A 115,343-nucleotide genomic window follows, 5' to 3' on the forward strand; every position below is an offset into this window, starting at 1 on the left:
GCTTGATCAACAGATTCGTCGAAAGAATTTTCCGGCTGAAGTTGCGCTTATCGAAGTCTGTGTTGTAGATAGCGTCGTACAGTTTCTTCAATTGAGGAATCGTAAATTTATCGGGTAACAGTTCAAAGCCAATGGGGTGCTGTGCTGCTTTATAGCGTAACCGCCTTATAGCCAGCTCAACCATGTCACCGTGGTCGAACAATAAGGGGGGCAAGCTGTAGATGGAAAACCAGTGGGCCTGAAATGTCTCCGAAATTTTCGACTCATAATCCGCGACTTTAACCAATGAGAAGTACGCTACCGATATGGTGCGGACAATTGGGTCGCGGTGTGGATCGCCAAAGGCAAACAATTGTTCGAGGTATACATTGGTTAGCCCGGTAAGTTCAAACAAAATGCGGGCTGCGGCTTGTTCGAGGCCTTCATCAGGTTGTAACCATCCCCCCATTAGTGACCAGGTTTTCTCCTCTACACCACGTTTAACTAATAATACCTGTAAGCTTTCACCATCGAATCCGAAAATAATGGAGTCAAGGGCCAGCAAATAAGGATGTTGCTGCTTGTATTGATCTAACATAAAAGGCTAGGGCATACCATAGGATACCCTTGTAAAATACGTACTATCGGGCTATCTATTTCGCTGTGACGAGCCTCTGACAATCAATTCGTAATTTAGCAGAATCATATTAGTATTACTTAGTCGCAATAAGCCATTCAGGTGATTTATTAAATTTTGTGCGGCTATTTCACCCATTTCCTGGCCAGGGTATTGAATAGTTGTCAGACCTGGATCGATAACCAATGAAACGGGATCATCATTGAATCCAACAACGGCAATGTCGTTCGGAATGGAAAAGCCACTCTGTTTTAAGGCGCCCATACACGTTACTGCACAAAAGTCACTGGCGATGAAAAGGCCATCGGGCGGATTAGCCATACCCTTGATGGACTCGGCGACAGCAAGGCCGTCCTGACGGGTCAGATTTGTATAGCGTTCCAGCTCATTCCCGCTGGGCAGCCCATGTTCAATCAGGGCCAGTCTGTAGCCTTTGAGCCGGTCACTATACACATTCCGTTTCAGGCTACCCGATACGTGCATAATCCGCTTGCAGCCCTGTTCAATTAGATGGCAGGTTGCATCGTATCCTGCTTTCTGGTTGTCGATGACAATGTTTGTACAGTTTTTTTGGGTCAGTACCCGATCGAACAGGATCAGAGGAATTCCTTTTTTAAAGAACGTATTGAAATGGTCGAGATTTTCTGTGTCGGATGCCAATGAAACCAGTAACCCGTCCACCCGGCTATCGAACATGGTTTTTGCGTTCGCCACTTCTTTTTTTACCGATTCGAGCGACTGGCTGATAATCAGATTGTAATTGCTTTCATTAGCTACTTTCTCCATGCCTGACAACACCGCCGACATAAAGGCACTGTCTAGCCGGGGAACAATTACGCCAATGGTATTGGTCCGTTGCCGACGCAGATTACTGGCAAACATATTAGCCCGGTACCCCATTTCCATCGCCTTGTCGGCAATGATCGCTTTGGTATCCTGACTAATGGCCGGATGGTCGTTTAAGGCCCGGCTTACCGTTGCCGGGGAAAGTTGCAACTGTTTGGCTATATCGTAAATAGTAATATCCTTCTGCATGGCGGGGTGATTGCTCAAGGCAATGAACAAAGTAAAACTTAAAACTAGTAACGCTTTATGCAATCGGTTGAGCACGATTGACTTCTACTTAGCTGATGCACGGCCTAAACCCGTTTAAATTGATTTTTAGCCAGGATTTGAGCCTGTCAGAAGGCCAAATCAATCGAAAACGTGTAGAGCACTCACAATATTACGAAAAACGAATAAGATTTTACTGTGAAAAAATTGTTATGCAACCGATTGCTTTATAAATTTTATAGTAAGAACTTTACAGAGTATTAGGCCATTATAGTCTCCGTTGGTTAGGAAAGATTGCTTCTCAATTACTTTTTCAAATGTGTATTCAGCCCGTTAGGCGCCTGGCTTGTCGCTTCAATGTTCGACATGTAGTCTCAATCCATAGCCGAAGAAAACTTTAACTCAAACAGATTTATGTACTATTTTTTACTGAACCGCTACGTTAGGAGCAGGTTGATGAAAATTTCGGGCATACAACTAGTGCTTGCCCTTTTCCTAACCCATGTGAGCTTTGCCCATAACGGCAAGGTGAAGGCTTCCCGCGAAATCAATACGGAAGCTAAGGTCGATAAACAACTGACTGGCCGGGTTACGGCTGAAAACGGGGAGGGTTTACCGGGGGTCAATATTCAGATCAAGAATACGCCCCGAGGAACCACTACCGACGTGAACGGTAACTATAAACTAGCTATTCCTGAAGAAGCGGGGACGGTACTTGTTTTTTCCTCCATTGGTTTTACGACGCAGGAGGTGACGGTAGGCGCTCGATCTGTCGTCAACGTTACGCTGGCGACAGATGACAAGACCCTTAGCGAGGTGGTCGTTGTCGGGTACGGAACGCAACGCAAACGCGATGTGACGGGCGCGGTGGCTTCGGTTACCGAAACGACCCTGAAAGAAGTACCCGCCCCGAACCTGGTGAATCAGTTAAAAGGCCGGGCTGCCGGAGTTTCCATCACGAGTAATGGCTCTACTCCGGGTTCTCAGGGTCAAATTCGAATTCGGGGAAACCGTACGCTGACGAACACGGCTACACCGGGAGTGGCTGATGCCCTGGATGGTCCGTTGGTAGTGGTGGATGGAATACCCTATAATGGCCTGAATGATCTTAACCCCGATGACATTGCCAACATCGAAATTTTGAAAGACGCATCGGCCACAGCGATCTACGGTTCGCGCGGAGCGGGTGGGGTATTACTGGTGACAACAAAGCGGGGCAAAACCGGCAAGCCCGTTATCAGCTACGATGGTTATCAAAGCGTTACGTCGATCATGGGCAAATATCCGGTGTACAATGGGGCCGAATACGCGCAGTTTAAAGCGGATGCCGCTACGTATAACCGGTCAGCAGCCGGTACGTCGTCTTACGCACTAACTCAGGCCGAGAAAGACGCACTGGCCGCTGGTGTTTCGACGGATTGGCAGGATTTGATCTACCGGAAGGGCTATACGACCAATCATCAGTTGGGTGTGCAGGGCGGCACCGAAACCACGCAGTACGGCATGAATGTTGGCTATTTCCGGGAACAGGGTATTATTCCGAACCAGAATTTTAGCCGGTTCAATATCCGGGCCACCATCGATCAGCGGATAAGCAGTCGGGTTAAAGTCGGGTTAAACACGCTGAATACACTGACTTACACGAATACGCCCGGCGGTGGGGGAGTACCCTCGGGTCTGGTACGGCTAACACCCCTGGCTTCGCCCTATAATGCCGATGGCAGCGTAAATCTGACGCCCGCCGTTGGTTCGATTGATGCCGCCACGATTAGCCCGTTAACGCTGATTACGAAAAACAATGCCATACTGGACCGCTCCCGCTCCATTCGAACCTTCAATAGCCTCTACGCGGAAGTGAATATTATCGATGGATTACGGTATCGGTTCAACGCCGGATTAAACTACAGCCAAGGCGCGGGCAATACCTATGCCGGGCCGTTAACGTACGTCAATACGGCTACGGTACAGTCATCTTCTACGGCTAGAGTTACCAATACGGAAACCTGGAATTACGATTTACAACACCTGTTGTACTACGACAAAACCATTGCTCAGAAGCACAAAATTGGGTTCACGGGCCTGTTCGAAGTTGTCAAAGATCACTCACTGGGCAATAATTTCAGTGTAACCGGTGTTCCAGCCGATTACATCAACAGTGCCAATTTCGGACTGGCCAGTGGTACTCCCCTGGCCGATCCAGCCCTGCAATCGTTCACGGAACAGGGGCTGATTTCCTACATGGGCCGTGTAAACTATAGCTACGCCGATAAGTACCTGCTAACGTTTACGTTGCGCCGGGATGGCTCGTCTACCCTGTCGCCGGGCAACCAGTACTTCAATTATCCGGCAGTGGGCCTGGGCTGGAACGTAGCAGAAGAGGGATTTATGAAGGGCGTTAGCTGGGTCACTAACCTAAAACTGAGAGGGGGCTTTGGCGTGTCGGGTAACCGAAACGTGAGTCCCTACTCTACCCTGGGTGCTTTGTCGGCGGGGTATTACAATTTCGGTTTGGGGACCGCAGGTCAGCAACTGGCCTATACGGTTACCAGTTTGCCGGCAACTAATTTAGGATGGCAATCAACCTCCCAACTGGATATCGGTGTTGATTTCGGCTTGTTCAGCAACCGCGTCACAGGTAGCATCGACTATTATAAGCAGCAAACAAAAGACATTCTGCTATCCGTACCATTACCAGCCAGTAACGGGGCAGGCTCTACGCTGAAAAACCTCGGGCGAACTGAAGGAAAAGGTATGGAGGTTTCCGTAACCGTTGACGCCATCCGGAATCCAAAAGGGTTTAACTGGAGTGCGGATGTAGTTTTCTTCTTCAACCGGGAAAAAATCACCCAGCTCACCACGCCCGCTGAGCAATCCAACATCGGGGCAGGCTGGTTTGTCGGTCAACCGCTGAGTGTTATCTACGATTACAAAAAAATTGGTATCTGGCAGACCGCCGATAAAGAAAATGGTACGTTGGCCAAGCAAACGTCACCGGTTCAATATCCAGGTCAAATCCGGATTGAAGATGTCAATGGTGACGGAAAAATTGATCCGGCTGACCGGCAGATTCTGGGTAACTTCCAGCCTAACTGGGAAGGGGGTATAACCAACCGGTTCAGCTACAAAGGATTCGATCTGTCTGTTGTTACGTTCGCCCGGATGGGTATGAAGGTGGTGGTCCCTTACCTCACCGGCAACTCGGGCGGAGCGGGTGGTTTCCCCTTCTTCAACCAGGGACGTGCCAATCAGGTGAAAGTCGATTACTGGACGGAAACGAATCCGACAAATGCCTTCCCGGCGCCCGATGCAAACAATGCTGTCGCCTATTTTGCCTCGACGCTGGGCTATTACGATGGTTCGTTCATCAAGATCAGAAGCATCAACCTGGGGTACACCTTCTCCAGTGCACTAATCAAAAAAATCGGGATGAATTCGGCCCGGGTTTATCTCAACGCCACCAATCCGCTTATCCTGTATTCGCCACTGGTCCACGATCACCTGGCTATAGACCCGGAGGGGAACGGTTATGCCGGTAATGCTGGCGACAATGGGGCAACCGTAACGACAGGGGCAGGTAATGCGGGCACGCCAGCCAGGGCGATTGTCGTAAACATGAATAATCCCCCCGTACGGCAATTCACCCTTGGCGTAAACCTCAAATTCTAATTGTCAACACGATCATGAAAAACATAAAAGTTGGGTTTATTCTCGGTCTGATCGCCTTGTCTGGCACGGGCTGCGAAAAAATACTGGAAGAGCATCCACAATCCCAGGTTGTTCCTACTTATTTTAATAGTCCGTCTGGTGTATTAGGGGGGATTGCCGGTGTTTATAACGATATCCGGTCCGATTGGGGTACCGAAGGGTTCACGGTAGAGATGCAGGTGGGAACCGATGAGTTTATACAGGGAGCCAGCTCGGGCGGAGGGCCTGCTTATACCTACAATGGCCTGAACGGGAGTAATTTTGGTGCTGCCTGGAATGTGGCCTTTCAGGATATCAACACGCTGAATGGGGTACTGCAATACGGACAAACGGTTGATTTGCCGGATGCTACCCGCAAACAGTATCTGGCCCAGGCCAAGTTTCTGCGTGGCTTCTGGTATTTTTATCTGGTGCAGACTTTCGGCGATGTGCCGCTGCATACAACCTTCATTACGGTTCCTTCTCAGGCCGATACGCGTCAACCGGTGGCTCAGGTATACGAACAGATCATCAAGGATCTGACCGAAGCGGCTGCCGATTTACCCAACCAGCCTACAGCGCCGTTTCTGGGCAAAGCGGCTACTAAACCGGTGGCGCAACTGCTGCTGGCCAAGGCTTATCTGACCCGTGGCTGGCTGAACAACACGGCGGCTGATTTTACGCAGGCGGCTGCTATTTGCGCGGATATTATCGCCAACAAAGCTACGTACGGTCTCGATTTGTGGCAGGATTTCGGCGATGCCTTTGTACCGGCCAACGATTACGGCAAAGAAACGATGTTCGTCAGCGACCACGTAGCGGATCCCAAATATGGCTACTATTCAGTGGGTGGAGCACTCGCTGGTGGGGCCGCTCAAAACCTGACGCCCTGGTTTACTCAGTGGAACTATCCGACAAACAGCACGATCAACGCGTATAAAACGGCCGCTGGAACGTTGACCTTTGCCGGTCCTTCCAGTATGATTCGGGATTCTTACTATGGACGGCCTTTCGTCCGGATGCGCCCCAACAGCGACAAGGTGAAAACAGGCGATAATGCCGGTAAGAGCTACTTCCTGGATCAGGCTTTCGTAAAACGGGACGTCGACTCGCGCTATGCCAATTCGTTCTTCACTACGTATATCGCCAACACGTCCGCGACCAACACACCGACGGCTGCCAACAACAGCCGGGGCATTGGTTACTCAACCGTAGTTGGTCAGGATACCGCGGTTTGGATGCCTGATTTCGAGGTGGCTGGCGCGCCCCAATTTGTTGGTACACGCCCCTTCAAAGGAATTGTTGTGCCGCCCAGCTTGTGGAACAACGCGATTTTCCCCGCCCTGAAAAAGTTTATGGACCCAAGCCGGGGATCTAACTTCAATGACCCGTCTACCCGGCCGGTCGTTTTGTACCGTTTCTCGGACGTTTACATGACGGGGGCCGAAGCTTATTTTAAAGCTGGTGATGCCACAAAAGCAGCCGCGTTGATCAACGTAGTGCGGCAACGGGCGGCCTACCGCAAGACGAACACCGCAGTTCAGAATGCTGCGGCCGTAACAGCGATGACGATTACACCGGCTGACGTAACTGTAGACTTTATTTTGGATGAACGTAGCCGCGAATTCTTTGGCGAATGGCAGCGCTGGCTTGATCTGGTTCGGACCCGCTCGCTGGTTCGGCGCGTAAAAGCCTGGAATCAGGAAGCGGCTCCCTACGTACAGGATTATCATTTGCTACGTCCCATTCCGCAAACACAAATCGATCGGGTGGTTGAAGGGCCTAAGTTCCCGCAAAATCCTGGTTATTAAGCCTCTTTGTACGCTGGATAACAACTGAAAAATGAACAATGTCCCTGATGATTTCCAGTCGGACATTGTTCATTTTTTATTCAAAGGGTCCATGTTGTTGACCATTCTGTTGAAAGTGAATTCTTGTCCTGAAGCAATTACACTGATTACTCATGAAAAAAATAACCGGGTTAGCCATTTTCATCGGCAGCTTTATTGTGCTGGGAGCCACGTTGCGACCTGTCAATCCATTGGCTCAGCCAACGTTAAAAGAAGCGTACAAAAACTTTTTTCCGATTGGCGTGGCCGTCAATCCGCGTATGGTACAGCCTGGCCCGGATGCCGAACTGATTAAAGCCCAGTTCAACAGCATGACGCCTGAAAATGCGATGAAAATGGGACCGATTCATCCCGAAGAGAACCGCTACAACTGGAAAGAGGCCGACATCATTGCTGATTTTGCCCAGCAGAATAACATCAAGCTACGGGGCCATACGCTCTGCTGGCACAATCAGACACCCCGTTGGTTTTTCACCGACTCAACGGGCAAAACCGTGAGCCGGGAAGTGTTACTGACTCGCCTGAAACGACATATCACCGACGTAATGGGGCGGTATAAGGGTAAAATTTATGCCTGGGACGTAGTGAACGAAGCCGTTCCTGATACCGGGACCAGCCTGTACCGTAAATCGAAGTTTTACGAAATTATCGGCGAAGACTACATCGAAAAAGCGTTTCAGTACGCCCACGAAGCCGACCCATCCGCACAATTGTTCTACAACGATTACAATACGGAAACGGCATCCAAGCGGGACCGGATTTATCAGGTGCTGAAGAAATTGAAAGATAAGAAGGTGCCTATCAACGGGGTGGGTTTGCAGGCGCACTGGTCCATTTACGAGCCTACCAAACAGGAACTGGAGGAGTCCATCAATAAATTCGCCAGCCTGGGCCTGAAGATCCAGTTTACGGAGGTTGACGTATCAGTGTATCCCAAAGAACACGAACGCCGGGCTCGTCGCGATACTGACAAAAGCGAATTTACACCCGCGATGAACGATCAGCAGGCGGCTCATTACAAAATGCTGTTCGACGTATTTCGCAAGCACCGCGACAAAATCACCGGCGTTACGTTCTGGAACCTGACCGACAAGTATTCCTGGCTGGACAATTTTCCGGTCCCCGGCCGTAAAGATTATCCTCTGCTGTTCGATCAGAATGGCCAGCCGAAGAAAGCGTACGAGAGCGTCGTGAAGTTCTAACGGCAGCCTACTCACCCCTAAGTCCCCTAAAGGGGACTTTGTTTACTCGCAAGCCAAGTCCCCTTTAGGGGATTTAGGGGTGAACGCAATCAGAAGAATAACTCTGAACAGCCTCAAACATTTTTAACTACACAACGTCAACAAAGAATGAAAATAAAGCTAATTGTTGGCTTCTTAACACTCTGGCTTTCTGCTACTAGCTGGGCTCAGGGAATCCTTGCTGATAAATCTTCTTTTGCCGTTACCGAGGCTGCGATTTACGTCGATTCCAGCGAACCCGAACTCGTAAAAACAGCCGCAATGCTTCTGCAGCAGGACATTGAACAGGTGACCGGGAAAAAGATACCCATCGTTACGTCGGTTGGCCAGGTACGCAAAAACGTCATTGCCATTGGCACCATTCAGCAGTCTACTTTCCTGAAACAACTGGCATCGCAGCACAAAATCAGTACGGAAGCTATCGATGGAAAATGGGAAGCGTCGCTGACACAAACCATCCGCAACCCAGTTGAAGGGGTGAACCAGGCCCTGATCGTGGTGGGCAATGATCGGCGGGGCACGGCTTATGGCGTGTTCGAACTGTCGAAACAATTCGGCGTTTCGCCCTGGTACTGGTGGGCCGACGTGCCCATTCAGAAGCGACCGGAAATCTATATCAAAAGCGATGTTAGCGTAACGGACGCGCCGAGCGTAAAATACCGAGGGCTGTTCATTAACGATGAAGCGCCAGCGCTCTCCGGCTGGACCAAGGAAAAATTCGGTGGGTTCAATCACAAATTCTACGAAAAATTTTTTGAGCTGGTGCTTCGGCTGAAAGGCAATTACATCTGGCCCGCCATGTGGGGCAACGCTTTTTATGCCGATGACTCGCTGAACATAAAAGCAGCTGATAGATACGGCGTTGTCATTGGTACGTCGCACCACGAACCGCTGATGCGGGCGCATGACGAATGGCGACGAGTTGGCGGTGGTCAATGGAATTATGAAACCAACAAAGACAAGCTGCAACAGTTCTGGCGGGATGGCATTAAGCGGGCTACCAACGAAAAGATCGTGAGTGTGGGCATGCGCGGGGACGGCGATGCGCCGATGTCGCGGGAAACCGCTACGGCCTTGCTAGAACGGATCGTGGCCGATCAACGGCAAATAATCAGCGACGTAACGGGCAAACCGGCCGCCGAAACTCCGCAGCTATGGGCGTTATATAAAGAGGTTCAGGATTACTACGACAAAGGCATGCGGGTGCCGGACGACGTAACGCTACTGCTTTCCGATGACAACTGGGGGAACCTCCGTAAACTGCCCCGACTGGATGAAAAACCCCGCAAAGGCGGCTATGGCATTTACTATCATTTCGATTACGTCGGCGGTCCTCGTAACTACAAATGGCTGAACACCAATACGTTGCCCCGAATTTGGGAGCAGATGCACCTCGCCTGGGAATATAAGGTTCGGGATATCTGGATTGTGAATGTCGGTGACATCAAGCCTATGGAATTTCCAATCTCCTTTTTTCTGGACTACGCCTGGAATCCGGAAAAAATTGATGCCGACGACTTGATGGCTTACACAGAACATTGGGCGGCTGACCAGTTTGGGAAACAACCTGCCAAAGACATTGCTTTCCTGCTGGCGAAATATGGAAAATACAATGCCCGCCGGAAGCCGGAATTGCTCGATGCCAACACGTACAGCTTGCCCACGGGTGAATGGAAAACCGTAGTTGACGAGTGGACGGCCCTGCTGAAAAGAGCCGAAGCCATAAATAACGTACTACCGGCTGCGTATAAAGACGCTTACTTTCAGTTGGTACTGCATCCGATAAAAGCTTGTGCCAATCTGAATGCGATGTATTACTACGTAGCGCTAAATAAGCAGGTGTATGGAAACAAGCTGAAAGAAACCAACTGGTACGCCGATAAAGTAAAGGAGTTGTATGCCAACGATTCGCTTATTACGTTGCAATACCATCAGCTCAACAACGGCAAATGGAATCACCTGATGAGCCAGACCCATATTGGCTATACGTACTGGCAACAGCCCGACCGGCAAAAAATGCCGACAGTGGAGTATATCCCGTCTGATTCGGCGGTTGCGGGCAACGCTACGCCCGTTCAGATTGCTAACCGGGGGATGTCCATTGATGCCGATCGGTATACTAAAGCCGTAAACACCAATGGCGTCACTTGGAAAGTCTTACCCGATCATGGCCGAACCGGCTCAGCTATTACGCCTTTCCCGGTGACGGTGAGTGAACAAAAACCCGGCAATAATTCGCCACACGTACAGTACGATGTTGTCATGGATCGCGCGGGTGAGTTTACAATAAATGCCTATTTTTCCCCCACATTGAATCTGTTCAGGGACGAAAACGGCCTGCAATACGCCATGTCGGTGGACGATGAAGCGCCACAGATCATCAGCCTGAATAGGGAAGATAAAACCAGCGACAAAGGCATCTGGAATAAATGGGTGTCGGAGAACATTATTATCAAATCGACGACCCATAAAATTGCTAAAGCCGGCAAGCACACCGTAAAATTCTGGATGGTGAACCCGGGTGTTGTGCTGCAAAAACTGGTACTGGATTTTGGTGGTCTGGAGCCGAGCTACCTAGGACCGGAGGTAACCGTGAAAAACAATGCAACGAACTAATCAGATGTCGTCCAGATTTATTTCCGTCGTTGGAGTAAGCTTCCTGGTGCTGCTCTTGGCAATAAGCACAGGCGTTCAGGCCCAGCTTCGTTTACCCAAATTAATCAGCGATGGTATGGTGCTGCAACGGGATGCTACGCTCAAAATTTGGGGATGGGCAACTCCCGGCGAACGCATCACCGTACGGTTCAATAAAAAGAGCTACAAAACCGTGACGGCGGCTACTGGGAAATGGCTGCTTACGCTGCCGCCCATGCCAGCGGGTGGCCCTTACAGCATGGCGATTGTAGGGAATACCCAGCTTACCGTGAAGGATATTCTGCTGGGTGATGTCTGGTTTTGCAGTGGACAAAGCAACATGGTTCACCAACTGAATATTCACGACGTAACGTATGCCAAAGAAATCAGGGAAGCCAACTACCCGCAAATACGCCAGTTCTGGATACCAACCCTGACAAACCTCCAAGCCCCACAGAGCGATCTGCCGAATGGGCAATGGAAATCAGCTGTCGGTGAAGATGTCCGGCCGTTCTCCGCCGTGGCGTATTTCTTCGCCAGAAAACTGTATGATAAGGACAAGATACCCATTGGCATCATTAACGCCAGCGTGGGCGGTACGCCCATCGAAGCCTGGACGAGTGAAGAAGGACTTCGGGATTTTTCTGACCTGAAAGCGGCCATTGAGAAGAACAAAGACACGACCTATATCAATCGTCTGACGCGGCCCGGCCTTACCCAACGTCAACCCGCCACGGTGAACAAACCCGGCCCGCCCGTCGATTTAGGGATGGCAAGCACCACAAAATGGTTCGACGTTTCGTACGTTCCCAAGGGCTGGCGACCGATTAACATTCCCGGGTATTGGGAAGATCAGGGAGTTAAAGACCTGAATGGCGTCGTGTGGTACCGAAAAGAAATCGATATACCTTCTTCGATGATGGGTAAGCCTGCCAAAGTTTTTCTGGGCCGAATCGTTGATGCTGATGAGTTGTATATCAATGGTAAATCGGTCGGAAAAACCACCTATATGTATCCGCAGCGCCGATACAACGTAGCATCTGATGTATTAAAAGCGGGCAGGAACGTCTTTGTGGTACGGGTCACCAACAACGCCGGTAAAGGGGGCTTCGTGCCCGATAAGCCATACTGTATTTTCGCGGGTGCCGACACCGTCGATCTGAAAGGAACCTGGCAGTATAAAGTGGGTACTGTCTACCAGCCCTTTGCCGGGAGCAACATAGGCGGGGGCATCAATGCCCAGAACCAGCCAACGGCGCTGTATAATGCCATGGTAGCCCCAGCCATTAACTATGCGATCAAAGGCTTTTGCTGGTACCAGGGCGAAAGCAATACGGGTAAACCGCAGGAGTACGAAAAGTTACAGATAGCGCTGATCAATGACTGGCGAAACCAGTGGGGACAGGGGCCGTTGCCGTTTCTGTATGTCCAGCTTCCCGGCTTTATGGACTATAACTACCAGCCAACAGAAAGCAACTGGGCCGTGCTGCGGGAAGCGCAACGTAAGGCCTTATCGGTTCCCAACACAGCCATGGCCGTAGCGATCGACCTGGGAGAATGGAACGATATTCACCCTGATAATAAGAAAGATGTGGGCGAACGACTGGCACTGGCTGCGTTGAAAACGGCGTATCACAAAAACCTCGTTTCTTCGGGTCCATTGTACCAGTCATCGGCTATCGACGGCAACAAAATCGTACTTAGCTTTACGAATGTCGGCAGTGGGTTGATCGCTAAAGACGGGGAAGTGCTGGGTGAGTTTGCCATTGCGGGCGCTGATAAAAAATTTGTTTGGGCCAGGGCTAACATTGAAGGTAATAACGTAGTGGTTTGGAGCGACGACATTCCTTCCCCTCAATACGTTCGCTACGCCTGGGCCGACAATCCGGTCAATCCAAACCTGTACAACAAAGAGGGGTTACCGGCTTCCCCCTTCCGAACCGACCCATAGAGTAGGTTTCCACACTTAGTATTAATAAGCCACCGGAGGCCGCTGCGATCGCTTGTTTAATGACGCCCACACTAGCTTCGGCTGAACTCTTCGGGGGTACATCGAAGATGAGCATATTCGGCTTGAAAGCGTCTGCAGACTGTTTCGCCCAGCCACGGAAGGTTTTGTTGCTCTCCGAGACAATGGCTGATTTGGGTGTAGTCGGTGCTGTAATGCCAAAGGCTAGAACAGGATGGAACTGACGGCGTTCGAAGGCTCCCATTTCCGTGTCGAGCGCTAGCATGGTCATACGCCCAACAATATCATCTGCCTGGGTCTGATAGCTTGGATTGATAATTTGCCGTTTTCGTTTATAGGTCAGTACGGCTTGGGCAGTGCTGGGACCATATAATTTTTGACTCTGCTCATCAACCGAAATGATGGCCGTATCCAACGCCATCAGCGCTCCCTGGATTAGCGTAACGTAATCCCCCCGGTCGCCTTTTTGAACGTGGGCTGGGTCGGAAACCAGACATTGGTCAAGGCGCGCATTGCCCTTGAACCAGGTGGAAGTATTCGCCATAATAACTTGATTGCTGAAAGGAAATGCTGAAAAAGATGCTAGTCGACCAACGTACTATGAATAGTCGTTTTTACTGGAGATTCAGCAAACAGAATGTATAAGGCCGTTTTGTGGAATAGACTTTACATAGCCAATCGGCAACAGCCTCACACAACGACTTCTGGCAACGTAATTCCTCATAGTCTCGCGCTAAATAATAAAAAAAGCCTGCATCCTGTAAATAACCAGGATGCAGGCTTTGCTTACGGACGTTGCCCTTATGGCTTGTAGCTCACCCGGTAAATAACGCCGTTGTTATCATCGGAGAAGAGCAAAGAGCCATCAGGCATTGTGGCAATGCCCACTGGTCGGCCAAACTGGGACTGGTTATTGTCCACCAGAAAACCCGTTATAAAGTCGTCAATACGCGTGGGTTTACCATTGTCAAAGTGGACACGTACTACGTTATAGCCCGAAGGCTGTGTGCGGTTCCATGATCCACGCATCGTAACAAACGCATCGTTTTGATACTCGGCGGGGAAATTACTGGCTGCCCCCGTGCTTCCCGTATAGAATACCAGGCCAAGCGGAGCCGCATGCGCATTGTAGGATAAGACTGGCAACGTCGTTTTAGCCAGAATCTGAGCGTAGGTCGTATCTCCCATTGGTCGGGGATGCGGATTGTAATTGCCATCCCCATAAATATATGGCCAGCCGTAAAAAGCCCCTTGTTTGAGTTGATTGAACTCTTCTTTTTGCTGTTCATCACCCAGCCAGTCAATGCCGTGGTCGAAACCGTAGAGTTCTTTGGTTTGAGGATGCCAGCCAAAACCAATCGTATTGCGAAGCCCCCGGGCAAAAATAATACGGCCCGTACCGTCGGGATTAGCCCGCAGGATCGTCGCGTTTTCAGGGTTGGAATCAGCACAGGCATTGCAAGTACTGCCCACAGTTATATACATGAATCCATCAGGACCAAAAGCAATGGTTCGATTGGGGTGCTGTCCGGCATCGGGTAAGTTAGTAATTAGTGTCTGTGGCTGCCCCAATGTACCGTCAGACTTGATATCGGCCCGGTAGACTTCGTGAATGGCCACCAGATACATCTTGTCGGTGTAAATCGTGATGCCGTGAACATCCTTGATTGTGGCCACCACCTGCTTTTGATCAGCCTTACCATCGGCATTTGTATCACGTAGCAGTGTAACGGTACCGGCCTCACGGCTGGTCACGTAGACATTACCAGAAGGGCTGACGGCCAGCATCCGGGGCTTACCGAGTTGGTCCGCAAACTTGGCAAGACTAAAGCCAGCAGGTACTTTAAGCTGGGCTACTCGTTGATCAGTAGCGTCGACCAAAGCCGGTTCAAATATATTCCCTTCCACCTGCGCTGACGTTGGCTGTTTGTTGGTCTCAGGAATCTGCGTATCAAAAGGTTCATCTTTACTACAGGCCAGGAGTAAAGACGTCATCACAAAGCCAACAAAAAGAGTTGGTGGTACCACATTTTTCATAGGACTATTCCGTTTGATGTTGAGTAAGCTGACGGAACTGCTTCAAATCGATGGGACCCAAGAGAGGTATCACCCAAGCAGCGTCTTGATTTTCGTAGGCTAACCAGTCAATACATTTTTCCCGCTTAAAACTAGCTGCCATTATGGTGCTGGTCTCGAGATACGTCAGGCACTACCAGACCAGGGCAACGGGCAGTAGTCTGTCTATGGATGCCGTTCGGGTGAAAGACGTCAGAAAATGAATAAGAATGAGTCAGTTTACGTCGTCTTATAACCTGCCAATTGTTTACCTGTGCTGAAATGTGAGGATTCGGTCCAGAACGTACTGTTCTCTAGCCATCATCAACGTCATGTCTAATTCTGTCTATTTCTAAATTAGACTGCTTTTTAGGCTTACTCAAACATTCTGACAATCTTTACTGTATAGCCTACATCAGTGACAGGTTTTATGAAATCAATGGTTGCTTTTTTGCTGGCGGGCCTGGTACTGGGAAGCAGTTTGCTACCCGGTTTTGGCGTCGATCAATCGGCTAAACTGGTCGATTTGATTCAGCATTACCAGGAGCATCGGCAGACCGAACCTGAGCTTAGCTTCCTTGATTTTATAGTGATGCACTATGGCGTAAATTCCGAACACCATAAGCACCCCAACCATTCGCATCAGAATTTGCCGTCCAGCAATCACTCCGTGCCCGTTTATACACCTGGCGCCATTCGACTGGCCGCGATCTTCCCGGTGCAGTTCCTGGTCTCAACAAAAACCGATTATTTCCGTAAGGCCGATTTATATACTTTTCTGACGGTTTTTGCCCTGATCAATCCTCCCCGAGCGTAATTTCTCTGCGCCCCAGTCCGAAGTGGGTCCATACGTATCGTATGCGTGACCCTCGCCCAACTCTATGTTTGTCTTTTCGTAAATCAGTTGTTTTCCGTAGCTAACAACATAGGCTACGCTTTAGCTACCGATTTATTCAGTTCGCTCAATGCAGACGCACTGGACGCGACTGACTAACCTGTCTCGTTGATGCGAAGTGGCATCAACGACGCTCTTACCCAACTGAACATCAGTTCCCTGGCCTACTAATCAATTCGTTTCGTATGCATCTCAATGGAGCACACTGGCACCTACTGGTGAATCACTTCCCAATTGTTGGCAGCCTGCTGGCGACTATTATACTGGGCTATGGCCTTGTTGGTCGCCATGAGGCCATCATTCAACTCAGTTTTGGGTTGTTCATTCTGATGGGCATCGCGACCCTGGTTACTAACCAAACGGGTGAGGGTGCGGAACATTACCTGAAATCAATCCATGCGCTGGACCGGCCACGACTGCGCGTTCACGAAGAAGCGGCTGACGTAGCTAATATCGGCATGTATTTGATCGCCGTCCTATCCCTGCTCATGCTGAGCTGGCAGCGGGTGAAACAATGGCGGTTTTTGCCCACCCTGATCTTCATTATCTCGCTAATCACCTGCGGTTTGATGGCCAACGTGGGCCGTTTGGGTGGACTCATTATGCACACGGAGTTGCGCGATGAATCACCCAGTGTTGTTCCGGCTAAAAAGTAGCTCATTTCGTATGAATGCCAAGTACTTTTTATATAAACAGTTCATTTTTAAAACTCAACTTAGTCAATTGTTATGGAAATTCAGTCGAACGTCGATCTGTTCAGAACGCTGAAAGTACGTATCGCCAGTGGTGTATTTGCCCTGGCCCTGGTAGTACAACCTGCGCTGGCGCAAACTCGTCGTGCCGGAGCACCACCACCCGGTAACGCCACCACTGCCGGGCCGAGTACGCAATCCGGCTCGCAACTGGGCAACTACCGGAATGAAAAAGCGGATCAGTGGATTCCGCTGGAGGCCGACAAGAGACAGGCGATCAACACCGATTTACAAGCTACGGTAGTCGAGTTGCTGGAGCTTTTCCACGACGCCAAACAGTCCCATTGGAACCTGCGGGGACCTCTTTACTTTCCCCTGCACGAAAAATTGCAGGAGTATGCGGATACGTACCGGGAGCAGGGGGATTTATTAGCGGAGCGCCAGTTGCAGATTGGGATTCCAACAGATGGCCGTACCGAAACGATTGTGCAAACCGCAAACCTACCCAAGTTTCCGGCTGGCTTCCTGTCGGATCGGCAGGTACTTGACATTATGACCGAGCGCATTTTTACTATTGCCAAACGGGTGCGGCAGCGGGTGGAGAGTACCAGTAAAAATGGTGATGAAGTCACATCCAACAAGTTTCAAGACCTGAGCTATCTACTTGATAAACAGGTTTGGCAATTCCGGGTCCACATGCAGTAACAGAACCAATCAACTGAATAATGCTCAATAAAAATAAACCAAACAAACCCCAACTAGTATGAGTACGCAACAGAATCAGGAGAATACCAACGATAAACTAAACGAGTTAGGCAGGAATCGGGAAGACAGTACCGATCAATTCCTGACAACCAATCAGGGTTTACGTATCAACGACGATCAAAATTCGCTCAAAGCCGGGCCACGGGGCGGCACGCTGCTGGAAGACTTTATTCTCCGCGAAAAAATTACGCACTTCGATCATGAGCGCATACCCGAACGTATCGTTCACGCCCGGGGAGCGGCTGCACATGGCTATTTTCAGGTCTATGAACCCCAGACTGAGTTAACGAAAGCTAAATTCCTGGCAGACCCTTCCGTTAAAACACCTGTATTTGTGCGGTTCTCGACCGTAGCGGGTTCGCGGGGGTCATCCGATCTGGCCCGCGACGTTCGGGGCTTTGCGGTTAAGTTTTATACCGAAGAAGGCAATTTTGACCTTGTCGGCAACAACATGCCCGTCTTTTTTATTCAGGATGCCATCAAGTTTCCGGACTTCGTGCACGCGGTCAAACCTGAACCTAACAACGAAATTCCGCAGGCCGCTTCGGCACACGATACGTTCTGGGATTTCATTTCGATTACGCCCGAGTCGATGCACATGATTATGTGGGTCATGTCGGATCGGTCTTTGCCCCGCAGTTACCGGATGATGGAAGGGTTTGGCGTCCATACGTTCCGATTTGTCAACGCGGCAGGTAAAGCCCGCTTTGTCAAGTTTCACTGGAAACCCCTGCTGGGCGTGCATTCAGTCGTATGGGACGAAGCACAACTTATTTCGGGCCGGGACCCCGATTTCCATCGGCGTGATCTGTGGGACTCGATTGAGGGCGGTGCCTATCCGGAATGGGAACTTGGCGTTCAGATCGTGGAGGAGGAAGATGAGCACAAATTCGATTTCGACTTGCTGGACCCTACCAAACTCATTCCCGAAGAGCTGGTGCCTGTTATCCGGATTGGTAAAATGACACTCAATCGCAATCCAGACAACTATTTTGCCGAAACCGAGCAAGTGGCGTTCCACTTGGGTCATCTGGTGCCAGGTCTTGATTTTACCAATGATCCGCTCTTGCAGGGTCGTCTGTTTTCCTACACGGACACACAATTGAAGCGCCTGGGTGGTCCGAACTTTCACGAGATCCCGATCAATCGACCCATTGCTCCGGTACATAACGGTCAGCGCGACGGACACATGCGTCAGACCATTAACACCGGCCGAACCAGCTACAGCCCGAATACATTGAGTGGTGGCTGTCCGTTTCAGGCGGGCCAGGACATGGGCGGTTTTACGAGCTACGCCGAACGGATCGATTCTCACAAAGTGCGTGCCCGTAGCAAAAGCTTCATAGACCACTACAATCAGGCTAAATTGTTCTGGAATAGTCAGTCCGATGCCGAAAAAACGCATTTGGTTAAAGCCCTGCGCTTTGAACTGGGCAAAGTGGCGGTTGAAGAAATTCGGAAGCGAATGCTCATCCACCTTTCTCAGATTGACACGACGCTGGCCACGCTTGTTGGCGAAGGGCTAGGACTTGATGTACCATCGGCGGAGGGTGTACAGCTAAACCTAGGCGTTCCAGCCGATGCAAATCCCGCTGATTATCAGTCGAAAGGTGCCCGTTCGGATGTCGGTAGTTCATCGGCGTTGAGTATGGCGAATCCACCTAATATTGGCATTAAAACGCGTCAGGTAGCCATTTTAGCCGCCGATGGTGTTGATAGAGATGCGCTGGAGACAATGAAAAAGACTCTATCGGCAGCCGGTGCCATTATCGCTATCGTTGCCCCGCGATTAGGATTCCTCAAAACGTCAACTGGTGAAGCCGTCAAGATTGACGCTAGTTTACAAACGGCTGCGTCGGTGGTATTTGATGCCGTTTTTGTTCCTGGTGGTTCCAAAAGTATTGAGTCACTCAGGCAGGAGGCCGATGCGATCCGGTTTGTTTACGAAGCATTCATGCACTGTAAAGCGATTGCGGCTACTGGTGAAGGCGTTGACTTATTGCAGGCGGCTGCCCATTCGGGAGCCGAAAAATTGTTGATTAGCGACGGAGTTATTACCAGTACGAAGTCGAAGTCGGATGAGGTTCCTGAAAAATTTATTGAGGCCATTGCCCGGCACCGTTTCTGGAGTCGGGAGAAAACACTTGTGTAAGACTGACGTGTATGTATGTCAACTGGGCCGCCGGAAGGTGACCCAGTTGACTACGTTTCAATAGACTTTCCTTTACCATCTTCCCACCTGCCTCTATGCTCAATGCGATTATCCATTTTTCTATTCGTAACAAACTCATTATCGGGTTGTTCACCCTGGCGCTGGTAGGATGGGGAATATGGTCGGCGACTCAGTTGCCCATTGATGCCGTGCCCGATATTACCAATAATCAGGTGCAGGTTATCACCAGTAGCCCATCACTGGCAGCCGAAGACATCGAACGGCTGGTCACGTTTCCGATTGAAGTAAGTCTGTCCAATATTCCGGGTATCACCGAATTACGCTCGTTCTCACGCTTCGGGCTATCGATTGTTACTGTAGTTTTTACCGATGCTACCGATGTGTACTGGGCTCGTCAGCAGATCGCCGAGCGGTTGCAGAACGTAGTGGGTCAAATTCCGCCGGGAGTTGGTACGCCCGTGATGGCGCCGGTCACGACGGGGCTGGGCGAAATTTTCCAGTATACGGTTGTCCCTAAAAAAGGTTACGAAAATAAGTACTCACTCACGGATCTTCGGACCATTCAGGACTGGACCATCCGGCGCGGATTGCTGGGTACGCCCGGCGTAGCCGATGTTAGTGGCTTTGGCGGTTTGTTGAAGCAGTACGAAATCGCGGTCGATCCCGATCGACTCCGTAGCGTAGGTATTACCATCACAGACATTTTCACCGCGCTCCAACAGAACAACCAGAATACAGGGGGCGCTTATATCGATAAAAAACCCAATGCCTTTTTCATTCGATCTGATGGCCTGATCCGGTCGGCCGATGACATTGCCGATATTGTTATTCATTTGAATACGAAGGGCTTGCCTGTACGGGTGCGTGATGTGGCGCAGGTGACGATCGGTTCGGCGGTACGGTATGGTGCCGTGACACGTAACGGCGAGGGCGAAACCGTGGGAGCGGTAGTGATGATGATTAAAGGGGACAACTCTTCGGCTGTCATCAAACGAGTTAAAGCCAAAATTGCTGAAATTCAGAAGACCCTTCCCGCAGGTGTACAAATTATTCCCTTTCTGGATCGAACGAAAATGGTCAATAGTGCCATCGGAACCGTGGAGCGCAATTTGCTGGAAGGCGCAACCATTGTCATTTTCGTGCTGGTGCTCCTGTTGGGTAATTTCCGGGCGGGATTCGTTGTGGCCTCCGTCATTCCACTGGCGTTGTTGTTTGCCATTTCGATGATGAACCTGTTTGGTGTGTCAGGTAACCTGATGAGTCTGGGCGCGATCGACTTCGGATTAATCGTGGATGGCGCCGTCATTATTGTCGAAGCGACCCTGCACCACATTACCGGGCGCAACAAAGACAAAACCCTCACACAGGACGAAATGGATGAGGAAGTCTTTCTGTCGGCGGGGCGTATTCGTTCATCGGCGGCTTTTGGGGAGATTATCATCCTGATCGTTTACCTGCCGATTCTGGCCCTGTCGGGGATCGAGGGCAAGATGTTTCGACCGATGGCCCTGACCGTTGCCTTCGCCATTCTGGGTGCATTCATCCTGTCGCTGACCTACGTACCGATGATTTCGGCCCTGATGCTGAATAAGACCATCGTGCACAAAGAGACGTTTTCGGACAGGATCATGAAACGGATTCAGCGCGTGTATGAACCGCTACTGCTACGTTCCCTGAACCACCGACTGCTCATTCTAAGCAGTGCCGTGGCCCTGCTGGCGCTAACGGTTTTCCTATTCACCCGTATGGGTGGCGAGTTTATTCCGCAGCTCGATGAGGGTGATTTTGCGGTCGATACCCGGACACTGACGGGCAGTTCGCTGTCCGAAACCGTAGATGCTACCACCAAAGCACAGCATATATTACTGAAACAGTTTCCGGAGGTAGAACAGGTGGTTGGCAAAGTCGGCTCCGGCGAAATTCCCACCGATCCAATGCCGATAGAAGCGTCGGATTTAATGGTCATTCTTAAGCCCAAAGATGAATGGACGTCGGCGACAACCCGCGATGAACTGGCCGGAAAAATGGCCAAAGCGTTATCGGTGATTCCGGGCGTAACCTTCGGCTTTCAGCAACCGGTGCAGATGCGCTTCAACGAACTGATGACGGGTGCCCGGCAGGACGTAGCGCTGAAAATTTACGGCGATGACCTGGCGCAACTGACCAAACTGGCCGACGAAGTGGGTAGCCTTGTACGGACTATCGACGGCGCGAAAGACCTGTATATTGAGCAGGTGGGGGGCCTGTCGCAAATTCTGATCAAACTCGATCGGGCTCAGATTGCCAAGTTTGGTCTTAACGTAGCGGATGTCAACCGAGTCATTAATACGGCCTTTGCCGGACAATCGGCGGGGCTGGTGTTTGAAGGCGAAAAACGCTTTGATCTGGTCGTGCGGCTGGCGGCCGATAAGCGCCAGAGCATAGAAGACATTCGTAACATATACGTAGCAACGCCTGCTAACCAGCAGATTCCGCTCAGTCAGATTGCGCAGGTTAGCCTGGAACAGGCACCCAACCAGATTCAGCGGGACGATACGCACCGGCGTATTACGCTGGGTTTCAACGTACGGGGCCGCGACGTCGAGAGCATTGTCGCTGAGTTACAGCAAAAGGTCGGTCAGCGGATCAAGTTTCCACCGGGTTATTCAATCACCTACGGCGGGCAGTTTCAGAACCTGGTGGATGCCAAGAAACGCTTGACCGTTGCTGTACCGATTGCCCTGGGGTTGATTTTTGCGCTCCTGTTTTTCACCTTCAGTTCCGTTCGACAGAGCCTGCTAATCTTCATGGCTATCCCGATGGCGGCCATCGGGGGCGTGTTTGCGTTGCTGATTCGGGGGATGCCCTTCAGCATCTCGGCGGGCGTGGGATTCATTGCCCTCTTCGGAGTGGCCGTGCTCAACGGGATTGTCCTGATCGCCGAGTTTAACCGACTGCGCCACGAAGAAGGCTTAACCGACTTAACGGAAATTATCCGACAGGGGGCTGAAGTCCGGCTTCGGCCCGTAATCATGACGGCGCTGGTAGCCTCGTTTGGTTTTATCCCGATGGCTATTTCTAACTCGGCTGGAGCCGAGGTGCAAAAACCACTGGCTACCGTTGTGATTGGCGGTCTGCTCACCGCTACGTTGCTGACTCTCATTGTGTTACCCATTTTATATTCGCTGTCGGAGCGAAAATCGGTGGAGAAAGAAGCGCAGAACGCCCGTAAGCCGGGCGCAAAATCAGTTACTTCGGCAGCCGTAATAGGCCTGCTACTCCTCGTCTTGCCCCTGCTTTCGGGGTGCGGATCGGGCAGTGCCAGGAGCGATGCTGAAGGACAATCCGAAAAAACGGATTCCGCCAGCGTAAAAAATGATTCTGCAGCCGCCGGGCCAGTTCGTGTTTCGCTCACACAAGCCCAATACAACGTAGCTGACATAAAGCTGGGCCAACCGTCATTACGCACGCTGAGTACCACCCTGAAAGTGAACGGTACCATTGACGTTCCCGCTCAGAACATGATGTCGGTTTCGGTGCCGTTTGGGGGATATATCCGACAAATCAACCTGGAGCCCGGTATGAAGGTGCGTAAAGGACAGCCGCTGGTGGTGCTGGAAAATCCTGACTACATCCAGCTTCAGCAGGATTATCTGGATACCAAAGCTAAGCTGGAATACGCCGACCTGGAATTTGCCCGCCAGCAGGAGTTAATTCGGGACAATGTCAGCGCCCTGAAAGTCTTTCAGCAAGTCCGCTCGAACCGGCAGAGTTTACTGGCGCAACTGGCCGGAATGGCCCAGCGCTTAGCCATCTTACGGATTAATCCGGCTAAGCTAAGCCCGGACCAGCTTACGCGTACGGTCACGATTCCCTCACCCGTATCGGGATTCATTACCAATGTACCGGTCAATAACGGCCGGTTCGTTAACCCGGCCGATGTGCTGGTTGAGATCACCAACGTCGATCACCTGCACGTCCAGCTCAGCATTTTCGAGAAAGACATCAGCCGGATTCATACCGGGCAGGTCGTTCGATTTGGTATGGGAGGAGATGCGTCGCTGGTACACCGAGGGGAGATTTTCCTGATCGGCAAGTCTATTGCCGCTGACCGTACTATTTCTGTGCTGGCTCATCCTGACGGGTATGCCGACGATTTTATTCCGGGGGGCTACGTATCGGCTCAGATTGACGTGAAAACGCAGCCACTCACGGCGCTACCCGAATCGGCGGTGGTCAGTTATGGCGGCAAATCACTGATCTATGTGCTGGAAAAAAAGGCGGCTAACTCGGCTACGTATCAGTTTCGTCAGGTTGAGATCAAAACGGGTGTACGGGAGAACGGCTATGTAGCGGTTACGCTACCGCCCGATGTAAACCCCCAATCAATGCCGATCGTGCTGAACGGAGCCTACAGTTTACTCGCCAAACTAAACAACAGCGAAGAAGAATAAGATGGCAACGACGAAACATACCCACGCGCATGTGCCTCATAGCGAGCATCATCTTCGCAGCTCAGACGTTATTTCCGACATCGTTATCGGCATGTCGGATGGGCTGACCGTACCCTTTGCCCTGGCCGCGGGTTTGAGTGGGGCTGTTGCCAGTTCATCACTGGTTGTTACGGCGGGCATTGCCGAGATCGTTGCCGGGTCCATTGCAATGGGGCTGGGTGGCTACCTGGCGGGACGTACGGAAGCCGATCACTACGATTCGGAACGGCGCCGGGAGATGATGGAAGTGGAAACTGTTCCGGAGCGCGAAAAAGAAGAAGTTCGGGAGGTATTTGCGGAAATGGGTTTACCACTGACGCTTCAGGTGGCCATTGCTGACGAACTCGCTAAAGACAAAACTAAATGGGTCGATTTTATGATGCAGTACGAGCTGGGGCTGGATGAGCCGGACCCGAATCGAGCGACTAAAAGTGCCCTGACCATCGGGTTGTCCTACATAGCAGGCGGGCTGGTGCCGCTATCGCCTTACTTTATACTTGCCAGTCCACACGAAGCCTTGCTGTATTCGTGCGGACTGACCCTGATCTGTTTGTTCATCTTTGGCTATTTCAAGAGCAAAGTCACTGGACAGCCACCTGTTAATGGGGCATTCAAGGTGATGCTGATTGGCGCGCTGGCAGCCGCTGCTGCCTTTGGTGTTGCTCGTTTAATCCAATAAATCATCAGGCATATGCAGCCCATCCGCTATATTATCCACCAAAATACAGTCTGGTACAACGTAATGGATTATGCCCGGTTATTACTGGATACGCATACGATCCTGCGCGTAAGGCCGTCCGTACTGCACAAACGGCATCGTTCCTCAAAAACACCCGAGCAGTTACTAATGGCCCGAATGACTCAGTTGAGCGATACGTATCAGCTTCAAATCAATCAAGAACTATTTGCCGACTGGGTTGTTTTCGAGCATCTCCATCGCGTACTAAAGCCCTTTCTTGCGCAGCCATCCGACTGGACAAATCCAGCTAGTTTATTTTATAAAATCCGGGTGTACATCGACCGTCCTAAACGGTCGGTTGAGCCTGACGCCGGGGATGAGTATTTCAAAGAAATAGTCGTCGAAATTTCTGACTGATAGGCCTGAATTCCAAACGATTAACACGGTTTTTCCAGTAGAAGTACCCGGATGTGTGTAACCCGGATAGCTCATTGAGTCGCTGGGTAAGCCATTCCGTCAAACCAACAGGGACTTCATCTGTTGAATAGGCGTTAACAACGCTTCCAACGAGATGAAGAGTGTGATCACACAAGCTCATCGCTTCGGCGGACATGGTGGGCTAACTGTGCTGGATGGCCTGGTAATACTATCACTGGTCATTTTGTTCTGGGTACTGTTTCTTCGGCGGCTTAGTCAACCTTACTTCATTGCTTACATTCTAAGCGGCCTTGTGCTGGGTCCCGATGGTCTGCGGGTCCTGACCAATCCCGAACTCATTGCCCAGCTGGGCGAGTTGGGTATCATCCTGCTCCTGTTCTTTGTTGGCCTTGAAATACGGCTGCCCGACCTGACCAAACACGTCCGTAAACCCTTGCTTGGCATGCTGGCGCAGTTGATGCTGAGTGCATTAGCCGTATGGCTGGTTGGTCTGTACGTACACTGGAGCATGCCCGTGAAAGTGCTTATTACGTTTGCGCTCAGCTTAAGTTCATCCGCAATCATTATTCCCTATCTCCGCCAAAACGGTGAGACAATGACTCCATTAGGTACGTTGACAACCGGTGTGCTGCTGCTCCAGGACATGGCTACCGTGCCGATGCTGCTGACATTGAACCTACTCGGCCCAGGCCAGTTGAACACCGTCGACATCGGCCTGATGCTGGGGGGCGGTATGCTGATTCTGCTTTTCCTGCGGCTGGCCATGCGGCAGCGTAGGATCACCTTGCCTTTTGCCGACGCGCTGGTGCATGATCATGATTTACAGGTATTCTTTCTGGCACTCTTTTTTGTGGCCATTGGCTTACAGATCGACCTTAATTTTTTGGCGGGCAACTGGCCATTGATCAGTGGGCTGGTGGTGCTGGTTCTGCTCATTAACAGCCTGTTAGGAGCGCTGGCTTTTCGGGTCGTCGGTTCGTCCTGGCGCGATAGTGTCTATGCGGGGGCTCTACTGTCGCAGTTGGGCGAGTTTAGTATTGTCCTCGGCCTGTCCGCTCGTCAACTGGGCCTTATCAACGACTTTATCTATCAGCTAACCCTCTCGGTTGTCGCCCTGACGATGCTTGTCACTACGTTATGGATTGCCATCATTCGGGCTTTTGTGTTTCGGGCCAGCAAGCCAAAGACTTCTCAGGACCTCTGAATCTCCGGACCATTAGCTCATAACTAACCAACTTCGGTAGGAAATACAGGTGTAAACCTGTGTTTTTTTGCTAACCAACTCGATTTTATTATGAATAAGCTGATTGCTGTTAGTTTTAACGAGAAGGCCCAGGCGGCCGAAGTACTCAACAAATTGGTAGGTCTTCAGCAGGATTACCTACTCGATCTGGAAGACGCTGTTGTGGTTGTGCGCGACGATGATGGGAAGGTCAGGATTCGTCAATCAGTCAACCTAACGGCCGAGGGAGCTGCGCAGGGTGGATTGTGGGGGGCGTTGATTGGGTTGATCCTGGGTGGCCCACTGGGTATGTTATTAGCCGGCAGTACGACGGCTGTTTTCGGCGCTATTGCCGGTTCACTGAGCGATTACGGGATCGACGACGAGTTTATTAAACGTGTCGGTAATGAATTAAAACCCGGTTCGTCGGCCCTGTTTATTTTACTTCGGCAACTGGTTGAAGACAAGGTTCTTGATCAATTGAATGGTGTACATGGACAACTAATCAAAACATCGCTCTCCAAAGATGCCGAAGAGCGGCTGGCCCGCATCCTGAGCGCGCCAAACGCTACGGTCCACTCAGCTCCGGCCGACGCAGCCGCCTGATCAGTTAGCCACTTTTTTCTCTAACCATAAATTTCCAACTTCTATGAACACTCTCATGCGCGCAAACAATTTGCCTTCGCTGATCGAAAACTTTTTTGGTCGAGACATGAATGACTTCTTCGGCCAGACGACCCTGCAAAGCATTCCAGCCGTCAATGTAGTCGAGCACAACGACGGCTTCCGCATTGACGTAGCAGCCCCGGGGCTAAAGAAGGAAGATTTCAAGTTGAACCTCAACCACAACAACCTGACGATCTCGGCGTATCGGGAAGAGCGGAACGAGCAGCCCGCAGCTCAGTCGGATCAGGACGGGCAGACGGACCGGAAGAATCAGGAGAAGTATGCTCGTCGGGAGTTCAGCTACACCTCGTTCCAGCGGACGTTTATGCTGCCAAATTCGGTGGAAGCCGACCAGATCAAGGCTAATTACGAAGATGGCGTATTGAAGATTGAGATTCCAAAGCGTGAAGATGCTAAAGTGAAGCCACCTCGCCAGATCGAGATTGGCGGGTGAGGGTGTCTGTCTTGTTCTCACCAGCTACTTTTTACCACTACTGTTGCTGATTAAACGCCTGCGTAAAGCCAATGGCCCGGCGGATTCAAGCGTTGATGGACCTGCCAAGTTCACTGAGCGATAGGGAGTGGTGAAAGGTTTCGTAAGTAGTGATAAGTAGCTACAGAAAGACTAAAGCCCTTGGTCTTTGTTTGATCTGGGGCTTTAGTTGTATAAAAAAGTAAACGGGTAAGTAGGCAAAACCCTCCAGAAGCGGCCCTTGCGCACCAGAAAGAAGATGCGCCATTCTACCCGGCTGGGGTGCAGATTATCGTCTGGCACCCCATAAAAAAACGACCCCAAAGTTTCACCTCTGTCAGATGCAGTTACGGGCATAAACGGCCAGCTTACCATCAGGTATTTACCTAAAAGTTAAACAAGTAATTTCCGGGAGCAGTTATAGTTCCAGTTTTATAAACCATCAGAACTACACTCATGAGAAATTATCTCGCCGGATTATTAATGCTGGTAGCCATGTCGGCTACTGCCCAGGAGTACAAACCATTTAAAGTAAACGTATCCATTGGCTATGCCAAACCCTTCAATGCAGGCGTATCGGGGGGCTTTCTAGCCGCGGTAGAACCTAAATACGGGCTTTCTGACCGGTTTGACCTGGGTCTTCGTCTGGAACTGGCTTCTGTAGCGCGGGGTATTCAACAAAACGGCAACACGACAACGGGAGACGTGGGAACCTATGTTTCTTATCTGGTAACGGGTACGTACTTGTTTGGAACGGGTGGCGTTCGCCCTTTTCTTGGTGCGGGGGTAGGGGTATACACAATTGGCGCGGCTGGTACCGTCGTCATCTCTAGCAATGGGCAGGCTAATCAGAATATTACGCTGGTTAGCGATACTAAATTTGGGGGCATGATTCGGGCGGGTATCAAAGCCGGTCACTTTGTTGCGGCTGTTGAATACAATGCTGTACCGACAAGTAAGAATAATACATCCAGCCTGGAAGTCACAAGCGAAAATGCTTATCTGGGCATCAAGGTAGGGGTAGACATCGGTGGCGGCCGTCGTTAAGTCATCCGCTCGGCTAAACGATTCTATCCTGATTGTGAAAAATTCTATCAATGGCGTGACTTTTAGGCGTTGCCTGAGTTAAGAATAGATAAAGAGAAGGTACAGGGCCCTAGCCGCATGGCTAGGGCTTTTGTTTGCCCTGTATGGCCACTCTTAAAAAGAACCGAATTGTTAATTATTTGTAAATCAGCGGTTTGTTAACATAATTTAACGAATTCAATTCTGGGCTGATGGGTTCACTACTGTAGTTTTGGCGAGGACTTACACAAACATTCATCGCTAATTCTACATTGGTATGCCCAGCTTTAAACGCCTGAACACCCTGACGGGCTGGCTCGTTTTCGCCATTTCGCTCGTCACCTATGCCACGACCGTCGAACGCACCGCCAGCTTCTGGGACTGTGGTGAATTTATTGCTTCTTCTTTCAAACTCCAAGTTCCTCATCCACCCGGTGCACCATTATTTCTGCTGCTGGGCCGAATTTTCTCCATGCTGTCGCTGGGGGATTTAACGCGTGTAGCTTACTGGGTCAACATGGGGTCGGTGCTGGCCAGTGCCTTCACGATTCTGTTTCTCTTCTGGACCATTTCCCTGCTGGCTCAGAAACTCTTGGCGAGTCAGCGAACTGGTCAACCCGACCGCGCCTATACGGCTACGGATAGCTGGTTAATTATTGGCACGAGTGCCGTTGGTGCTCTGGCGTATACCTTTTCCGATACGTTCTGGTTTTCAGCCGTGGAAGCCGAAGTGTACGGGATGTCCTCCTTCTTTACGGCTGTTGTGGTGTGGGCGGCTTTCAGGTGGGAACGTATTGACGACGTAGCATCGGCCAATCGCTGGCTCATCTTCATTGCCTACCTGACGGGCTTATCCATCGGCGTTCACTTGTTGAATCTGGTCATTATTCCCGTACTGGCGCTCATTTATTATTTTCATAAATATCCCAAACCCACCTTTTGGGGAGGTGTGCTGACGCTGGTTATTGGCCTGGCCGTTCTGGGGATCATTAATGCATCGATTCCGGGCTTGCCGGGTGTCGCCTTTACCGTCGAACGATTCTTTGTGAATACCCTCGGTTTGCCATTTAACTCCGGGACCATTTTTTTTATCGCTACGTTATTTGGGGTTATCGCGTATGGAATCGTTTGGTCGGTTCGTCAGCAACGGGCGCTGGTCAATACCGCGCTGCTGGCGCTTACGTTCCTGCTGATTGGCTACGGATCATACATGCAGGTACTGGTGCGGGCGAGTTTTGACCCGCCCATCAACGAAAACAGTCCCAACGACATCCTGAACTTCCGGTCGTACCAGAGCCGGGAACAGTATGGCAGTCGTTCGTTGCTCTATGGGCCCGTGTTCACGGCTCACCCCATCGATCAGAAGCGGGGGGCGCCCATGTGGAAGAAAGAGAAAGATAAATACGTCATTTTCGATTATCAGCCTGAGTATATCTATGCGCCCGGTGATGAAATGCTGTTTCCCCGCCTGTACAGTAGCCACCTGAACCACCCGCAGCTCTACCGGCAGATGCTTGGCTTAGCCGAAGGGCAAAAACCGACCATGATCGACAACCTTCGATTTCTGTTTTCCTATCAGTTAAACCACATGTGGTGGCGATACCTGATGTGGAATTTTGCCGGTCGGGAGAGCGACGAAGAAGGGGCGGGGTATTTACTGCCCTGGTCGTCGAATCAGCAGGTGCCTGATCTGTTAAAAGCGAACAAAGCCCGCGATAACTTTTATATGCTCCCGTTTCTGCTGGGCCTCTTCGGGAGTATATTTCAGTACGTGCGTCGTCGACACGACTTTCTGGTGGTGGGATTGCTGTTTCTGTTAACGGGGATTGCCTTGCAGGTTTTCCTGAATTCGCCCCCGTCGGAACCGCGCGAACGCGATTATATTTATGTAGGCTCGTTTTACTTCTTCGCCATCTGGCTTGGGTTAGGCGTTATGGCCGTCGCCGACGTACTGCGAACGTTCTTTCTCAAGTTTAAATCGGTTACGTTTCGCAACGAAGTTGTGCTTGGCATGTGTTTGCTGGTGCCCGTTATGATGTGCGTGAAAAGCTGGGATAATCATAACCGCAACCATCGGTTTCACTCCGTTGATTTTGCCAAAAATATGCTCAATTCGTGTGCGTATAATGGCATTCTGTTTACTGAGGGCGACAACGATACGTTCCCGCTCTGGTACGTGCAGGAAGTTGAAGGCTTCCGTCGGGATATACGGGTCTGTAATCTGAGTCTACTGGGTACCGAGTGGTACATCCAGCAGATGAAGCGGAAAACCTATGAGTCGGATGCAGTCCCCATGTCGCTGGAGTTCGATCAGTTCAACAAGGGTAAAAATGATATTGTGCCTTTCTACGAAGTACCGGGAGTGAAAAATGGTATTGATCTACAGCAGTACCTTAGTCTGGTCAAGACCAATAGTCCCGCCATTCAGGTGCCCTTGACTACGGGTGAGATGACGAATATTCTCCCCTCATCCGTGCTGTTCCTGCCCATTGATAAAAAAGCAGTCGATCGGGCTAAGTTCGTTCCATCTGCACTACGTCCATTCATGAAAGATACCTTGCAGTGGACGCTGGGCAAAAAAGATCTGTTCAAGCCCGACCTGATTATGCTCGACATGATTGCCACCAACAACTGGCAGCGGCCGATCTATTTTTCGAGTACGCTGGCCAATGAGCACTACCTGAATCTGAAGAGTTACATGCAATTGGAAGGCTATACGTATCGCCTGATGCCGGTTGCCGTACCGGGCGCTACGGATGGCTATGTCAACTCGGATATCATGTATACCAACATGATGCACAAGACCTTCTGGCGGGAATTCGATAATCCGGATGTGTATTACGATGAAACCTATAAAGGCCCGCCCGTCATCTCCGCCCGCATTGCCTTTCTGCGCCTGGCCGATCAATTGATCCGGGAAGGAAAGAACGGCAAAGCCCGTCAGGTACTGGATTATTCGCTGAAAGTCATGCCGGATAAAAGCCTGCCGTACGACCAGGTTTCGCCTAATTACGTACGGCTCCTGTTTGCTATCAGTGACAATAAAAAAGCGCTGACCATTGCTGATACGATGGTGACCCGTGCTGACCAGAATCTGTCGTATGCGTTGCGCAGAGAAGGGCAGTTTAGTAGCCCCAACACCGATTTGTATGTGCTCCAGGCGATTGTTGACGCCTGTAAGGATGCCAATCAGTTGGCAGCGGCCACCAAATATGAGGCCGTATTTCAAAAGTATCTGAAGATCTTTGGGTAACAGGGAAGCTACAGGAAGTCCGGTTATGATACCTGACAGGGCTTCCTGTGGCATCAATTCCAGCCATACTAATTAGGAAAATCAACCGACAGATTCAATCCAGTTTTTGAGGTTTACTTCATCGACTTCCTGCCCATCAATCTTGTCAAGATAGGTGGCCAAGAGACCGAACAATTCCTCATTACTGCGCGAATAGGTCACGTCTATCTTTTTGTCTGGTAAGTGATTGTGAAACAAAAATATGGTTTTAGGCTGCTGGCCCACAATTGTAATGTCATAGCCAAAAGCGTCAAATACATGTTGTTCACGGGGCCGCAACCCATCGACGACTAACGTAGTAGTGACGTTGGATAAGTTGAAGGCCTGCGCATAAAACTTTCGAAATAGGGTCAGCTTTTCCGAGTTTTCTACTTTCCATTCCCCCGTATCATAACAGAATAAACGACCTGTGGCCAAATTATACCATAAGGCCCCCTCGTTAATAGACTCCCCGGCACTGTACCAGAAATACGGTTCAGCCTCACTAAAGAATACCTGTTTTTGTGGCCTGCTACTATACATTGCAGTAGTCGTTTAGTAACCTCCCTGTGTTGGCAGTCGTCAGGATGAGTCATCAAATGGGCTCTGCTGTACTCAACCTTGCCTTAACCCCAATACGTATCCTAAACACGTATTAACTCATTCGTGTTTGAAGCGCACTGACCACCTCATGAGGTCGGCCTCTGGCTCACTCTTTGTTATCGGTCGGAAGTAAGTTCATATCTATTTTTTCGTCGGGCCATCAACGCTGATGAGTCAGATTACGTTAAGCGTTTGACGTCAACAGCTACTAGCGAACGTTGCCCCACCGCCACCTACGTGGTCATGGGAGCCTTCCCGATCCTTATTCAAACCCAACTGCCCCCTTAATACGTAAGTACTCCAAACTATTCTGTACTTTTAAAGTATATAGAATAAAACAATGAGCCTTTTCAGGCTAAGACACTTCTTGTATTTAAATGAGCGTACAATCAGCTAACAAACCGTTGAAATCGTTGCCTAAAGCCCCCACGGGTATTTCAGGGCTGGATGACATAACCGGCGGAGGGCTACCACAAGGGCGGCCAACCCTTGTTTGTGGTAGCGCTGGCAGCGGCAAGACACTATTTTCTATCGAATTTATTGTCCGGGGAGCGCTTGAGTTTAATGAACCGGGCGTTTTTATGGCTTTTGAGGAGAAAGCCGAAGAACTGTCTACGAACGTAGCGTCGCTGGGTTTTGATCTTGATCAGCTTCAGAAAGATAAGCTCATCAAGCTCGATCATGTCCATATTGAACGTAGTGAAATCGAAGAAACAGGTGAATACGATCTGGATGGCCTCTTTATTCGCCTGGGCTATGCTATTGATAGTATTGGCGCAAAACGGGTAGTGCTGGATACCATCGAAAATTTATTTGCGGGCCTCACAAACCAGGGGATTCTCCGGGCTGAATTAAGGCGACTTTTTGAATGGTTGAAAGAAAAGAAAGTTACGACCATAATTACCGGAGAAAAAGGGGAGGGTACCTTAACCCGCCACGGGCTTGAGGAGTACGTATCGGATTGCGTTATCTTGCTGGATCACCGGATTACTAATCAGATTTCAACCCGGCTGCTACGTATCGTTAAATACCGGGGGACAATGCATGGTACGAACGAATACCCTTTCCTGATCAATGAAAAGGGTATTTCAGTAATGCCTGTTACGTCCCTGACACTGGATCACCCGGTTTCGTCCGAACGCGTTTCGACCGGCATTCCGGCGCTGGATAAAATGCTGGATGGCCAGGGCTTTTATCGGGGGAGTAGTATTCTGGTTTCAGGTACGGCTGGTACGGGCAAAACCAGCATAGCGGCTACGTTTGCGAATGAAGCCTGTCGGCGGCAGGAGCGTTGTGTCTACTTCGCTTTTGAGGAGTCACCCCAACAGATTATTCGCAATATGCTCTCGATAGGGCTTGACCTTCAGGTCCACATTGATAATAATTTGCTGAAATTCCATGCGTCCCGGCCCACGCTGAACGGACTGGAAATGCATCTGGTTGCCATTCATAAGCAAATCAAAGATTTTAAGCCATCCGTTGTTATTCTGGACCCCATTACGAATCTGATCACGGTTGGTTCGGTCAGCGATGTAAAGTCAATGTTGATGCGCTTGATCGATTTTCTCCAGGCCGAGCAAATAACGGTTATGTTTACGGCGCTTGCGCTGAATAGCGTGATCAATGAACAAACGGATGAAGGTGTTTCGTCGCTGGTGGATGCCTGGTTACTGGTTAGGGATATTGAATCGAATGGCGAACGCAACCGGGGGATGTATGTTATGAAATCCCGGGGCATGAAGCATTCCAATCAGGTACGGGAATTTATGATTACCAATAAAGGACTGGAACTGGTCGACGTATTTTTGGGTCCTGAAGGCGTACTGATCGGTTCGGCCCGCGAAGCTCAGCGATTACATCAGGACACGGGTAATGTCTTACGGGAACATGCCGTTAGTAGAAAAGATCGGGAGATTGAGCGAAAACGAATGGTACTCGAAGCAAAAATAGCGGGCCTTAAAGAAGAGTTTGAATCGATGCAGGAAGAATTGAACAAGAGTTATATTGAAGATGAACTGCGAAAAGAGGTGATGGAAAAAAACCGGGAGCAGATAACCCGCAGCCGGCACAACGAGTAACCCTACCATGACTAACTGAATGGAAACAAAAGAAGAAATTTGGGAGCTGCGACTCTATGTGGCTGGCAATACACCCAAGTCTAAAACGGCTCTTACGAACCTGCAAAAGTACTGTGAGGAACATTTGAAGGATAAATATATTATTGAGGTCATCGATTTATTGGTAAAGCCACAACTGGCCGAAGGTGACCAGATTTTTGCGGTGCCTACCCTGGTAAAAAAAGTACCTGAACCGATTCGCAAGATTATCGGGGATTTGTCGAATGAAGAAAAAGTATTAGTAGGATTAAATATTCGTCCGGCCATTAAATAGATGAGCGAGCCATCACTACGAGAGGACGTTGATCCGGATGGCGAAGGCCAGCACTACGTTTTACATTTGTTTGTAACCGGGGCCTCTTCAAATTCAACGCGGGCAATCACGAATATCAAGCATATTTGTGAGCAATATCTTCCGGGCAACTATACCCTGGAAATTATTGATGTATATCAGCAAAAAACGTTGGCCGAGCAGGAACAGCTTATTGCGCTACCCTTACTGATCAAACGGTTTCCCTTACCTGAGCGACGCTTGATTGGTGACCTGTCGGACACGGGTAAAGTACTTAATGGATTAGGACTTTCTAGGTGATAAGAATGAACGGGGCTAAAACATATAAGCAACTGGTAGCCGAAAATGAAAGCTTGCGCTGGCAACTCGACGAAGTGACCGAAACAATACAGGCGATACGTACTGGCCAGATTGATGCATTGGTTGTTCAGGGAACAGGTGGGCATGAACTCTACACGCTGAAAACGGCTGACCACACTTACCGGGTTTTTATTGAGTCCATGAATGAGGGAGCGGTAACGCTGAATCAGGAAGGGCTTATTTTATACTGCAATTCAACCTTTGCTTCCATGGTTGAGTTGCCTTTGTCGAAAGTTATTAGTTTATCGTTCGACCAGTTTATTGATCCTGCGAATAAAGCCGCTTTCTACGCTCTTTTTGAAGGAGGCTGGAAAGAAGACCGTAAAATTGAACTTACAATTAATGGGAAAACCGGCAAATTAGTGCCGTGCCAACTTTCCATGACAGCGCTTGAACTGGACGGAGGGATCTGTATGAGTATGATTCTGACCGATCTGACGGTGCAAAAAGAAACACAACGATTACTAAAAGCAAATAACGAACAACTCGCTCAGGCCAATGCTGCGCTGGAAGTCAGTAATCTGGCCTTGAATCGCTCAAATAGTAATCTGCAACAGTTTGCTTATGTCGCCAGCCATGACTTGCAGGAACCGCTACGTAAAATTCAGGCCTTTGGCGACTTGTTGAGAGCCCAGTATGGTGCCCAGTTGGATGGAGGTATTGATTACATAGATCGCATGCAGTCGGCGGCCAGTCGCATGTCGATTTTGATTAAAGATTTATTGGCCTTTTCGCGCATATCGACCCAGCAGGAAAATGCTGTTCGGGTCCCCCTGACCCAGGTTATAACCTCTGTTCTGGGCGATCTGGAAATGGTTATTGAGGAATCGGGTGCCGTTGTTGACGTAGATGAGCTTCCTACGGTGCTGGGCGATCCATCGCAACTGGGTCAACTATTCCAAAATTTGATTGGCAATGCACTGAAATTCCGCAGGCCAGATATTCCCCCAAGCATTCATATACGTTCAGGATTGGTATCGGCTACAGACTTGCCTCCTTCGATAAAGCCCGCTCAACTGGCTGCCGCTTATTACCGAATCGACGTAGCTGACAATGGCATTGGCTTCGATGAGAAGTATGTGGACCGGATTTTTCAGGTCTTTCAGCGATTACACGGCAGAAATGAATTTGCCGGAACCGGTGTTGGCCTGGCCATCTGCCAGAAAGTGGTACTCAATCATGGTGGAGCGATCACCGCCCATAGCCATCCGGGCGAAGGGGCTACGTTTCAGGTGTATTTACCTGCAGAAACTTACTAGCTGTCGTTTCGGTATCTGACGTCGAGCAACGTAACGGTTTCAAACCAATAATTTCGTAAGTTGATCAGGTAGGTTTTCCATTCAGGATAACTGAAGGGTTTAACCGTAAAGGATGACGCGCCGAATGCATAAGCTCGCTCGACCAGCTTAAGTGTTTTGCTGGCCGACAACATCACGACGGGCAACAAACGTCCTTTGGGGTGAGCCCGTAGCAGGGCCAGAAAATCTAAACCGTCAACCTTGTCTTGTAGATCAATATCCAGCAAAACGATTTTTGGACCTTTCCCTTCTAAATCATTGATATAGGTTTTGGCAGCTTCAAAGCTTTGAACCTGAATAAACGAAGCTTCCGGAAAGCTCGTCTGGGCCGCCCGACTTAATATATCAGCAATTTGTGGATCGTCATCAACTAACAAAATGGGAAACGAAGGGTTCGGCATAGACGTCTATGAGTGAACGTAGTGGTTTTTGAGAGGCAGTCCGTTCGACAAATTTACTTAATTCTATGGGAAAAATGATGCTAAAACCCATTCACTTGCCCAACCGTAAGCCAAGACGGTGGATAGGGTGGGCCGCTTTACTGGCCCTGCTGATCTGGATGACTGTAGATCTGTTTGTGACACAACCACATAGCATCCGCGAGTTCGATCCGCAGGAGGTCGCTCAGCTTGAAACAGCCATGTGGCGGTCGTATTATGATAAGAAACCCGCGCTTTTATTTTGGCAGTTAGCTAACGGGTTGCGTCAACAATTTCATGCACCCTTCTGGCGATCGTTCGCGCTGGGGTTTCAGGCCACTAAAGCCGCTTTTGTTTTCAAAAAAGGAACGTCTCAGCCTGATTATCAAAAGACACTACCCGATTTAATAACCTATTATAAAGACATTCAGAAGCTCAGTACCGATTCATTTAACGTAGCAAAAGTTGCGAAGCTGGAACTCGACTGGTGGATTGTTCACCGCCAACGCGAACGATACTCGTATAATGACCTGGCTAATGCACTCGTCCAGACAAGTGCCGCGCTGTATGATCAACCTGCCGCACCGTTTGTTACCTACGGACGCTTACGGGCCAATGCTATGCGTTTATGCGATGAGGTACGTCGTCACCCGGGGGGCGCTACCGAAGCCGACTGGCAACGGATCAACCGGGAGTTGGAGCAGGCCTGGGGATCCTTACATGAAGTTGTTCGGGTCTCAAGACTATAACCATGCATCGGGTTCGTTGCGTACCTTTGAGGACGAATTCAATCGGAATCTATGAAATACAAGAAACACATTTTCATCTGTACAAATCAGAAAGCCGCGCCTAAAAAATCCTGTGGCGAAGTCCACGGCAACGAACTGGTCGATGCGTTTAAAGCGGCTCTCGCCGAACGCGGCCTGCTCAAAGAAATGCGGGCTCAAAAAACGGGTTGCCTGGATGCCTGTGCGTTCGGTCCAGCCTTAGTCGTTTATCCGGAAGGAACGTATTACGGCAATGTGCAACTCGCCGATGTAGCCGAAATTGTTGATAGCCACCTGGTGAATGACCAACCGGTTGAGCGGCTGAAATTGAACTATTAAGTCGCTAGTCGTCAGTCGCTAGTCGTTGGTCTAACTAGTTTACAGCAACGCTCGACCACTATTGACTGACGACTAACGACTTCTCATTATGTACAAACACCTCTTTTTCGACCTCGATCACACACTCTGGGACTTTGACCGGAACTCGGCAGAGTGTATTGCCGAGCTTTTCGATACGTTCCAACTGGCCGATCTGGGTATTCCATCGGCCGAAGAATTTAGCCGTCATTTCATCGCCATAAATCGTCAACTCTGGGCCGACTATGACAAGAATCTCATTGAACACGGCTACATTCGGAAACATCGCTTTCCGATGGTATTCCGGGCATTGGGTGTAGACGAGTCAGCCGTTCATGTTGATTTGAATGCCGAATACTTACGATTACTACCCCGAAAACCGCATTTGCTGGACTCCGCCAGAGACGTGCTCGATTACCTGAAAGGACGCTACACCATGCACATTATCACCAATGGTTTTGCTGAAATTCAGGCGACCAAGATGGAGAGTTCCGAAATCGCTCATTACTTTACGCACGTAATTACGAGCGAAAACGCGAATGCAAAAAAACCAGACCCCTTGGTATTTCAATATGCGATGGAAATCAGTGGCACCACAGCCGACGTAAGTTTAATGATCGGTGATAATTACGAAGCTGATATTCTCGGGGCAAAAAGCGTCGGTTTAGACACCGTTTTTTACAACCCGGAGGGCGTAGTCGTGGCTGATAAACCCACCTACGATATTCGCCACTGGACAGAATTAATGGCAATTTTGTAATCTAGCCGAAATAAGCAATTTCAGTCTCTTTATGAAGCGCTTTGTCTGCCTCTTTTTCATTTGCTGGGTAATGCCTTTTTTCCTGTATAGCCAGTCAATACGTGTGGATGTGTGCGTATATGGCGGTACATCGGCAGGCGTCATTGCGGCTTATTCAGCAAAAAAATCGGGCAAAACGGTTGTGTTGATTGAGCCAGGTCGTCATCTCGGTGGGATGTCGTCGGGTGGGCTGGGTGCAACCGATATTGGGAATAAACAAGCCATTACGGGCCTGTCGCGAGATTTCTATCGACGTATTGGACGGCACTATGGCAAGGCGGAGCAATGGACGTTTGAACCCCATGTTGCCGAGGCTACTTTTAAACAATACCTCAAAGAAGCGGGTATTGAGCCGATGTACGCCTATCGAATTACCTCCGCCGACCTTTCTGATTCTAAAATAAAGGCCATCAAACTTGAGCAGGTACAGACGCAATGGTACGAAAAGAGTAAGCCGACAGGACCTCCGACGGCAAAAATCGTTGAGGCCAAGCAATTCATCGACTGTTCCTATGAAGGCGATTTAATGGCTAAAGCAGGTGTAGCCTATACCGTCGGACGGGAGGCTGCCAGCCAATACAATGAACCGCTCAATGGCGTACAGTTTCGGGATAAACATCAGTTTCCGGATGGCGTTGACCCTTATAAGGTTCCCGGAAAACCTGAGAGCGGACTACTGTGGGGCATTGGTAAGAGTAAGCTGGCGTCGAACGGTACGGCTGACCAGACTGTACAGGCGTATAACTTCCGCCTGTGCCTGACCGACGACCCCGCCAACCGCGTTCCAATAACTCGTCCGGAAGGCTACGACTCAACAAAATATGAATTGCTACTACGTCAGATTGCCAAAAAAACGCCTAAAGAGTTGACCTGGAATCTGATGCATTTTGTAATGATGCCCAATCGTAAAACAGATATCAACAACTGCGGAGGTTTTTCGACCGATATGATCGGGGCAAATTATGACTACCCCGACGCTGACTACGTTCGCCGGGATCAGATCATCCAGGAGCATGCTCAGTACACGAAGGGACTGTTCTATTTTATTGGTCACGACCCGAGAATGCCCAAACACCTGCGCGACGAGATGTTACAATGGGGATACCCTAAAGATGAATATACCGATAACGCCAACTTTTCACCCCAGCTCTACATCCGGGAAGGGCGCCGATTGGTGGGCGAGTATGTCATGACACAAGCCAACTGCGAAGGGAAGGTGACCGTGCCGGATGCAGTTGGTATGGCGGCTTATACGATGGATTCGCACAACTGCCAGCGGCTGGTCGTAGACGGGGTTGTGAGGAATGAAGGGGACGTACAGGTGGGTGGATTTCCGCCTTATCCGGTTAGTTATCGGGCCATTATTCCAAAGAAGGGGAGTATACAAAATCTATTGGTACCCGTTTGCCTGTCGGCCAGTCACATTGCCTATGGATCAATTCGCATGGAACCGGTTTTTATGGTACTCGGTCAGTCGGCCGCGCAGGCAGCCTGCCTGGCTATTGACGACAAAAAGACAGTCCAGGACATAGACGTATCGAAATTACAGCGCTTGATTCAGGCGCAGAGCGCTCGATTAATGAAGTAATTTTTGCTGGGCTGGCGTTCCAGCATAATAAAAATTCATATGCAACTTACAAATTCAACGGCCATCGTAACCGGAGGAGCATCCGGCTTAGGTGAGGCAACGACCCGTTTGCTGGTATCGAACGGGGCCAACGTAGTGATTCTAGATTTGAACGACGAACGTGGCAACGCACTGGCTGAGGAGTTGGGCACCAATGTGTTGTTTCATAGAACCAACGTAACGGATGAAGCCGACGTACAGTCGGCTATCAATCTGGCCATCGAGACCTTTGGCGGGTTACACATTAATGTCAATTGCGCGGGTGTTGCCAAAGCGAGAAAAACGGTTGGCAAAGTGGACGGTGTCTATGGCGCACACTCGCTAGCCGCTTTCCAGAAAGTCATTTCCATTAACCTGATCGGTACGTTCAACGTAATACGACTGGCTGCTCTGGCCATGGAACACAACGAGCCCAGAACTGATGAGGTATTTAAAGGCGAACGCGGAGTAATTATCAATACAGCTTCCGTTGCAGCCTACGATGGCCAGATAGGGCAAGCGGCTTATTCGGCTTCGAAAGGTGGTATTGTGGGGATGACGCTCCCGATTGCGCGTGACCTCGCTCGCTCGGGCATTCGGGTCATGACCATTGCACCCGGCCTGTTCGAGACGCCCCTGCTGGCCAGTTTACCCGAAGAAGCCCGATTGTCGCTTGGTCAGCAGGTACCCTTTCCATCCCGACTGGGTCGACCGGCCGAATACGCCCTGCTGGTTAAGAGCATTATCGAAAACCCCATGCTGAACGGTGAGGTTATTCGCCTGGATGGCGCCATTCGGATGGCACCCAAATAGCCAACGGTTCTGTTATCTGGTTTACACACAAAAGAGTCGCCCTATTGAGCGACTCTTTTTAGTTATTCTATCCCTGTATTAATTAAAATGAAAAGTTCAACCGGGCAAACAGGAATCGTCCATTCTGACCGAATTGAGACGTATTACGTGAGTACACGAACTGATTTGAGTTTGATAAATCAACCGTTGAAGCGGCTGATCCATATATGATATTTCCATTTGATTCCACGCCCGTTGGTCGTTTAGCCGATACAGGGCCGTAGTTCTTGTCCGGGTAAATATCAAAGATATTATTGGCCCCAACCACCAGCTTCACGATGGGTGTGATTTGATAACCAACAGAAAGATCAGTAATTACGCGTCCGCCCCAGGTTGGATGCTCATTTTCGACAGCTTTCCCGTTCACAACAATTGCTCCGATTATACCATCTCCATTCACATCAACTGTGTTTGGGTCGGTCACCTTGCCGAAGTATACATTTCTCAGGAAGAAATCAAATTTGTTCATACTCAGGGTGTGGCTCAGGTTAAATTTAACTCTAGGCACGGCCTGCTCTAAATAAATTCTATTTGCTTCGGAGTAATAGTTATTGATCTGACCATTATCGACCAGAATTTTAGACGCTTTGATATCCCCAACCTGCCTGGTTTGCGAAACCGTACCGGCTAAATCACTTTTCAATGAAACGCCCTGGCCGAGTGTAGCCCGGTGTGAAATCACAAGGTCAATACCTTTTGATTGCGTGTCAATTGCATTCGTAAAGAACGTAGCGGCTGTAGCATTGGCCTGATCGAACAACTGTTGCAGCACAAGAGCCGAACCAGTTACTGTACCGCTTGGTCTTGCGAATTGATCGGTTAGCACTACTCGGTCATTAATACGTACGAAATAGCCATCAGCGGTAATTGTCAGATTGGCACTCGGTATTTTAGCCGTAAAACCAGCACTAACACTCCTCGATTCTTCCTGTTTCAATTTTGGAATACCCAGTAACTCAGCGGGTCTGGATGTGTTACTGAACGTACCTACTTCGAAAGGAACCCCCCCAACAAACTGAGTAGAGGTTGAATTAAAATAAATCTGAGCCAGCGAAGGGGCGCGGAATCCGGTTGACGCTGCTCCGCGAATATTTATGTTGCTGGTTAGTTTATAACGGGTTGCCAGTTTGAAATTGGTCGTACTGCCGAAATCCGAGTAATTCTCGAAACGGACAGCGCCTTCCAACAACCATCTGTTTGTTACGTCTAACTCGCCATCGGCGTACACCGCCATGCTCTGGCGGTTGGCATCTTTTGTCGCAGCCTCGTTTTCAGGTCTAAACCCAGGAAATACCTGTGAGCCACCCGGACGTGCATTACCGAAGAAGTCAGAAGGAGCTACCTGCGTCGAGGTAGTAATCACTTTTCCGTTTACATCGTACCTGGCCCACGAGTTTTCGTCTCCTGATTTAATCCGGTAACTTTCAAAGCGCCCCTCTGCCCCGAAGGCGAAATTCAAACCCGCAAGCACATCGAATTTGCGACTCAAATCAAGGTTGATTGTATTTTGTTTGAAATTCAATCCTCCCGCTTTAAACACAGTGGGCGACTTATCTAACAACGTAGCGTTTACCGTATTCTCTACACCATAATTGAAGGTGTTTGAGCCGAACGTGTTGCTCAGGTCATAATTAAATGAACCCAGTTTTCCCCGGAAACCGGCTGCGAACGATCCATCGACAATTTCGGAATGAATTTCTGGCAAGAAACCATTGATGAAAATACCGGTATAGGCGCGTGCCTGATTAGGCGTTCTGAAAAAACCAGCCGCGTCACCCGTCCGGCGGCCGTAGCCACCAAAAGCGTAGAATTCGTGATTTTCGTTAATTGGAATAGCTGAATTCGCGAAAAACTGAATGCTTTGTAAGTTCGACTGACCTACACGCATACTGAAATCGCTTCGTTGCAAGCCACGAGCGGCCAGTTCATTATCTGTTACATCAGTAGCCAGAATTGACTGTAAACCGGTAAGAGTGGTTGCTCCGGCAATGCTGGCCTGCGTAGCTGGATCAAAATAAGAGACACCTAAAGCACCTTTCTTGATCGCTGCAAGATCCGTAGGCAACGTATTGACATTGCCACCCGCTTGCAACGTTCTGTATTCAATAGCATTGTAACGATTTATCAAACTTGCCGTGTTTGGCATGGCACGACTTGTTGAATTCCGCATTTGCGCCGAGCCTGTGAGGTTTATGAAACCAGCTTTACCAATGCGAACGCCATAGTTGGCATCAACCTGGACGTTGCCACCATCCATACCACCTTTGAAGTTATTTGAACCTTGCGAGAAGTTACCGCCACCATAAACTGATAAGGCTAATTTACCGGTGGCTTCTTTCATTTTTACGTTGATAATACCGGCAATGGCATCAGAACCATACTGGGCTGAAGCACCATCACGCAAAACTTCGATGCGATCTATAGCATAGGCAGGAATCGCATTTAAATCAGTACCTACAGAACCACGGCCTGGCGTGCCATTTACGTTCACTAGGGACGATGTGTGTCTTCGCTTACCATTTAACAATACCAGTACCTGGTCAGGACCTAGACCACGTAATTGCGCAGGGTCAATATGGTCAGTACCATCGGCTACGGTTGTCGTATTGGAAGTAAACGAAGGCGCCACCATGTTCATAATTTGATTCAGGTTGTTCTGCGGAGCCTGGGTCGTTAGTTGCTGAACACTGATAATATCGACAGGAACAGGACTTTCTGTTTTCACACGGCCTGTACTTCTTGTTCCTGTTACAACTACTTCTGATAAAGAAGCCGTCGATTCTGAAAGGGCAATATTTACTGTTTCATTTTCAGTGCCACTAACGGTCACATTGGCTGTTTGGTTAGTGTAACCAACAAAACTAATACGTAGTGTATAACTGCCGGGTGCCAGTTTTATCGTATAATCTCCATTAGCATCGGTGGTGGTACCTGTTTTGGCATTTGTAACTGAAATGGTTACTCCTGGAATACCGGCTTTGGTGGTAGCATCTGTTATGCGGCCCCGAACGCTCTGAGAAAATACAGCAGTAAGGGTAAGCAAGCACAAGGCTATACTCAGTAGAAAACGGTTCAATGTGTATCTGTTGTCCATAAAAAATAAAGTGAATAAGCGCGCAAGTTAAGTTGAAATTTAGTAACCTTAGAAATCGCTACTATATTATTTGGCTTAAGTCTACTTTAGCCGAATATAGGAGCCAAATTCCGCTAGTTTGACGTATCTTCCCCTTAGTGGTCACTTGCAGGCCTAGTAGCCCTATCGTTTCTTCATCTTTTCAGATAAACAAAAAGGCCTGTGTGATGAACACAGGCCTTTTTGTACATGATTTGCTAAAATTATTGCACCGATACCAATTCTACATCGAATCGTAGTGGAGCGTAGGATGGAATTATTTGCCGTCCCACATTATCGGTAGCTCCCTTTGCACCATACCCTAAAATAGAGGGGAAAATCAGTGTTGCTTTTTCGCCAACTCTAAGTTTGGCAATGCCTTCATCAAATCCGGGAACGTTTTTGCCAATAGTAGTAGGATAAGTTCCTGTTGTTCCTGTGCTATCAAAGGCAGTTCCCGCGCCTAATAAAGACGTAGCCCTTATTAGTTGACCTCTGTATTTTAAAATAAGCGTTTGAGTTGATGTTGGTAAGGCTCCCGCTGAATTAGTAACTGTTCGAATGACGCGCAACCCTGTAGAGGTTACTTCTGAAGGGGTTAGTTTATTCGCAGTCATGTACTCATCAATTTGTTGATTTTCTGTACGGACTCGCTTTAACGTAACATCAATTCGAACAGGCGTGTTGGGAGGAATGGTCCCATTATTAGTGCCCGTTCTACCGAAGGCATAAATAGACGGTAATAAAATAGTGGCTTGCTCGCCCTCATGCATACGTAGTAACCCTTCTGTTATCCCCGGATTAGTAGCCACAATATAGGTGTAACTGGATTTGGTGGCATAGGTCGAATCAACAAATCGCTCTGTTACGGCTGTTGTGCTGCTACTGCGCGACAACGCATAAAATGTAGAGTTATACTCGACTTCCAGGCCATTCGCAGGACTTACTGAGGAAGTGCTGGGTTTAGTCGATACATAATATACGCCATTTGGGGTCAACGTCCCGGATAATCCTTTGGTGGTGGCATAATTAAGAATATCCGCTTCATCCGATTGAAAAATTTCCTGGTCGGTGAGGCCGACGTCATCTGTGTGACAGGCCGCCATTGTGCCAAGCAACAATGCGCCAAAAATGAATGATTGAAGTTTATGCATGAAAATAGGTAAACAAATAGTACTACGCATATTGACCCACACGTGTGGCAAAGCGATGGAATGTTAAACGGATTATTTTTTGGTACATCCTTACTCAGCCGTGTCTAATGAACAAAAAAACAGGTTCAAACAAGCTGGTTGATCTGTTTAATTACGACCAATGTTCTGCTATTATTGTGTTGATTATTAGGTGGTTGTCTGGTTCTCTGTCGTTTGATTTTACTGCGCCGAAATTAACTCGATGTCATATCGAATGGGTGTATAAGGAGGAACAACTAAATTTCCGGCCTGGCCACCAAGCCCCTTGTCTTTGTAGCCGATTGAGGACGGGAAAATCAGCGTTGCTTTTTCACCTACTTTAAGTTTCGCCAACCCTTCGTTAAATCCAGCCATGAGCGATTTTGCCAGAGCTGTGGTAATTGGACTTCCTGTACTATCGAACGGAAGGGAAGCTCGTAATAGCTTCCCTGTCGCTCGTATAGTAAGTGTCTGAGCGGTGGTTGGTTCAGTTCCTGTAGAATTAGTAACTGTTTTTATAAACCGCAAACCACTCGATGTCGTCTCTGTGACCGTCAGTTTGTTCGCTGCTACGTATTCATTAATCTGCTGATCTTCCGTTCGGACTCGCTTTAACGTAACGTCATACCGAACGGCTGAATTGGCGGGAACAGGTGGGCTTGGACTGGCTACACTGCCAAAAGCCAGGTTGGAAGGTACCAACAAAGTCGCCCGGTCGCCCTCATTCATCTTCAATAATCCCTCCTCTAATCCAGCCTTAAGTATACCGGAAAAATAAGGGATGAAAACAGAGTTCACGCTGTTGGTCGAATCAACCTTCGTATCAGTCACAATGGCTGAATTGCTGGTACTGCGGGTCAGTGTATATAAGGTATACGTAAATTCAAGTTCCTGACCTATGGCCGGTGCTGCAGGTGTTGCCGTCGATGAAGCGGCTTTCGTCACGACATAATATAATCCCGTGGTCGTCAGCGACCCCGACAGCCCTTTGGTGGTGGCATAGTTCATAATGTCTTCCCGGTTGGACTGCAGTACCGCGGGGTCTGCATCGGGATCAACATTTTCCTTGCTACAGGAAGTCATCCCGCCAATCAGCAGTAGGCCCAGAATGAATAAATGAAGGTTACTCATGAAAAGTTAGCGTACTAGAAAGATATAAATACTACGCTTATAGACTCACACGTGTGACGAAGCGTTGTGATAGCCATTCACGTTTATGGGCATCAGGGTTGTAAAATCTGGTCAATAATATGAATCACACCATTAGACACGGGTAGATCAGCCTGCTTTATAGTAGCGGCCGTTTGATTTTTATTGCCTTTAATCGTCGTCTGACTTGTTGTTACGGTCAGGGTAAATCTATTGCTATTATACAGAGAGGTGAGTGTACCCGTTTGTAATTGGTTGGAAAACAGCAAACCCGACGTAGCGTGATACAGCAACGTATTGGAGAGCGTTTGCGCATCCGCTGATTCAATTGCCGAGATCGTATTGTAGCGACTGTCAGCTTTAAATGCAGCGTCGTTTGGGGCAAAAATGGTTACGTTATTCGTTGTATTGTTTAGAGAAGCTAATAAGGTAGGATTACTGGTGGCAATACGTTTAATAGCGGCTGCCAAAAAAGTCAGGTTAGGGTTGTTCTGAATGGTTGTCCGTAGATCTCCGGTCGAAGGGGTCAATACACGATTAATCGTATGAATGTAGCCATTTGCAACGGCTATATTCGTTTTCGTCAGTTTCGCATTATTGATATAAATCGGCCCGTTACTGGTATTTGTAACAAATGAGATGCCTTTGCTGGCCATTTCCACGGATTTTTGACCCGACGGAATCTGCGTTGACGGAACGGCACCGTACAATACGTGATAGAGAACCAGACTACGTACCTGATCTTTCGATAGACTGAAAATAGCTGGAATGCTGATGCCTGATGCCAGAAAGGCGGAATCGGTGGGCGCAAACAGCGTCAGATTCCCGGCTTTAAGTGCGTCGCTTACACCCCCATACACGACAGCGGCCTTAAGTATAGTGAATTGGCTATCCTCCAGCACCCGATCAGTAATGGTTTGAGGCATGGCAACGGTATCATCATTCTTTTTACAACCAAGCGAAATGAGTGTCAGCAATATAATCATTGAAACCCGACTCAGAAGCAATGAAAACGAATTAGTCATAGTAATGTAAAAGATGAAATATCAGGTTTGTACCCTCAGAACGTAGCGAACCCGTTTATGTTTTCTCCCGACAAAGATACGACAGATAGTTAGTGCGTCCGTATAACCCGATTATACTGGCCTAAACCCCCTGCCCGGTTACCTGTTTAGGGGATAAATCCAAAAGCTGTGCGCTGTTTTTATTGTTAGTTAAGGGTTTGCCGGGTGATTGTGTTAGTTTTGTAAGATTAATTCTTAAATACTGTTAAAACTCCCCCACTGGGATGAAGGAACACATTGACCCAAGCAATCTGCCTCAGCATATAGCCGTTATCATGGACGGAAACGGACGCTGGGCGAAGCGGCAGGGACTTGCGCGGGTGCTCGGCCATAAAAATGCCATTAAGGCCGTGCGTGAGGTGACAGAAGGGTGCGCTGAGTTGGGTATAAAGTACCTTACACTCTACGCTTTTTCGACCGAAAACTGGAATCGTCCAAAATATGAAGTTGATACGTTGATGACGTTGCTGGTGCATACGATTCGGGGGGAGATTAAAACATTGATGGATAACAACGTCCGGTTGGGAACCATCGGTAATATTGAAAGCCTGCCCACCGATTGTCGGAATGAACTGGCCGAAGCTATCCGCGCAACCGAGGCTAATACGGGTTTGACGCTCTTGCTGGCGCTCAGCTATAGTGGCCGCTGGGAAATTCTGGAAGCCGCCCGTCAACTGGCAGTCAAAGTGCGCGATGGGATATTGACGCCAGATCAGATTGACGAAACCATGTTTGGACAACACCTAACGACGGGTGGTATCCCCGATCCCGAGTTAATGATCCGAACCAGTGGCGAAATGCGTATCAGTAATTTTATGCTCTGGCAACTGGCTTATTCCGAACTGTATATGCCCGATGTGCTTTGGCCTGATTTCCGCAAAAACCATCTGTACGAAGCTATTTTGAATTACCAGCAGCGCGAACGCCGATTCGGCAAAATCAGCGAACAATTAGTAAAATAAGATGAAGCCGGGACGTAGGTTCAGTATTGGATAAATACGTTGTGTAGGTTACAACTATTTGACCCTGAACGGAATCCTGATGATTATTTAAATACCACAAACTTGGAACACCGTATAAAAGTCATATTGGGAGCCGTTTGCCTGCTCGCTGCCCTGTTGCCTGCTCATCTTAAGGCGCAGGTACGCGTGGGCGTTGGGGCCGGCCGAGCTACAGAAACTCCGCTCAGCACGGATGAATTGCTCAATTATGCAAGTCCTAAAGAGTATGAAATTGCCGGGCTAACCGTGACGGGCACCCGCTACCTTGACCCTAACTCGCTGGTTTCGCTGGCTGGCCTGAAAATTGGTGATAAGATACGTATTCCGGGGGAGGCCGTTGGCTCATCGGTACGTAAACTGATGGAATCGGGCTTATTAGACAACGTCGAACTGTTTGCCACCCACGCAGGCGAAGGTAAAATATCGCTTATGTTTCGGGCCCAGGAGCGGCCCCGTCTGTATCGGGTTAGTTTTGGGGGCGTCAAAAAAGGCGAACAGGACAACTTAAAAGAAAAAGTAAAACTCAATCTGGGTAAAATCGTGACCAACACGATCACGAAAAATACCCAGATGGCTGTTCGTAAGTTTTTCGTAGACAAAGGGTATCTGAACACGAAAGTTAAAATAACGACTATACCGGATAGTACGCGTAACAACGCAACCATGCGGGTGTTAGTCGACAAAGGCCAGAAAGTTAAGATTGCGAAAATCAATTTCGAAGGCCTAAATGAAGTTGACGAGTCGGCCGTACGAATGAAAATGAAGGGTACTAAAGAGATGCGCTTCGGTCGGGTATTTTCGCCCTCGAAATTCGTCCCCAAAAAGTACGAAGAAGATAAACAGAAGCTACTTGAATACTACAACAAGCTTGGCTTTCGGGACATCGCCATCGAGCACGATACGATTATTAATGACGGAGCACGGGCAATTACCCTTAACATAAAGTTGAGCGAAGGCCACAAATATTATTACCGCAACATTGATTTCTCTGGTAATTACCTGTATACCGCAGCTCAGCTTCGGTCGGTACTGGGTGTCAATAAAGGCGACGTATATAACCCGGAGGATTTGGAAAAACGCATGAACGGTAATCCGGGTCAGGATTTAAGTTCTCAATACATGGACCTTGGGTATCTGTACTACAATGCGCAACCCATCGAAAAGTCGATTGAAGGGGACTCCATCGACCTGGAAATACGTATTTTTGAAGGAAAGCAGGCGACCATTAACCGGGTTATTCTGAACGGCAATACAAAAACTAGTGACCACGTCGTGATGCGTACGGTTCGGACGCTGCCTGGTCAGAAGTTTTCTAAAACGGCTTTGATACGTACCCAGCGGGAACTGGCTACGCTTGGTTATTTTGACCCCGAAAAAATCGGGATCAACCCTGTTCCGCAGGCCGATGGCACGGTGGACATCGAATACACAGTTGAAGAAAAGCCGTCTGATCAGATCGAACTGTCGGGCGGTTGGGGTGGCTATGTAGGGTTTGTAGGAACGCTGGGCTTGACGTTTAATAACTTCTCGGCCCGTAACATACCAAACCTGAAAGCATGGAAACCACTGCCTGCGGGCGACGGTCAGCGAGTACAGCTACGTTTCCAGGCGAATGGATCACAATATCAGGTATACTCGCTGTCGTTTACGGAACCCTGGCTTGGTGGACGCAAGCCGAATGCGTTATCGGTCAGTGCCAGCCACACGGTGTATAAGACGTTCTACGACCAAAACAATCCAGCCAGTATTTATCAAAGTTTGCAGGGCCGGACGCCAACGGGATCGTATACCAACACCGCTTTCACTGTAGGCTTGGGACGGCAGCTTAAAATTCCGGATGATTATTTTAGCCTGAGCAATTCGATCTCCTATCAGCGGTATGATTTGAACAACCTCGATTTGTTTTATATCGGCTACAAAGACGGGATTTCTAATAACCTGACGTTCAATACTACGCTGTCGCGCAACAGTATCGACAATCCGCAGTTTCCTCGTAATGGATCGTCATTTACGTTGAGTGGCTCGTTTACACCGCCTTATTCGGCCTGGCGTACCACGACCGCAACCGAGGCTCCGAAGGATAAGTACAAATTTGTTGAATACCACAAATGGATGTTCGATGCCAGCTGGTTCCAGACGGTGTTTGGGAAACTGGTTCTGAACACCCGCGCTCACATGGGTTTCCTGGGAAGCTACAACTCACGTACCACGATTGGGCCATTTGAACGCTTCGTATTGGGTGGTTCGGGTCTGGCTGGACAAGGGCAGTTCGCACTGGCGCAAGATATTATCGGCCTACGTGGTTATGATGACCGGAGTGTTTATACCGCTGATTATGACCGCGCTGTCGATCAACAGTCTCGAAGCCAGGGTGGGGTTGTGTATAACAAATTCGTAGCTGAGCTTCGTTATCCCGTTTCACTGAATCCGTCGGCCACTATTTTCGTGCTGACGTTTCTGGAGGCCGGTAATAACTGGGGTAGTTATAAACAGTATAATCCCTTTGATCTAAAGCGTTCAGCAGGGTTCGGAGCCCGGATATTTATGCCCGCTTTTGGTTTGATTGGTATTGACTACGGCTACGGCTTCGACAAGATACCGGGGGTGAAAGACAAGGCATCGGGCCAGTTCCACTTCACTATCGGGCAGCAGTTTAGATAAGATTTAGGAATGCCGGACGTTTTAATGTATTAGTCAGGTACGATAAGGATTTGAAGTGATCAAGTCCTTATCATATTTGACAATCAATTACTTCCTGCAAAAAATGACTGGCCACCGATGAAAAAAGCCCTATTTTTCGTACTTTTGTGTGCTGTTTGGACAATACCCGCTGAAGCGCAGAAATTCGGGTACGTTGATACAGAGTTTGTTTTAGGCAAAATGCCCGAATATCAGAAAGCCTTAAGCGAAATTGATAAGTTCGCGGATAAATGGTCGAAAGACATTCAGGATAAATACGTCGAGATCGACAAACTGCAAAAGGCGTATCAGGCAGAAGAAATTCTGTTGACCGAAGACATGAAACGTGACCGGCAACGTGTGCTCAGCGATAAAGAGCGCGAAGCCCGGGAGTATAACAATAAAGTGTTTGGGTATCAGGGACTGCTTTTTGAGAAAAAGAAAGAACTGATGAAAGTCCCGATGGATATGGTGAATCGGGCGGTTGAGAAAGTAGCACTTCAGAAAAAGCTTGACTTCATTTTTGACAAAGCATCTGATTTCGTTATGCTCTATACGAATCCCCGACACGATTATTCAGATTACGTAATGGAAGAACTGGGACTAGATATTAAACCAACAGCTACGACCAGCAATCCAACAAACAAAACAACCACAAATCCTAAGTAATACAAACAATCAATTCGAAATGAAGAAAAACCTCGTGATGGCGTTTGCAGCAGCTCTTCTAATGGGCGGTTTGAACGCACAGGCACAAGCTCCAACGATAACGCCAGCTGCTACTGCCTCTGCTGGTCCGCTAAAGTTAGGCTATACGAACATTGACTACGTTCTGTCGCAAACACCTGAAGCAAAAGATATTCAAAACCAGTTAACTATTCAGCGGACGCAATCAGAAAACGAACTGAAGCGAATGCAGAAAGAACTGGAAGAAAAATATGGTGCTTATGAGAAAGGCGCGGCCCAAATGTCGGATGTGATTAAAAAAGATCGCGAAACGGAACTACAGGGACTTCAGGCTCGAATTCAGGAATTCGGCCGGACAGCTGAACAGTCGTTACAAACTAAATACCAACAGTTGGTAAACCCCGTTGTTCAGAAAATTCAAAAGGCGATTGATGCTGTAGCAAAGGAAAACAGCTATCAGTACGTATTCAATTTAGATGCCGGGGCTAACACAATTCCTATTTTGCTGGTAGCGCCGGAAGAAAATAACATTACGGAGCTAGTATTAAAAAAACTGGGCATCGATCCAGCGAAAGCTGCCGCTGCTAACAAACCCGCTACGACCGGCGGTAGTACGCCAGCTGCATCCAAGCCAGCCGCTACGACTGGTGGTAGTGCGACACCAACCAAGAAAAACTAAGGTTTTTACTGGTATACCATTTCGCATAAATGATAGTCGCTCTCTACTCGTTAGAGAGCGACTTTTTTATAGCTATTCCGACGTAATAGGGCTTTGGTAACCGTGTGATTTTAATGGGTTGACTACCTAAATTAGCTACTCTTATACTATTATTTTTTCTTTGGAAAATATAATTATTGTTAGTGAAATTGGGGAAAAAGCTGTGAAAAATATCAAAACAGGTATATAAACTTATCGGGACGAAATCTTCGTCTTATTTTTACGTTTTTCAAGACAGACCACCTCTCCCCATTGCCCATGAACCGAACTGCCGGTATAATGGCATGGGTGCTCTCAATCGTTACGGTTACCAGCACCTATGCGCAGGATTCTAAACCATTACAACTCGTATTCCCTACGCAAACCAATTGGAATGTTGTGCTAGAGGGTAGTGTCATCCAATTTGATCTGAAAGCTACGGGATCGCCCACCGACACATTGAAATTTTCGATTGTACGTGATAAGCAGGATACGATGTTTTTTGATTCGCTGGGACATTTTAAATGGGTGCCCGGCTACGGTCTAGCCGATCGTATTCAGACAACCAAAACGTACCCAGTGAGTTTTGAAGTGCGCAATCAGCGTGGCCAAACAGCTACGCAGACTATTGATTTTAAAGTGCAGCATGTAAATCGTCCACCTGTTGTAGGTGACCTGCAGCCGTTCTATGTAAGTTACCGCACACAGAATACGTATAAAATTGATCCGCAGGTAGTGCACGATGATGATGGGGACCCAATTGTGTTTATTCCAATTGCTGATCAAATGCCGGAAGGCAGCAAACTGTCATCTCAGGGCGAATTAACCTGGACGTTGTCACTCAATCAGTTCAATAAGTTGAAGCAAGCGCCCCAGTATATGGAGTTCTGGGTGGAAGATCAACCTGCTAAAACGCGTACGAAGGGGCGGCTAAAAATAGAGGTGACATCAATGGATTTAGCCCCTGATATCCAGATCGTTCCAAAGGAAACGCATTATAGGTTAAAGGAGAATGCGACGGTAAACCTTAAATTCTACCTGTCAGATCCTAATGGTGAAGATGATGTCGCTACGTTTGGCTTCCTGGCCGATAACCAGCAAATTCCTAAAACTGCCTTGGTGAAGAACACAGATAATCAGTATGAATTCATCTGGCAGCCGGGTTATGATTTTGTGAAAGATCCCGACACTACGTTAAACGTTCAGCTTACATTTTATGTGCTGGACAAAGCGCAGAATCGCGAAGAACGCCGGATTACATTTACCATCATAAATACGGTCAACGAAGCGGAAAAAGACCGTTATTACTACAACCAGTATCGACAAGTACTCGTGCAGGCTTGGGGGCTGATTGAACAGTTAAGCGATAAAGAGGAGCAACTTAAGCACGATTATAAAAAAGCCAAAGGAGGCAAGCGAAACCGCTCTGTAACCAATGCGTCGCTGGGAGCCGTAACCGGTGTTACACCCGCAGTGACAGGATCCAGCACTAGTCAAACCGCTCAGAATAATGGTCGTCTAATTTCGGCTATTGGTGGTACCGCTGTGTTAACAATGGGAACGCTGGAGGCAACGGAAGTCATTGGAAAATCCATGAAGGATTTGCTGGATCGCTATAATTATGTACTCGGAAAACGTAGTGAGCTACAAAATAAAGGCGACGTATTTGCCCGTGAGTTTGCGTTGAAATCGACTCGACGCAATGGCGAATTTGTTAAAAAACTAGATGACTTTCGTACGTCGATGAGCTTGAGCGGTCTGGTTGCCTTAGAGTTGGACGCCAACTGGCAAAGCAAGAAAGAAGCCAACGACAAGGCGTTAAAGAAGACGTTTAAAGACTTCACCGCGCTGGAAGAAACGCAATAGTTTTTCTGTCATTCCGACGCCAGGAGGAATCTTGAAGCTGACTAATAAGAAAGTTTAAGATTCCTCCTGACGTCGGAATGACAGAAAAACTACGATACTAAAATGGAGAACGTAGCCTCAAAAATATCCCCCTCTGCTACGTTCTGAATAGCCTCTTTTTGCTGTATGGGTTCAGGTTGGCCTTCGCTGTCTGCGCAACCTAGCCACGGCTCAATACAAACAAAGGGTGCACCCGGTTTAGCCCACAAACCTAAATAAGGAAATTCAGGGTAATCGACCGTAACGGCATGATTGTGTCTATCGCTACGTAGCGTCACACGCCGGGAAGCCAGGTTTTTAAACACCAATGCATCCTGATCGAACAAATGCGCTGTTAGTTGAAGTTGATTTCCTTGCGTCGGAACAGCCTTTGTTTCACCGGTAAAGTAGCCACCTGCCGAAAGCATATGGGTTTCTAACGACTCAGCCTGCTCAAATTCGATGAAATAATCGTCGTAGCCTTCATTTACAAAAAAAGGCACCACAAAGGCGGGATGCGCCCCTACAGAGAAGAAAATCGTTTGCTTATCCTGATTGACGACCCGATATGTAATGCTCAGGCGTGGACCATCGAGTTCATACATAATCTGAAGTTCAAATTCGTAGGGAAAATGCACTCGTGTCGCATCGCTTGACCGGAGGGTGAAAATGGCGTGAGTGATCGTTGATTCCGTTGTTTCAAAAAGCGAATGCCGCGCAAACCCATGCCGCTCAACGGGATACGTTTTGCCATCAATCAACAGCTGATTGTTCAGACAACCACCCACCACCGGAAATAGATTTGGCGCATGCCATCCCCAAACACCCGGATCGGCTTGCCAAAGGTGTTCAATTCCACTTGATTTATGAAGAAGGCTGGTCAGTTCGGCTCCTTTGGGCCGGATGGAGACGCGAAGATGGTCGTTTTCTAGAGTTGTCATTGCGCCAAAAATAACAAAAGCCGTCCAATATTGGACGGCTTTTGCGAATTCAGTGGCCATCGGGATTCTGGCCAGTTTAGTTGGTTTAGAACCGGAAGTGAGAGAACGCCTTGTTGGCTTCGGCCATACGGTGCGTATCATCCTTCTTTTTAACGGCTGCGCCTTCGCCTTTTGCAGCGGCAACGATTTCAGCGGCTAGACGGTCTACCATGGTTTTTTCACCACGCGAACGAGCATACTTAATAAGCCATTTCATGCCTACCGCGACTTTTCGGTCTGCCCGTACTTCGGTTGGCACCTGAAAGGTAGCTCCACCGACGCGACGGCTTTTTACTTCAACTGATGGCATTACGTTGTTCAATGCCTTTTTCCACGTATCCAGACCACTTTCGCTCGTGCGTTTTGCCACTACGTCAAGTGCATCATAGAAGATGGAGTACGCCAGGCTTTTTTTGCCTTCGTACATCAGGTTGTTAACAAATTTGGTTACGAGAACCTCCTTATATTTAGGATCAGGTAATACGTAACGCTTGGGCGGTTTCGCCTTTCTCATGATTTCTTCAGATTTTTGATCTTACTCTGAACGTAGTCTTTCCAGCGTCCAGTCTTGATTTACTTACTTCTTCTTTTTCGCTGGAGGTGCACCTTTGCCACCTTTCGCTGGAGCCTGACCTGGTTTCGGACGTTTCGCACCGTATTTCGAGCGGCTTTGCAGACGACCGCTTACGCCAGCTGTATCCAGAGCACCCCGAACAATGTGATAACGAACGCCTGGCAGATCTTTTACCCGGCCACCGCGAATCAGTACGATGGAGTGTTCCTGCAGGTTATGACCTTCGCCCGGAATATAAGCGTTAACTTCTTTATTATTGCTTAACCGGACACGGGCAACTTTACGAAGAGCCGAGTTCGGCTTCTTCGGCGTCGTTGTGTACACCCGTGTACACACGCCCCGACGCTGCGGGCAAGAGTCTAAAGCAGGCGACTTCGACTTGTCGATCAGCTTTTCGCGGCCCTTGCGCACTAATTGTTGTATAGTAGGCATTATTGAATTTGTTTACAAAAAAAGAGTCTTCCCGAATTTTGAGGTGCAAAGATACGGAAAACTGTTTGAATGCCAAACCAGACGCCTAATAGATACACGAGAAAAGGCACGAAATCAATCAGTTAATTACTTAACTAGCCTTGATTCCGTGCCTTTTCTCGTTTATTTGGTTAAACTAGGCCTGACCAACCGGCCCACCGAATCCTCCAGGTGGAAACCGGAAGGTGTCATTCGGCTCGTTGATGCCGCCGTACGCTTCTTCGTAGCGACTGATATTCTCGCGCAGGGCTTCCAGTAACCGCTTGGCGTGCTCGGGCGTGAGAATGATTCGGGCTTTTACTTTTGCCTTTGGAACACCCGGCATCAGGCGGATAAAATCAAGTATGAACTCACTGTTTGAGTGAGCAATCATCGCCAGATTGGCGTAAACGCCTTCGGCAATTTCTTCACTTAGCTCGACGTCAATTGCGCCTTCGGGGTTTTGTTGTTGAGGGTTCATAGTGGCAAAATTACGAAAGTTCTACGACGCAGTCGTCCTGTTCGACAACGGTACTTTCCTTAAGCACAACTTTGGCAACTTTTCCTTCTTTCTGGGCGGCTACTATGCTTTCCATTTTCATCGCTTCAATAACAAAAAGCGGCTGATTTTTCTTAACTACATCGCCTTCTTTAACCAGAATACGCGTCAGACGGCCTTGTAAAGGAGCGCCTACATCGCCAGCTTTGCTCACTTTTGCGTTCATGGCCTTCTCCACTTTCGACGCTCTGTCGCGGACTTGTACCTGTCGGCTCTGACCATTCAGTTCGAACGTAATAGTTCGCATTCCGAACTCATCGGCTTCTGACTTGAACAGCAATCGCACAAGGATGTTTTTGCCTTCTTCGATATTGATCAGGATTTCCTCATTCTCTTTAAGTCCATAGAAAAACGCAGGCGTCGGAATAATGCTGACGTTACCGTATTGCTCGTTCGCTTTGTAATATTCATCATACACCTTGGGGTACATCTGGTACGATAAATAATCTACAAACCCGTCGTTATGAACGTATTTCTCCTGGAAGGTCTTGAAATCAGCGTCGAAGTCAATGGGTTTAAGGTGTTCATTCGGTCGGCCCGTAATTGGCTTTTCGCCTTTTAGCACTACTTCCTGAATATCTGCCGGGAAGCCTCCAACGGGCTGTCCCAGAATGCCTTTCAATAACTCTTTTACCGACTCTGGAAAAGATAAGGATTCACCTTTTGTCAGTACGTCGTTGGCTGTAAGGTTATTTGCGGTCATGAAAATCGCCATATCTCCCACGACTTTCGACGAGGGTGTTACCTTCACAATATCACCGAACAACTGGTTAGCGACCGAATAATTCTTCTTCAAGGTCTCAAACTTATCACCTAAGCCCGTTGCGATAGCCTGCGGTTTGAGGTTGGAATACTGACCACCAGGAATCTCGTTTTCATACACTTCGGCGCTACCGGCTTTCATACCCGATTCAAACGGATAGTAGTATTCCCGAACATCTTCCCAGTAGTTCGAATAGGCATTGAGGGAAGGTAAGTTCATTGGGCACTCGCGCTCATGGCCTTCCATCATAGCGACAACCGAGTTGAAGTTTGGCTGTGACGTCAGGCCCGACAAGGCGCCTAAGGCACAGTCCACAATGTCCACATTTGCATCAATTGCCTTCAGATACGTAGCGGCCTGAATACCCGCCGTATCATGCGTATGCAGGTGAATCGGGATATTTACGGCCTTTTTAAGCTCTCGAACCAGTACATCGGCAGCAAGGGGTTTCAGCAGACCAGCCATATCTTTAATCGCCAGCAGATGCGCCCCTTCGTCTTCTAACTGGCGGGCCATGTCTAGGTAATACTGGAGCGTATATTTTTTCTGAGTTGGCGACAGAATATCCCCTGTGTAGCAGATGGCCGCTTCGCAAAGGGCATCGGTACGTTCGCGAACGGCCTTTATGCTCACCTTCATGGCTTCGATCCAGTTCAGCGAGTCGAAAATGCGGAAGACATCAATGCCTGTTTCCCAGGATTTCTCAACGAATTTCTCGATCAGATTATCAGGATAAGCCGAGTAGCCAACTGCGTTTGAGCCGCGAAATAGCATTTGTAAAAGCATGTTTGGCATCGCTTCCCGAAGGGCTTCCAGACGTTTCCACGGACTCTCGTATAGGAATCGCATGGCCACGTCGAACGTAGCACCGCCCCAAACTTCCATCGAAAATAGCTCTGGATGATTTTTAGCAAAACCTTCGGCTACTTTCTGCAAATCCTGCGTTCGAACGCGGGTTGCCAGTAGCGACTGGTGTCCATCCCGGAACGTAGTGTCGGTGTAAAGCACACATTTCTGATCCTTCACCCATTGCACAAAATTCTCACGACCCAGTTCCTTCAGCCGATCGCGGTTTCCGGCCGGATAGGCGCTATACGTATCGTAGAAGGGTACAATGGGCGTACGGAATATTTTGCTATCGTCTTTCTTTTTAACCTCCGGGTTGCCATTGACGATTACATCCGCGAGGTAGTTGAGTACCCGGGTTGAGCGATCCTGTGGTTTGCGGAAGTCAAACAGCTCAGGATGCGTTTCAATGAACGACACCCGGGCTTCTCCCCGCTGAAAAATTGGGTTGCTAATTACGTTCAGCAGAAAGCCGATGTTGGTTTTAACTCCGCGAATCCGGAACTCCAGCAAAGCTCGTGTCAGTCGTTGAGTCGCTCCTTTGAGTGTACGCCCCCGTGCCGAAACCTTAACGATCATCGAGTCGAAGTAAGGCGAGACTTTCATGCCCGCATAGCTGCTCCCTTCATCCAGGCGAATACCAAATCCGGCCGCGTTACGGTAAGCGGTAATCGTACCAAAATCGGGTTTGAATCCGTTTGCCGGGTCTTCCGTTGTGATGCGGCATTGGATAGCGTAACCGTTGAGGGGTACATCCTCCTGATTGGCAATGAAGATGCGGTTATCGGACAGTCGATACCCCATCGCAATCAAAATTTGCGTTCGTACGATGTCGATACCCGTTACTTCCTCAGTTATGGTGTGCTCAACCTGAATCCGGGGATTCACTTCAATAAAGAAAATATTCTCGTGCTTATCGACCAGGAATTCGACCGTGCCAGCGTTGGAGTAGTTCACGGCCCGGCCTAGCTGCAAAGCATAGGCATAGAGTTTATCCTTTGTATCCTGCCTTAGTCCAAATGATGGCGCTACTTCAACGACCTTCTGAAAACGCCGTTGCACCGAACAATCCCGTTCGTAAAGATGGACAATGTTACCATGCTGATCGCCAAGTAATTGCACTTCAATGTGTTTGGGATCTTCGATAAATTTTTCCAGAAAAATGGTATCGTCACCAAACGCATTTCGAGCTTCATTCTTCGCTTCGGCAAACGCTTTTTCGAACTCCTCGGCCTGACGAACCACGCGCATACCGCGTCCACCGCCCCCCGCGGCTGCTTTCACCATGATTGGGAAACCGATACGTTGGGCTTCTGTCAGCGCGAATTCGGGCGTCATGTTCTCCTCCCGGGAGTCAGGAATGAGCGGTACGCCCGCTGTCGTGGCGAGGTTTTTGGCACGGACTTTATCGCCCAGCGCGTCCATTGCTTCCGGCGATGGGCCGATGAAGATAATACCTTCTTCACGACACCGACGGGCCAGTTTTACATTCTCCGATAGAAACCCATAGCCAGGGTGAATGGCGTCGATCTTGTGGCGCTTGGCTAACAGAATGATACCTTCGACGTCCAGATACGGTTTCAACGCATCCTCATCACGACCGATTTGGTAGGCTTCATCCGCTTTGTAGCGGTGAAGCGAATAGCGGTCTTCATAGGTGTAAACCGCGACGGTGGTGATGCCTAACTCGGTAGCTGCCCGCATGATACGGATAGCAATTTCACCCCGGTTGGCGACAAGTATACGGTTAATGGGCTTGATATAATCTTTCATGATTCTCAACAAAAGCAGCCTTAGGCCAGGAGAGTGCCAAACAAGATAGCAAGATTGTTGAAAATTTTGAAAATGCCGCCATTTGCCGCACGATCATTGGAAAAGACAGCTTTTTAGGGGAATAGTACAGATATGGATAAATGATCCTTGTTTATCAATATATCTCATACATGAGCAGGCTGCTTAATGTGTAAACCTTATTTATGCTTTAGCTGATTCGTTGTAAACGCGATAAATTGATCGAGTGCGGCCGGGTTGCGGAGCGTATCCCGACTGGTCGCCAATGACACATCGACCCCGGCCAAGATTTTCTTGATGGGCGTTTCGAGCTTCTTGCCGCTCATCGTATAAGGCACTTCACTGATTGAATAAATCGCGTCGGGAACGTGCCGGGGACTTAGTTGGCTACGTAGCGTTTGTTTAATGCGGTCAATCAGGTCGTCGCTTAGCGTAAATCCATTCCGCAGTACCACAAATAGCGGTAAAAAATAGTGACCGCCCGGTTGCTCCAAACCCACTACCAAACTGTCGGCGACCTCTGGTAAGCGCTCGACCACATTGTAAATCTCTCCAGTACCAATGCGGACGCCATCCCGGTTGAGGGTTGCGTCGGACCGCCCAGAAATGACAATGCCGTTCCGTTCCGTGATGCGGATATAATCGCCGTGCCGCCAGATGCCGGGATATTCTTCAAAATAACTCTTCCGATACCGGTCGTTATTACGATCATTCCAGAAGTAAATAGGCATGGAGGGCATTGGCTCCATAATTACCATTTCACCTAATTCACCACGTACCGGTTTAGCATTTTCGTCGAACGCTTCGACATGGCAGCCCAGTAACCGACACTGAATTTCGCCCTCATAAACTGCTAGTAACGGATTGCCTCCCACAAAACCGCTGCATACATCGGTGCCGCCACTAAAGGAGATCAGCCATATATTCGATTTTACCGCTTCGTAAATCCATCGAAAACCTTCCGGTGGCAACGGTGACCCCGTCGAGCCAATTGTCCGTAAATGGGTAAGTTTAACGCCAGCGCGAAAGTCTGATGACGAGGACGAGTTCGGCTTTAGGCCAGCTCGCATACAGGCCAAATAGTAAGCGGCTCCACCACCAAAGTGATTAATACGGGCATCGTCGGCCAGTTTCCAAAGTACGTTCATATCAGGATAGCCGGGCGAGCCATCATAGAGTACTAACGTAGCACCAACCAGCATGGAGCCCATGGCGAAGTTCCACATCATCCAACCCGTAGTGGAATACCAGAAATAGCGTTCGCCAACGCGCACATCCTGATGTAGCGCGAGTGCTTTCAGATGCTCGAGCAAACATCCACCTACGCTATGTGTAATGGCTTTGGGCTTGCCAGTGGTACCCGATGAATAGAGCACCCATATCGGATCATTAAACGGTACAGGTGTAAACGTTAACCCATCCGGCGCTGGCGTATCCAGTACGTCCTGCCAGCGGATAACGTGGTCGACCTGACTGACAGTCAGGTCCTTTGTACGCTCTAAATAAGGTACCCATATCACTTGTTTAAGCGTGGGTAGATTGCTTCGCAGCTCATAAATAGCATCCGTTTTGTAGATCGGCTTGCCATTGTACTGATACCCATCGGCAGCAATCAGGACTTTCGGCTCGATCTGCTGAAAACGATCGACAATGCTGGACGTACCAAAATCGGGTGAACAGCTTGACCAGACAGCGCCCAGGGAATTAGTTGCCAGAAAGGCCACAACTGCCTCAGGGCAGTTGGGCAATACGGCCACGACCCTGTCGCCAATACCGACACCCTGCTGCCGAAGATACATTGCCACGGAAGCTACCTGTTGCTCCAGGGTGGCCCACGACATGGACGTTAAGCGCTGCTGTTCCGACGCAAACAGGAGCGCCGGGTGTTGTGCAGTATGGTGACGAAAAATATGTTCAGCGTAGTTCAGCGTTGACCCTCGAAACCACTCGGTTCCGATCATGTCTTCCTGATTTGGTCTGTAAATCAACTGATGGTAAGGACTATGCCCCTGAACATCGAAAAACTGCCAGATACTCTCCCAAAAGTCTTCCAGATCGGTGACGGACCAATCCCAGAGGTCGTCGTAGTTTCGGAAATACAATCCCTTTTTTACAAATAACCAGTTAATGTACTGCTTCATTATCGACTGGTCGGCGATACGACGGTCGGGTGTGTAGAGCGGTGTAAGCGTTGGTCGCGTCATAGGGTAGTTAATCAGTCCGTGGGCCAGTTGGGTGATTTATTGATATGTCACAGACTCAGCTTATGCAGAGGTGAGTACATACAAATCCACTACTTATTTGGCTCACTACCTGTTAACGACTTCTTAGGTCTGTGGATTGTTTTTTAGCTAAAAAGCGTTCAGGTAAAAATGGGTATGGTGTGGATGTGTTTAAAAGCCCTACCTTTGCATCCCATTTTATAGTTGCTTCAATAAGTGTGCTGATAATCAGCGCTATTTTTCGAATACAAAGTAAGATTTACTGTATTTTTCCATGAATCAGGATTCAGATAAGAACGACCGGGACGCCGGAGCGAGCCGTGACGGTGAGCGTCGTTCATTTGGCCGTCGTGATGACGCCCCACGTTTCAATCGCAGCAATGACAAGGACGGCCGAAGTGCCGGAGCAGGACGTAGTGGTTCTGATTCGTCCAGCCGTTCCTCTCGTCCATCAGGACCACCCCGTTTCGAACGGGGTGGTGGTCCACGAAGTAACAATAACGGAGGAGACAAACCCCGTTTTAATCGGGAACGTACCGATCGACCTGAATCTCGCGGTAACGACCGCCCGAGTTTTGATCGAAATCGTGATAATGGTACCTCAAGTCGTCCATCACGGCCAATAGGCCCTCGTGCCGAGAGTGATAGAAATTGGGGTAATTCCGACGACCGGCGCGCCGGATCGGGACCACGCAATACCGGATCACGTCCGGGCCCTTCATCACGGTTTAGTCGTGATAAAAACGACCGGCCTGCTTTTAACCGAGATAATCAATCCCGCGACCGGGATGCAGGAGCGGCTAAACCTCGCTTTGACAGCGATCGGCGCGATAGCCGAAGTGACGACAAACCTCGCCCCCGTTTTGATAGAGAAGAGCGGTCGGCTAAACCAGAATCTCGTCGGCCTTCCTTTGATCGTGGTAACGACCGCCGGTCAGACGAAGCGCCACGTTTTGGACGTAGCACTGAACGTACGGACCGTACTACAGATCGCTTTGGTAACGACCGAAATAACCGCGATGATCGAACGGCTGGATCGGGAGATTCTGCTTCCCGGCCAAGTTTTCCCCGTAGCGCTAACCGGCCTGAGCGTTCAGCCGATGGCGATGCCCGTCGACCACGTACTACCCGGAAAGATGTCCCGCCGTCCCGCTACTCGCGTAGCCCTAACGGTGGCCCGGAGAAATTACCCTTCAAACGCGTAGGTGGTTTCAGCCGTGATGCCGACGAACGTAACAACCGCCGTTCCGACGCCCCAAGCGGTCGCCGTAATGATCGCGATGAAGACCGCAAAAATGGGGAGTCCCGTTTTTCGGGAAAACAACGCAAAGAGTCCGGGGATCGACGCACTGGAAACTTCGTAAAAGCGCCAAATTATAATCTGGAAAGCCGCGACAATACGCCAGCTGAACGGGGGCGTACTAATGAATCTCGTTCGGAAAAGCCTAAGCGGGAATCGGCGAATGATGGTACGACGCGCCTAAACCGGTATATCGCTAATTCGGGCGTGTGCTCGCGTCGGGAAGCCGACGAGCTGATTGCTCAGGGCGATATTTTTGTGAACGGTAAAGTTGTAACCGAAATGGGTTACAAAGTGAAGGAAGGCGACACGGTCAAATATGGTACGAAAGTCCTTAATCCAGAGCGTTTCGTCTATGTTCTATTGAATAAGCCGAAGGATTATATCACCACAACTGAAGATCCGGAAGAGCGCAAAACCGTTATGGAGTTAGTGGCCGATGCGGGTAACTTCCGGATGTATCCAGTAGGTCGTCTGGACCGTAATACAACTGGATTGCTACTGGTTACCAACGATGGTGAACTGGCTGATAAGCTAACGCACCCTTCGAATAATATTCGTAAAATCTACCAGGTTGAGCTGGATAAGCCCATTACAGACGAGCATTTTGAGGCCCTCAAAAAAGGTATTGAACTCGAAGATGGTCCCATAAAGCCTGATGCACTAAGTATTGTCACACCCGATGCCTATGTGGTTGGTATCGAAATTCACTCGGGGCGCAATCGCATTGTGCGTCGCATGTTCGAGAGTTTGGGCTACGAGGTAACCAAACTTGATCGTACTACGTATGCTGGGCTGACCAAGAAAGAACTACCTCGCGGTAAGTGGCGCTTCCTCGACCCGAAAGAAGTCGTGAAGTTGAAATACTTTAATTCATAAATAGCAAAGAGTAAACGTGCGAAAGAGTGAATGAGCGAATAGCTGGGGTAAACCCTTTTCGTTCATTCACTCTTTCGCTTTTTAGTATTTACCAAACATGAATCATCTCTTCCCGTACATCGAGCGGACGCTGCTACGTCCGGATATAACGATCAACGAGCAGTATAATGCGCTCGATGAAGTGATGCAGCTCGGGTTTGTCGGATTGACAGTGGCTCCCTTTTGGGTAAAGAAATTCCGGCGCGAACTGGGTGATTATCACCCGGCTATATTATCTACCGTTGTCGGTTATCCGTATGGTTATCAACGTACTGAAGCTAAACAAACTGAAATCGAATGGGCGCTGAAAGATGGTGCCAGTGAGATTGAGGTTGTGTTGAATACGTCAGCGCTGTTCTCGCCTACATCGGTCTGGCTAAAGATTGAACTCGCTAAACTGGTCGCGCTGACTCACGCGCAGGAGAAGTTTTTTACGGTAATTCTGGAAACGGCCTTGCTCAATCAGGAACAGCTTCAGAGCATGATTAAAATCTCGGCCGATGCGGGTGCAGATTTTATCAAAAATTCTACAGGTGCTCGTCAATACGGCTTACCAATGCCTGCTTTTGCGCTGGATGACGCTTTGCAATTTCGCCGATACGTACCAACTTCGGTGGGTGTTAAGATCGTGGCCGACGGCGCGACGGAGAGCCAGCTGGAAGCGTTAGTAGCCGCTGGTGTAGAGCGGTTATCCATAGAACATGTGTGAAGACATTACTTTTTACTAACGTATTTATTGCCTTTCACATAATACCGATACGGTAAGTCCGCCCCGTGCGTCAGGCCGATGCGGGTTGTCGTCACCATGTCGAAATCGTGGAGTACCGGGCCACGAATATAAATCTCTCCGCTGATCAGCGATGACGCATTATGCTCCGTTCGGCTGATGCCCATGGCAATTGTCAGTTTGCCGGGACCATTCGCCAGATTTCGCTGACCGTCGGCTGTTTCTGGATCAATGGTATTATTTCGGTACCGTTCAAAACCCGTTTTAAAGGCTTCATTACGTCGCATCCCCATCAAATCGAGGCCTTCCGTCGGTTCGAGGGCGCGAATCAGGATAGCTTCGCCCACGCCTTCCGGCCCTGTCACTACGTTGATGCAGTTGTAATGATTGTAAATCTGATATACATAGAGTGTTCCGGCTGGCCCGAACATAGCCGCGTTCCGCGTGGTCTGCCGACGGTAGGCATGGCAGGCCGGATCATCGGTAAGGTACCCTTCTGTCTCGACAATAATTCCCGCCGTTGTGCCTTCCGGCGAGTCATGAACCAGTTCGCAGCCAAGCAGTAGTTGGGCCAGTCTCAATGTATCGTGCTGTTGATAAAAAGCCTCGGAAAAGCGAACAGATTTCATAGCGTTGAGGGTCAATAAAATTGGTTCTGGTTGCTCAATAACACCGACGATAGATACGTTTTAACTCAAATAGGTAGTTTATGAAAACCTACTATGCGGGGCTGATTGTTTTGTGTCTGGCAGCCAGTTTCACCAGCTGCGAGAAAAAATGCCATCGGGTTGTACAGCCAGCTTTGTATTTTACCCTAGTTGATCAGTCGAATGCACCCCTGGTGACGGAGAATAACTCACTTAGCGTGACGGCATTGTACAAATATCTGGGCCGATCTGTTAAAGATACACTACGCCTGTCGGGTACGCTGAGCGTTAATAACAGTAAGTATGCTACTTTGCCCTTATTAGTGAGTACGGATATATTGTACCGCAGTGCACTGGTTGATTCGGCGTCTTATGAGCTCTTTCTGGATAAAAAACCAGTTGGTACACTACGTCTGTATCCATTCCAGCGATCAACGGAATGCGATACGTGGACCTACACGTCGGGTGTAACGTTTAACGGAAAATTTGTTCAACCCGTAGGGCCAACCAACGACGTATACCTGCTGCCTGTCGCGCCCTAAATCACGTTCATTGTCTGTTCCTTAATCTTCTCCAGTTCATCTTTCATTTGCACGACAAACCGTTGGATGGAGGAGTCATTGGCTTTTGAGCCGATCGTATTGATTTCCCGGCCAATTTCCTGCGAGATGAAGTTCAATTTCTTGCCGTTCGCTTCTTCTGTTGCCAGCACTTCCAGAAAATAGCTAAGGTGGTTTTTGAGCCGGGCTTTTTCTTCTGAAATATCGAACTTTTCAACGTAGTACATCAACTCCTGCTCGAAGCGGTTGTGGTCGAAGGTTTCGCTGTCCAGTAGTTCCTTCACGGAATTGCGCATACGATCGCGCACGGCCGGGATTCGCCGAACGTCCTGCTCTTCGATGTCGGCCAGCCGGTCGGTAATGATCTGGATATATTCCTGAAACTTGCTTTCCAGCACAGCCCCATCCTGCCGACGAAATTCGTCGCACCGATGCAGGGCTTCCTGCACGGCTTGCTGCACCGTTACCCAGTCCGATACGCCAGCCGTTGGATCGGCCGATTCGGTGAGGTACGCATTAGGCTGTTGCAGCGCCATTTGCAGCACGTCGCTGTCCGGGATGCTCATGAGCATGGTGTTCGCGGTTTCTTTTATGTCACTCACGTAACCCATCACCAGTGGCCGGTTAATGGTTACACCCGGCCGCACGGCGTTCGTGCGGGCGAGGTTCAGCGACAGTTCTACTTTGCCACGCTCCAGCCGTTGGGTCAGTAAAGCCCGTAGTTCGATTTCTTTATCAGAAAATTGACGCGGAAGGCGGCAATAAATATCTAAGAACTTAGAGTTCAGGGTTTTAATTTCAGCTGTTACAGACAAGCCATCGGCCTCTACTGTTGCATTGCCGAAGCCAGTCATTGATTTTAACATAGTTTATAGTTTACCGTTTTCGGTTTACTGTTTTCAGTTGGCTGGCGCGTCAGCTATCCTTGCGCCAGTCAACTGAAAACGGTCAACTGAAAACTATTTAAGTGCTCCTGCTTCCAGTTCTAAATATTCTTTTCGGCTACGTGCTACGTCGATGGCTGTGTAAATGGCTTGTAGCATGGACGTTTCATCCGCCAGATCTTTTCCTGCAATATCGTAGGCCGTACCGTGGTCGGGTGACGTTCGTACGGCGGGCATACCGGCTGTGAAATTGACGCCTTCCTCAAAGGCAATGGCTTTGAAAGGAATCAGTCCCTGATCATGATACATGGCTAGCACGGCGTCGAATTTTGTATAAGCCCTGGTCCCGAAGAAACCATCGGCGGGGTAGGGGCCAAAGACCAACTGACCTTTGTTGCGTAGTTCATCGAGGAGAGGTTTAATGATGTCCTGTTCTTCATTGCCCAGCAACCCTTCTTCGCCCGCATGCGGATTTAAGCCCAGTACGGCGATTTTTGGCCGTTCGATGCCGAAATCCTGTTTTAGCGATTGCATCATCAGGGCTATCTTCTGCAGGATGCGTTCCCGAGTAACGTTCTGGCGAACGCGCCCCAGTGGTACGTGTCCCGTGACAACCCCCACACGCAAGGTTTGGCTAACCAGAAACATCAGATTGTCCTGAACGCCAAATTCCTGCGCTAAATATTCTGTATGACCGGGAAATTTGAATTCCTCCGACTGGATGTTGTATTTGTTGATGGGCGCCGTGACGAGGGCATCAATTTTGCCATCTTTGAGATCATCGACTGCCCGCTGTAAACAAGCCAGCGCAGCCTGCCCGGCTTCAGCGGTTACCTGCCCCGGTTGAATCTCCTGATTCTGATCAGGCCAGCACGTAATGACATTCGTCAATTTATGGCTGATCTGACCAATCGTTTGAGCACCATTCAGGTTCCAGTCTTTCAGGTTGAGCAGATTACGGTACCGGTTCAAAATCCGCATGGAACCGTAAATCACCGGCGTGCAAATTTTCTGTAACCGATTGTACTGCAACGCTTTCAGGATGACCTCGGGGCCAATACCGTTGTAATCGCCGAGCGAAATGCCGATTACGAGTCGATCGTCACGTAGTTCTGGAACGACGTTTCGGTTTGCCCCGTCAGTAGCGTCCTGAATGCCGGTATCGCGCAGGCCTGATGCCGTCGAAATTTGTTCGCGTGACGAATTGCGGGTAGGCGTACGATCCCGGTCTTGCTGGGAATTATCCCGCTGACGGGCTTCGTTGGGCCGCTGGCCGTTGTTGGGCTGTTTGTCCCGCTGGTTTTTTTGTCGCTGCTCGTCATTCCGGCCATTCGGCTGTCGATTTTCCCGTTGCTTTTGTCCGCTCTGGCCTGACTCACTGCCATTATTGCGATTTTCCGGCTGAGCAGCTTCCTGCCGATTGCCAGCAGGCTGATTCGCAGACGGTTGTTTTGTCGGTGGCTGCGTTTCTGGGGCCTGTATGTTACCTGGCCGAGCATCAGGCTTTGAGCCGCTTGCTGGCACATTGCGTTGTGGGTTCGGCTCCTCAGGTTGGCGTTGTTCCATGCACTTTTTGTAGTTTCGCCAAAAGTTTGAAATTGTGTAGAATGACGTGTAAAACGTGACGAACAACTAACAAGTAAGTTTACTAGACCTGTTTATTTTTCACGTTTTATGCTTCACTTTTCACTGATATAGTCGCAAGTTACGAAAACACTACGGATGTCCCAGAACCAGCCTTCTATTCTCATTGCCGACGAAATGCACCCGTCTCTTTTTGCCATGCTCGATACGGCTGGTTTTAGGTACACATATCTTCCAAAAATCACGCGGGCCGAGTTGCTGGAACAACTGGCTCCTTTTGACGGACTCATTATCCGAAGCAAAACTACGGTCGATGAGGAAGTACTACGTCAGGCACCTAATCTACGGTTTGTTGGCCGGGCTGGAGCCGGTCTGGATTTAATTGATCTGGAGGCCGCTGAACGGCGAGGGATACGTGTATTTCATGCTGGCGAAGGAAACCGCGATGCGGTGGCCGAACACGTAGTGGGTATGCTGCTGGGCCTGCTGGCGAATATTCTAAAAGCGGATCGGGAAGTCCGTCAGGGCATCTGGGATCGCGAAGGGAATCGGGGCTATGAACTTGGCAGTCTGACAGTTGGCCTTGTTGGCTACGGGAATAACGGGCACGCTACAGCCCGGCGATTGAGTGGGTTCGGATGTCGGGTATTGACTTACGATAAATTCCTGATCAACTACGGCGATAGCTTTGCCGAAGAAGCCACAATGGATCAGATTATGGACGAGGCCGACGTTCTGAGTTTACATGTCCCGCTAACCGACGATACGCGCATAATGATTAATGATGCGTTTGTAGAACGATTTAATAAGCCCTTTTATCTCATCAGCGCGGCTCGTGGTGAAATTACATCGCTGTCGGCCGTTATTCGGGGTTTGGAGAGTGGCAAAATACGCGGGGCTTGTCTGGACGTACTGGAAAATGAAAAATTAGCTAAACTCACGTCCGATCAGCAGGCTTCTTTCGATTACCTCCGCCAGTCGGAGCGGGTCGTATTGACGCCACACATTGCGGGCTGGACGCATGAAAGCTACGTCCGAATCAACGAAGTGTTAGTAAGGCAATTGAAAGAAATTTAGGCTCTCAATGATTCACACAATACTGGGTTGAAACCCGGCGCAGTGATCATTTTCTACATTGCACCGGGTTTCAACCCAGTATTACGTAGTACTAATTCGGTATGATCGTGAACGTAGTAGTCGTTACGGTCGTCTCGTTGGTTGCATTGGTCACTCGAATAGGCCCGGTTTGCGCGTCGGCGGGTACCAGCACCCAGCGCTCGGTATCCGTATTTTTACCATCGTCGACAGCGGCTGTGACGGACCCGGCAAAAAGAATCTGAGCGTTCAGCAGAAAATCGCCCCGGATAACGACGCGTGTGCCGGGGGCTGCTCTGGCCGGAAGAAAATCAGTAACGACCGCTTTCTGAACCACAACCAAAGGCGTTACGGTGGTTGCTGAACCCGCTCGGCTGGTGACGACAATAGGGCCGGTGATGCCGTTGGCAGGTACGTGAATCAGAAGGTCAGTGCCTTCTGTTCGACCGAAAATGTTCGCTACTGTCCCATTGACACGGACGTCGGTGATGCGGTAAAGATTTTTACCCGATATGGCAACTTGCAGCCCTCTTAATTGTCTGGCTGGCGTAAAAACAAGGGAAGAGGGAGGCAGGAAAAAGAATAAAGATTCCAGCGACGTAGCGGTTCCACCGATGCTGGTAGCTGAAACAAACACTGACCCCGAAGCTGGTAGCGCAGGTAGCGTGACTTCGAGTTTTACGTCACTCAGTATCCGGAATGACGCTGGCACGTTTCCGACTAATACACTCGTTATGGGTAGGAACTCGCGGCCTTCTACAATTAATTTCTCGCCCGCAACACCGTCCTGTGCTTGCAGGTGTGTGATATAAGGTTGTTGAAAAATATGTACTGTGTCGGTGCTGGTTGCCATCAGTTTATCGAAAACCTTGACGGTCACCAGGCCAGATGTGGCATCCTGCGGAACGATAGTACGAATCTCTGTATCTGTTACTTTAGTTAATGACGGGTTGGGATATTTCCCGCTGATGCGTATATCACTATCCAACAAGTTCACCCCCTTAATGACTAACTCTGCCCCTGGCTTTGTCTGCAAAGGACTTACGCTTGTGATTTGGGGCGTTCCGGCGACAATAAAATCATTAGATGACAAACCGCCTTTGGTGTTAATGGTTAGAAATACAGGACCACGCGGTAAATTTTGGGGGACAAGCACTGTAATTTTTTTGGCAGAACTGTCTTTCAAAACCGCGTCGACATCGTTGAATTTTATCGTTTTGATCTGGTTGAGAAAGTCGCCCGATATGACAACAGGTGTGCCGGGTAACCCATTGGTTGGGGTAATTGACGTGACCTCAGGGCTCGGCTGCTGAACAGTAAACGGTAATGGGTCAGACGTTCCCTGATCTGTCTGGACGCGAATCTGCGTGATTCCGGGTGATACGTAAGGTACTTTTAGGTTGATGGTTTTATCGTCGTGGCTGGTGATGGGAGCCGTTGTGGCCGATGCACCTATACCAAATATCACCACCGGATCGGAACCGAATTGATACCCTGTCAGGACAATTTCCTTGCCAACAGAAGCCTGTTTAACCGACAAACCAATCAGTTCTGGCGGGTTATTTTTCAGGCGGCAGCCGGATAAACCAAAGACGAAACTAAAGAGGAATAAAAGCGATATAATTGGTTTCATAAGTAGCAACGGCAACTTGCCTCCGGTGCATAATGAGTAAAATTAGTCAATTTCGTCATCCAAAAACCATTTCGTTTGAATGCCTGTTAGGAATAGTATAGAATAAAGAATGTATAATGCAGAATAGGTATGTAATTAATAAAGGTGACCCGGTTACCTTTTGTGAGGCCTTTCGCTTAATTCCTGTGCATTCCTGATTGTTCACGTTTCATTTGGGGCCGCCCATGCGGTTCATTATACATTGCTCATTATTCATTAACTAAGGATGAACTACCGCAGCCTGAAAGCATCAAAATTATTGTCTATCACTACGCTTGGCGCACTTAAAGCCGCCGGGTATGAACCCCGCTCAATTAAACAGGAATTGCGGGATAATTTGATTGACCGGATTAAAGAAAAAGAGGTTGTTTTTCCGGGTATCTGGGGATATGAAGATACAGTTATCCCCGATGTTGAACGGGCCATCCTGTCGATGCACCACATCAACCTGCTGGGACTTCGTGGGCAGGCCAAAACCCGAATTGCGCGTCTGATGATCAATTTATTAGATGAGTATATTCCGGTGGTGGCTGGGTCTGAACTGAACGACGACCCATTGGAACCCCTTTCCCGTTTTGCGCTGGATTTAATCGCTGAAAAAGGCGATCAAACACCGATCTCGTGGATGCATCGTGACGATCGCTACACCGAAAAACTCGCCACGCCCGACGTATCAGTCGCTGACCTTATCGGCGACGTAGATCCAATCAAAGCGGCTACGCTTAGATTACCGTATTCTGACGAGCGGACAATTCACTTTGGCCTGATTCCCCGTTCGCACCGGTGTATCTTCGTTATTAATGAACTGCCTGATTTACAGGCACGTATTCAAGTATCGCTGTTTAATATCTTGCAGGAAGGCGACATTCAGATTCGGGGGTTCAAACTTCGGTTGCCGCTCGACATTCAGTTTGTTTTTACGGCCAACCCGGAAGATTACACCAACCGTGGCAGTATTGTAACACCGCTGAAAGACCGTATTGACTCCCAGATCGTGACGCACTATCCGAAATCTATTGAGATCGGGAAGAAGATCACCATGCAGGAAGCCATTATCAAAACGGAACAGAAAGGCATGGTGAAAACCAATGATCTTATTGCTGATCTTATTGAACAAGTGGCAATTGAAGCCCGCGAAAGCGAGTACGTCGATTCGAAAAGTGGTGTTTCTGCTCGAATGACCATTTCAGCTTACGAAAACCTGCTCTCCTCGGCCGAACGCCGGGCGTTGATCAACGGCGAAAAAGAAACCTACGTTCGCATCGCTGATCTCTACGGCGTCGTGCCCGCCATCTGCGGTAAAGTCGAACTGGTGTATGAAGGCGAAGTGGAAGGTCCGGTTATTGTCGCGCAGAATCTGATCGGTAAGGCCATCCGGAACCAGTTTTTAGCCTATTTCCCGAATCCCGAAAAAGCTAAAAAAGACAAGCGTGGCAATCCGTACAAGAAAATTACGGATTGGTTTGGTGATAACAACACGATGGAAATTCTGAACGATCTGACCAACCGCGATTACGAAGCCCGACTGCGTACGATCGATGGTCTCGACGACGTAGTGGATTTCTATCATCCGCGCCTGAGCAAGTCCGAAAAGCTTTTCATGATGGAATTCGCCTTGCACGGTTTGGCCGAACATTCACTGGTTGGGAAAAAAGCAATGGATACAGGCCTGTCGTTCAAAGATCTCCTCGGTTCTATGTTTAACCCCGGTACTAAATTTGGGGAAGAGGAAGAAGAGGACGACGATGATGATCGGTACTAGAACTAAGGTTCACTAGTAATTAGTAGTGCAGAAAAAGGGAGTCGCTGATAAAGTGCTCCCTTTTTTACTGGCTCACAAAGGCTACTAAAACTAATCAGCAGTCAGACGTTCCAGGCCGGTTGTTCAGCAACATGATACGTTATTAATGGTAACTCGCTCAAAAACAGGGCTATTACCATGTGTCCAAGGCTGTTAAGGTGCACACCGTCGGCCAAAAAATAAGCTTTCTGCCGTGGCACTGCATTGAACGTATCGGCAACGTTAAGACCTGCGCCTAGCGCCGATTCGATGATGAACGAGTTGCTTTTTTTGCGCAGCCATTGATCGAGCTTATTTAACGTAGGAAATGGCGTTAACACAACTAGTTTGTCCTGATAAGCACTCAACAATGTAAACACTTTAGTGAATTTATTTCTGAACTGATTCAGAAAGGGGATCTCTCCGTTCAACTGGTGATAGGTGTTCAAAATAGCTATCTTGATCCCATTTTTAAGTTGATCCCCCTGTGAGGTTTGAGTAGGTTTATGTGAAAAAGTTGCCGTGGCTAACGATTTTGGCAACGTTGGTGAGTATGTTTTATTGGTGACACACTCACCCGATTCTGCCTGAAAAAGCTCGCTGAACCGCTTCCGCCATGATAATTCATAGTGACCCAATTGCAAGATAATCAGGTTAGCATCCATTAACTCAGCGTGATATTGGCTTATCAGGCTGGGCATGTGCTCGAGCTTGACCATACTCAGGCAATTAATCTGGACCGCTTCATGAGTACTTATTTTCAGATGGGTCGCCCACTGCTGAACAAAGCCCAGGTGTGACTGAACGCCATAATTGCCTACATGGCAGCCGCCGATTATCACTACGTTCATGCTCGAATAAAACTAGTTTGATGAGAAATACGTATCGAGCAAACAACCTGTTGCAAATCCCTCATTAAAGTCTGGTTAATCGGTACGCATCGATTCGTTTGTCAAACGGTTAGTCGTTTTTATGAAGCAGCGAGAAAACGAATCAGCATGAAAAAAGGGCCAGAAGGCCCCATAGTAGGTTGATACGTTGTTATCTCTACTACATGCGTTTTATTATTGATTAATTCGCAGGTTTGTAGTAGCGGTGTCGTCCTGACCATCAGCAACCCCAGAATTAGGTTGACTATCAGGATCCAGTTGATTACTAGCTGAGATTTCAGCGGTTAGGATAGCCGGATTATCCGTATCGACTCGTACGAATGCCGTCAGGTTAGCTGACGCGCCGGAGCTAACTGAGCTTAAGCTACCTATGATGGCTTGCCCAGACGCGCTGAATCCGTTACCAGAAACAAATGACAGGCCATTTAGAAGAGTAAGCTTAATTTCCACGCCTGTTGCCGTCATACCTCCCGCGTTATCGACACGGAGCGTTCCTGCCACTACGTCACCTACTTTTGGGGTTAGCGTAGAGACGATCATGGCTAAACTTAAGTCAGCTTTGGCCGGGTCGGCTGGGGGCTGATTCGAGACAACGGGTGGTAGTGGAAGCTGGTTAGGATTAGGAGATATATACACGGCACTGTTATCGGGAAGCGTGCGCAAATCTACCTGGGCTGCGTCGTCCTGACCATCGCCAGTACCAGAATTAGGCTGACTGTCGGGGTCGGGCTGGTTGCTGGCCGTGATTTGAACGGCATTGATATACTGACCTGGCTGGCTCGGTTGCAATTGGTAAGTAATTGTTCTGGCCTCGCCCGGGGCTAGTGAGGCAACCGTGCCGTAGACAAGATTAGGTGAATTTGATACATTGCTACACCTGATGGAATCTGGAACGTAGCAGTACGTGATATTCCTGGATTATATGCCCCGCCAGCTAGCCAGAATTGCGTTCCCGAAGCGGACGATACTAGCTTACTCTGGAGTTGATTGCCTGGTAATGCATTGCTCCACGATGAACCGGACTAGTTATCGGCTCCGATGGTCGTTACATAGACAATAGGCTGGCTATAAAGCGAAAAGGACAGAAAGACCAAGAAGGCAGTAACGATTTGTTTCATGAGTGGGTGGACCTGTGGGTAATAACAGTAAACTACAGGAATGACAGCGAATTCGGTAATACCTATAATTCTAGAAATAAGGATGTTCCTCAGACGAGCTTCATTCCATGATCACCGCGGTGCCGTTGGCACTCACCATCAGCATAGCTCCATTCGTACCAATGGTTTGGTAGTCTAAATCGACGCCAATAACGGCATTGGCACCCAGCCGGGTGGCCTGATCAATCATTTCTTTGAGGGCGATACTTTTGGCTTCACGCAGCGCCTGTACATAAGCGCCCGAATGCCCGCCAACTACATCACGAATCGTGGTGAAGAAATCTTTAACCAGGTTGGCCCCAATAATGGCCTCACCGTTGACCAGACCAACATAATTGGCGATCCGTTTACCTTCAATATTGGACGTAGTGGTTATAAGCATATAAGGGAGTTGGAGGGTTAGACAACAATGGGGCATTCTGCCTGTAAATTTATACAGTTGTTGGTTTAGTTAAACGCCGTTCATCACATCCCTTTTCCTTATAACTGCTAAAGTGAACGGCTAAGCTGTTATGTCATCAATATAGCGGGGTTTCGCCAGCCGCTTTCTTCAGATAGGATTTTAGGTCTTTTGCGTTTTTGTCGTGGCTGTCTTTTGAAACAGTAAGCTCTGTTCGTGCCCAAACCTTCAGGAGTCAGTATTCGAAAACGGTGCTACGTAGTTTTTACTCATTTTGGCTACGGTCGTCTATCAGTCCAAACGGTATTACATTCAATTCATCCACCAAAAATGACTGCCTGCACAACTCTGCCCTACTGATGCCCGAATGCCCTGATAGATTTGCATCGTAATCAAAACAACTCAAACAAATACTAAAATGAAAACGATGAATGCAGGACGTTTACTAGCCTGGGGAATGGTTGTAGCAATGCCACTTTGGTTCGGAAGCTGTAAGAAAGATGGTAATGAAACCATAAACCCCGCGCCAAATTCTGTTGAGGGTAACTGGAAAATCTCGGGCATGAAGATAACGGCAGGTAGCAAAACGGTCGATTATCTGGATTACATAAAAACGAATGGTGGAGCGGATGGAGCCAATATTGTTGCCTGTCTGACAGATACGAAAATTACGTTTAACAGCAATGCTAAAATAACCGGAACACCTTCGCCTTTGTGCAAATCGGATGGAGCGGATGACTACAATCCCGCAGCCAATAATTCTACCTGGAAAGTTACTGGCAATAAATTAACCATTACCGATGATGATGGCCCAGAGACCTATGACCTGACTGTTACTAGTACCACGATGACGTGGAGTATGCAGGAACAGGAAGACCTTGATAACGATGGAGTGAAAGATACACTCACCACAACCATTGAATTCAAACGGGTATAATAGATTCAGTAACTTGTAAAAAGCCGTGTCACCGTTCAGAACGGTGACACGGCTTTTTACAAGTTACTGAATCACGAAGGAAGACAATCGGCTAATGTTCTGATGTACAGATCAAGATAGCTATTCAGGTCTCGGCTTCGATATTGCAGAATATAACGCGGGTGATCGAGCGTAACAATTCGCTTGAAAAATCCCTGCTGATCATTTAGTCGGCGGAGGTACGTTTCATTCTTGCGGCCCAGGCAAACCGCTACGTGTCGACTTGCGCCAAAGTCGAGTTGCGTTCGAACGGTGTTGGTGATAGCCGACCAAAGCGCTTCGGTTGTAATACGGTCGTCGTAGAAATTGTAGTTTTTTCCCTCTTTGGTTAACGCCAGCGGAAACAGAGACGTCAGGAAAAACTGCTTATAAAATTCCTGAGCGCCACCAAATGCATCGACAACCTGATAGATAAACCGACTCGATAATTCGGGCGTATCGCGCAGGTCGTTTTCAATGCCGCAATACCGACGCAGATTCTGGGGTGTCGTGAATGAAATACCCGTTACGCCCGCGCCAAAACGCCCCGGATTGATACCCAGCATGAACACCCGAGGGTTGGTATCGCTAAAAAACTTCGTGTAAAATTCCTGAACAATTCGCGTAACGTCCGGCTGTTGATATGGATTTATAACGTCAACACCTGGCGGTAGCGTAGTTGGAGCGGAGAGGTGGTTGTAATAGGCAATGGCTTTATCCGCGAACGTAGTCATCAGTGAGAAAAATGGGTATAACAGATCAACGACAGTTCGCCAATAATGCGCTCGGCTTCGGGAGTTGGAACGCCCTCGACAAAAACTGATAACAGAAACGGTTCTTTTGCGTACACAATCCCGACATCGCCCCGAACGTATGTTAACGTACCGGTTTTATGGGCCACTACCGTTCCTTTGGGCAATAGCCGGGAGATGGTCAGCGAACCAGGCACCTGTTTCAGAACGTCAATCATTTCCAGGCAGAGTTTAGGCGTAGCCACCTGATTTCGATAAATCTTTTCCACGAGTGTGCTCATCTCCTGCGCGGTAACGTAGTTCTCGCGGCCTTCCCGGGCAGCCAGCGTATCCATCATGATCCGGTTAAGCTGACTTTGTTTCAACCCGATTGTTCGTATTCGTTGATTGATGGCGCCTTGCCCCAAGAGCTTGATGAAAATATTCGTAGCGGTATTGTCGCTTTCAACCATCATCAGCCGAAGCAACTCGTGGTAGCTCATACGGCTTTGGTCTGGATAGTTTTGCAGTTTGCCTGAGCCACCAACTTTGTCGGAAGCTTTCAGGACGTAAATTTTATCCAGATTCAGCGTTCCTGCCTTTACCCGTTCCATCGCTTCGAGCATAATGGGCAGTTTAATAACACTGGCCGATGGAACGCGCTCGTCGGCGCGGTGCCTGAATGCTACGTTGTTGTCAGCGAGCGATTTAACCGCTAGACTCACTCGCGCACTCGCTGGCAAACCGTGTAAATAAGTTGTTAGCGAATCCGACAGCAATTGGCCCTGTGCAGTGAATGTCATGCTCAGAAGCAAAAATAAAGTCGGGATCACGTTCCCGACTTTATTTTTATTGTCATGCTGACGAAGGAAGCTTCTTCGGGAGAGAAAAGTAGAATAAATGCAAGAAGATGCTTCCTTCGTCAGCATGATAATAAAAATCATTTAATATTCTTGCGCCGGTTCCGCTGGAAATCCTCGAACATCATGTTGCCCAAGCCCTGCAAACCACTGTAATAAGCCCGGCCGTTATTTACCTTCGTAAATTCCTGCACGAACTGTTTCAAATACGGGTCAGACGCAATCATGAACGTAGTGATCGGAATTTCCAACCGACGGGCTTGCGCAGCGAGCGTCAACGTTTTGCTGACTACTTTACGGTCCAGCCCGAATGAGTTTTTATAGTACTTAATGCCTTCTTTCAAACAGGTCGGTTTCCCGTCCGTGATCATGAAAATCTGTTTGTTTTTGTTCTTCCGCCGACGTAGCAGATCCATCGCCAGTTCAAGCCCAGCCACGGTATTGGTGTGATACGGCCCAACTTCCAGATACGGCAAATCTTTGGCCTGAATCTGCCAGGCATCATTGCCAAATACAACAATGTCGAGTGTGTCTTTCGGGTACTTGATTTTGATCAGTTCGACCAGTGCCAGCGCCACTTTTTTAGCGGGGGTAATGCGGTCTTCGCCATACAGAATCATCGAGTGGCTAATGTCAATCATGAGCACCGTCGACGTCTGGGTTTTCTGCTCTTTCTGCGTTACTTCCAGATCGCGCTCCATGAGCGTAAAGTCCTCTACGCCACTGTTAATCTGGGCGTTACGGATAGATTCGGTCATGGAAATCTGCTCCAGTGAGTCGCCAAACTGATACGTTCGGATGTCGCTGCTCAGTTCGTCGCCCGTGCCCGTATAAGGCGTCTGGTGGTTGCCGCCAGATTTAGAGCGTTCGAGTTTGCCGAAAATTTCTTCGAGCGCCGACCGTCGAATCGTTTGTTCGCTCTTGGGCGTCATCACGATCTTGCCTTCCTGATTATCTTCGGTCAGGTAGCCTTTTTCTTTCAGGTCGTCGAAGAAATTACCAATGCCGTATTTATCGTCGGTTAAGCCGTATTGACGGTCAAGCTGACTCATCCACGACATAGCCTGTTCTACGTCGCCGGAGGTTAGGAGCAACAGTTGCTGAAAGATGTTGAGCAGTTTATCAAAATTGCTGCCTTCTTTCTGTTCGGGCGGTACGTAATCAGAGAATTGAAAGCCTTTCATGCGTAAAGTCGTTAGTAGTCAGTCGTTAGTCGCCGGATACCGAAAATAGGCTCCAGACGGTTCATGGGTATGTCGAAAGAACAGTGTGTTTCGCGGATTTGTTCGCCTGCTTTAGCGGTTCGCCAATTCGGTTAACTGCCATTGAGAAATGGATTACTTTTTCGCAATCGGTAGTCGCACCATTGATGGATACTGTGCCGAATGAAACACCTGATTGTGAGCAATTACGCCTTTTGTTTCGCTGTAATTATCTCCTCCTGTGTTCATGTTCCGGTCGAAACGCGGGAAGTTACTGCTCGATATCTCCACCCGAATGCTGTGGCCCGGTGCGAAAAAATTACTCGTCGCCATTGGGCTTAACGTGAGCTTATACACTTTCCCTTTGTCCATAAATACTTCTTTATCGAAGCCATCGCGGTAGCGGGCACGGAGAATCGTTTCATCCAGATTATAGGCTTTCCCATCCGGGTACACATCAATCAGTTTGACCGTAAAATCTGTGTCTTTCGCATCCGATGCTACGTAGAGCGTCGTTTCAATCGATCCCGTTAATTCAACGCCGTTCGCAAACGGTTCAGTGGTGTAGACCAGAATATCCTGCCGGGTTTCCATCTGATGCTGGTCAAAAGCTCCGCCCTGCACCGCCGTTCCCGTACAGCAAACATTGCCACCATAGGACGGAACCGGGAAGGCCGGATCATAGGCGAACGCATCCGGTTTCTCATCTTTGCCCAGCGGTTTGGTGGTCAGTTTTCCGTTGCCGTACAGGCTATTCGCCCGTCCGGCACTGGAGAGGTAATAGGTCGTCATTTCGGACGTAGTAGGTGGCCAGGCGTCTGATGTTTGCCACTTGTTCGATCCCATCGTGTAGTATTTAACGCGGGGCATGTTTTTAACTACGTCGTTGTTTTCGCCCTTGAGCCAGAAATCAAACCAGCCGTACGTCATCGCGTCGTAGTCCAGGCGGGCATCGCCAACGCTACGTTCCCCCACGATGGTATTTTCGGTCGCGCGTTTGTAGGCACAGTGCAGCGTAGGCGCTATGACCAGAAACTGGTTGTCCCGAACCTGAGCATCGACGCCATTTTTGCGAACGTGGTTGAACAGGGCAAGATTGGGTCCGGTCGAGACGTCATACCAGGACGCAAACCAGTAACTGGGCACGCCAAAGGGCATGTTATCATGATACAGTCCACCTTTGTACCAGTCCGGATCATTCGGTTTACGCACAATCATTTTCTCGTAAATTCCTTTCTGCCCGTTGGCGTTTTTGATGATGTCCTGCACGGGCAGGTAGCGCAATCCCTGCGCCCAATCGACTTTTGGCATTTCGGGCGCCAGGTCGTAAAAGCGTGACACACGAGCCAGATCTTCGCTGGTTGCCGTTTTCTGAAAAAGGGGCCGGGCAAACGCATCGACTTGAGTACCATACAGCCAGGCCGTAAAAAGCATTTGTTGGGCTCCACCCCGATACCAGTTGCCCTGTTCCATAAACGGTCCAACACGACCGACACCCGCACCGAAGCCCATCGGTACCATGGCGGCATGGGCCGGGTGGTCCAGCGCAGCCACGGCCATTTGCCACTCTGCCGTTGACGAGCAACCCAGCGTCCCGATTTTTCCATTCGACCAGGGTTGTTTGGCCATCCATGAAAAGGCATCGTAACCGTCGGTCGTTGGTGGGCCGAGAATGTCCCAATCGCCTTCCGAGAAAAACTTGCCACGCTCATTTTGGACAACGTAGGCATAGCCATGTTTTACCGCATCGAGAGCGCCCTGATAGGAATTTTGACGTTGTTCACCGTCGCCCCAGCCGTTGAAGTTATAGGGCGTTTTGGAGAAGATGATCGGGACTTTTTTATCCGTTTTTGGGCGGTATATATCCGTTGCCAGCCGAACGCCATCGCGCATGGGCATCATGACTTTCTGCTCGATAATGGCAATTTCCTGTAGCTTTTTAAAAATATCTTCCTGCGCGTGAGCATACTGGGTAAAGCACAAGACGATGGCAACTGCCAGCCTTGCGAAAGAGGAGCGGTGTTTCATTACCAGATTTAGTCGGGATGAGATGAGAAGCAGTGAATTAGCAAATTTATGGGCATAAAACAAAGCAGACGCGCCTGGCCAGGCGCGTCTGCTTTGTTTACATGAAGGATGACTGACCTCAAGTCAATGTTTTGCGTTAATGAAATTTATGTTTGTAAAAGCGCAATAGAATAAGTGATAAAACCAGAAAAACGATAATTACGATTATTGATGTACTAGTATCATGTGGTACATTATGACCACTACCGTATAAAGCGAGTAAGAACAAAACACAAAGGAAGAGAGCCGCTAGTAAGAGTACATTGACCAATCGGAGTACTATTTTCATGAATTCCTCCGGGTTTAAGGGCTTTCTTTATGGCGCATCAAAATGGCACTAAATTGGCTTTTTACAAATCAATCTGTACGGTCAACTCTGACAGGATGTCTTCTCCAGATAACGTAGCGGTTGTGCCTTGTTTAATTTCAATCGAGCCGTTTTCCCGGTAGATAAAAACCTGTTTTCCGGCGCGGTCAATCAGCCAGCCTAATCGGCAGCCATTGTCGCGATACTCTTCCATCTTTTCTTTGAGTTCTTTCAGATCATCACTCGTTGAACGGATCTCAACGACAAAATCAGGGCAGAGCGGAGCAAATCCCTGCTTATCTGTTGTGGAAATAGGCTCCCAGCGTTCCTGACTCACCCATGATACGTCTGGCGAACGGACGGCCGAGTTTGGTAATTTGAATCCAGTTGATGAATCGAATACGTAACCGAGTTTTTTACGACGGTTCCAACTCCATATTTCGCCGGATAAATCGGCGTTGTATCGTCCTGTTTCGCTTCCGGTGGGGGGCATAAGAATAATATTTCCGTTAGAATCCCGCTCCAATCGGGCTGCTTCATTCGCCTGACACAAGGCGAAGAAAAAATCATCGTCGAATTTCTGGTAACGGGGCGGATGTAACGTGCGAAGTTCCAGTTCCATTGGCTCAAGCTATTTGTCAAATATACCAAAAAACCCTTTAAGTACGCTGACAGGGGCGCGGGTAAGACGCGCTGATTAGCCCCACACGACTCATAGGAATTGCTTATTCACTTTACTATAAAACTACCGGGTGCCTACATTGGAACCGGCAGCGTACCATAGGTTGGCAAGCGCTTTTTGGTGTTTGGAACGTAGCTCCTCTAGTTTTATCAGTAAATCAATAAGTTTGGTTTCCCGGCTATTGACTAGAAACAGTGAACTCTCGCCCAACTGAAACTTGCTTACTTCTGCCTGAACCAGGGTCTGCTGGTTCGCGGCTGTCTGCTGTTGGGTGATAATCTGTTTTTCAAGAGTGGCCAACTCATTCCAGGATCGCTGCACTTCGTTAACAATGTCGCGACCGGTCTGTTGCCGTTCCAGACCTATCTGTTGATTCTTGAATTGCACCTGTCGAAGTTTTCCCCGTTCAGCGCGAAGAAACAGTGGAAAGGCCAGATCGACGCCGATCTTATGATTGTCGGTCTGAAAACCGTAGGAATTCGATCCGTCAAAAGCGGCATCCGACAGTGGGCCCCGGCTTAACAAACTGGCCTCAACGCTCACCTTCGGCAGTAATAATGCCCGTCGGTAACGTTCTTCGATGGTTAATTGCTGCTGTTTGTTGACCAGTTTGATCAGTTCAGGGTGTTGTTGGGCGGCTCGACTAAGCAAATCCTGAAGCTGTACCTGACTGGTCTGGTCGGGGGGAGCAGCCTGCGGAATAACTGTCAGTGGGAGGTCAACGGGCTGAGGAGCCGAACCGTCCTGACTACTCCATAGAAACGTGGTCAGGTTGAGTCGGGCGTTTTGCAGATCGACAGCCGCCTGTTGAAACTGCACCAGTCGGTCCTGAACCGTAATCAGGGCTTCGGTCGTATCGATTGGAGCCGCGTCGCCGATCAGCGCTCGTTGCCGAACTGCTATAAAACGCGTTTGAGCCAACTGATAGCCCTGTCCAATCCAGCGGAACTGCTGATACCCCAGGTACCAGTCCCAGTACGCTTTGGCAGCATCGAGAATCGTTTTGTTAATCAGCGAAATTCGATCCGCATCGGCCAGGTTAACGGCCAGTTGAGCCTGTCGCAACGTATTCCGGCGGGCATCAATGAGCAAACCCTGGGTGACAGGTACACTTAGCCCCAGCGCAATCAGGCCCGTAGGCGGTACGTTATTTTCCGGATTCAGGTATTTCCCGGTGTTGCGGTCATACGACATTTTGACGTCAAGACCACCCGGCAAAATAGGTACGGCCAGCCCCGACTGCCATTTATCGTAGTATAACGTATTCCCAAAGTTCTTCCGGTTATAGGTCGAAAACAACTTAGGATCAAACGCACCACGGGCCTGCTGAACCTGCGCCTGTGCTTCCTGGCCCAACAAAGCCGCCTGTTTAACAATCGGATTATGATCGAGAACGGCCTGGTAAAATTCCTGGGCGGTGAAGACAATACCCGTGTCGGATAAAGCCACCCCCGCCGGAGGAGTCAACGATCGGGCCGCTTTACCGGTTGAGGTTTCCGACGTAGCAATGGCTGTTCGGGATAGAACGTCGGATGATACCGGCGCTGCTGGCTGCCGGGGAATAGCCGGGGTAACCGGAAGCGTTTGCCCCGGAACCGATTCTACCCAAAGCAACATGCTGGCGAGGTAGAGAAGAAAAACGAATGACTTCATATTTTTTCCGGCTTCGCAGGTTCCTGTTTTAAACTTGGTGGAAATCCGTTGAGCTGGCGCCATAGTTCGTACCAGATCGGTACATCGTCGAGCATGACCCAGCCCGCTACGCCCGAGCCCACGCGCAACAATTCGGGCCAGGGCTGGTCGCCGGGCAGCGCATCGGGTGTAACCAGGAGCCGGTACTGACCATTGGTGCTGCTCACGGCGTCAATAACCGCTACTTTTCCGCCAAACGTACCAACTGCTACCGCAGGCCAGCCCGAGAATTGAATTGCAGGCCAGCCATCGAACTGAATACGTACCCGGCGCCCCCGCTGAATCAGCGGTACGTCCATGGCGCGAACGAATAGCTCTACCGCAAGGGTCGGATTAGCGGGTTGCAGCGTAGCGATGGCTTCACCTTCCTTAATGGTTTCACCGATACCCGCTTTCAGAGACCGGACAACAAAACCGCTCTGCGGAGCCCGTACGACATACATACCACGCCTGACGTTTACGTTGCTGATTTTGTTGCGCATAACGGCAATTTCATTGTTCGCACTCGCCTTACTCGACAAGGCTGAACTTCGGTCGGATAACGTTTTGGCAATTTCCTGTTCATATTTCGCCTGAATTGATTCCAGGTCGAGTCGGGCGTTGGCCAGGCTCTGCCGCGTTACGTTCAGCTTATTTTCCTGCACAACGACTTTGGTGTATTCCTGCTGGATGGTCAGTCGCCGGGATTCGAGGTCAGTTAACGAAAATAATCCATCCCGGTAGCCTTTTTCGTACCGTTCGAGTCGATCAACGGCAATCTGGTAATTCCGTCGGATGGCTGTCAGATCGGCGCTGTCGATACGTACCTGCAATAGACTCTGGCGAACCCGGTTTCTGGCTTCGGCTAAATCTACTTTTACGCCCGCCTTTAATGCCTGTAGCTGGCTATCGAGTGCCTGAATTTTGGCGTCTGTGGCCAGTCGGGTTCCTTGTTTGGCGTCCAGCTGTTCACCAAGACGCTGAGGCAGGTTCGGGTCGAAATATTCGTCTTTGATTTCAGAAATGACCAGTAACGTATCTCCCTTTTTAACAAACTGACCTTCCCGAACCGACCAGCGCTCAATTCGGCCTGCAATGGCATTCTGGAGCGTTTGAGGCCGGTCTTGCGGGGTCAGGGCGGTTACGCTCCCTAAACCGTTGATGTTCTGACGCCAGGGCAGGAATAGGATTACTATAGTCAGGAACAGAAAAAAGAGCATCCATCGGCCAAGTCGGCGACTACTGCGGGGGTGTGGCAGTTCCTGTAATGTTTTGAGCGGATATTCAGCGAACATCTGCTCATCAATCTGCTGATTCGATAAATTAAGCATGTGTTGCGGTATCAGTTTCTATCGGTAAATCAGTCACGGTGCCAATTTTTTCGACACCGGCCAGCATATCAAATATCGTGTCGACGCTGGAAGTCAGCTTGTCAACGGCTCCTGTAATGAGTACGATGACAAATTCTGAAGCAACAAACTGGCCCAGCGACATTTGCCGACTGACAACCAGCGACGTACCCAGAATCAGCAACCCCCCTGTAACCAGCGTTCTAAACGCAACGGAACTGTAGAAGAAGCGTTTGAGAACCGTAAAATGATCGTTTCTGTGGCTTATGTAGTTGGCCAGCCGATAATCAATCTGATCAATGGGGTGCGCTGTTCCCTCCGTCGAACGATTTTCGGACAGGTCTCTCGAATACTTTTCAAGCCAGTCGACCACCTTATATTTATCACTCGACTCCTTAATGCTGGTACGTGTTCCTTCCGGGCCAAACAGCCGGATAACCCCGTAAATAACCAGTAGCACAACAAACCCAAAACCAAGAAAGACCGGGTGGTAAAAGGAGAGCAGAACGATGCCAAAGAGAATCTGCACGGCGGCCGCTGGAAGATCAATCAGAACCTTCGTCATGCCTTTTTGGAGGGTCACTACGTCGAAAAATCGATTCATCAGCTCCGGGGGGTAATAGCCTTCCATCGCTTCCGGTTCGATGCGGGGCAGCCGGTACGTAAACTCAAAAGCCGCTTTGACAAAAAGACGTTGCTGAATGATTTCAACCAGCGTAAACTGAACAATAGTAAGCAGTCCGCCAGCCAGAACGCCTACAATAACCAGCCCGATCATTACGTAGACCGAACTGAAGAGCATGCCGCTGGAGACCAGATTAAAAACAGCCTGAATGCCAAGTGGCAGGGTAAGGCCAATCAGGCCCGTAATAATGGCGAACAGAAGGATATAGACAATGTCTTTCCGTTCGGTTCCCAGTAGCCGTAGCAGTCGCTGTAAAGGCGACGGCGGTGGCTGTAGGTGTGTACTAACCGACATGATGGTCAAAAATATTGAGATTAAAAAGGCATTAAAAACCTATTAATAACAACGCAATGATCAGCCGTTTGGTTTAGTAAGATTGAAGAAATGAATTGTCAGAAAGAATGAATTTGTATTGGCAACATGCAGATAATTAACCTTATGCGATTACAACTGTGCCAGCAGATACAGCACGGCCATACGTACCGCTACACCATTTTCGACCTGATCCAGAATGATGGAATGCGACGAATCGGCCGCGTCGGAGGTTAATTCGACGCCCCGGTTGATGGGGCCGGGGTGCATCAGAACAATAGGCCGGTCGAGTTCGTCGAGCATCTGTTTGGAGATGCCGAAGTAGAGCGAATATTCCCGTAACGAGGGGAAATATTTAATCTGCTGACGCTCCAGCTGTATACGTAATACGTTTGCTACGTCGCACCAGGCCAGGGCGGCCCGCACATCGTGGCCGACTTTCACGCCCAGAGCTTCAATGTGCTTGGGAATGAGAGTTTTGGGGCCGCACACCATCACGTCGGCGCCTTGTTTTTGCAGACAGAAAATATTGGACAGGGCTACTCGCGAATGCGTAATGTCGCCGATAATGGCGATACGTTTACCCGCTACGTCGCCCAGTTTTTCGCGGATGGAAAATGAGTCGAGCAGGGCTTGGGTTGGGTGCTCATGAGTACCGTCGCCTGCATTCACTACGTTGGCTTTGATGTGCTTGGTCAGGTAGTGCGGAGCACCGGGGCTGCTGTGCCGCATCACTACCATATCGACCTTCATGGCCAGGATATTATTGACTGTATCGAGCAGCGTTTCGCCTTTTTTGACGGAACTGCCCGATGCCGAAAAATTGACGACATCGGCCGATAATCGTTTCTCAGCTAACTCGAACGAGAGCCGGGTGCGGGTTGAATTCTCAAAAAAAACGTTGGCAATGGTCACGTCACGAAGCGACGGGACTTTCTTGATGGGTCGGTTAATAACTTCCTTAAATTGCCCGGCTGTGTCCAGAATAAGTTGGATGTCAGACTCGGTCAGGTCTTTAATACCCACCAAATGGCGGACACTGAGGGATTGGGCCATGAGAGCAGTATACCTATAAATTAGCCAAAGATAGGGGTATACACGTAAAAACAACGCTGGCCTTTGCAGACCTCATTGGTTGTTGAAAGCCGGAATAACGTTCCAGTATTGAGCTAAGGGCTTGGTTTTTAAGTAGTAAATTGACTTCCTTCTCTGTAAAATTGCTTCTGAAACAAATAAGTGATTCCCGATAAATTGAGCTTGCTTTACAGTTCTCACTCTTTCCCAAACGGAAACAAGGGTGATGCTACGTGTGATTGACTCATTAACTGGCTGAGTTTTCTGGCCTCTTCAGGATGCTGAGCCGCTACGTTAGTTTTTTCCGCAGGGTCTTTGGCGAGGTCATACAACTCAACGGGGCCGTCGGGCTTGTCAGCCGCCTGTAGCCGTACTGCTTTCCAATCGCCTTGCCGAACCGCCTGACGACCGCCGTTTTCGTGAAATTCCCAGTAGAGATAATCGTGCTTTTTCTGGCTACCCTTGCCGGTTAGCGATGGCACAATAGACAGCCCGTCGATGTGAGCGGGCGTTTTGGCTCCGGCCAACTCGGCGAATGTTGGCAATACATCCCAGAAGGCACCAACGTAATCACTTCGGCTACCGGCCTTGATCGTGCCCGGCCAGCGAGCCACGAAAGGTTCACGGATACCTCCTTCATACAAATCGCGTTTGACACCCCGAAGGCCGCCACCGCTATTGAAAAAGGTTGGATCAGCTCCGCCTTCGATATGCGGGCCATTGTCGCTGGAGAAGATCACGAGCGTATTCTGATCGAGTCCTTTTGCTTTTAGTGTGGCCATCACCTGACCAACGTATCGGTCGAGCCGGGCTACCATGGCGGCAAACGTAGCATGCGGATAGGCTTGCGAGGCATAGCCCCCCGTTTTGGCATCAGGTCCGTAGTCGGCACCCGCAAAGGCTTTCTCGGCAAACTTTCCTTTGTAGTATTGAAAGATGCTATCATCGGGAACGACCAATTCGGCATGGGGTAGGGTATAGGGTAGAAACAGAAAGAATGGCTGTTTCGCGTCGCGGGCATCCAGAAAATTCAAGGCCTGTTTATGGATCAGGTCGGGTGCATATTCATTTGTTTTCTGTAGATTCTGATTTCCCGCCAACACCACTTTCTGCTCGTTATCCCACAGATGGTCAGGATAATACCGATGCGCCAGTGCCTGGCAGTTATAGCCATAAAACCGGTCGAAACCCTGTTTTAATGGATCGCCTTCAGAACCAACCGGACCCAATCCCCATTTGCCAAAAGCGGCTGTTGCATAACCAGCCTGTTTTAAGACTTCGGCAACTGTAACGACCGAAGCCGCAATCGGTTGCTGACCTTCGGGCTTCACTTCTTTATTGCCACGGATGTAGGTGTGGCCCGTATGCTGTCCGGTCATGAGCGACGACCGCGACGGGGCGCAGACGGACGTGCCGGCATAAAACTGTTTGAACTGTATTCCTTCGGTGGCCAGCCGGTCGATGTTAGGTGTTTTAATGAGTTTCTGCCCATTGAAACCTACGTCGCCATACCCCAGATCATCCGCCAGAATGAAAATGATATTAGGTCGAGCGGCCCGTTGAGCCTGGACAGAGCCCGTTTGTAAAAGGAAGGTAATGATGAGTAGAAAAAGGAGTTTTTTCATGAGTAGCGCGGGTAGAAACCTGATCATGTGGCATGCTTCATTGTTCAGAAAGCAACGACGCTCGGAGCTTTTCGCAGGCTACCGGGCAAAGCCACGTATCTGACTTTGTTCGTAAATAACTGGTAATGAGCGTCTGTTTTGAAGAACTTTTAAAATCACGAAGGTAGTTTTTTCATTATGAGAACTCACTCCACCACCACGCATCCATAAGCGGGCACTGTTAAGCGGTCACCCATAAACGAACTGCCCGAGACAGTTTCGAAGACAAGGCAACAGCACCAGTATTCAGCCGGAGAAAACACGACTTCGAGCGGCTTTTTTGTCAGGTTATGCACCACCAAAACACGCTGTCCATTTGCTGTGCGACGTATAAATGATACAGTGCCTTTTTGCCGAATACCTGTTTGCTCCAACCGGCTTAGGTTGTCATTCAGAACCGGATGGCTGTTGCGATATTGAATCAGGCGTTTGTAGTGATTGAGTAAGGAATTGGGGTCATTTTCCTGTTCGCTCACGGGTTTAACCGTTTGGCTGGTCGAATAGCGGCCGCGTCGCCAGGATGTGCGCTGTTTATCACGGGCACGGATGTCCCACAGAAACGGTTCCCGGATGCTCTCGTCAGGTTTCATGCCCAACATGCCAATTTCTTCCCCATAATAGAGATAGGGGAGGCCGGGCAAAGTTAACAGGAGATTTGCCGCCACTTTTAACTGGTTAATATTGCCCTTTAGTAAGCTTCCAATGCGGTTTTGATCATGATTTGACAAAATAAGTGCGTCAATAAAGTCTGGATTCACCGTCGCAAACGTACTGTGAACATACATCAGATATTCGACTAAATCTTCGGTATCATCCTCTTGCTGAACGATTTCAGGAATCATCAGCTGTAGGTCAAAATTGAAATTAGCTTTGAGGCCCTTAAAGTAAGGCGCAATACGTTCGGGGCGTGTCCAGACTTCGCCAACCGTGTAGGCGCGGGACGGCCCGTCACCACGGTTTGCCGCTTCAACGACCCGCCCGAATTCCTGCCAGAACTCATGGTTTTTGGGTTCATCGAATTCCCGGTAAAGGTGACGGGCCGCATCAAGCCGAAAGCCATCCAGGCCTATTTCGTTGAGCCAGTAGCGGGCGATGGCAAAGATTTCTTCCCGCAGCGGTCGGTGGTCGAAGTTGAGGTCGGGCATGCCGCTCCAGAACATGCCATAATATTTCTCCCTATAAGTAGCACCGCGAACGGAATGCCAGGGATTTCGTTCGCCCGAGTCAGCCGTAATGTCGCGGGTAGCCAGATTGCGCGATTTAATTTCCTCGGGAAGCAGCCATTTATAATAATTCCAGTATGGATTCTCCGGACCTTTAGAGGCTTCCCGAAACCACGGATGCTGAATGCTGGTGTGATGAATCACTAAATCGATAATAACAGCAATGCCCCGCTGGTGGGCTTCGCTGATGAGTCGTTTGAAGTCGTCCAGCGTACCGTATTCGGGGTCGATCCCATAGTAATCGGTTACGTCGTATTTGTGGTACGTTGGGGATGGATTGATAGGCATCAGCCAGATGGCTGAGATACCAAGACTCTTCAAATAATCGAGATTGTTGGTAACGCCATTGAGATCGCCGATGCCGTCGCCATTGGAGTCGGCAAATGAACGAACGAAAATTTCGTAATGGACACCCGAACAACCCGTACGAATTTGGCTTACGGGTAATTGGTCAAACGACGCATTGGCCTGCGAAACGACGGATTTAGAACGACTGGATTGCATTCAAAAAGGAATTGCTAGTTGAACCTGTTTAGGATTATTCTTTCTAGTCTGCTTTACCGGCACGGGCCGCCCCGCCTAAATCCCCTAAAGGGGACTTTACTCATGTACGAACTAAGTCCCCTTTAGGGGATTTAGGCGGGGCGGCCCGTGCCGGTAAAGCAGACTGACAAAGCTAGATAGTGAACCTGTAGAAGAATAATTCTAAACAGCTTCGTTGTTACCAAACAGAGAAATCAACTGGTGAGTTTGAAAACTACTTTAAGATAGATGATGTACTACCACTGTCCTGGCACCTATACAAAAGACCGAATTTTTTCAACAAGGCTCCCAATCCTGAAATCCAGTTACTCCTATCGAAGAAACTTAACGGACATAGGCTTTCAGTGCCTGATAGACCCGGTGCGTTGGCAGGCCCATAACGGTGTAAAATGAGCCTTCCAGTCGTTCGATGCCAACAAGTCCGATAAAATCCTGTGCCCCATATGAGCCAGCTTTGTCGAAGGGTGCGCATTCGCGGATGTAATACGTGATTTCGTCGTCGGTCAACGTAGCGAATTGTACCGTAGTTTCGTCGGTGAAGGAATCCAGGTGTGGCTTGCCATCACTGGTGGGCGATAAAATCGCGACTCCCGTTCGAACGCGGTGAGTACGTCCCGACAAGGCACGTAGCATCCGCCGGGCATCGGCTTCATCCTGTGGCTTGTTCAGAATTTGATCGGCTAAAATCACGACGGTATCCGCACAGAGAACGATCCGGCTGCCCAAATCAGCCCTGAACTGGGCAGCTTTCTGACAGGCTAGATATTCAGCTACCTCATTGGCAGGCATGTCTGCTGGGAATATTTCGTCGGTTGGGCGGGTTTCAATGGTGAATACGAAGCCCGCATCGGTCATGAGTTGTTTTCGGCGCGGTGACCCCGAAGCCAGCACAAGTGGATAGCGTAATGTGAGCAAGAGGAAAAGAATAATGAATGATGAATTATAAATGATGACATGGTTCATGGCTGCGGTGCAATGATGAACAGTCAAAACGTCGTCAGTCTGGCAAATTTCGCGCTATATTCGTAAATCACCATCGTTTGACGACTCAAAATCATTCATCATTTATAATTCAGCATCGAATTGATCATCCGACCTGCTACGAACGCCGACGCAGCTCCGCTAACGGAGCTGGCCACGATAACCATGCGCGAAGCTTTTGGGCCACCTCATAATCCGGCTGAGCTGGTTGAGGAATATATACAGTCGTCCATTACACAAGCTACTTTAGAAGCCGAGCTGGCCGATCCGCGCTCTGCATTTTTTGTACTTGAACTGCCCGATGGAACGCTCGTTGGCTATGCCAAGCTGCGTCGCCATACCCCTCCGCGGCAGATGGCTGATCGAAACGCAGTCGAAATTCAGCGTATCTATCTTCTTCAGTCGCAAATCGGTCAGGGGCAGGGTCGAATGCTTATGGAATACTGTCTCGACTGGGCACGCAGGCAGGGTTTTTCGGCTGTCTGGCTTGGCGTTTGGGAACGTAATGCCAGGGCAATCGCCTTTTATGAGCGGCTGGGTTTTAAGAAAATAGGCTTTCATTATTTTCAGTTTGGCTCCGAACGTCAGCGTGATTTCTGGCTCGAAAAAACAGTTGTAGACAGGCCGGGTTAACTCAGGCGGTCGTCATTAAACTATTCATGCCGATTTGCCTCTAATAGTCGTTTTATTTACCAATGAATCAGTCGTATCCGAGCGTCTATAAGCTAACCCTGCGCCATATTCTGGTGGGGTTGCTGCTTGTTGCCGGATGCGCTGCCCGCGCCGTTGCCCAGGTGCCACAACAGGATACCACCTTGCATGTGAAAATCAGCGAAGGACCGGTCGATTCGCTTACACTTCACCATGTAGCTGTAACGGATAGTATTCTGATGCAGCGCGACAGCGTTTTTTACACAAAGCTAAAAGCCTCAATGTACAAGCATCGACTGACACGTCAGCTCTATGACGCTGTTTTTCAAGATGTTTACAACAGCCGGGTGAGGACGGGTGAAGTCAGCCAGCTTGAAGTTAACCCGTTTAAGACGTTCGAGGGACGTATTATTGGCGATATTTATATCCGGCGGCTCAGCGTATTCGGGCAAACGGTTTATGATACCCTCCGAAAACCCGCTAACTGGATCGAACGAACCGGTAACCGATTGCATACCAATACCCGCGAACACGTTATCCGAAATTCATATTTGCTTTTCCAGCAGGGCGATGCCCTGAACCCGACCGTGTTGCGTGATAACGAACGCTTATTACGAACGACATCCATCTTTCACGATGCCCGGATTCTGGTGCTCCCTCGCCCGGGAAGCAAGCAATTTGTGGATGTGTATGTGATCACACAGGATGTCTGGTCATTACTTCCCAACGGCGGATTTGGGGGGCTTACTAACTTCAGTGTTGGCTTCGATCAGGTCAATTTTAGAGGGTTGGGCCACCAGCTTTTTGCGCAGGTGGCGTATTCGGGTACTGATCCGAGGCAAAAGCTGGAATATCAGGCACGCTACAAAGTGCCCTTTATCGGCAAGACATTCCTTACGGCCGAGGCTGATATGCTGTACCTACGTGATTTGAAACAGGGAGCTGTTAAATTGTACCGGCCATTTCTAACCCCCGACATGAAATATGCTGGTTCTATCGAATTAAATCATACACAGGTTAATAATCGAATTGTTACGCGCAGTGAAATTACACGTAATGACACGGCCATATTGGTCCCGCTAACGTATAACTATTCCGATGTCTGGATCGGGCGGTCGTTTCGCTTGTTCTACAGTCGGCCTGACACTGATGAGAAAGGTCGTTCCCGTCTTGTTATTTCACTGCGAAATACGAGTTACACGTATTTCAACCGACCCAACGTAACAGCGGATACGAATCAGCTTTATCAGAATAGCCGTACAACGTTGTTCAGTGTCGGCTATACCCGGCGCAAATACGTTCGCGACGTGTTGATTTATGGGTTTGGGCGCACAGAGGACGTACCGATTGGGGAGTCTTTTGCGGCTATTGCTGGTTTCGACAATGCCGAACTGGGTGAGCGTTTGTATATGGGTCTAAATTTTTCGCAGGGCAAATATGTCCGTCGGATTGGCTACCTCTATGGCTTAATTAATCTTGGTGGCTACATTCGGAAGAATAAGATTGAACAGGGTATTTTCTCCTTTGAATCGAACTATTTCAGTCCATTGATGAAAACGAGGTGGGGCAACATGCGTCATTTTCTCAATACACGGTTTACAACCGGGATTAATCGTTTTGATAACGAATATCTTACACTGAGCAGCAATGGGAGTGGTATCAATACGGATGGAATCGGTATCAATAGCGATGCTCTCCGGGGCACAAAACGCTTTTTGATCAACTACGAAAATATTTTGTTTTCCCGATTGAGCCTGATCGGATTTCGGGTAGCATTCATTACGTTCGCTAACATCGGTTTAGTCAGTTTCTCAAATCAGGCTTTCCTGAGTGGGCCTTTTTATCAGGGATATGGTATTGGTTTTCGGCTCCGGAATGAAAACCTAACGTTCAATAGTTTTCAGATTCGGCTGAGTTACTATCCTAATATTCCCGGCAATACAATCCCGTTCCGTCAGGCGGTTGAAGGCGTTCCAGCGCTTCGGCTGCGCGATTTCGATCTGTCGGCGCCCCAGCTTGTGCCTTATCGTTAAAAAATAAATGTATTAAATGTTGGTACATTTAATACAAATACACTATATTTGTAGCATGTCAATAGAAACAGACATCAAACAAACCACTCCATTTAGGACACCTTTCCACCGGCTAATGGTGAACCTGATGTATACCAGCAACTGGATTGCCGCTACCCAGACGAAACTGTTAAAACCATCTGGGCTGACACTGCAGCAGTACAATGTGCTTCGCATTCTACGGGGCCAGTACCCTAATCCGATTAAAGTGAGTGACATAACAGAGCGAATGCTCGATAAAATGTCGAACGCGTCGCGATTAATCGATAAACTGGTTGCCAAGAAGCTGGTGCTACGTACGGAGTGCCCCAGCGATCGGCGGGCGGTAGATGTTGTCATTACCGATAAAGGATTGGACTTGCTCCAGAAACTGGATGTTCATCAAACCGAATGGAACGATGAACAACGTAACAAATTGACCGAAGACGAAGCTACTTACCTAAGTCAACTACTGGACAGACTGCGCGCTTAATTTATTCATCATTCACGTTTCAATAAAATCAATTAATTTACAACCAATGAAAAAGGCAACCTTATTTGCTGCATTATTATTCTCTTCAGTTGGCGCTTTTGCTCAGAACTGGACACTCGATAAAGCACACTCTAACCTGGGCTTTACGGTAACGCACATGATGCTATCGGAAGTGGATGGTAAATTCCAGAATTTCGATGTGAAAATGACGTCGTCGAAAGATGATTTCACCGATGCTCAAATTGACTTGACGGCCGATGTCGCCAGCATCAACACGAACCAGGAAAAACGGGATGGTCACCTGAAAAGCCCTGACTTTTTCGACGCTACCAAGTATCCTACCCTGGCGTTCAAAAGCAAGTCGATCAGCAAAGTGTCGGGTAATAAATACAAACTGATGGGCGACCTGACGATGCACGGTGTAACCAAGCCTGTAACACTTGACGCCGTGATTACGGGTCCGGTAACGAACCCACAGAGCAAGAAAACCTTAGCGGGCTTCAAAGTAACGGGTGAAGTAAAACGGGCTGATTTTACCGTCGGTACGGCTCCTGCTGCTGTTGTTAGCGACGAAATCGCGATCCGGGCAACGGGCGAGCTTGTCAAGGCCAACTAGGATAACCTAACCTAAACTATAGTGTGGTCCCTGACACCTAACGGTGTCAGGGATTTTTTTGTGTTGGTAGCGATTGGGCTTAACATAGGCCTGTTAGGGGCTCAATAGCGTAGCGTCGGTAGAAACGAATTCTCGCTTGGCTGCTCAACGTGCCGTTAGGTACACAACGAGTTATGTACCTAACGGCACATTCACTAATTCATGTTTCTTATGTGCTACCGACGCTGCGCTATTGAGCCCCTAGCGGGGCAATAAAAAGTTTCGGTTATTTAGTTATAATCATGGACGGGCCGGTTTATAGCTAGCTATAATTCCGTACTTATACTGTGGCTAAATATAACCTCGCCAATTTCTTTCGGATAAAGGCTGCTACATCATCGGGTGCTTCCCAGGGCAGGAGATGACCGGCATTGTCGATCGTTTCGAACGTAGCGTTTTTTAGGTAGGGCAACGTCAGGAGTGGTTGAACATCGGGCGGAAGGGCCTTGTCCTCAGTGCCCACCAGAATTGATACTGGTACGTTGATACCGCTCATCTGCGCCGAAATATCTTCTTTACTACCGAATATAAGCCAGGCTTTCCAGGCTGCTTCAGACGTTCGCAGGTTGTCGGCGATAATCTGTTCTCTCACCATTTCTGAAAGAGGCCTGACTGTGATTTTGGCGAATGTTTTCTCGGCGGCCGACCGCTGACCGTGAGTTTCGAGCATATCCTTCCGATCTGCATCCGGGATAGGTTCGGGTTTTGGCGGTGAAGGCGATAATAGAACAAGTGATTGAAGACCAATGGGTTGCCGACTGGCCAAGGCAAAAGCAACCTTACTGCTTAGCGAATGACCGACGAGTACGAAGTCGCGAACGTCCAGCATATCAAGCAGATCCACTACGTCATCAGCCATTGTTTCCACGGAATAGCCCGTGGCTGGTGCATCTGAGTCGCCATGTCCACGTAGATCAACCGCCAGGCAGCGATACGTGTCAGACAGTTGATCCATAACTGTTTGCCACTCCAGTGCCGAACCACCGAAATAGTGGAGAAATACGAGCGTTAAAGAACCATGGCCTGTATCAAGGACATTGAGCCGGGTCATATTGGCGAAATAAAGCACAGGACGTGTGTGGGTTAGGTGGCTACTTTCAGCTGCGCCGGGCGTTCTGTAATCTCAAGCATCTCGGCATGGGGCACAATCGTGATCTGCCCAAATTCCTGCAATAGCATTTTGTACGTTTCGGCAACGGGTCGGGGCTTGCGGTCAAGATCGTAGAGGCCGCAGGCATTTACGTGGTTATTAACCTCTTTGAGTTGAGAGTCCCAGTCCATCTGGTCGATCAGGCTATACCATGTGAAGCCAATTACGGGTACGCCATCCCGGCGCATGCGCATGACACTTACCCATTGTTTCAACAGCCAGATTGGCGCCAGATCAGCCTCAAATACGTTCGTCTCTGTGTGCATGACCGGCATTCGATACCGCTCGTAATAGTCTTTGGTAATTTCATACCAGCCCAGCACGTCCATGGATGTCTCGATCGATCCGTCGGGAAGTTTTATGCGCTCATTACGTCCATAGTAGTCATTGCCCATGACTTGGTAGCCCGGCGGTTTACCCGCCATAAACCAATCGTATTCCTCACGAGTCAACCCATTGTCCATCATGTACATAGCAACCGATGCGGATGGCTGATTGGCATAAAGTAGATCCAGCGATAGAAAGCGAAGCTCATTCTCCAGCATAATTTGCGGTGAAGGCGTTGCCTTAATTTCGTGCGTGTATTCGGCGCTTTCGCTTTGCACAATCACGCAATCGTTCCGGCGCTTGACGATTTCGTGATTACCCATAATGCTGGCGGCCACACAATGCTTGAGTGCGGTAACGAATCCTTTGTCGGTTTTAAGCTGCTCATTCCAGGCACCTTCTTTGCCGCTAAGCCGGGCCGTTACGTAGATTTCGTTGACGGGCGTGTAGTAGCGCACCCACGGATAGCGCTCGGCCACAGCTCCGGCAAACTCCGCAAAAAGAACGGGTAAGTCGGGGTTCTGATAATCGCCAATCCAGTCTGGTACACCAAAATGCATCAAGTCCAGAATCGGTGTTATCTTGAGCCGCTTAATTTCAGCCATTGCCTCGTCGGCGAAACTCCAGTCGAACTTGCCTGATCCCTGATGGATGCTGTAGTACGGTAAACCATAGCGCAAAACATTCAGTCCTAACTCTCTAACCAACCCGAGGTCTTCCTTGAAGCGATCATAATGACCACACTCCCGAAGCAGGTCCCGGCGAACCTTGCCGTGTTGAATAGTTGGATAGGAGCACTCAATGCCTGTAGCAAACATGAAATTGCCCGGCGTATTGACGGGCAATCCACTGCCGTCGTGACCACCCGCGCCACCGAATTGGTCGCCCTCGTAGTTACCATCGCCAAACTGTTTCTTAATTCGATCTAAAAATCCTTTTTGAGCCATATGTAGCGCGGGTGGGGACCCGAAATGGACTATTGCTAATTGCGGGTTTCCACCGCATTACTTGTGCTTTTTCAGAAACCGATCCGCCGTTCGGAGCGCTAAAGCCATGATTGTCAGGGCTGGATTAACGCTCAACGCGCTAGGAAATGTTGAGTTATCGCTGATGAACAGGTTAGGGACATCGAAGGATTGCCCGTCCGGATTCACCACCGACGTAGCGGCATCCGTTCCCATACGGCACGTGCCAATAACGTGCGCATTTCGGGGGAAAGCCCAGATATTTCTGGCACCCGCTGCGGTCCAAATGTCGCGCATAATCTTATCGGCATGAGCAGTCATCCGTTTTTCGTTTTCACCATTCGAGAAATAAATACGCGGTTTGGGTAGTCCCCGGATGTCTTTCTCGTCGGATAATTCCAGATAATTATGAGCATAGGGTAAGCAATCGCCAAGAATGTTGATGCCCGCTACGTGGTTGTATGCCAGTGCGGCTTGCTTCAGGTCTTGTCCCCAAAGCCCTCGTGCCCGTGCCATTTGTGAAATATAGGTGACAGGCATCACGCCGATGGACTGGAGTAGATACCCCCCGGCAAAGTCAGCCTTTTCGGGTCGATGGGTATCCTCTGAAATCAGAGCGCCGGGAATGCCTTTATAGGGTCGTACATCCTCCTCAAATTCGCCCCAGATCTGCAAGCCTGTATGCGCCATGATGTTTTGTCCGACCTGACCGCTGCTATTGGCCAGGTTGTTCAGGAGGAGTAACCGGGCCGTCTCAATCGTTCCGGCGCAGAGAAACACGTAGCGGCAGCGTTGACGCTCTTCCTGGCCATTTCGGATATAAAGTACCTCACTGATGCGACCAGATGCATCCTGGAGTAGCTGCGTAACGAAACTCTCGGGTCTGATTTCTGCGCCGTGGTGTATGGCCAGAGGGATGTACGTTACGTCCATGCTGGCTTTTGCTCCGATGTTGCACCCTGCCTGGCAGAATCCCCGATTCGCACAGGCAGGCCGATAACCGACGCCCTCCTGATAATAGCCTGCCGACAAGGCCGCATTGGCCGCCGGAGAAGTTTTGATTCCGAGTTTATTACAGCCTCTTTCCATCAACTGACCCGCGCCGTTTATAGGCAATGGCCCCAGGGCATAGGCTCGTTTGCGGGCAGGACCCCAGGGGTAAGGTGATGGGCCCGAAATGCCCAGAAACTGCTCAGCCTCATCGTAATAAGGCTCAATCTGATCAAACCCGAACGGCCAGTCTTCTCCCACGCCAAAGTCGGTGCGGAGTTGAAAGTCGTCGGGTTGGGCGCGAGGGGTGTAGGCAGTATAATGCAAAGTCGATCCACCAACCCCCGTGCCGGAATTGTTGCTGCCAAAAGGAAGTGGATCATGGCCCGCGCTTAGGCGCTCGTCGTTCCAGAACAGCTTTTCCTGCGCTTTCTCGTCGGTAGCGAAATCGGTTGCCGGGTTCCAGTGCTTTCCGGCTTCGAGTGCCACTACCTTCAGACCCGCTGCCGCAAGTCGCGCCAACAGAGGAGCGCCACCTGCGCCGGTACCAATCACAACAGCGTCAACTGTTTCAGAAGTTTTATAATGTTTCATAAAAGCATGGAGCAAGGTGCGGGGAGTAAGGTAGATGGTACAGCAAGCTAGATTAACTTGTTATACCATGCTCCCAACTCCTCGCTCCGTGCTTTTGGGTTCTCGATCTTCTAGTTGATTCAGGCCAATACGTTGCCAGGTTGGTACATCGGCCATGCCAACGTAACCAATTTCTTCCTGCCCCAGCGGATGGCAGTAGTACGTGTTCGCGACTTCGGTCAATAGCTCCTCAAAAAAACGGTTGGCAGGAAGTCTTTGCCAAGTTTCACCGGGTGCTTCCTGGTGTTGAATCGTTTTAAGAACTTCGTCCTTTAAATCATCTGAAAGCTGTTGAAACGGCTGCAGAAACAGTAACCGGGCCGTTTCATCCACACCCGCCAGACCGAGTTTGTAGGCCTCGCCGTCAGTGGGCATGGTGTCATATCGCCAGCCATCCGATTTGTTCAGCATGAGCCGTTCGTCGATCCTGCCAGCGATATCGATACGTTCGGTACGGTCATCCTGTGGGACTAATCGGTTACAAATGACTTGTAACAGCGAAAACTCAGAGGCCATGAAAAATTGCGGTGGCTGCGGTGAAGTGGTGAGTCGCTCCGTAAGTGCCTGTCGGGTTGCTTCTGTAACCTGGTCCGTGGCAAGTAAGGCACGAACGGTGCCAGTAGGATACTGATCGTGCATGAGCATTAGCCTAGTTTCCCGCCTGTTACTTCCACAATGCTGCCGGTAATGAAACTCCCTTCGCTTGACGCCAGCAGTACGTAGGCCGGAGCTACTTCTTCCGGTTGACCAGGGCGGGCAAGGGCCACTTCATGGCCAAAGTTTTTAACCTCATCTTCGGGCATTGTGCCTGGAATGTTGGGTGTCCAGATCGGTCCCGGCGCAACACAGTTGACCCGAATATTTCGTTTGCCCAGTTGAATCGCCAATGACTTCGTAAAGGAATGGATGGCCCCTTTCGTCGCGGTGTAATCGACCAGAATGGGATTGCCAACAATACCGACAATACTGCCCGTGTTGACAATCGCATCACCCGACTGCAGGTGTGGCAGGGCGGCCTTTACCATGAAGAAATAGCCGAAAATATTGGTCTCAAACGTTCGCCGGAATTGCTCTTCGGTAATGTCTTCGATTTTTTCCTGCGCCATCTGAAAGGCCGCATTATTGATCAGGATATTCAGTTTGCCATACCGGTCAACGGTCTGCCGTACGGCATCCAGGCAGGCGGCTGAACTGCGAACATCGGCCTGAATGACTAGACAGGACCGCCCTTTGCTTTCGACCAGGTGTTTGGTAGTCATGGCGTCGCCTGTATTTTCATTATACACGATCGCTACGTCGGCCCCTTCCATCGCAAAGGCAATCGCCACGGCCCGGCCAATTCCCGAATCAGCCCCCGTAATAATAGCGACTTTGTCGGTGAGTTTACCGGCTGGTTTATAATTGGATAAATCGCTGTCGGGTGCGGGATTCATGTCCGACTGGCGGGCAGGATAAGGCAACTGTTGTCCGGAAATCTCTTCAGATTTCGGGCGAAATTCTATAGTTTCCATGAGCTAGTTAAGTAGATTACAGCGAGCTTGTCAACTTGATTCGCTTACTGCACGACCACCTAACCGGCTGTCAGACGGTTTTGTTACAGCACAAATATTGTCTCTGTTATCGGCAACAATAGGGCAAACATATGGTTACAAAGTTGCTCGCTTTCCCAACCGTACTAGCCATTAAAGCGGGGTTCCAGTCTGTATGCTGTCTGCGCCTGATTCATTGCCTGTTTTTTTATCCCGACGAAATCCTTTTCTTGCGCTGCATCCACCTGATTCCCAGCTATGTATTTCTGTTGTTATTCCCGCCCGCAACGAGGCCGACAACCTTGAACATACGCTAAACGCCCTGCGCATTCAACAGCAGGCTGATGGAACACCGATTCCATGGGCGCAGTATGAGGTATTAATCCTGCTTAATAATTGTACGGATTGTTCGGTTGCCATTGCTGAGTCTTATCAACAGCGATATCCTGATTTCCCGCTACGGATCGCCACTGTTCAACTGGCGCCGGAAAACGCTAATGTGGGCACCGCACGGCGCCTGCTGATGGATGAAGCTTACAGGCGGCTTCTACAGGTTGGCAGACCGCACGGTATCATTGCGTCTACAGACGCGGATACCATCGTTGATTGTCAATGGATTGAACAAATACGAGCTGAAATCAGCCAGGGTTGCGAAGTAGTGGCAGGACGAATTTCAACCCGCCCTGATGGCAACCAGGTCAGGCTTAATCACCTGCGTGACGTAACGTATCGGATGTTGATTGCCCGGCTCGAAGCCCATCTTGACCCCTTGCCGTTCGACCCCTGGCCCCGGCACTTTCAGCATTTTGGGGCTAGTCTGGCATTGACCTGTATGGCCTACAAACGGGTGGGCGGATTGCCGGAAGTGCCTCATCTGGAGGATGAAGCCCTATATGCCGCTTTACTACGTACTGATACGCGTATTCGAAAAAGCCCTACTGTGCGGGTGACAACCTCAACCCGGATGCATGGCCGAGTGGCCATCGGTTTTTCGGAGCAGTTACGCTATTGGGAAACGCTGAATCAAACCAATCAATCGCAGTTGGTCGAATCGGCCGGAGCAATTATTCGGCGGATTCAAAACAGACAGCGGCTACGTAGCATCTGGCAAAATCGCGCTGCTCAATCGTCTGCTGCTGACCTGCAACTTGTTGCCACTGACTTATTAATTGACACCGATTGGCTCAAACGGCAACTGGAACAGGCAAGCTATTTTGGGCAACTCTGGCAGGAGGTAGATGCAAAGATAGCAACCGGCGCATGGGCTGTGCATTGGAAACTTGTGCCCATTACAACCGCTATTCGGGAGTTGCGTGCCTTTTTGAATGCAGCAGGCCCCGCGAATGCCTGATTTTATTCTTTCTTCTGAAATAAGTCCAGTCGATAGGTTTCGGCCCGCTGATTGACTACGTGTCTCAGAGGACCATCAGGCTGTGCCGACTCCAGAAAAAAGTCGTGAACATCGTCACCTGTCAGGGGGTAGTCATGAACGACCGGTGTCCAGTGGACCAGCAATAAGTGGCCATTAGGCGTTAGATGATCAATAAGTAACTGCCGAACGCGACCCAAATCCGGCCTGGAAAAATAATAGCCTACTTCCGACAAAAGAATCAAATCGAACGTATCATCGGGAAATTCGTCGGGAATAGCCATTTGACGAATCGTTACGTTCGGGTGATCGGCCAACCGCGCGCGTGCTGTCTTTAGCGGTAATTCGCTGGCATCAACCGCCAGTATTTTTTGGCAGCGGTCCGTTAACAATTGGGTCAATACCCCAATCGAGCAACCGATTTCGAAGGCGTTTTCATACTGTGCATTGGGTAAGGCGGCCAGCGTTGCTTCGTATTTCTGACGCTCGTAAGGACTGGTCTCAAACGACCATGGATCGCTGTTCGCTTTGTAAACGTCGTCGAAATAAGTCTGATTTAACGTATTGGGTTGAGTAGGCATAAGCTAGGTTTATGATTTGGCTTCCAGAAACAGTTCACGGGGTTTCTCAAAATGGGTGAGCAATTCGGGAGATAAATAAAAGGCCGTCGGATCGTCATCAATCAGGCGGGTTACCTGCGAACGGTGAGCCGAAATAGCTTGGTTGCGTTGGTCGATGACAGTGTCGATGGCGACTTTCCATACATTCATTTCATCGGGATCGGGCATATCGTGCTGGTTTCCCAACTCCCACAACCAGATCAGGTATTCCAGCACTCTGACGCTGTTGGTCTGCCGTAAGGCTTCCTGCGTAATTTGCCAGGAGGCACGATGGTCGGGGTGTGGATCTCGACGCCAGGGCACAAAAATGGTGGACGGCTTCACCCGGTCAATCAAAGTCGCTATGGCCGTAGCCGCTTCCAAAAAACCTGGCTGGTTGTGCACCGGCACTTGCCGGTCTTTGTAGCGCAGAAACGTACAATCCACGTCGTTAACACCTAAGATACGTAAGGCTTCACCAGCTTCCGCTTCCCGCAGGTCGCGAAGCCGTTCGGCCGGGTAGGTTTTAGAGTTCGGGTGTGACATGCTTCCGTCGCTCACGAATACGACATGTACTACGTAGTCCAGCGCGCGCAGTTGAGCGATGAGGCCTCCGCAGCCCAACGATTCATCATCGGGATGTGGGGCAATAACCAGCGCTGAACCAATTGTCCGCAGATCGTCCAGCCATGTGGCTCGCTCCTCCAGCATAGCCTGATTAATGCCAGAGTTCATCGGACGATTGAGCGTTTGTGAGAACAAATTTTCCAATGTCCACCAACGTAGCGTCGGGGGCGGGTTGCCGTAAATAAAGGGTCAAATCGCGGTGGATGCGCTCGAAGGGATGCGGCCGGAGTAGCCCTCTGGCACCTACGCAACGTTCGGCCAGCGGCATTACGCGCAAGCAGATTTCCTCAATGGCTGTCCGGGTCATGTTGGCATAAGCGACGATCTTCTGCCAATCGGCACCTTCGGCCAGCCAACGATCGGTGTTCTCTCCGGCAGCCTGTAGCCAGTGGTTCCCCGATTCGATCAGACAGGCCATTTCGGCGAGTCGTGTCTGTTGAAGAATGTCATCGGTCCGGTTCAGCGTAGCCAGAAATTGGCGGGTCGCTTCATAGATCGCTTCGGCTCCGCCAAGCTGCACAGCGGCAAACCGAATGGCTCCCCCACTAAAATACGGCTGACGCAGATAGTCGCCGGGTTGGCCCAGTAAATCATCGCCTTTCAGCTGGATGTCCGTAAAATCAAGCTTAAAACTGGCTGATGCCCTCATCCCCAACGGTTTCCAGAATTGTTTATCCTGGCCTATTGGGTCAACCTGTTCTGTAGGGACAATGGCCATTTGCCAGCCCTGTCTATCCGTTGCTCGTAAGTCGCCCGTAATTAGGGGGCGCTGTATCCATTTTCCGCCCGAGCCAAAGGTTTTGGTTCCCATCAGGCGATAAGCCGTATCGTTGGTCGACGTAGCAATTTCATCCATTCGAACCCCATTGTCCGCCTGTGTATTCCAGACGCTGAATAATCGGTCGTGTTGGATTACATCCGTATACCAGTTGCTACGTTGCTCGGGCGACGCGTAGAGGTGAATCAGATAAAGCGCATTAATGTGCCCCTCGTACACCCGCCCAACAGCCAGATTTGCCGAACCAATACGCTTAAGTAAAGTCAAAAGCCGGGCTGTTTGTCCCCGATTGAAGTCGAGTTCGTGATCAGGAAGGGTGATAGATAGGAGTCCAGCTTCCGCTAGCCAGTTGAAAGCATCTTCAGGAAATGCGCCTTCGGTATCCGTTTCGGGAGCGGCCTCTGCAATTCGCTGGATCAACGGATTTAGCTGGCATGGACTATCAAAAGGAATAGAAATGGGGGTAGCCGATGAGACTATGTGAACAGCATTCATACCTGTATAAATCGGCAGAACCGCTGATTGTTTTAGAAACTGTCTGAGTGGATGAAATCCCGTTTTAACGACTCAACCGGTCACCCGTTTGCATCACATTCATTACCCCTAAAGACGACTATAAATGCTGTTTGTGCATAATTGAGGTATTATTTGGCATTTTTTGAAGTACATATTTATATAGATCTCCATCTGCTTTGAGCCGCCAAATAATTTATTTATTATTCAGGCGGACCGCTGCCTCATATAACCAACAAAGTTGAGTCTACGCAGTTTCTATTGTTGTCTCCGTCTGATTTTCCGTTTTATTACCAGGGGGCGCGTATGTTTTTATGCACTCAGGTTGGCTGGTTTATAAGCAGGGATTGGTCCATGAAATTATCTTTTTTATCATCAACGTATGTCTCAGTATCAACCTGACCCCAAGAATTCCCAAGTTTCCAGAGATGTAACAACCTCGCTGTTTATCAATCAAACCCCGACTGTTGGCTCATCGCTTGATGGTGTGACGGATTTGATTTGTTTTTCTCACCTGCGCTGGAACTTTGTCTACCAGCGTCCTCAACATTTGCTAAGTCGTGCCAGCCGACAGTGGCGAGTCTGGTTTATCGAAGAGCCTATTTATGGCGATAGCCAACGGGTAGAGGTACGTACCATTAGCGAGAATATAACCGTAGTCGTACCTCACCTGCGCCATGGAACCAATCATGATGAGGCCCTACGTCAACAGCGGGGAGTTGTTGATCAACTGCTGGTTCAGCAGAATATCCAGGACTTTATTGCCTGGTATTATACGCCAATGGCACTCAGTTTTAGCGACCATCTCAAGCCCCGAATGACGGTCTATGATTGCATGGATGAGTTATCGGCCTTTCTGGGCGCTCCGGCAAGTTTACTGGATAAAGAAAAGGCCCTGCTTACACAGGCCGATTTGGTGTTTACCGGTGGCTTAAGCTTGTTTGAGGCCAAGCAGGCAAGGCATCCGAATGTATTTGCTTTTCCTAGCAGTATTGATTACCGCCATTTTGAACCAGCGCGTCACGACTTGCCAGAACCTGCTGATTTACAGGATATTACGGGACCGCGTATTGGCTTCTGTGGGGTGATTGACGAACGGATGGATCTCACTTTACTACGTAGCTTAGCGAATAATCGACCCGACTGGCAGTTTGTCCTGCTGGGTCCGGTCGTTAAAATCAACCATGCTACGTTGCCTCAGGGACCTAATATTCATTATCTCGGCATGAAATCTTATAAGGAACTACCGGCTTACTTCAGCCATTGGGACGTAGCCATCATGCCGTTTGCCATCAACGAGGCTACCCGTTATATTAGTCCTACTAAAACACCCGAATACCTGGCCGCTGGGTTACCTGTTGTATCGACGCCGATTCAGGATGTGGCCCGTACGTATGGTGGATGGGCGCCCGTAGCGATTGCTGATTCGCCCCAGGCATTTGAGCAGGCTATCGAAAAAATGCTTACCCAGTCTGACGATTGGACGGCAGTAGACGAATATCTGCTGGCTAACTCCTGGGATACGACCTGGGAAGAAATGAGTCGGCTTATGCAAGCGCAGCGTGCCCTTGTTTTCGAGTAAGCGCACACACGCAGCGTTACTTTTTTATTGATGGACTTACCTGGATCGAAAACTCGACGGGCTCACTACGTACCGATTAACTAATTGGTACGTAGTGAGCCCGTCGAGTTTTCGATCCAGGTAGGGAGTATTGTTGCAAGTCAACTTATACTAAGCCTGGCTGCTACCTTAAGAAGCTTCTGAGTAGGTAGAAATTTGTTTATGCCTCCTTAATTAGAAAGAAAATCAGCTACTTTGAAGACGAACTCAGAAACAAATATCTTACATATTTGGTAGTTTATTATACAAGCTATCCATACTGTGGAGATTCCTTGCTTGTGCACTTCCGTTATGAAAACTCACGAAATAATTGGTGCTAATTTCAAAAGAGCCAAGATACTAGTCATTGAAGATAACGAAGATCATTGGATGCTGGTAAAAAATGCCATGCAGCATTGCCTGTCGGAGGTAACGACTGTTTGGGCTCAAACACCGGATCAGGCCATGGATTTGTTGAACGACTGGAGCATTCAGGAATGGGAGATTCCTAAATTAATTTTGCTGGACTTATACATGCCTGCCCGAGAGGATGGTTGGCACTTGCTTAAGCAGATTAAGGCCATGCCTGGTCCCTGTAGTCAAATTCCGATCGTTGTGCTAAGCGCATCCGACCACCCGGCAGACATTGCAGATGCCTACCAGCGTGGCGGCTCTTCGTATATGGTCAAACCCACTACTATTGCAGAGTGGTTAACCTATTTCCAGGAATTACGCAACTATTGGTGGGAGACCGTTACCTTGCCGCCAATGCGATTCTCTGTTTGATTCGGGATGAATAACTAACTTGGTATCAGGCCGCATCGTCTGGTAAGGCCGCTACCTGTAACCAGAATTGGCAGACTCGCTCAATTGCCTGCGCGAATGGTATATGGCCCTCCGTTAACGAGACAACTGAATTAGCCTGGTGCTTGTAGCCATCGATAACCGATTGATTAGAAGGCGATACCAGCAGAATAATGGGTATTCGGCAAAGGTGCTGGCTGTATTTCATACGTTGCAGTGTATGCAGCCGTTCCTGAGTCGTGGTCCGGGCATCTAACAACAACAGTGTCGGGCATTCCGATTTAGGTAAATCAGTCAGCAGATCAGGTAAATGCACGCTGGACTGCTCAGTCTGCAACGTATATTGAGGCCACTTTTTATCGATCGATTGCTTAGCCAGCAATGCGTTTGATGTATCATTTGTGATCAGAAGTATCGACGATGTTACGTTTTTATTTCGAATGTTGCGTTGCTCCGACGAATCAACTATTGGCTGGCTGGGCGTGTCATTAATAGCGCTTGGAGAAAGATGTCCGTACAGCGCCTGAACAACCTGAAGCCACCGTCGACGGCTGACAGGGAACACTTCGCCACTTTGCAATTCTATCTGTCCCGCCATCTTCTGACGGGGCGGCTGATGCAGATTTTTTACGTACAGCGGATTAATAAGGGCTGTTTTGTGCACCCGAAGAAAATTCGGCAACACCCCTTCCATATAGCTTATTGGCTTGGCCAGCAGTTTCTTTTCGCCATTTCGAAAATGAAGCCAGCTGTAATTATTAGCTCCCAAAAAATAGGCAATCAGTTCTGGTCGTTGCAGGGCTGGTTTAATGACGCTCATGAAAATTAAGGTATTCTTTGGAATGGACTTATCGACTGTTTGCTACACGTATCAGTACCGTATTAGATGCCAGCAAAGTCAAAAACTTTTCAGGATACAGGGTTTGTAACGTTCTGTCGTGTCTAACTGTTTGTGTTTAATCCTTTCTCTATCGTTTTTATAGGGAGGGGAGCCGTTCCCTCACTATTTTGCCGTACATGGGTTGTTGCAGGGATTGCCAAAACCGTATCACTTTACCTAAAAAGCCTGGAATCTATGCGATCCCAGGCCTTGGACTGACTATAAAATCTTATTTAGCTGGCGCTTATTCGGTAGCTTCTTTCTTGCGTGTCTCCACGACTTTTCCATTCTCCACAAGTTTGGTTTTTAATACGTTTTGCTTTGGAATCGCCAGCAGTAGCATAGGCTGGCTCGTAAACGATTGTGGATTCTTCGTTAACGTTGTATCGGCTAAACGAATATACCGCACCGTTAATACCGAATCCTGTACAAAAACTTTGCTGACCGAGAGCCTGGGTGGTTTGTTGGTTGGAGGAAGCGCAATGCCAACGACCATCTCTTTGTTGAAATTCGGGACAGTAGGCTTGCGGCTGGTTGTTGTGGCTGGTTGGAAGACTTTTCCGAACGTGTCGGTTTGCTCGAATATAAACAGGGTCGGTTTGCTTTTATTGACCGGGGCTTCGTTACTCAAAAAGTAACCCGTAAGCATGCGGTGAGTAAGCGTAACTTGGGCCAGCGTAAAGAGACTCAGAAAGAGGCAGGTAACGAAAAAAAGGAGGAAGCGACTGGTACGAAAACGACTTTTACTGGACGTAGGAAACAACATAATCAGACATAAACTACATAGTAACAATACCTCTCTAACGTCTGACTGCTGGATTCGGTGTGTCGCTGGCTGTAAAAAAGGGGTCTAATTTAACTATGTAGACTGAATCATATCTTCAGTTTACAGCCAGATAAAGTTCAAGAAATGCTGCGGGCGATGATCATAGGGAGTTAGCTTGAATCGATTTTTACGGGCTACGTATCGATAGTAGCGCGAACCAACCCGAATGGACGTATTGCGCGAGACCGTTTTGGGCGTAAAGTCATCTTCGAGCGTGTGCAAACTGCCATTTGTCTGATTGGCAATCGTATAATAATCGGGTTGAAAAGCCAGCGCTGTATCGCTGCCCGTTGTGCCACAGAGCACCACATGAACCGGTTTGCTGACATGGTTGAGCAATGCCATGTCTTTTACAGTGCTGATGTTATCGGCCAGCAGGATCAAATGCCTGGCGTCAGGAAATTCTTTCTGCGCAAACAGCAATGCTTCCACGTCATTTTCAGCATCGTCCTTGTTTTGAACCGTGTTACGGGCGGCTTCCAGCAACGTTGGTAAGGCCGTTGTTGATTCCCAGGAATGAGTAACAAACATGCGGCCAGCTGGCCCGCCGGGGCGAGTCTGTTGCCCCAGACTGTCGCAGTCGGTAAAGAATACAATGCCTTTAATGGATGGATGACGGGCATTTTTTTTGAACCAGGCGAAAAGCTGTGTGCTGTAAGGATACATGCTGCTGGTTAGGTCGCACACAATGACAGCGTCTGGCCAACGGGGCAGATTACGGGTTAATGTCTGGTATGATGTAGAATCGTCCCCAAAATCTCCTTCTGTCATTTGGCGGGTAATGGCCGTCTCTTCTTTACTGAACGCTACAGGTTGCGATCGACGAATCTGCTCCGTCAGCTTGGTGCCCAATGGCTTGATTTCAGCGGTTGATGTACGTAAAAAAGGAATTTCCATACTACGTAGTGCAGACTCTTGATGCTGCTCAGACAGATCGAACGAATGGACAGCAAAAGCCGATTTTGTTTTTCTGCCCGCTTGTGGCTTGCGTATCGTTGACTTATTACTTACCAGACTTTCCATAGGAACTGGAACTGAGTTGACGAGTTGTTTTGGTTTGTTGGTGGGTACATTAAGGGTCACTGGTTTGTCTGTTGCAGGATAGGGCACCAGCCAACGTAGTAAACCCAAAACAAAGAGCGCTATTATCCCTACAGCACCTCTTCGCCACCACCGACGGCGTTTCAACGTACGCTGCATACGTGCCCAATCGGTTGGGTCGTAGTCAGGTCGGTAGGTCGTTAGCGACTGACGTACCCAATCATGGAGTAATTTATCGTCTTGTTCGCTCATGGTTGATGGTAGTTTGTGTACGTAGCGCCTGACGCAGCAGTCGATTCGCTTCGGTTAAATGCGCTCGGGATGTACTCTCGGCCAGCCCCAACTGCTCCGCGATTTCGCGGTGAGAATAGCCTTCCAGTACGTATAGACTGAACACCATGCGATAGGAAGCCGGTAGCTGGTGCAGCACCGTTAAAATGTGCTCGGCAGACAGCTGGGCAAAAACAGCTTCGTCGTTCAGGTAAGGTTCTTCAAGGCTGTGTTCAACCAAATCAACGGGTACGTCGAGGGCTCGCTTCCGATTTCGGCGGTAGTAATCAATGGCTGTGTTGACCATAATTCGCCGTAACCACGGCAGTAAAACGTCCTCATTTTTCAGGTCACCCAACTTTCGAAACGCTTTCAGAAAACCGTCGTTGAGCATTTCACGAGCATCTTCGTGATCGCTGGCATAGGCGGCACAAACCGACAGCGCATAGCTATAAAAGCGTTCGTAAAACACTTGCATCGCTGCCTCCCGACCCCGGCGGCAATCCTTGATGATATCGGCTAATGAGTAGTCAGCCAAGTAGTTAAGGTAGTTGAGTTTGTGTTACTGGCAACCTGCGTATGTATACGTGTCAGTGGTTATGTAGCTCTGTGAAACCGCAGCCGGATTCTTAGCCGTAGTTACGACATTGGTCACGAAGCCCTGGCTATTGGTCTGAATAACCGATGTTTGCTCGACAGACGTCTCCATTTTTTTATTGATGCTGTTCCAGACAGTATAGGTGTAGGTAGAAAGAACGCCCGGCTGCCCAAAATCGGATGAAGGAATGGTTGCGGGAAATCCTTTGAACGATGGTAACGCAGCCGTTGCTGGTTTGGCATCACTCCAGGTTTGCGTAGTGGCTCGGGTAAGCGTATCACCCACGTAGTCAGCTATTTTCGATTGACGTTTCTGACTGTCGTACTCCCAAACGGTTCGAAAATTAGGCGTTGTGCTGAACACGGTCACGAGGCCATTTTGAATGGTAAGCGGCCGGTATTCAGTACTGCCCGATTTTTCAACGTAATCAACCAACTGGTTCTTTTGGTATGTAGAAATTTGTTGGATGGGTGTAGTATTGAGTGGAATTTCGGTGGCTACGGCCGGATCATAATGGTAGGTAAGCGTAGCTGTTTTCTTGGCTAGATCGCCGGATCCGTCGTATTCATATGATTCGCTGATCGTCGTATTGACCCCGTAGGCACCAATTCGTCTGGTGTTGATGCTGGACAGCCGTCCGTTTGTATAGGCGTAATTGCTGACCACCGACGACTGTTCGTTTTTGGTTTTACCCGCAAATACGTTCGTTGCTTTTTGCTGCGAATCGCTCTTGGTTAGATAGCCTTGTGCATCGTAAGTGTAGCTAACCGTTGTTGTCTCATTTTGTGTGTCGGTGATACCCGTCGTTTGCTTCGTAAACGTAGTAACCGTCTTCGCTAAGTTGCCCTGCGCGTCATACGTGTAGTCGGTTTGGTAGAGGGAGACCGTCTTTAAGGCGTCAGATTTAGAGACCGATGCGTACTGCTGAATCCGGCAGGTACCCTGGGGGGGCGCATCGTTCGAACTGGAGTTGCATCCAACAGTAAGCCAGCTACTAAACAGAGAAATCAACAGGATGGGCAGAAACGAGCGACGTGTTTTCATAAGGCCAGACGTTGTTAAGTCTATACAGGCCTAGACGAACAAGGGGCCAAAAACGCTGGCAGGAATTTTTATTCAAACACAGAGTAAAGAGAGATTTTACGGAGGGCACGAAGCCATTTTTTTAATTTTTAATCATTTAACCTCTTTTTTCGCAGTGGAATCTCTCTTTACTCTGTGTTTAACCTACTGTTTAGGTGAGAAGAAAATGACTAGTTCTTGGCCTCCGATTCCGCTGGATTACGCAGACTCATACCTGCTACGTTAAAGCAGGAATTATTGTTATCACTCTGGCATTCAAATAGATCGAAGGATTCTACGCCCTTATCCAACCGCTCGAAGTACAGAATGAAAGGTATTTTTTCGTCATTTTTAATCTCGCGGGTATCTGGCGACAATGGTATACCTTCGGTTTTAAGTAGCGCATACGTCTTCTTGCCATCAGATGACGCCAGCACTGCTTTGGGGTTGAACGAAATACTGCTGGTGCCGTAATAATTGTTGTTACGATCGTTCGGGTCTTTGCCAAAGGTTAGGTATAAAACCGTATAGCTAGCTGTCAGGCGGATGTCCGTCACCCGGATGTCGGGGTCCTGCGAGTGGCCGAGTCCCCCCTGTGGGTCTGGATAAAGCCGGGGCATGGTCGCTTCCATCGGCTTATTGGCCTGATAATATTCCGCTCCATCGGCTGGAGCGTTCACGTTCGGCAGTCGATTCGACTTACAGGCAGCAACCAACAAAAGGAGGGCGACGAAGGCTTTCATAGAGTTAAATTACTTCCTTTCAGCTAAATAACCAACAACTTACTTCGTCTGTTTTTCTAATTTATCTACCGCGAGCGTCTCCCAGATTTTGTCGTAAACGTTCGTGGCCGACAGCGACTTACCTACGTTCTGGTTGCTCACGAAAACCGGATGATGTTCCGGTGACGTGCCAATACGTCCGTGCGAGCCTTTTACCAGCGTAGCATCGAGTGAGATCACGTTCATCAGGTATCGAAAACCGAGCAGTTTGCGGCCAAGTTTATAGCCTGCCTTGAGTTTTATGAGCGGATTGGTCTGGTCCATAAACATCTCGACGGGGTCATAGCCGGGTTTCTGGTGAATGGCTACCAGACGGGCATAGTCCGGGGCGCGGGCGTCGTCGAGCCAGTAGTAATATGTAAACCAGCTGTCGGCATCGGCCATAACCACCAGATCGCCAGCACGTTCGTGGTCGATGTGGTATTTTTTCTGCTGTTCTTTATCCAGCACCAGTTCAATGCCCGGCGTCTTTTCCAGAAGAGAACGCACTTTATTGAAAACTGTCGGGTCGTTGATGTATACATGGGCAATCTGGTGATCGGGTGTCGCAAAGGCGGGCGAGGCACCGGCATCGAAGACTTCCAGACCGCGTTCCTCCCGGTAACGTATCATACCCGCTTCGCGCAGAATCCGGTTAATGTGAATGGGTTTGCTGACGTTCGTAATGCCGTATTCTGACAACACAATAACTTCGGCGTTTTGCTTTTCGTAAAACTGAATCAGGTCGCGGCAAACGTCGTCGATCTCGCGAAGATCGTTGGCTATTTTTGCGAAATCCTGGCCGAATTTTTGCAAACAGTAATCCAGGTGCGGCAGGTAAATCAGCGTTAGCGTTGGGTTATGCCATTTGTCCACCAGCATCGATGCGTCGGCAATCCAGCGGCTGCTTTTAATCGTTGTAGCGGGGCCCCAGAACTGGAACAACGGGAACGTGCCAAGTTCTTGCTGGAGCCGATCACGCAGATCACCGGGATGGGTGTAGCAGTCGGCAATTTTCATCCCGTCGGATGGATATTGCGGCCGGGGCGTCGCCGAATAATCGGCGGATGAGTACATGTTGTACCACCAGAACATCTTTGAAACAGTGAAACTGGGGTCAAATTTTTTGGCCCGTTCCCAGATCTTCTCGCCCGCTACGAGCTTGTTCGACTGCTTCCAGAACTTCACTTCGGAATCAGTACGGTCATACCAGCCATTGCCGACAATACCGGTTTCGCT

The 115,343-nt window shown here is 49.2% G+C and carries 94 protein-coding genes (2 of these 94 cut by a window edge); 44 read left to right on the forward strand and 50 right to left on the reverse strand.

Annotation, left to right across the window (positions count from 1 at the left end; genetic code table 11):
- Together ACYVEA_RS25770 and ACYVEA_RS25775 are read right to left on the reverse strand one after the other, a co-directional pair.
- Positions 1-577, reverse strand: the 5' portion of a protein-coding gene (locus ACYVEA_RS25770; RefSeq protein ID WP_461116306.1) for an NUDIX hydrolase. It extends 110 nt beyond the left edge of the window; only the first 577 of its 687 coding nucleotides appear in the window; its start codon is at positions 575-577; its stop codon lies off the left edge, out of view.
- Between the two features lie 51 nt (positions 578-628).
- On the reverse strand, positions 629-1,651 hold the full coding sequence (locus ACYVEA_RS25775; RefSeq protein WP_461116307.1) for a LacI family DNA-binding transcriptional regulator: 1,023 nt from the start codon (positions 1,649-1,651) through the stop codon (positions 629-631).
- A 432-nt stretch (positions 1,652-2,083) separates the two neighbouring features.
- Here ACYVEA_RS25775 and ACYVEA_RS25780 point away from each other — a divergent pair, with 432 nt between their 5' ends.
- The 5 genes from ACYVEA_RS25780 (at position 2,084) to ACYVEA_RS25800 (ending at position 13,029) form a co-directional block, all read left to right on the forward strand.
- Entirely contained in the window at positions 2,084-5,335 is a 3,252-nt protein-coding gene (locus tag ACYVEA_RS25780) for a SusC/RagA family TonB-linked outer membrane protein (protein ID WP_461116308.1), read from the forward strand.
- A 14-nt stretch (positions 5,336-5,349) separates the two neighbouring features.
- On the forward strand, positions 5,350-7,164 hold the full coding sequence (locus ACYVEA_RS25785; RefSeq protein ID WP_461116309.1) for a RagB/SusD family nutrient uptake outer membrane protein: 1,815 nt from the start codon (positions 5,350-5,352) through the stop codon (positions 7,162-7,164).
- Between the two features lie 152 nt (positions 7,165-7,316).
- Complete coding sequence (locus tag ACYVEA_RS25790) at positions 7,317-8,405, forward strand: endo-1,4-beta-xylanase (RefSeq protein WP_461116310.1); 1,089 nt, start codon at positions 7,317-7,319, stop codon at positions 8,403-8,405.
- A gap of 147 nt (positions 8,406-8,552) precedes the next feature.
- The gene (locus ACYVEA_RS25795; protein WP_461116311.1) at positions 8,553-11,060 is read left to right on the forward strand and encodes a glycosyl hydrolase 115 family protein; all 2,508 of its coding nucleotides are present in this window, start codon (positions 8,553-8,555) and stop codon (positions 11,058-11,060) included.
- Positions 11,047-13,029 (forward strand): sialate O-acetylesterase, encoded by a 1,983-nt coding sequence (locus ACYVEA_RS25800; protein ID WP_461116312.1) that lies wholly within the window; start codon positions 11,047-11,049, stop codon positions 13,027-13,029. The genes ACYVEA_RS25795 and ACYVEA_RS25800 overlap by 14 nt, the downstream gene beginning before the upstream one ends.
- On the opposite strand, the gene ACYVEA_RS25805 is transcribed toward ACYVEA_RS25800, so the two are convergent.
- Positions 12,968-13,591: a peptidoglycan-binding domain-containing protein gene (locus tag ACYVEA_RS25805; RefSeq protein ID WP_461116313.1), complete on the reverse strand. Its 624-nt coding sequence runs from the start codon at positions 13,589-13,591 to the stop codon at positions 12,968-12,970. The genes ACYVEA_RS25800 and ACYVEA_RS25805 overlap by 62 nt on opposite strands.
- Positions 13,592-13,848: 257 nt before the next feature.
- Positions 13,849-15,084 (reverse strand): PQQ-dependent sugar dehydrogenase, encoded by a 1,236-nt coding sequence (locus ACYVEA_RS25810; protein ID WP_461116314.1) that lies wholly within the window; start codon positions 15,082-15,084, stop codon positions 13,849-13,851.
- 448 nt (positions 15,085-15,532) lie between these two features.
- On the opposite strand from ACYVEA_RS25810, the gene ACYVEA_RS25815 reads away from it, so the two are divergent.
- The 12 genes from ACYVEA_RS25815 (at position 15,533) to ACYVEA_RS25870 (ending at position 31,894) form a co-directional block, all read left to right on the forward strand.
- Positions 15,533-15,919 carry a hypothetical protein gene (locus ACYVEA_RS25815; RefSeq protein WP_461116315.1) on the forward strand — a complete coding sequence of 129 codons (387 nt, stop codon included), beginning with the start codon at positions 15,533-15,535 and terminating at the stop codon, positions 15,917-15,919.
- Between the two features lie 263 nt (positions 15,920-16,182).
- Positions 16,183-16,653 carry a hypothetical protein gene (locus ACYVEA_RS25820; RefSeq protein WP_461116316.1) on the forward strand — a complete coding sequence of 157 codons (471 nt, stop codon included), beginning with the start codon at positions 16,183-16,185 and terminating at the stop codon, positions 16,651-16,653.
- Between the two features lie 72 nt (positions 16,654-16,725).
- Positions 16,726-17,394 carry a Dps family protein gene (locus tag ACYVEA_RS25825; protein ID WP_461116317.1) on the forward strand — a complete coding sequence of 223 codons (669 nt, stop codon included), beginning with the start codon at positions 16,726-16,728 and terminating at the stop codon, positions 17,392-17,394.
- A gap of 58 nt (positions 17,395-17,452) precedes the next feature.
- On the forward strand, positions 17,453-19,606 hold the full coding sequence (gene katE / locus ACYVEA_RS25830) for a catalase HPII (RefSeq protein ID WP_461116318.1): 2,154 nt from the start codon (positions 17,453-17,455) through the stop codon (positions 19,604-19,606).
- A gap of 95 nt (positions 19,607-19,701) precedes the next feature.
- Positions 19,702-24,060 (forward strand): CusA/CzcA family heavy metal efflux RND transporter, encoded by a 4,359-nt coding sequence (locus tag ACYVEA_RS25835; RefSeq protein ID WP_461116319.1) that lies wholly within the window; start codon positions 19,702-19,704, stop codon positions 24,058-24,060.
- 1 nt (position 24,061) lies between these two features.
- Positions 24,062-24,778 (forward strand): VIT1/CCC1 transporter family protein, encoded by a 717-nt coding sequence (locus ACYVEA_RS25840; protein ID WP_461116320.1) that lies wholly within the window; start codon positions 24,062-24,064, stop codon positions 24,776-24,778.
- Positions 24,779-24,790: 12 nt separating this feature from the next.
- Positions 24,791-25,195, forward strand: coding sequence for a hypothetical protein (locus ACYVEA_RS25845; RefSeq protein WP_461116321.1), 405 nt, complete (start codon positions 24,791-24,793; stop codon positions 25,193-25,195).
- 154 nt (positions 25,196-25,349) lie between these two features.
- Positions 25,350-26,420 (forward strand): cation:proton antiporter domain-containing protein, encoded by a 1,071-nt coding sequence (locus ACYVEA_RS25850; RefSeq protein ID WP_461116322.1) that lies wholly within the window; start codon positions 25,350-25,352, stop codon positions 26,418-26,420.
- 90 nt (positions 26,421-26,510) lie between these two features.
- Positions 26,511-27,044 carry a DUF1269 domain-containing protein gene (locus tag ACYVEA_RS25855; protein ID WP_461116323.1) on the forward strand — a complete coding sequence of 178 codons (534 nt, stop codon included), beginning with the start codon at positions 26,511-26,513 and terminating at the stop codon, positions 27,042-27,044.
- A gap of 43 nt (positions 27,045-27,087) precedes the next feature.
- Positions 27,088-27,558 (forward strand): Hsp20/alpha crystallin family protein, encoded by a 471-nt coding sequence (locus ACYVEA_RS25860; RefSeq protein ID WP_461116324.1) that lies wholly within the window; start codon positions 27,088-27,090, stop codon positions 27,556-27,558.
- A gap of 474 nt (positions 27,559-28,032) precedes the next feature.
- Complete coding sequence (locus ACYVEA_RS25865; RefSeq protein ID WP_461116325.1) at positions 28,033-28,623, forward strand: outer membrane beta-barrel protein; 591 nt, start codon at positions 28,033-28,035, stop codon at positions 28,621-28,623.
- A gap of 295 nt (positions 28,624-28,918) precedes the next feature.
- Positions 28,919-31,894 carry a glycosyltransferase family 117 protein gene (locus tag ACYVEA_RS25870; protein WP_461116326.1) on the forward strand — a complete coding sequence of 992 codons (2,976 nt, stop codon included), beginning with the start codon at positions 28,919-28,921 and terminating at the stop codon, positions 31,892-31,894.
- Between the two features lie 81 nt (positions 31,895-31,975).
- Here ACYVEA_RS25870 and ACYVEA_RS25875 read toward each other — a convergent pair whose 3' ends face one another.
- A complete protein-coding gene (locus ACYVEA_RS25875; protein ID WP_461116327.1) occupies positions 31,976-32,455 on the reverse strand; it encodes a hypothetical protein in 480 nt (159 codons plus the stop codon).
- A gap of 437 nt (positions 32,456-32,892) precedes the next feature.
- Here ACYVEA_RS25875 and kaiC point away from each other — a divergent pair, with 437 nt between their 5' ends.
- From kaiC to ACYVEA_RS25895, 4 genes are read left to right on the forward strand one after another with little or no spacing between them, the layout of a single operon-like run.
- The gene (kaiC, locus tag ACYVEA_RS25880; protein ID WP_461116328.1) at positions 32,893-34,593 is read left to right on the forward strand and encodes a circadian clock protein KaiC; all 1,701 of its coding nucleotides are present in this window, start codon (positions 32,893-32,895) and stop codon (positions 34,591-34,593) included.
- A 19-nt stretch (positions 34,594-34,612) separates the two neighbouring features.
- Positions 34,613-34,906: a circadian clock KaiB family protein gene (locus ACYVEA_RS25885; RefSeq protein ID WP_461116329.1), complete on the forward strand. Its 294-nt coding sequence runs from the start codon at positions 34,613-34,615 to the stop codon at positions 34,904-34,906.
- On the forward strand, positions 34,907-35,224 hold the full coding sequence (locus ACYVEA_RS25890) for a circadian clock KaiB family protein (RefSeq protein ID WP_461116330.1): 318 nt from the start codon (positions 34,907-34,909) through the stop codon (positions 35,222-35,224). It begins immediately after the preceding gene.
- Between the two features lie 5 nt (positions 35,225-35,229).
- The gene (locus ACYVEA_RS25895; protein WP_461116331.1) at positions 35,230-36,543 is read left to right on the forward strand and encodes a sensor histidine kinase; all 1,314 of its coding nucleotides are present in this window, start codon (positions 35,230-35,232) and stop codon (positions 36,541-36,543) included.
- Here ACYVEA_RS25895 and ACYVEA_RS25900 read toward each other — a convergent pair.
- Positions 36,540-36,983 (reverse strand): response regulator, encoded by a 444-nt coding sequence (locus tag ACYVEA_RS25900; protein WP_461116332.1) that lies wholly within the window; start codon positions 36,981-36,983, stop codon positions 36,540-36,542. The two genes, ACYVEA_RS25895 and ACYVEA_RS25900, sit on opposite strands and share 4 nt — an antisense overlap.
- A gap of 65 nt (positions 36,984-37,048) precedes the next feature.
- Between ACYVEA_RS25900 and ACYVEA_RS25905 the strand changes: the two genes are divergently transcribed.
- The 5 genes from ACYVEA_RS25905 (at position 37,049) to ACYVEA_RS25925 (ending at position 41,343) form a co-directional block, all read left to right on the forward strand.
- A complete protein-coding gene (locus ACYVEA_RS25905) occupies positions 37,049-37,750 on the forward strand; it encodes a hypothetical protein (protein ID WP_461116333.1) in 702 nt (233 codons plus the stop codon).
- Between the two features lie 51 nt (positions 37,751-37,801).
- Positions 37,802-38,107 carry a (2Fe-2S) ferredoxin domain-containing protein gene (locus tag ACYVEA_RS25910; RefSeq protein WP_461116334.1) on the forward strand — a complete coding sequence of 102 codons (306 nt, stop codon included), beginning with the start codon at positions 37,802-37,804 and terminating at the stop codon, positions 38,105-38,107.
- A gap of 88 nt (positions 38,108-38,195) precedes the next feature.
- Positions 38,196-38,885 carry a YjjG family noncanonical pyrimidine nucleotidase gene (locus ACYVEA_RS25915; RefSeq protein ID WP_461116335.1) on the forward strand — a complete coding sequence of 230 codons (690 nt, stop codon included), beginning with the start codon at positions 38,196-38,198 and terminating at the stop codon, positions 38,883-38,885.
- 31 nt (positions 38,886-38,916) lie between these two features.
- Positions 38,917-40,512: an FAD-dependent oxidoreductase gene (locus ACYVEA_RS25920; protein ID WP_461116336.1), complete on the forward strand. Its 1,596-nt coding sequence runs from the start codon at positions 38,917-38,919 to the stop codon at positions 40,510-40,512.
- Positions 40,513-40,551: 39 nt separating this feature from the next.
- Entirely contained in the window at positions 40,552-41,343 is a 792-nt protein-coding gene (locus ACYVEA_RS25925; RefSeq protein WP_461116337.1) for a 3-hydroxyacyl-CoA dehydrogenase, read from the forward strand.
- An 82-nt stretch (positions 41,344-41,425) separates the two neighbouring features.
- On the opposite strand, the gene ACYVEA_RS25930 is transcribed toward ACYVEA_RS25925, so the two are convergent.
- The 4 genes from ACYVEA_RS25930 to ACYVEA_RS25945 form a co-directional block, all read right to left on the reverse strand.
- Positions 41,426-44,476: a TonB-dependent receptor gene (locus ACYVEA_RS25930; RefSeq protein WP_461116338.1), complete on the reverse strand. Its 3,051-nt coding sequence runs from the start codon at positions 44,474-44,476 to the stop codon at positions 41,426-41,428.
- A gap of 242 nt (positions 44,477-44,718) precedes the next feature.
- Positions 44,719-45,648 carry an FKBP-type peptidyl-prolyl cis-trans isomerase gene (locus tag ACYVEA_RS25935; RefSeq protein WP_461116339.1) on the reverse strand — a complete coding sequence of 310 codons (930 nt, stop codon included), beginning with the start codon at positions 45,646-45,648 and terminating at the stop codon, positions 44,719-44,721.
- A 219-nt stretch (positions 45,649-45,867) separates the two neighbouring features.
- Complete coding sequence (locus tag ACYVEA_RS25940; protein ID WP_461116340.1) at positions 45,868-46,797, reverse strand: FKBP-type peptidyl-prolyl cis-trans isomerase; 930 nt, start codon at positions 46,795-46,797, stop codon at positions 45,868-45,870.
- A 92-nt stretch (positions 46,798-46,889) separates the two neighbouring features.
- On the reverse strand, positions 46,890-47,840 hold the full coding sequence (locus ACYVEA_RS25945; protein WP_461116341.1) for a fasciclin domain-containing protein: 951 nt from the start codon (positions 47,838-47,840) through the stop codon (positions 46,890-46,892).
- A gap of 263 nt (positions 47,841-48,103) precedes the next feature.
- Between ACYVEA_RS25945 and ACYVEA_RS25950 the strand changes: the two genes are divergently transcribed.
- From ACYVEA_RS25950 to ACYVEA_RS25970, 5 genes are all read left to right on the forward strand, one after another.
- Positions 48,104-48,841 carry an isoprenyl transferase gene (locus tag ACYVEA_RS25950; protein ID WP_461116342.1) on the forward strand — a complete coding sequence of 246 codons (738 nt, stop codon included), beginning with the start codon at positions 48,104-48,106 and terminating at the stop codon, positions 48,839-48,841.
- A 102-nt stretch (positions 48,842-48,943) separates the two neighbouring features.
- On the forward strand, positions 48,944-51,541 hold the full coding sequence (bamA, locus tag ACYVEA_RS25955) for an outer membrane protein assembly factor BamA (RefSeq protein ID WP_461116343.1): 2,598 nt from the start codon (positions 48,944-48,946) through the stop codon (positions 51,539-51,541).
- Between the two features lie 117 nt (positions 51,542-51,658).
- Positions 51,659-52,228, forward strand: coding sequence for an OmpH/Skp family outer membrane protein (locus tag ACYVEA_RS25960; RefSeq protein WP_461116344.1), 570 nt, complete (start codon positions 51,659-51,661; stop codon positions 52,226-52,228).
- 19 nt (positions 52,229-52,247) lie between these two features.
- Positions 52,248-52,925, forward strand: a complete 678-nt coding sequence (locus ACYVEA_RS25965) for an OmpH/Skp family outer membrane protein (RefSeq protein ID WP_461116345.1) — start codon at positions 52,248-52,250, stop codon at positions 52,923-52,925.
- Positions 52,926-53,222: 297 nt separating this feature from the next.
- Positions 53,223-54,809 (forward strand): hypothetical protein, encoded by a 1,587-nt coding sequence (locus ACYVEA_RS25970; protein ID WP_461116346.1) that lies wholly within the window; start codon positions 53,223-53,225, stop codon positions 54,807-54,809.
- An 89-nt stretch (positions 54,810-54,898) separates the two neighbouring features.
- Here ACYVEA_RS25970 and ACYVEA_RS25975 read toward each other — a convergent pair whose 3' ends face one another.
- From ACYVEA_RS25975 to ACYVEA_RS26000, 6 genes are all read right to left on the reverse strand, one after another.
- The gene (locus ACYVEA_RS25975) at positions 54,899-55,768 is read right to left on the reverse strand and encodes an aldose 1-epimerase family protein (protein WP_461116347.1); all 870 of its coding nucleotides are present in this window, start codon (positions 55,766-55,768) and stop codon (positions 54,899-54,901) included.
- Positions 55,769-55,853: 85 nt separating this feature from the next.
- Positions 55,854-56,321, reverse strand: a complete 468-nt coding sequence (gene rpsG, locus ACYVEA_RS25980; protein WP_012928933.1) for a 30S ribosomal protein S7 — start codon at positions 56,319-56,321, stop codon at positions 55,854-55,856.
- Between the two features lie 63 nt (positions 56,322-56,384).
- On the reverse strand, positions 56,385-56,813 hold the full coding sequence (rpsL, locus tag ACYVEA_RS25985; protein ID WP_093830721.1) for a 30S ribosomal protein S12: 429 nt from the start codon (positions 56,811-56,813) through the stop codon (positions 56,385-56,387).
- A gap of 175 nt (positions 56,814-56,988) precedes the next feature.
- Positions 56,989-57,312, reverse strand: a complete 324-nt coding sequence (locus tag ACYVEA_RS25990) for a DUF3467 domain-containing protein (RefSeq protein ID WP_461116348.1) — start codon at positions 57,310-57,312, stop codon at positions 56,989-56,991.
- Positions 57,313-57,322: 10 nt separating this feature from the next.
- On the reverse strand, positions 57,323-60,772 hold the full coding sequence (locus ACYVEA_RS25995; protein ID WP_461116349.1) for a pyruvate carboxylase: 3,450 nt from the start codon (positions 60,770-60,772) through the stop codon (positions 57,323-57,325).
- 197 nt (positions 60,773-60,969) lie between these two features.
- Positions 60,970-62,994, reverse strand: a complete 2,025-nt coding sequence (locus ACYVEA_RS26000) for an acetoacetate--CoA ligase (protein ID WP_461116350.1) — start codon at positions 62,992-62,994, stop codon at positions 60,970-60,972.
- A 292-nt stretch (positions 62,995-63,286) separates the two neighbouring features.
- Between ACYVEA_RS26000 and ACYVEA_RS26005 the strand changes: the two genes are divergently transcribed.
- Both ACYVEA_RS26005 and ACYVEA_RS26010 read left to right on the forward strand, forming a co-directional pair.
- On the forward strand, positions 63,287-65,191 hold the full coding sequence (locus tag ACYVEA_RS26005; protein WP_461116351.1) for a pseudouridine synthase: 1,905 nt from the start codon (positions 63,287-63,289) through the stop codon (positions 65,189-65,191).
- Positions 65,192-65,288: 97 nt separating this feature from the next.
- Positions 65,289-65,939 (forward strand): deoxyribose-phosphate aldolase, encoded by a 651-nt coding sequence (locus ACYVEA_RS26010; RefSeq protein WP_461116352.1) that lies wholly within the window; start codon positions 65,289-65,291, stop codon positions 65,937-65,939.
- A gap of 5 nt (positions 65,940-65,944) precedes the next feature.
- Here ACYVEA_RS26010 and ACYVEA_RS26015 read toward each other — a convergent pair whose 3' ends face one another.
- Positions 65,945-66,586: a DNA-3-methyladenine glycosylase gene (locus tag ACYVEA_RS26015; RefSeq protein ID WP_461116353.1), complete on the reverse strand. Its 642-nt coding sequence runs from the start codon at positions 66,584-66,586 to the stop codon at positions 65,945-65,947.
- Between the two features lie 80 nt (positions 66,587-66,666).
- Between ACYVEA_RS26015 and ACYVEA_RS26020 the strand changes: the two genes are divergently transcribed.
- Positions 66,667-67,146, forward strand: a complete 480-nt coding sequence (locus ACYVEA_RS26020; RefSeq protein WP_461116354.1) for a hypothetical protein — start codon at positions 66,667-66,669, stop codon at positions 67,144-67,146.
- Here the strand turns inward: ACYVEA_RS26020 and ACYVEA_RS26025 are convergent.
- Both ACYVEA_RS26025 and pdxA read right to left on the reverse strand, forming a co-directional pair.
- Entirely contained in the window at positions 67,143-68,030 is an 888-nt protein-coding gene (locus ACYVEA_RS26025) for a YicC/YloC family endoribonuclease (protein ID WP_461116355.1), read from the reverse strand. The two genes, ACYVEA_RS26020 and ACYVEA_RS26025, sit on opposite strands and share 4 nt — an antisense overlap.
- Before the next feature lie 93 nt (positions 68,031-68,123).
- The gene (pdxA, locus tag ACYVEA_RS26030; RefSeq protein ID WP_461116356.1) at positions 68,124-69,614 is read right to left on the reverse strand and encodes a 4-hydroxythreonine-4-phosphate dehydrogenase PdxA; all 1,491 of its coding nucleotides are present in this window, start codon (positions 69,612-69,614) and stop codon (positions 68,124-68,126) included.
- 156 nt (positions 69,615-69,770) lie between these two features.
- Here pdxA and ACYVEA_RS26035 point away from each other — a divergent pair, with 156 nt between their 5' ends.
- The gene (locus ACYVEA_RS26035; protein ID WP_461116357.1) at positions 69,771-70,709 is read left to right on the forward strand and encodes an NAD(P)-dependent oxidoreductase; all 939 of its coding nucleotides are present in this window, start codon (positions 69,771-69,773) and stop codon (positions 70,707-70,709) included.
- A gap of 91 nt (positions 70,710-70,800) precedes the next feature.
- On the opposite strand, the gene ACYVEA_RS26040 is transcribed toward ACYVEA_RS26035, so the two are convergent.
- Entirely contained in the window at positions 70,801-72,360 is a 1,560-nt protein-coding gene (locus ACYVEA_RS26040) for an IPT/TIG domain-containing protein (protein WP_461116358.1), read from the reverse strand.
- A gap of 265 nt (positions 72,361-72,625) precedes the next feature.
- On the opposite strand from ACYVEA_RS26040, the gene ACYVEA_RS26045 reads away from it, so the two are divergent.
- Complete coding sequence (locus ACYVEA_RS26045; protein WP_461116359.1) at positions 72,626-74,161, forward strand: P-loop NTPase family protein; 1,536 nt, start codon at positions 72,626-72,628, stop codon at positions 74,159-74,161.
- A 101-nt stretch (positions 74,162-74,262) separates the two neighbouring features.
- Here the strand turns inward: ACYVEA_RS26045 and ACYVEA_RS26050 are convergent, their stop codons facing one another.
- The 3 genes from ACYVEA_RS26050 to ACYVEA_RS26060 all read right to left on the reverse strand — a co-directional run bounded on the left by ACYVEA_RS26050 (position 74,263) and on the right by ACYVEA_RS26060 (position 76,608).
- Complete coding sequence (locus ACYVEA_RS26050) at positions 74,263-75,030, reverse strand: hypothetical protein (RefSeq protein WP_461116360.1); 768 nt, start codon at positions 75,028-75,030, stop codon at positions 74,263-74,265.
- Between the two features lie 213 nt (positions 75,031-75,243).
- A complete protein-coding gene (locus ACYVEA_RS26055; protein ID WP_461116361.1) occupies positions 75,244-75,858 on the reverse strand; it encodes a hypothetical protein in 615 nt (204 codons plus the stop codon).
- 429 nt (positions 75,859-76,287) lie between these two features.
- Positions 76,288-76,608, reverse strand: a complete 321-nt coding sequence (locus tag ACYVEA_RS26060; protein ID WP_461116362.1) for a heavy metal-binding domain-containing protein — start codon at positions 76,606-76,608, stop codon at positions 76,288-76,290.
- 436 nt (positions 76,609-77,044) lie between these two features.
- Here ACYVEA_RS26060 and ACYVEA_RS26065 point away from each other — a divergent pair, with 436 nt between their 5' ends.
- Entirely contained in the window at positions 77,045-77,563 is a 519-nt protein-coding gene (locus ACYVEA_RS26065; RefSeq protein ID WP_461116363.1) for a lipocalin-like domain-containing protein, read from the forward strand.
- A gap of 71 nt (positions 77,564-77,634) precedes the next feature.
- On the opposite strand, the gene ACYVEA_RS26070 is transcribed toward ACYVEA_RS26065, so the two are convergent.
- From ACYVEA_RS26070 to ACYVEA_RS26125, 12 genes are all read right to left on the reverse strand, one after another.
- Positions 77,635-78,315 (reverse strand): uracil-DNA glycosylase family protein, encoded by a 681-nt coding sequence (locus tag ACYVEA_RS26070; RefSeq protein WP_461116364.1) that lies wholly within the window; start codon positions 78,313-78,315, stop codon positions 77,635-77,637.
- Entirely contained in the window at positions 78,315-79,115 is an 801-nt protein-coding gene (locus tag ACYVEA_RS26075) for a serine hydrolase (RefSeq protein WP_461116365.1), read from the reverse strand. The genes ACYVEA_RS26070 and ACYVEA_RS26075 overlap by 1 nt, the downstream gene beginning before the upstream one ends.
- Before the next feature lie 137 nt (positions 79,116-79,252).
- The gene (locus ACYVEA_RS26080; RefSeq protein ID WP_461116366.1) at positions 79,253-80,356 is read right to left on the reverse strand and encodes a vWA domain-containing protein; all 1,104 of its coding nucleotides are present in this window, start codon (positions 80,354-80,356) and stop codon (positions 79,253-79,255) included.
- 153 nt (positions 80,357-80,509) lie between these two features.
- A complete protein-coding gene (locus ACYVEA_RS26085) occupies positions 80,510-82,402 on the reverse strand; it encodes a CocE/NonD family hydrolase (RefSeq protein WP_461116367.1) in 1,893 nt (630 codons plus the stop codon).
- Between the two features lie 389 nt (positions 82,403-82,791).
- The gene (locus tag ACYVEA_RS26090; protein ID WP_461116368.1) at positions 82,792-83,370 is read right to left on the reverse strand and encodes a Uma2 family endonuclease; all 579 of its coding nucleotides are present in this window, start codon (positions 83,368-83,370) and stop codon (positions 82,792-82,794) included.
- A 123-nt stretch (positions 83,371-83,493) separates the two neighbouring features.
- Entirely contained in the window at positions 83,494-85,146 is a 1,653-nt protein-coding gene (locus ACYVEA_RS26095) for a TolC family protein (RefSeq protein WP_461116369.1), read from the reverse strand.
- Positions 85,080-86,432: an HlyD family secretion protein gene (locus tag ACYVEA_RS26100; RefSeq protein WP_461116370.1), complete on the reverse strand. Its 1,353-nt coding sequence runs from the start codon at positions 86,430-86,432 to the stop codon at positions 85,080-85,082. Before ACYVEA_RS26100 ends, ACYVEA_RS26095 begins: the two co-directional genes overlap by 67 nt.
- Positions 86,425-87,429: an ABC transporter transmembrane domain-containing protein gene (locus ACYVEA_RS26105; RefSeq protein ID WP_461116371.1), complete on the reverse strand. Its 1,005-nt coding sequence runs from the start codon at positions 87,427-87,429 to the stop codon at positions 86,425-86,427. The genes ACYVEA_RS26100 and ACYVEA_RS26105 overlap by 8 nt, the downstream gene beginning before the upstream one ends.
- Positions 87,430-87,579: 150 nt before the next feature.
- Positions 87,580-88,503, reverse strand: a complete 924-nt coding sequence (locus ACYVEA_RS26110; protein WP_461116372.1) for an aspartate carbamoyltransferase catalytic subunit — start codon at positions 88,501-88,503, stop codon at positions 87,580-87,582.
- 215 nt (positions 88,504-88,718) lie between these two features.
- Complete coding sequence (locus ACYVEA_RS26115) at positions 88,719-90,146, reverse strand: arylsulfatase (RefSeq protein WP_461116373.1); 1,428 nt, start codon at positions 90,144-90,146, stop codon at positions 88,719-88,721.
- A gap of 185 nt (positions 90,147-90,331) precedes the next feature.
- Positions 90,332-91,912 (reverse strand): alpha-amylase family glycosyl hydrolase, encoded by a 1,581-nt coding sequence (locus ACYVEA_RS26120; RefSeq protein WP_461116374.1) that lies wholly within the window; start codon positions 91,910-91,912, stop codon positions 90,332-90,334.
- A 363-nt stretch (positions 91,913-92,275) separates the two neighbouring features.
- Entirely contained in the window at positions 92,276-92,914 is a 639-nt protein-coding gene (locus ACYVEA_RS26125; RefSeq protein ID WP_461116375.1) for a Maf family protein, read from the reverse strand.
- A 120-nt stretch (positions 92,915-93,034) separates the two neighbouring features.
- Here ACYVEA_RS26125 and ACYVEA_RS26130 point away from each other — a divergent pair, with 120 nt between their 5' ends.
- The 4 genes from ACYVEA_RS26130 to ACYVEA_RS26145 all read left to right on the forward strand — a co-directional run bounded on the left by ACYVEA_RS26130 (position 93,035) and on the right by ACYVEA_RS26145 (position 96,743).
- A complete protein-coding gene (locus ACYVEA_RS26130; RefSeq protein ID WP_461116376.1) occupies positions 93,035-93,565 on the forward strand; it encodes a GNAT family N-acetyltransferase in 531 nt (176 codons plus the stop codon).
- Positions 93,566-93,627: 62 nt separating this feature from the next.
- Positions 93,628-95,616, forward strand: a complete 1,989-nt coding sequence (locus ACYVEA_RS26135) for a BamA/TamA family outer membrane protein (protein WP_461116377.1) — start codon at positions 93,628-93,630, stop codon at positions 95,614-95,616.
- 55 nt (positions 95,617-95,671) lie between these two features.
- Entirely contained in the window at positions 95,672-96,127 is a 456-nt protein-coding gene (locus ACYVEA_RS26140; RefSeq protein WP_461116378.1) for a MarR family winged helix-turn-helix transcriptional regulator, read from the forward strand.
- A gap of 46 nt (positions 96,128-96,173) precedes the next feature.
- The gene (locus tag ACYVEA_RS26145) at positions 96,174-96,743 is read left to right on the forward strand and encodes a YceI family protein (protein ID WP_461116379.1); all 570 of its coding nucleotides are present in this window, start codon (positions 96,174-96,176) and stop codon (positions 96,741-96,743) included.
- Between the two features lie 319 nt (positions 96,744-97,062).
- On the opposite strand, the gene ACYVEA_RS26150 is transcribed toward ACYVEA_RS26145, so the two are convergent.
- Genes ACYVEA_RS26150 through ACYVEA_RS26170 form a run of 5 tightly spaced genes read right to left on the reverse strand, consistent with a single transcriptional unit; the run spans position 97,063 to position 102,358 of the window.
- Positions 97,063-97,851 (reverse strand): alpha/beta fold hydrolase, encoded by a 789-nt coding sequence (locus tag ACYVEA_RS26150; RefSeq protein ID WP_461116380.1) that lies wholly within the window; start codon positions 97,849-97,851, stop codon positions 97,063-97,065.
- A gap of 14 nt (positions 97,852-97,865) precedes the next feature.
- A complete protein-coding gene (locus ACYVEA_RS26155) occupies positions 97,866-99,206 on the reverse strand; it encodes a family 1 glycosylhydrolase (RefSeq protein WP_461116381.1) in 1,341 nt (446 codons plus the stop codon).
- Positions 99,207-99,263: 57 nt separating this feature from the next.
- Positions 99,264-100,808 carry a GMC family oxidoreductase gene (locus ACYVEA_RS26160; RefSeq protein WP_461116382.1) on the reverse strand — a complete coding sequence of 515 codons (1,545 nt, stop codon included), beginning with the start codon at positions 100,806-100,808 and terminating at the stop codon, positions 99,264-99,266.
- Positions 100,809-100,868: 60 nt separating this feature from the next.
- A complete protein-coding gene (locus tag ACYVEA_RS26165) occupies positions 100,869-101,486 on the reverse strand; it encodes a gluconate 2-dehydrogenase subunit 3 family protein (protein ID WP_461116383.1) in 618 nt (205 codons plus the stop codon).
- Between the two features lie 5 nt (positions 101,487-101,491).
- Complete coding sequence (locus ACYVEA_RS26170; RefSeq protein WP_461116384.1) at positions 101,492-102,358, reverse strand: SDR family oxidoreductase; 867 nt, start codon at positions 102,356-102,358, stop codon at positions 101,492-101,494.
- 193 nt (positions 102,359-102,551) lie between these two features.
- Between ACYVEA_RS26170 and ACYVEA_RS26175 the strand changes: the two genes are divergently transcribed.
- Positions 102,552-103,727 (forward strand): glycosyltransferase family 2 protein, encoded by a 1,176-nt coding sequence (locus tag ACYVEA_RS26175; protein WP_461116385.1) that lies wholly within the window; start codon positions 102,552-102,554, stop codon positions 103,725-103,727.
- Between the two features lie 2 nt (positions 103,728-103,729).
- Here the strand turns inward: ACYVEA_RS26175 and ACYVEA_RS26180 are convergent, their stop codons facing one another.
- The 3 genes from ACYVEA_RS26180 to ACYVEA_RS26190 are packed head-to-tail and all read right to left on the reverse strand — an operon-like array spanning position 103,730 to position 106,244.
- A complete protein-coding gene (locus ACYVEA_RS26180) occupies positions 103,730-104,326 on the reverse strand; it encodes a class I SAM-dependent DNA methyltransferase (RefSeq protein ID WP_461116386.1) in 597 nt (198 codons plus the stop codon).
- 9 nt (positions 104,327-104,335) lie between these two features.
- Positions 104,336-105,079 (reverse strand): PIG-L deacetylase family protein, encoded by a 744-nt coding sequence (locus tag ACYVEA_RS26185; RefSeq protein ID WP_461116387.1) that lies wholly within the window; start codon positions 105,077-105,079, stop codon positions 104,336-104,338.
- Complete coding sequence (locus tag ACYVEA_RS26190; protein ID WP_461116388.1) at positions 105,063-106,244, reverse strand: acyl-CoA dehydrogenase family protein; 1,182 nt, start codon at positions 106,242-106,244, stop codon at positions 105,063-105,065. Before ACYVEA_RS26190 ends, ACYVEA_RS26185 begins: the two co-directional genes overlap by 17 nt.
- A 400-nt stretch (positions 106,245-106,644) precedes the next feature.
- Between ACYVEA_RS26190 and ACYVEA_RS26195 the strand changes: the two genes are divergently transcribed.
- Entirely contained in the window at positions 106,645-107,844 is a 1,200-nt protein-coding gene (locus tag ACYVEA_RS26195; protein WP_461116389.1) for a glycosyltransferase family 1 protein, read from the forward strand.
- A gap of 330 nt (positions 107,845-108,174) precedes the next feature.
- Positions 108,175-108,648 carry a response regulator gene (locus ACYVEA_RS26200; protein ID WP_461116390.1) on the forward strand — a complete coding sequence of 158 codons (474 nt, stop codon included), beginning with the start codon at positions 108,175-108,177 and terminating at the stop codon, positions 108,646-108,648.
- Between the two features lie 25 nt (positions 108,649-108,673).
- Here ACYVEA_RS26200 and ACYVEA_RS26205 read toward each other — a convergent pair whose 3' ends face one another.
- From ACYVEA_RS26205 to ACYVEA_RS26235, 7 genes are all read right to left on the reverse strand, one after another.
- Positions 108,674-109,486 (reverse strand): LytTR family transcriptional regulator DNA-binding domain-containing protein, encoded by an 813-nt coding sequence (locus tag ACYVEA_RS26205; protein WP_461116391.1) that lies wholly within the window; start codon positions 109,484-109,486, stop codon positions 108,674-108,676.
- A 304-nt stretch (positions 109,487-109,790) separates the two neighbouring features.
- Positions 109,791-110,195, reverse strand: a complete 405-nt coding sequence (locus tag ACYVEA_RS26210; protein WP_461116392.1) for a hypothetical protein — start codon at positions 110,193-110,195, stop codon at positions 109,791-109,793.
- Between the two features lie 237 nt (positions 110,196-110,432).
- Positions 110,433-111,665: a hypothetical protein gene (locus ACYVEA_RS26215; protein WP_461116393.1), complete on the reverse strand. Its 1,233-nt coding sequence runs from the start codon at positions 111,663-111,665 to the stop codon at positions 110,433-110,435.
- Entirely contained in the window at positions 111,646-112,221 is a 576-nt protein-coding gene (locus ACYVEA_RS26220) for an RNA polymerase sigma factor (RefSeq protein WP_461116394.1), read from the reverse strand. Before ACYVEA_RS26220 ends, ACYVEA_RS26215 begins: the two co-directional genes overlap by 20 nt.
- A gap of 24 nt (positions 112,222-112,245) precedes the next feature.
- The gene (locus ACYVEA_RS26225) at positions 112,246-113,325 is read right to left on the reverse strand and encodes a hypothetical protein (protein ID WP_461116395.1); all 1,080 of its coding nucleotides are present in this window, start codon (positions 113,323-113,325) and stop codon (positions 112,246-112,248) included.
- A 209-nt stretch (positions 113,326-113,534) separates the two neighbouring features.
- A complete protein-coding gene (locus tag ACYVEA_RS26230) occupies positions 113,535-114,086 on the reverse strand; it encodes a hypothetical protein (RefSeq protein WP_461116396.1) in 552 nt (183 codons plus the stop codon).
- Positions 114,087-114,125: 39 nt separating this feature from the next.
- Positions 114,126-115,343: the 3' portion of an alkaline phosphatase family protein gene (locus tag ACYVEA_RS26235; protein ID WP_461116397.1), read on the reverse strand. It continues 171 nt past the right edge of the window; 1,218 of the gene's 1,389 nt are visible here — the last part of the coding sequence; the start codon falls outside the window, past its right edge — the gene reads right to left on this strand; its stop codon occupies positions 114,126-114,128.

The sequence above is a fragment of the Spirosoma jeollabukense genome (assembly GCF_054777855.1).

Bases quoted from the DNA above. Each gene is read 5' to 3' on its own strand.
- pdxA (WP_461116356.1), bottom strand. From the start codon at position 69,614: ATGGAACAACGCCAACCTGAGGAGCCGAACCCACAACGCAATGTGCCA.
- ACYVEA_RS25870 (WP_461116326.1), top strand. From the start codon at position 28,919: ATGCCCAGCTTTAAACGCCTGAACACCCTGACGGGCTGGCTCGTTTTC.
- ACYVEA_RS26190 (WP_461116388.1), bottom strand. From the start codon at position 106,244: ATGAATGCTGTTCACATAGTCTCATCGGCTACCCCCATTTCTATTCCT.
- ACYVEA_RS26135 (WP_461116377.1), top strand. From the start codon at position 93,628: ATGAATCAGTCGTATCCGAGCGTCTATAAGCTAACCCTGCGCCATATT.
- ACYVEA_RS25860 (WP_461116324.1), top strand. From the start codon at position 27,088: ATGAACACTCTCATGCGCGCAAACAATTTGCCTTCGCTGATCGAAAAC.
- ACYVEA_RS25890 (WP_461116330.1), top strand. From the start codon at position 34,907: ATGAGCGAGCCATCACTACGAGAGGACGTTGATCCGGATGGCGAAGGC.
- ACYVEA_RS26140 (WP_461116378.1), top strand. From the start codon at position 95,672: ATGTCAATAGAAACAGACATCAAACAAACCACTCCATTTAGGACACCT.
- ACYVEA_RS25990 (WP_461116348.1), bottom strand. From the start codon at position 57,312: ATGAACCCTCAACAACAAAACCCCGAAGGCGCAATTGACGTCGAGCTA.
- ACYVEA_RS25785 (WP_461116309.1), top strand. From the start codon at position 5,350: ATGAAAAACATAAAAGTTGGGTTTATTCTCGGTCTGATCGCCTTGTCT.
- ACYVEA_RS26185 (WP_461116387.1), bottom strand. From the start codon at position 105,079: ATGAACTCTGGCATTAATCAGGCTATGCTGGAGGAGCGAGCCACATGG.
- ACYVEA_RS25845 (WP_461116321.1), top strand. From the start codon at position 24,791: ATGCAGCCCATCCGCTATATTATCCACCAAAATACAGTCTGGTACAAC.
- ACYVEA_RS26070 (WP_461116364.1), bottom strand. From the start codon at position 78,315: ATGACTACGTTCGCGGATAAAGCCATTGCCTATTACAACCACCTCTCC.
- ACYVEA_RS25780 (WP_461116308.1), top strand. From the start codon at position 2,084: ATGTACTATTTTTTACTGAACCGCTACGTTAGGAGCAGGTTGATGAAA.
- ACYVEA_RS25895 (WP_461116331.1), top strand. From the start codon at position 35,230: ATGAACGGGGCTAAAACATATAAGCAACTGGTAGCCGAAAATGAAAGC.
- ACYVEA_RS26025 (WP_461116355.1), bottom strand. From the start codon at position 68,030: ATGTTAAAATCAATGACTGGCTTCGGCAATGCAACAGTAGAGGCCGAT.
- ACYVEA_RS25835 (WP_461116319.1), top strand. From the start codon at position 19,702: ATGCTCAATGCGATTATCCATTTTTCTATTCGTAACAAACTCATTATC.
- ACYVEA_RS26170 (WP_461116384.1), bottom strand. From the start codon at position 102,358: ATGGAAACTATAGAATTTCGCCCGAAATCTGAAGAGATTTCCGGACAA.
- ACYVEA_RS26200 (WP_461116390.1), top strand. From the start codon at position 108,175: ATGAAAACTCACGAAATAATTGGTGCTAATTTCAAAAGAGCCAAGATA.
- ACYVEA_RS26205 (WP_461116391.1), bottom strand. From the start codon at position 109,486: ATGAGCGTCATTAAACCAGCCCTGCAACGACCAGAACTGATTGCCTAT.
- ACYVEA_RS26075 (WP_461116365.1), bottom strand. From the start codon at position 79,115: ATGACATTCACTGCACAGGGCCAATTGCTGTCGGATTCGCTAACAACT.
- ACYVEA_RS26155 (WP_461116381.1), bottom strand. From the start codon at position 99,206: ATGGCTCAAAAAGGATTTTTAGATCGAATTAAGAAACAGTTTGGCGAT.
- ACYVEA_RS26110 (WP_461116372.1), bottom strand. From the start codon at position 88,503: ATGGCCCAATCCCTCAGTGTCCGCCATTTGGTGGGTATTAAAGACCTG.
- ACYVEA_RS26040 (WP_461116358.1), bottom strand. From the start codon at position 72,360: ATGAAACCAATTATATCGCTTTTATTCCTCTTTAGTTTCGTCTTTGGT.
- ACYVEA_RS26090 (WP_461116368.1), bottom strand. From the start codon at position 83,370: ATGGAACTGGAACTTCGCACGTTACATCCGCCCCGTTACCAGAAATTC.
- ACYVEA_RS26165 (WP_461116383.1), bottom strand. From the start codon at position 101,486: ATGCACGATCAGTATCCTACTGGCACCGTTCGTGCCTTACTTGCCACG.
- ACYVEA_RS25960 (WP_461116344.1), top strand. From the start codon at position 51,659: ATGAAAAAAGCCCTATTTTTCGTACTTTTGTGTGCTGTTTGGACAATA.
- ACYVEA_RS26035 (WP_461116357.1), top strand. From the start codon at position 69,771: ATGTCCCAGAACCAGCCTTCTATTCTCATTGCCGACGAAATGCACCCG.
- ACYVEA_RS25945 (WP_461116341.1), bottom strand. From the start codon at position 47,840: ATGACTAATTCGTTTTCATTGCTTCTGAGTCGGGTTTCAATGATTATA.
- rpsG (WP_012928933.1), bottom strand. From the start codon at position 56,321: ATGAGAAAGGCGAAACCGCCCAAGCGTTACGTATTACCTGATCCTAAA.
- ACYVEA_RS25975 (WP_461116347.1), bottom strand. From the start codon at position 55,768: ATGACAACTCTAGAAAACGACCATCTTCGCGTCTCCATCCGGCCCAAA.
- ACYVEA_RS25905 (WP_461116333.1), top strand. From the start codon at position 37,049: ATGGGAAAAATGATGCTAAAACCCATTCACTTGCCCAACCGTAAGCCA.
- kaiC (WP_461116328.1), top strand. From the start codon at position 32,893: ATGAGCGTACAATCAGCTAACAAACCGTTGAAATCGTTGCCTAAAGCC.
- ACYVEA_RS25885 (WP_461116329.1), top strand. From the start codon at position 34,613: ATGGAAACAAAAGAAGAAATTTGGGAGCTGCGACTCTATGTGGCTGGC.
- ACYVEA_RS25855 (WP_461116323.1), top strand. From the start codon at position 26,511: ATGAATAAGCTGATTGCTGTTAGTTTTAACGAGAAGGCCCAGGCGGCC.
- ACYVEA_RS26230 (WP_461116396.1), bottom strand. From the start codon at position 114,086: ATGAAAGCCTTCGTCGCCCTCCTTTTGTTGGTTGCTGCCTGTAAGTCG.
- ACYVEA_RS25840 (WP_461116320.1), top strand. From the start codon at position 24,062: ATGGCAACGACGAAACATACCCACGCGCATGTGCCTCATAGCGAGCAT.
- rpsL (WP_093830721.1), bottom strand. From the start codon at position 56,813: ATGCCTACTATACAACAATTAGTGCGCAAGGGCCGCGAAAAGCTGATC.
- ACYVEA_RS25925 (WP_461116337.1), top strand. From the start codon at position 40,552: ATGCAACTTACAAATTCAACGGCCATCGTAACCGGAGGAGCATCCGGC.
- ACYVEA_RS25825 (WP_461116317.1), top strand. From the start codon at position 16,726: ATGGAAATTCAGTCGAACGTCGATCTGTTCAGAACGCTGAAAGTACGT.
- ACYVEA_RS26125 (WP_461116375.1), bottom strand. From the start codon at position 92,914: ATGAACCATGTCATCATTTATAATTCATCATTCATTATTCTTTTCCTC.
- ACYVEA_RS25995 (WP_461116349.1), bottom strand. From the start codon at position 60,772: ATGAAAGATTATATCAAGCCCATTAACCGTATACTTGTCGCCAACCGG.
- ACYVEA_RS25970 (WP_461116346.1), top strand. From the start codon at position 53,223: ATGAACCGAACTGCCGGTATAATGGCATGGGTGCTCTCAATCGTTACG.
- ACYVEA_RS25930 (WP_461116338.1), bottom strand. From the start codon at position 44,476: ATGGACAACAGATACACATTGAACCGTTTTCTACTGAGTATAGCCTTG.
- ACYVEA_RS26100 (WP_461116370.1), bottom strand. From the start codon at position 86,432: ATGCTTAATTTATCGAATCAGCAGATTGATGAGCAGATGTTCGCTGAA.
- ACYVEA_RS25935 (WP_461116339.1), bottom strand. From the start codon at position 45,648: ATGCATAAACTTCAATCATTCATTTTTGGCGCATTGTTGCTTGGCACA.
- ACYVEA_RS26210 (WP_461116392.1), bottom strand. From the start codon at position 110,195: ATGCTTACGGGTTACTTTTTGAGTAACGAAGCCCCGGTCAATAAAAGC.
- ACYVEA_RS26065 (WP_461116363.1), top strand. From the start codon at position 77,045: ATGAAAACGATGAATGCAGGACGTTTACTAGCCTGGGGAATGGTTGTA.
- ACYVEA_RS25865 (WP_461116325.1), top strand. From the start codon at position 28,033: ATGAGAAATTATCTCGCCGGATTATTAATGCTGGTAGCCATGTCGGCT.
- ACYVEA_RS26095 (WP_461116369.1), bottom strand. From the start codon at position 85,146: ATGGCGCCAGCTCAACGGATTTCCACCAAGTTTAAAACAGGAACCTGC.
- ACYVEA_RS26010 (WP_461116352.1), top strand. From the start codon at position 65,289: ATGAATCATCTCTTCCCGTACATCGAGCGGACGCTGCTACGTCCGGAT.
- ACYVEA_RS26000 (WP_461116350.1), bottom strand. From the start codon at position 62,994: ATGACGCGACCAACGCTTACACCGCTCTACACACCCGACCGTCGTATC.
- ACYVEA_RS26060 (WP_461116362.1), bottom strand. From the start codon at position 76,608: ATGCTTATAACCACTACGTCCAATATTGAAGGTAAACGGATCGCCAAT.
- ACYVEA_RS25775 (WP_461116307.1), bottom strand. From the start codon at position 1,651: ATGCAGAAGGATATTACTATTTACGATATAGCCAAACAGTTGCAACTT.
- ACYVEA_RS26050 (WP_461116360.1), bottom strand. From the start codon at position 75,030: ATGAACGTAGTGATAATCGGCGGCTGCCATGTAGGCAATTATGGCGTT.
- ACYVEA_RS26015 (WP_461116353.1), bottom strand. From the start codon at position 66,586: ATGAAATCTGTTCGCTTTTCCGAGGCTTTTTATCAACAGCACGATACA.
- ACYVEA_RS25850 (WP_461116322.1), top strand. From the start codon at position 25,350: ATGAAGAGTGTGATCACACAAGCTCATCGCTTCGGCGGACATGGTGGG.
- ACYVEA_RS26115 (WP_461116373.1), bottom strand. From the start codon at position 90,146: ATGAAAAAACTCCTTTTTCTACTCATCATTACCTTCCTTTTACAAACG.
- ACYVEA_RS26085 (WP_461116367.1), bottom strand. From the start codon at position 82,402: ATGAAACACCGCTCCTCTTTCGCAAGGCTGGCAGTTGCCATCGTCTTG.
- ACYVEA_RS25815 (WP_461116315.1), top strand. From the start codon at position 15,533: ATGAAATCAATGGTTGCTTTTTTGCTGGCGGGCCTGGTACTGGGAAGC.
- ACYVEA_RS25790 (WP_461116310.1), top strand. From the start codon at position 7,317: ATGAAAAAAATAACCGGGTTAGCCATTTTCATCGGCAGCTTTATTGTG.
- ACYVEA_RS26120 (WP_461116374.1), bottom strand. From the start codon at position 91,912: ATGCAATCCAGTCGTTCTAAATCCGTCGTTTCGCAGGCCAATGCGTCG.
- ACYVEA_RS25795 (WP_461116311.1), top strand. From the start codon at position 8,553: ATGAAAATAAAGCTAATTGTTGGCTTCTTAACACTCTGGCTTTCTGCT.
- ACYVEA_RS26045 (WP_461116359.1), top strand. From the start codon at position 72,626: ATGAACTACCGCAGCCTGAAAGCATCAAAATTATTGTCTATCACTACG.
- ACYVEA_RS26105 (WP_461116371.1), bottom strand. From the start codon at position 87,429: ATGTCGGTTAGTACACACCTACAGCCACCGCCGTCGCCTTTACAGCGA.
- ACYVEA_RS25900 (WP_461116332.1), bottom strand. From the start codon at position 36,983: ATGCCGAACCCTTCGTTTCCCATTTTGTTAGTTGATGACGATCCACAA.
- ACYVEA_RS26020 (WP_461116354.1), top strand. From the start codon at position 66,667: ATGAAAACCTACTATGCGGGGCTGATTGTTTTGTGTCTGGCAGCCAGT.
- ACYVEA_RS25800 (WP_461116312.1), top strand. From the start codon at position 11,047: ATGCAACGAACTAATCAGATGTCGTCCAGATTTATTTCCGTCGTTGGA.
- ACYVEA_RS25875 (WP_461116327.1), bottom strand. From the start codon at position 32,455: ATGTATAGTAGCAGGCCACAAAAACAGGTATTCTTTAGTGAGGCTGAA.
- ACYVEA_RS26180 (WP_461116386.1), bottom strand. From the start codon at position 104,326: ATGCCTACTCAACCCAATACGTTAAATCAGACTTATTTCGACGACGTT.
- ACYVEA_RS25805 (WP_461116313.1), bottom strand. From the start codon at position 13,591: ATGGCGAATACTTCCACCTGGTTCAAGGGCAATGCGCGCCTTGACCAA.
- ACYVEA_RS26080 (WP_461116366.1), bottom strand. From the start codon at position 80,356: ATGAAAGGCTTTCAATTCTCTGATTACGTACCGCCCGAACAGAAAGAA.
- ACYVEA_RS25810 (WP_461116314.1), bottom strand. From the start codon at position 15,084: ATGAAAAATGTGGTACCACCAACTCTTTTTGTTGGCTTTGTGATGACG.
- ACYVEA_RS25920 (WP_461116336.1), top strand. From the start codon at position 38,917: ATGAAGCGCTTTGTCTGCCTCTTTTTCATTTGCTGGGTAATGCCTTTT.
- ACYVEA_RS25940 (WP_461116340.1), bottom strand. From the start codon at position 46,797: ATGAGTAACCTTCATTTATTCATTCTGGGCCTACTGCTGATTGGCGGG.
- katE (WP_461116318.1), top strand. From the start codon at position 17,453: ATGAGTACGCAACAGAATCAGGAGAATACCAACGATAAACTAAACGAG.
- ACYVEA_RS26145 (WP_461116379.1), top strand. From the start codon at position 96,174: ATGAAAAAGGCAACCTTATTTGCTGCATTATTATTCTCTTCAGTTGGC.
- ACYVEA_RS26005 (WP_461116351.1), top strand. From the start codon at position 63,287: ATGAATCAGGATTCAGATAAGAACGACCGGGACGCCGGAGCGAGCCGT.
- ACYVEA_RS26215 (WP_461116393.1), bottom strand. From the start codon at position 111,665: ATGAGCGAACAAGACGATAAATTACTCCATGATTGGGTACGTCAGTCG.
- ACYVEA_RS26160 (WP_461116382.1), bottom strand. From the start codon at position 100,808: ATGAAACATTATAAAACTTCTGAAACAGTTGACGCTGTTGTGATTGGT.
- ACYVEA_RS26225 (WP_461116395.1), bottom strand. From the start codon at position 113,325: ATGAAAACACGTCGCTCGTTTCTGCCCATCCTGTTGATTTCTCTGTTT.
- ACYVEA_RS25910 (WP_461116334.1), top strand. From the start codon at position 37,802: ATGAAATACAAGAAACACATTTTCATCTGTACAAATCAGAAAGCCGCG.
- ACYVEA_RS25915 (WP_461116335.1), top strand. From the start codon at position 38,196: ATGTACAAACACCTCTTTTTCGACCTCGATCACACACTCTGGGACTTT.
- ACYVEA_RS26175 (WP_461116385.1), top strand. From the start codon at position 102,552: ATGCTGTCTGCGCCTGATTCATTGCCTGTTTTTTTATCCCGACGAAAT.
- ACYVEA_RS25820 (WP_461116316.1), top strand. From the start codon at position 16,183: ATGCATCTCAATGGAGCACACTGGCACCTACTGGTGAATCACTTCCCA.
- ACYVEA_RS25950 (WP_461116342.1), top strand. From the start codon at position 48,104: ATGAAGGAACACATTGACCCAAGCAATCTGCCTCAGCATATAGCCGTT.
- ACYVEA_RS26195 (WP_461116389.1), top strand. From the start codon at position 106,645: ATGTCTCAGTATCAACCTGACCCCAAGAATTCCCAAGTTTCCAGAGAT.
- ACYVEA_RS25965 (WP_461116345.1), top strand. From the start codon at position 52,248: ATGAAGAAAAACCTCGTGATGGCGTTTGCAGCAGCTCTTCTAATGGGC.